The organism is Chryseobacterium cucumeris (assembly GCF_001593385.1).
GTDB lineage: Bacteria > Bacteroidota > Bacteroidia > Flavobacteriales > Weeksellaceae > Chryseobacterium > Chryseobacterium cucumeris.
In genome coordinates, this window is record NZ_LUVZ01000012.1 from 230,687 (window position 1) to 346,029 (window position 115,343).

General features: G+C 37.3%; 102 protein-coding genes and 1 pseudogene (2 of these 103 running past the window's edge). 47 read left to right on the forward strand and 56 right to left on the reverse strand.

The genetic code is table 11. The features are described 5' to 3' along the window. Positions 1–513 carry the 5' end (the start) of a BaiN/RdsA family NAD(P)/FAD-dependent oxidoreductase gene (locus tag A1704_RS09985; RefSeq protein WP_062672950.1) on the reverse strand. It extends 690 nt beyond the left edge of the window, so only the first 513 of its 1,203 coding nucleotides appear in the window; the start codon lies at positions 511–513; its stop codon lies off the left edge, out of view. Between the two features lie 114 nt (positions 514–627). Between A1704_RS09985 and A1704_RS09990 the strand changes: the two genes are divergently transcribed. The 5 genes from A1704_RS09990 (at position 628) to A1704_RS10010 (ending at position 5,572) form a co-directional block, all read left to right on the forward strand. Next, positions 628–1,122 (forward strand): acyl-CoA thioesterase, encoded by a 495-nt coding sequence (locus A1704_RS09990; protein ID WP_062673764.1) that lies wholly within the window; start codon positions 628–630, stop codon positions 1,120–1,122. 88 nt (positions 1,123–1,210) lie between these two features. After that, positions 1,211–2,263, forward strand: a complete 1,053-nt coding sequence (gene thiL, locus A1704_RS09995; RefSeq protein ID WP_062672952.1) for a thiamine-phosphate kinase — start codon at positions 1,211–1,213, stop codon at positions 2,261–2,263. Between the two features lie 92 nt (positions 2,264–2,355). Next, on the forward strand, positions 2,356–3,174 hold the full coding sequence (locus tag A1704_RS10000) for a helix-turn-helix domain-containing protein (protein ID WP_062672954.1): 819 nt from the start codon (positions 2,356–2,358) through the stop codon (positions 3,172–3,174). Between the two features lie 169 nt (positions 3,175–3,343). Next, positions 3,344–4,579: a multidrug effflux MFS transporter gene (locus tag A1704_RS10005; protein ID WP_082798754.1), complete on the forward strand. Its 1,236-nt coding sequence runs from the start codon at positions 3,344–3,346 to the stop codon at positions 4,577–4,579. 84 nt (positions 4,580–4,663) lie between these two features. Then, positions 4,664–5,572 carry a DUF6268 family outer membrane beta-barrel protein gene (locus A1704_RS10010; RefSeq protein ID WP_062672958.1) on the forward strand — a complete coding sequence of 303 codons (909 nt, stop codon included), beginning with the start codon at positions 4,664–4,666 and terminating at the stop codon, positions 5,570–5,572. A 52-nt stretch (positions 5,573–5,624) separates the two neighbouring features. Here A1704_RS10010 and A1704_RS10015 read toward each other — a convergent pair whose 3' ends face one another. The 7 genes from A1704_RS10015 to pepT all read right to left on the reverse strand — a co-directional run bounded on the left by A1704_RS10015 (position 5,625) and on the right by pepT (position 11,921). Further along, on the reverse strand, positions 5,625–6,359 hold the full coding sequence (locus tag A1704_RS10015) for a LytR/AlgR family response regulator transcription factor (RefSeq protein WP_062672960.1): 735 nt from the start codon (positions 6,357–6,359) through the stop codon (positions 5,625–5,627). Beyond that, a complete protein-coding gene (locus A1704_RS10020) occupies positions 6,349–7,410 on the reverse strand; it encodes a sensor histidine kinase (RefSeq protein WP_062672963.1) in 1,062 nt (353 codons plus the stop codon). Before A1704_RS10020 ends, A1704_RS10015 begins: the two co-directional genes overlap by 11 nt. Positions 7,411–7,488: 78 nt before the next feature. After that, positions 7,489–8,082 carry a porin family protein gene (locus A1704_RS10025; RefSeq protein ID WP_062672965.1) on the reverse strand — a complete coding sequence of 198 codons (594 nt, stop codon included), beginning with the start codon at positions 8,080–8,082 and terminating at the stop codon, positions 7,489–7,491. A 157-nt stretch (positions 8,083–8,239) separates the two neighbouring features. Next, positions 8,240–8,482 (reverse strand): hypothetical protein, encoded by a 243-nt coding sequence (locus A1704_RS10030; RefSeq protein ID WP_047426682.1) that lies wholly within the window; start codon positions 8,480–8,482, stop codon positions 8,240–8,242. A gap of 156 nt (positions 8,483–8,638) precedes the next feature. Further along, complete coding sequence (locus tag A1704_RS10035) at positions 8,639–9,946, reverse strand: hypothetical protein (protein ID WP_062672967.1); 1,308 nt, start codon at positions 9,944–9,946, stop codon at positions 8,639–8,641. A 155-nt stretch (positions 9,947–10,101) separates the two neighbouring features. Further along, the gene (locus A1704_RS10040; protein WP_062672969.1) at positions 10,102–10,668 is read right to left on the reverse strand and encodes an energy transducer TonB; all 567 of its coding nucleotides are present in this window, start codon (positions 10,666–10,668) and stop codon (positions 10,102–10,104) included. Positions 10,669–10,673: 5 nt separating this feature from the next. Further along, a complete protein-coding gene (pepT, locus tag A1704_RS10045; protein ID WP_062672971.1) occupies positions 10,674–11,921 on the reverse strand; it encodes a peptidase T in 1,248 nt (415 codons plus the stop codon). A gap of 187 nt (positions 11,922–12,108) precedes the next feature. Between pepT and A1704_RS10050 the strand changes: the two genes are divergently transcribed. Continuing rightward, positions 12,109–12,957 (forward strand): hydroxymethylglutaryl-CoA lyase, encoded by an 849-nt coding sequence (locus tag A1704_RS10050; RefSeq protein WP_062672973.1) that lies wholly within the window; start codon positions 12,109–12,111, stop codon positions 12,955–12,957. 175 nt (positions 12,958–13,132) lie between these two features. After that, positions 13,133–13,969, forward strand: coding sequence for a sulfurtransferase (locus A1704_RS10055; RefSeq protein WP_062672975.1), 837 nt, complete (start codon positions 13,133–13,135; stop codon positions 13,967–13,969). Positions 13,970–14,021: 52 nt separating this feature from the next. Here A1704_RS10055 and A1704_RS10060 read toward each other — a convergent pair whose 3' ends face one another. From A1704_RS10060 to A1704_RS10110, 11 genes are all read right to left on the reverse strand, one after another. After that, positions 14,022–14,348: an SUF system Fe-S cluster assembly protein gene (locus A1704_RS10060; RefSeq protein ID WP_047422116.1), complete on the reverse strand. Its 327-nt coding sequence runs from the start codon at positions 14,346–14,348 to the stop codon at positions 14,022–14,024. Positions 14,349–14,351: 3 nt separating this feature from the next. Further along, the gene (locus A1704_RS10065; RefSeq protein ID WP_062672977.1) at positions 14,352–15,053 is read right to left on the reverse strand and encodes a 3'-5' exonuclease; all 702 of its coding nucleotides are present in this window, start codon (positions 15,051–15,053) and stop codon (positions 14,352–14,354) included. Positions 15,054–15,072: 19 nt separating this feature from the next. Continuing rightward, positions 15,073–15,420 carry a tRNA-binding protein gene (locus tag A1704_RS10070; RefSeq protein WP_062672979.1) on the reverse strand — a complete coding sequence of 116 codons (348 nt, stop codon included), beginning with the start codon at positions 15,418–15,420 and terminating at the stop codon, positions 15,073–15,075. Further along, positions 15,417–15,926, reverse strand: a complete 510-nt coding sequence (locus tag A1704_RS10075) for a hypothetical protein (protein WP_062672980.1) — start codon at positions 15,924–15,926, stop codon at positions 15,417–15,419. Before A1704_RS10075 ends, A1704_RS10070 begins: the two co-directional genes overlap by 4 nt. Positions 15,927–16,051: 125 nt before the next feature. Then, the gene (locus A1704_RS10080) at positions 16,052–17,062 is read right to left on the reverse strand and encodes a trypsin-like serine peptidase (protein WP_062672982.1); all 1,011 of its coding nucleotides are present in this window, start codon (positions 17,060–17,062) and stop codon (positions 16,052–16,054) included. Between the two features lie 73 nt (positions 17,063–17,135). After that, complete coding sequence (locus tag A1704_RS10085; protein ID WP_062672984.1) at positions 17,136–17,981, reverse strand: caspase family protein; 846 nt, start codon at positions 17,979–17,981, stop codon at positions 17,136–17,138. Positions 17,982–18,245: 264 nt separating this feature from the next. Next, positions 18,246–18,890, reverse strand: coding sequence for a response regulator transcription factor (locus A1704_RS10090; protein WP_062672986.1), 645 nt, complete (start codon positions 18,888–18,890; stop codon positions 18,246–18,248). Next, positions 18,887–19,657, reverse strand: a complete 771-nt coding sequence (locus A1704_RS10095) for a sensor histidine kinase (RefSeq protein WP_062672988.1) — start codon at positions 19,655–19,657, stop codon at positions 18,887–18,889. Before A1704_RS10095 ends, A1704_RS10090 begins: the two co-directional genes overlap by 4 nt. A 13-nt stretch (positions 19,658–19,670) precedes the next feature. Beyond that, positions 19,671–20,315 (reverse strand): hypothetical protein, encoded by a 645-nt coding sequence (locus A1704_RS10100; protein ID WP_062672990.1) that lies wholly within the window; start codon positions 20,313–20,315, stop codon positions 19,671–19,673. Between the two features lie 13 nt (positions 20,316–20,328). Next, complete coding sequence (locus A1704_RS10105) at positions 20,329–20,874, reverse strand: hypothetical protein (RefSeq protein ID WP_062672992.1); 546 nt, start codon at positions 20,872–20,874, stop codon at positions 20,329–20,331. Positions 20,875–21,091: 217 nt separating this feature from the next. Continuing rightward, the gene (locus A1704_RS10110; protein ID WP_062673001.1) at positions 21,092–21,439 is read right to left on the reverse strand and encodes a winged helix-turn-helix transcriptional regulator; all 348 of its coding nucleotides are present in this window, start codon (positions 21,437–21,439) and stop codon (positions 21,092–21,094) included. A 121-nt stretch (positions 21,440–21,560) separates the two neighbouring features. Here A1704_RS10110 and A1704_RS10115 point away from each other — a divergent pair, with 121 nt between their 5' ends. Next, positions 21,561–22,508, forward strand: a complete 948-nt coding sequence (locus tag A1704_RS10115; protein WP_062673003.1) for an NADP-dependent oxidoreductase — start codon at positions 21,561–21,563, stop codon at positions 22,506–22,508. A gap of 115 nt (positions 22,509–22,623) precedes the next feature. On the opposite strand, the gene A1704_RS10120 is transcribed toward A1704_RS10115, so the two are convergent. Further along, on the reverse strand, positions 22,624–23,448 hold the full coding sequence (locus tag A1704_RS10120; RefSeq protein ID WP_062673005.1) for a universal stress protein: 825 nt from the start codon (positions 23,446–23,448) through the stop codon (positions 22,624–22,626). 229 nt (positions 23,449–23,677) lie between these two features. Between A1704_RS10120 and A1704_RS10125 the strand changes: the two genes are divergently transcribed. From A1704_RS10125 to A1704_RS10190, 14 genes are all read left to right on the forward strand, one after another. Next, complete coding sequence (locus A1704_RS10125) at positions 23,678–24,796, forward strand: sensor histidine kinase (protein ID WP_062673008.1); 1,119 nt, start codon at positions 23,678–23,680, stop codon at positions 24,794–24,796. Next, the gene (locus A1704_RS10130; protein WP_062673010.1) at positions 24,793–25,557 is read left to right on the forward strand and encodes a LytR/AlgR family response regulator transcription factor; all 765 of its coding nucleotides are present in this window, start codon (positions 24,793–24,795) and stop codon (positions 25,555–25,557) included. The genes A1704_RS10125 and A1704_RS10130 overlap by 4 nt, the downstream gene beginning before the upstream one ends. A gap of 271 nt (positions 25,558–25,828) precedes the next feature. After that, positions 25,829–26,950: an efflux RND transporter periplasmic adaptor subunit gene (locus A1704_RS10135; protein WP_062673012.1), complete on the forward strand. Its 1,122-nt coding sequence runs from the start codon at positions 25,829–25,831 to the stop codon at positions 26,948–26,950. 29 nt (positions 26,951–26,979) lie between these two features. Beyond that, entirely contained in the window at positions 26,980–30,138 is a 3,159-nt protein-coding gene (locus tag A1704_RS10140; protein ID WP_062673014.1) for an efflux RND transporter permease subunit, read from the forward strand. Continuing rightward, positions 30,125–31,540, forward strand: a complete 1,416-nt coding sequence (locus tag A1704_RS10145; RefSeq protein ID WP_062673016.1) for an efflux transporter outer membrane subunit — start codon at positions 30,125–30,127, stop codon at positions 31,538–31,540. The genes A1704_RS10140 and A1704_RS10145 overlap by 14 nt, the downstream gene beginning before the upstream one ends. Positions 31,541–31,795: 255 nt before the next feature. Next, positions 31,796–32,374: a DUF4840 domain-containing protein gene (locus A1704_RS10150; RefSeq protein ID WP_062673018.1), complete on the forward strand. Its 579-nt coding sequence runs from the start codon at positions 31,796–31,798 to the stop codon at positions 32,372–32,374. A 106-nt stretch (positions 32,375–32,480) separates the two neighbouring features. Further along, complete coding sequence (locus tag A1704_RS10155) at positions 32,481–33,047, forward strand: RNA polymerase sigma factor (RefSeq protein ID WP_062673020.1); 567 nt, start codon at positions 32,481–32,483, stop codon at positions 33,045–33,047. Continuing rightward, positions 33,040–34,437: an outer membrane beta-barrel protein gene (locus A1704_RS10160; protein ID WP_062673022.1), complete on the forward strand. Its 1,398-nt coding sequence runs from the start codon at positions 33,040–33,042 to the stop codon at positions 34,435–34,437. Before A1704_RS10155 ends, A1704_RS10160 begins: the two co-directional genes overlap by 8 nt. Positions 34,438–34,479: 42 nt before the next feature. Then, on the forward strand, positions 34,480–35,442 hold the full coding sequence (locus A1704_RS10165; RefSeq protein ID WP_062673025.1) for a T9SS type A sorting domain-containing protein: 963 nt from the start codon (positions 34,480–34,482) through the stop codon (positions 35,440–35,442). Between the two features lie 953 nt (positions 35,443–36,395). Continuing rightward, complete coding sequence (locus A1704_RS10170) at positions 36,396–37,280, forward strand: DUF3347 domain-containing protein (RefSeq protein ID WP_062673027.1); 885 nt, start codon at positions 36,396–36,398, stop codon at positions 37,278–37,280. Between the two features lie 31 nt (positions 37,281–37,311). After that, on the forward strand, positions 37,312–37,953 hold the full coding sequence (locus A1704_RS10175; protein ID WP_062673029.1) for a DUF3347 domain-containing protein: 642 nt from the start codon (positions 37,312–37,314) through the stop codon (positions 37,951–37,953). A gap of 2 nt (positions 37,954–37,955) precedes the next feature. Then, positions 37,956–38,417 (forward strand): heme-binding domain-containing protein, encoded by a 462-nt coding sequence (locus A1704_RS10180; protein WP_062673031.1) that lies wholly within the window; start codon positions 37,956–37,958, stop codon positions 38,415–38,417. A gap of 10 nt (positions 38,418–38,427) precedes the next feature. Continuing rightward, entirely contained in the window at positions 38,428–40,710 is a 2,283-nt protein-coding gene (locus tag A1704_RS10185; RefSeq protein WP_062673765.1) for a multicopper oxidase family protein, read from the forward strand. A gap of 681 nt (positions 40,711–41,391) precedes the next feature. Beyond that, positions 41,392–42,927: a YifB family Mg chelatase-like AAA ATPase gene (locus A1704_RS10190; RefSeq protein WP_062673033.1), complete on the forward strand. Its 1,536-nt coding sequence runs from the start codon at positions 41,392–41,394 to the stop codon at positions 42,925–42,927. A 29-nt stretch (positions 42,928–42,956) separates the two neighbouring features. Here the strand turns inward: A1704_RS10190 and A1704_RS10195 are convergent, their stop codons facing one another. After that, positions 42,957–43,889: an MBL fold metallo-hydrolase gene (locus A1704_RS10195; RefSeq protein ID WP_062673035.1), complete on the reverse strand. Its 933-nt coding sequence runs from the start codon at positions 43,887–43,889 to the stop codon at positions 42,957–42,959. A 552-nt stretch (positions 43,890–44,441) separates the two neighbouring features. Between A1704_RS10195 and A1704_RS10200 the strand changes: the two genes are divergently transcribed. Together A1704_RS10200 and A1704_RS10205 are read left to right on the forward strand one after the other, a co-directional pair. Further along, positions 44,442–47,549 (forward strand): non-ribosomal peptide synthetase family protein, encoded by a 3,108-nt coding sequence (locus A1704_RS10200; RefSeq protein WP_082798755.1) that lies wholly within the window; start codon positions 44,442–44,444, stop codon positions 47,547–47,549. Positions 47,550–47,708: 159 nt separating this feature from the next. Next, positions 47,709–47,999: a hypothetical protein gene (locus A1704_RS10205; protein WP_062673037.1), complete on the forward strand. Its 291-nt coding sequence runs from the start codon at positions 47,709–47,711 to the stop codon at positions 47,997–47,999. Between the two features lie 82 nt (positions 48,000–48,081). On the opposite strand, the gene A1704_RS10210 is transcribed toward A1704_RS10205, so the two are convergent. From A1704_RS10210 to A1704_RS10220, 3 genes are all read right to left on the reverse strand, one after another. Beyond that, a complete protein-coding gene (locus tag A1704_RS10210; protein WP_062673039.1) occupies positions 48,082–49,308 on the reverse strand; it encodes a spondin domain-containing protein in 1,227 nt (408 codons plus the stop codon). 134 nt (positions 49,309–49,442) lie between these two features. Continuing rightward, entirely contained in the window at positions 49,443–49,919 is a 477-nt protein-coding gene (locus A1704_RS10215; protein ID WP_062673041.1) for a YdeI/OmpD-associated family protein, read from the reverse strand. Between the two features lie 79 nt (positions 49,920–49,998). Next, positions 49,999–52,203 carry a S46 family peptidase gene (locus A1704_RS10220; protein ID WP_062673043.1) on the reverse strand — a complete coding sequence of 735 codons (2,205 nt, stop codon included), beginning with the start codon at positions 52,201–52,203 and terminating at the stop codon, positions 49,999–50,001. Positions 52,204–52,289: 86 nt separating this feature from the next. On the opposite strand from A1704_RS10220, the gene A1704_RS10225 reads away from it, so the two are divergent. Next, a complete protein-coding gene (locus A1704_RS10225) occupies positions 52,290–52,724 on the forward strand; it encodes an META domain-containing protein (RefSeq protein WP_065119611.1) in 435 nt (144 codons plus the stop codon). A gap of 128 nt (positions 52,725–52,852) precedes the next feature. Here A1704_RS10225 and A1704_RS10230 read toward each other — a convergent pair whose 3' ends face one another. From A1704_RS10230 to A1704_RS10245, 4 genes are all read right to left on the reverse strand, one after another. Next, positions 52,853–53,272: a hypothetical protein gene (locus A1704_RS10230; protein ID WP_062673047.1), complete on the reverse strand. Its 420-nt coding sequence runs from the start codon at positions 53,270–53,272 to the stop codon at positions 52,853–52,855. Between the two features lie 6 nt (positions 53,273–53,278). Continuing rightward, the gene (locus A1704_RS10235; RefSeq protein WP_062673049.1) at positions 53,279–55,801 is read right to left on the reverse strand and encodes a beta strand repeat-containing protein; all 2,523 of its coding nucleotides are present in this window, start codon (positions 55,799–55,801) and stop codon (positions 53,279–53,281) included. Between the two features lie 6 nt (positions 55,802–55,807). Beyond that, positions 55,808–56,281 carry a T9SS type A sorting domain-containing protein gene (locus A1704_RS10240; protein WP_062673051.1) on the reverse strand — a complete coding sequence of 158 codons (474 nt, stop codon included), beginning with the start codon at positions 56,279–56,281 and terminating at the stop codon, positions 55,808–55,810. A 147-nt stretch (positions 56,282–56,428) separates the two neighbouring features. After that, positions 56,429–57,136: a LytR/AlgR family response regulator transcription factor gene (locus tag A1704_RS10245; protein ID WP_065119593.1), complete on the reverse strand. Its 708-nt coding sequence runs from the start codon at positions 57,134–57,136 to the stop codon at positions 56,429–56,431. Between the two features lie 192 nt (positions 57,137–57,328). Between A1704_RS10245 and hflX the strand changes: the two genes are divergently transcribed. From hflX to A1704_RS10290, 9 genes are all read left to right on the forward strand, one after another. After that, the gene (gene hflX / locus A1704_RS10250; RefSeq protein ID WP_062673053.1) at positions 57,329–58,552 is read left to right on the forward strand and encodes a GTPase HflX; all 1,224 of its coding nucleotides are present in this window, start codon (positions 57,329–57,331) and stop codon (positions 58,550–58,552) included. After that, positions 58,552–59,187 (forward strand): DUF4919 domain-containing protein, encoded by a 636-nt coding sequence (locus tag A1704_RS10255; protein ID WP_062673056.1) that lies wholly within the window; start codon positions 58,552–58,554, stop codon positions 59,185–59,187. The genes hflX and A1704_RS10255 overlap by 1 nt, the downstream gene beginning before the upstream one ends. A 20-nt stretch (positions 59,188–59,207) precedes the next feature. Further along, positions 59,208–60,494, forward strand: coding sequence for a cation:proton antiporter (locus A1704_RS10260; RefSeq protein WP_062673058.1), 1,287 nt, complete (start codon positions 59,208–59,210; stop codon positions 60,492–60,494). A gap of 6 nt (positions 60,495–60,500) precedes the next feature. Next, complete coding sequence (locus A1704_RS10265; RefSeq protein WP_062673060.1) at positions 60,501–61,217, forward strand: DNA alkylation repair protein; 717 nt, start codon at positions 60,501–60,503, stop codon at positions 61,215–61,217. Between the two features lie 133 nt (positions 61,218–61,350). After that, positions 61,351–62,019, forward strand: coding sequence for a hypothetical protein (locus A1704_RS10270; protein WP_062673062.1), 669 nt, complete (start codon positions 61,351–61,353; stop codon positions 62,017–62,019). Positions 62,020–62,036: 17 nt separating this feature from the next. Further along, positions 62,037–64,055 (forward strand): hypothetical protein, encoded by a 2,019-nt coding sequence (locus A1704_RS10275; RefSeq protein WP_062673064.1) that lies wholly within the window; start codon positions 62,037–62,039, stop codon positions 64,053–64,055. Then, the gene (locus A1704_RS10280; protein WP_062673066.1) at positions 64,056–65,294 is read left to right on the forward strand and encodes a hypothetical protein; all 1,239 of its coding nucleotides are present in this window, start codon (positions 64,056–64,058) and stop codon (positions 65,292–65,294) included. Between the two features lie 27 nt (positions 65,295–65,321). After that, positions 65,322–65,660, forward strand: coding sequence for a DUF6122 family protein (locus A1704_RS10285; RefSeq protein WP_062673068.1), 339 nt, complete (start codon positions 65,322–65,324; stop codon positions 65,658–65,660). A 66-nt stretch (positions 65,661–65,726) separates the two neighbouring features. Then, positions 65,727–66,797: a calcium:proton antiporter gene (locus A1704_RS10290; RefSeq protein WP_062673070.1), complete on the forward strand. Its 1,071-nt coding sequence runs from the start codon at positions 65,727–65,729 to the stop codon at positions 66,795–66,797. Between the two features lie 97 nt (positions 66,798–66,894). Here A1704_RS10290 and A1704_RS10295 read toward each other — a convergent pair whose 3' ends face one another. Continuing rightward, positions 66,895–67,275 (reverse strand): group III truncated hemoglobin, encoded by a 381-nt coding sequence (locus tag A1704_RS10295; RefSeq protein ID WP_062673072.1) that lies wholly within the window; start codon positions 67,273–67,275, stop codon positions 66,895–66,897. A 200-nt stretch (positions 67,276–67,475) separates the two neighbouring features. Between A1704_RS10295 and A1704_RS10300 the strand changes: the two genes are divergently transcribed. The 6 genes and pseudogenes from A1704_RS10300 to A1704_RS10320 all read left to right on the forward strand — a co-directional run bounded on the left by A1704_RS10300 (position 67,476) and on the right by A1704_RS10320 (position 74,375). Further along, entirely contained in the window at positions 67,476–68,468 is a 993-nt protein-coding gene (locus A1704_RS10300) for a hypothetical protein (protein WP_062673074.1), read from the forward strand. Positions 68,469–68,760: 292 nt separating this feature from the next. Then, positions 68,761–68,892: pseudogene (locus A1704_RS24910) on the forward strand (IS5 family transposase); the annotation flags it as partial. Between the two features lie 17 nt (positions 68,893–68,909). Continuing rightward, a complete protein-coding gene (locus A1704_RS10305; protein WP_062673076.1) occupies positions 68,910–72,029 on the forward strand; it encodes a M60 family metallopeptidase in 3,120 nt (1,039 codons plus the stop codon). Positions 72,030–72,374: 345 nt separating this feature from the next. Beyond that, entirely contained in the window at positions 72,375–73,346 is a 972-nt protein-coding gene (locus A1704_RS10310) for an ion channel (protein WP_062673079.1), read from the forward strand. Then, positions 73,347–73,835, forward strand: a complete 489-nt coding sequence (locus A1704_RS10315) for a YkgJ family cysteine cluster protein (RefSeq protein ID WP_062673081.1) — start codon at positions 73,347–73,349, stop codon at positions 73,833–73,835. Positions 73,836–74,072: 237 nt separating this feature from the next. Further along, a complete protein-coding gene (locus tag A1704_RS10320; protein ID WP_062673083.1) occupies positions 74,073–74,375 on the forward strand; it encodes a hypothetical protein in 303 nt (100 codons plus the stop codon). 42 nt (positions 74,376–74,417) lie between these two features. On the opposite strand, the gene A1704_RS10325 is transcribed toward A1704_RS10320, so the two are convergent. The 4 genes from A1704_RS10325 to A1704_RS10340 all read right to left on the reverse strand — a co-directional run bounded on the left by A1704_RS10325 (position 74,418) and on the right by A1704_RS10340 (position 78,374). Continuing rightward, positions 74,418–74,813, reverse strand: coding sequence for an iron chaperone (locus A1704_RS10325; protein WP_238590601.1), 396 nt, complete (start codon positions 74,811–74,813; stop codon positions 74,418–74,420). Positions 74,814–74,914: 101 nt separating this feature from the next. After that, positions 74,915–76,273 (reverse strand): NADP-specific glutamate dehydrogenase, encoded by a 1,359-nt coding sequence (gene gdhA / locus A1704_RS10330; RefSeq protein WP_062673086.1) that lies wholly within the window; start codon positions 76,271–76,273, stop codon positions 74,915–74,917. Between the two features lie 190 nt (positions 76,274–76,463). Further along, complete coding sequence (dprA, locus tag A1704_RS10335) at positions 76,464–77,573, reverse strand: DNA-processing protein DprA (RefSeq protein WP_062673089.1); 1,110 nt, start codon at positions 77,571–77,573, stop codon at positions 76,464–76,466. Positions 77,574–77,606: 33 nt separating this feature from the next. Further along, entirely contained in the window at positions 77,607–78,374 is a 768-nt protein-coding gene (locus A1704_RS10340; protein WP_062673091.1) for a rhomboid family intramembrane serine protease, read from the reverse strand. 249 nt (positions 78,375–78,623) lie between these two features. Between A1704_RS10340 and A1704_RS10345 the strand changes: the two genes are divergently transcribed. Beyond that, positions 78,624–79,550 (forward strand): DUF3078 domain-containing protein, encoded by a 927-nt coding sequence (locus tag A1704_RS10345; RefSeq protein WP_062673093.1) that lies wholly within the window; start codon positions 78,624–78,626, stop codon positions 79,548–79,550. Positions 79,551–79,778: 228 nt separating this feature from the next. Then, entirely contained in the window at positions 79,779–80,702 is a 924-nt protein-coding gene (locus A1704_RS10350; protein WP_062673095.1) for a DUF3078 domain-containing protein, read from the forward strand. 75 nt (positions 80,703–80,777) lie between these two features. Here the strand turns inward: A1704_RS10350 and sufD are convergent, their stop codons facing one another. The 4 genes from sufD to A1704_RS10370 form a co-directional block, all read right to left on the reverse strand. Continuing rightward, positions 80,778–82,085 carry a Fe-S cluster assembly protein SufD gene (sufD, locus tag A1704_RS10355; RefSeq protein ID WP_062673772.1) on the reverse strand — a complete coding sequence of 436 codons (1,308 nt, stop codon included), beginning with the start codon at positions 82,083–82,085 and terminating at the stop codon, positions 80,778–80,780. Between the two features lie 164 nt (positions 82,086–82,249). Then, complete coding sequence (sufC, locus tag A1704_RS10360; protein ID WP_034691829.1) at positions 82,250–82,993, reverse strand: Fe-S cluster assembly ATPase SufC; 744 nt, start codon at positions 82,991–82,993, stop codon at positions 82,250–82,252. Between the two features lie 241 nt (positions 82,994–83,234). Next, positions 83,235–84,683 (reverse strand): Fe-S cluster assembly protein SufB, encoded by a 1,449-nt coding sequence (gene sufB, locus A1704_RS10365; RefSeq protein ID WP_062673097.1) that lies wholly within the window; start codon positions 84,681–84,683, stop codon positions 83,235–83,237. A gap of 83 nt (positions 84,684–84,766) precedes the next feature. After that, on the reverse strand, positions 84,767–85,096 hold the full coding sequence (locus A1704_RS10370) for a HesB/IscA family protein (protein WP_062673099.1): 330 nt from the start codon (positions 85,094–85,096) through the stop codon (positions 84,767–84,769). 296 nt (positions 85,097–85,392) lie between these two features. On the opposite strand from A1704_RS10370, the gene A1704_RS10375 reads away from it, so the two are divergent. Beyond that, positions 85,393–86,253 (forward strand): GLPGLI family protein, encoded by an 861-nt coding sequence (locus A1704_RS10375; protein ID WP_062673101.1) that lies wholly within the window; start codon positions 85,393–85,395, stop codon positions 86,251–86,253. Positions 86,254–86,313: 60 nt separating this feature from the next. On the opposite strand, the gene ypfJ is transcribed toward A1704_RS10375, so the two are convergent. From ypfJ to A1704_RS10440, 13 genes are all read right to left on the reverse strand, one after another. Beyond that, positions 86,314–87,177 (reverse strand): KPN_02809 family neutral zinc metallopeptidase, encoded by an 864-nt coding sequence (gene ypfJ / locus A1704_RS10380; RefSeq protein ID WP_062673104.1) that lies wholly within the window; start codon positions 87,175–87,177, stop codon positions 86,314–86,316. Between the two features lie 65 nt (positions 87,178–87,242). Further along, entirely contained in the window at positions 87,243–89,321 is a 2,079-nt protein-coding gene (locus tag A1704_RS10385; RefSeq protein WP_062673106.1) for an alkaline phosphatase family protein, read from the reverse strand. A 168-nt stretch (positions 89,322–89,489) separates the two neighbouring features. Continuing rightward, positions 89,490–90,008 carry a 6,7-dimethyl-8-ribityllumazine synthase gene (ribH, locus tag A1704_RS10390; protein ID WP_062673108.1) on the reverse strand — a complete coding sequence of 173 codons (519 nt, stop codon included), beginning with the start codon at positions 90,006–90,008 and terminating at the stop codon, positions 89,490–89,492. A gap of 3 nt (positions 90,009–90,011) precedes the next feature. Continuing rightward, positions 90,012–90,719 carry a YfgM family protein gene (locus A1704_RS10395; RefSeq protein ID WP_062673110.1) on the reverse strand — a complete coding sequence of 236 codons (708 nt, stop codon included), beginning with the start codon at positions 90,717–90,719 and terminating at the stop codon, positions 90,012–90,014. Positions 90,720–90,948: 229 nt separating this feature from the next. Then, positions 90,949–91,485, reverse strand: coding sequence for an adenine phosphoribosyltransferase (locus A1704_RS10400; protein ID WP_062673112.1), 537 nt, complete (start codon positions 91,483–91,485; stop codon positions 90,949–90,951). A gap of 3 nt (positions 91,486–91,488) precedes the next feature. Next, on the reverse strand, positions 91,489–92,688 hold the full coding sequence (locus A1704_RS10405) for an NTF2-like N-terminal transpeptidase (RefSeq protein ID WP_062673114.1): 1,200 nt from the start codon (positions 92,686–92,688) through the stop codon (positions 91,489–91,491). A 116-nt stretch (positions 92,689–92,804) separates the two neighbouring features. Further along, a complete protein-coding gene (locus A1704_RS10410) occupies positions 92,805–93,821 on the reverse strand; it encodes a hypothetical protein (RefSeq protein WP_062673116.1) in 1,017 nt (338 codons plus the stop codon). A 116-nt stretch (positions 93,822–93,937) separates the two neighbouring features. Continuing rightward, positions 93,938–95,269 carry a hypothetical protein gene (locus tag A1704_RS10415; RefSeq protein ID WP_034691800.1) on the reverse strand — a complete coding sequence of 444 codons (1,332 nt, stop codon included), beginning with the start codon at positions 95,267–95,269 and terminating at the stop codon, positions 93,938–93,940. Between the two features lie 8 nt (positions 95,270–95,277). Next, positions 95,278–95,967 (reverse strand): c-type cytochrome, encoded by a 690-nt coding sequence (locus A1704_RS10420; RefSeq protein ID WP_034691797.1) that lies wholly within the window; start codon positions 95,965–95,967, stop codon positions 95,278–95,280. Position 95,968: 1 nt separating this feature from the next. Then, positions 95,969–96,490, reverse strand: a complete 522-nt coding sequence (locus tag A1704_RS10425; RefSeq protein ID WP_027371993.1) for a DUF3341 domain-containing protein — start codon at positions 96,488–96,490, stop codon at positions 95,969–95,971. After that, the gene (nrfD, locus tag A1704_RS10430) at positions 96,477–97,874 is read right to left on the reverse strand and encodes an NrfD/PsrC family molybdoenzyme membrane anchor subunit (RefSeq protein WP_034691792.1); all 1,398 of its coding nucleotides are present in this window, start codon (positions 97,872–97,874) and stop codon (positions 96,477–96,479) included. Before nrfD ends, A1704_RS10425 begins: the two co-directional genes overlap by 14 nt. A 25-nt stretch (positions 97,875–97,899) precedes the next feature. Beyond that, positions 97,900–100,962, reverse strand: a complete 3,063-nt coding sequence (locus tag A1704_RS10435) for a TAT-variant-translocated molybdopterin oxidoreductase (protein ID WP_062673118.1) — start codon at positions 100,960–100,962, stop codon at positions 97,900–97,902. 23 nt (positions 100,963–100,985) lie between these two features. Then, positions 100,986–102,344, reverse strand: coding sequence for a c-type cytochrome (locus A1704_RS10440; protein ID WP_062673120.1), 1,359 nt, complete (start codon positions 102,342–102,344; stop codon positions 100,986–100,988). Between the two features lie 184 nt (positions 102,345–102,528). On the opposite strand from A1704_RS10440, the gene A1704_RS10445 reads away from it, so the two are divergent. After that, on the forward strand, positions 102,529–103,086 hold the full coding sequence (locus A1704_RS10445) for a hypothetical protein (protein ID WP_062673122.1): 558 nt from the start codon (positions 102,529–102,531) through the stop codon (positions 103,084–103,086). Between the two features lie 54 nt (positions 103,087–103,140). On the opposite strand, the gene A1704_RS10450 is transcribed toward A1704_RS10445, so the two are convergent. The 6 genes from A1704_RS10450 to A1704_RS10475 form a co-directional block, all read right to left on the reverse strand. Continuing rightward, on the reverse strand, positions 103,141–104,418 hold the full coding sequence (locus tag A1704_RS10450) for a DUF6080 domain-containing protein (RefSeq protein ID WP_238590602.1): 1,278 nt from the start codon (positions 104,416–104,418) through the stop codon (positions 103,141–103,143). A gap of 74 nt (positions 104,419–104,492) precedes the next feature. Beyond that, a complete protein-coding gene (locus A1704_RS10455) occupies positions 104,493–105,308 on the reverse strand; it encodes a T9SS type A sorting domain-containing protein (RefSeq protein ID WP_062673124.1) in 816 nt (271 codons plus the stop codon). Between the two features lie 86 nt (positions 105,309–105,394). After that, the gene (locus tag A1704_RS10460; protein WP_062673126.1) at positions 105,395–106,936 is read right to left on the reverse strand and encodes a protein adenylyltransferase SelO; all 1,542 of its coding nucleotides are present in this window, start codon (positions 106,934–106,936) and stop codon (positions 105,395–105,397) included. Between the two features lie 75 nt (positions 106,937–107,011). Beyond that, entirely contained in the window at positions 107,012–109,390 is a 2,379-nt protein-coding gene (locus A1704_RS10465) for a transglycosylase domain-containing protein (RefSeq protein WP_062673128.1), read from the reverse strand. A gap of 6 nt (positions 109,391–109,396) precedes the next feature. After that, positions 109,397–109,861, reverse strand: coding sequence for a gliding motility lipoprotein GldH (locus tag A1704_RS10470; protein WP_062673130.1), 465 nt, complete (start codon positions 109,859–109,861; stop codon positions 109,397–109,399). After that, positions 109,854–111,260 (reverse strand): PSP1 domain-containing protein, encoded by a 1,407-nt coding sequence (locus A1704_RS10475; RefSeq protein ID WP_062673131.1) that lies wholly within the window; start codon positions 111,258–111,260, stop codon positions 109,854–109,856. The genes A1704_RS10470 and A1704_RS10475 overlap by 8 nt, the downstream gene beginning before the upstream one ends. A 455-nt stretch (positions 111,261–111,715) precedes the next feature. Between A1704_RS10475 and A1704_RS10480 the strand changes: the two genes are divergently transcribed. The 3 genes from A1704_RS10480 to A1704_RS10490 all read left to right on the forward strand — a co-directional run. Further along, a complete protein-coding gene (locus A1704_RS10480) occupies positions 111,716–112,954 on the forward strand; it encodes an OmpP1/FadL family transporter (protein ID WP_062673132.1) in 1,239 nt (412 codons plus the stop codon). Positions 112,955–112,966: 12 nt separating this feature from the next. Beyond that, the gene (locus tag A1704_RS10485; RefSeq protein ID WP_062673134.1) at positions 112,967–114,526 is read left to right on the forward strand and encodes an SGNH/GDSL hydrolase family protein; all 1,560 of its coding nucleotides are present in this window, start codon (positions 112,967–112,969) and stop codon (positions 114,524–114,526) included. Positions 114,527–114,611: 85 nt separating this feature from the next. Next, positions 114,612–115,343 carry the 5' portion of a ribose-phosphate pyrophosphokinase gene (locus A1704_RS10490; protein ID WP_062673136.1) on the forward strand. 207 nt of this gene lie beyond the right edge of the window, so 732 of the gene's 939 nt are visible here — the first part of the coding sequence; it begins with the start codon at positions 114,612–114,614; the stop codon falls past the right edge of the window.

Consider the following 115,343-nt stretch of genomic DNA (forward strand, 5'->3'; position numbering starts at 1 on the left):
GACAATTTTCAATGATTTTGGAGAACTTCCGGTCGTATAAACGATATAATCTGCTTCAAAATCTCCAGAATTGGTCTTTACAATATACTTTTCGTCCTGTTTTTCAATCTCTTTTACCGTACATTTTGTCTGCACAGTAACATTTTTCTTTTGAGTTTCATTCAGAAAAGTATTGATGATGGTCTGGGAAGAGTTGCTTTCAGGAAAAGTTCTGTTATCATTTTCAATTTTTAAAGGAACATTACGCTGGTCAAACCATTCCATTGTATCACCAGGCTGAAATTTAGTAAAGACACTTAGCAATTCCTTGTTTCCACGGGGATAAAACTGCACCAGTTCTCTTGGATCAAAGCATGCGTGAGTAACATTGCAGCGTCCGCCTCCGGAAATTTTAACTTTCTGAAGGACATCTGAGTTCTGTTCTAAAATTGTAATTATATATTTCTTTTCGTCAAGATTAGATGCGCAGAAAAAGCCTGCAGCACCGCCTCCGATAATAATGATCTGTTTCATGTATGGGTAATCCTATGCGGAAGATTATTTTTTCAAAAGTACAATTTTTATAAACCATCTTATTTGAGTATTTTTGAAGATTATAATTTTAATTATATCAAAAACGATTTTCATATGATTTTCTACCATAAATTTGAAGTAAGATGGAGCGACCTTGATGCCAATAAGCACCTGGCCAATTCATCATATGTGCAATATTGTGCACAGGCCAGAATGGCTTTTATGACTAAAGAGAAAATGGGGGTTACCCAGCTGAGCAGATGGGGAATCGGCCCGGTGATCCTGCATGAAAGATATTCTTTCTTCAAAGAGATCTATGCAGATCAGACGGTAATCGTAAGTGTGGAAATAGACGGATGTGCAGAAGACTCTTCCATCTATCGTTTCGTACACAAATTCTATACACCGGACGGAATGCACTGTGCTACGGCAGAAGCTACAGGCGTATGGATTGATATGATGCTTAGAAAAATGACCACTCCGCCGGATGATGTAGTGGAAGCAATGAATAAATATAAAACCGCGGACACTGTTGTATTATCGAAAGAAGATTTCAAAAAGTTTCCTTTCCACCCACACAATATTGACCCGGCTGAAATTAATATATAAATGATGAATGATGGTTGATACAGAATGAAAATCTGTATTCAGGAATATCAATTATCATTTATCAACCATCACTTATAAAAAGAAATTTATGTTTGAAGATAAATCACAGGAGCTGACGCCCATTTCAAAATTAGGAGAATTTGGTCTTATTAAACATTTGACAGAGTATTTTCCGTTATCCAATGAATCTTCAGAGCTTGGAGTAGGAGATGATGCAGCAGTTATTAATCCTGATAACAAAAAAGTAGTTCTTACAACAGATGTATTGGCGGAGGGTGTACACTTTAATTTAGGATATGTTCCCTTAAAGCATTTAGGCTATAAAGCGGTAGTGGTAAACCTGAGCGATATTGCAGCAATGAATGCAACACCTACACAGATATTGGTTTCCCTTGCGGTGTCCAATCGTTTTCCAGTGGAAGCATTAGAAGAAATCTATTCAGGAATTCAGGCAGCATGTGGAAGATATAAGGTTGACCTTATCGGAGGAGATACAACAAGTTCTAATTCGGGTCTTGTAATGAGTATTACCGCTGTAGGAATTGAAAATGAAGAAAATATCGTAAAAAGAAGTGGTGCAAAACCAAATGATCTTCTTGTTGTAACAGGAGATTTAGGTGGAGCCTATATGGGTTTACAGATTCTGGAAAGAGAACATGCTGTGTACCTTGCTAATCCGAATATGCAGCCAGAAATGGAGGGCTATGATTATATCCTTGAAAGACAGCTGAAGCCTGAAGCAAGAACAGACGTTAAAAAGATTCTGGAAGAACTGGATATTAAACCAACTTCTATGATTGATATTTCAGATGGTCTGGCTTCCGAAATCCTTCACCTTTCAGATCAATCCAATGTTGGATTCAGATTGTACGAGGAAAAAATTCCGTTAGACAATCTTACGATCTCTACAGCAGATGAAATGAACTTAAATCCTGTAATGACAGCTTTAAGTGGTGGTGAAGATTATGAATTGCTATTCACAATTTCATCTGGAGACTTTGATAAAATTAAAAATCACCCCGACTTTACCATTATAGGGCATGCCGTAGAAAAAGAAGAAGGAAACTTTATGGTAGCCAGAGGATCAAACCAATTGGTTGCTCTGACCGCTCAGGGATGGGATGCTTTTTTAAGCCAATAAAATCGAAAAATTATATTTAATTTTAAATATTGTAAGAAAACCGTAGTATTTTTTGCTGCGGTTTTCGCTTTCTCTGATCAAATACATTAGCAATGAATTCATCTGAAAAAAATATTCCTGTTCATAATCTGATGTCTGAAGAATTTCAGGTTAACACTTTAGAAAATGGACATCCGGAGAACTTCGAGGATATTCATCGGCATAATTTTTTTGAGATTATCTGGTTCAAAGAAGTACATACAGATAGCCGTCTTGAACTGGATTTTGAAAGCTATACCGTAAAAAATAATCAGCTCTGTATTATCGTTCCCGGTCAGGTTTTTAATATGAAACTCCGTGATGAAAAAGGCTATGTGCTGGCCATAAGCAAAGAAATTTTCAAAGAAGCCTGTGATACGGAAGTGGTCTTGGCCAACGGAGCAAGACCTTTCTTTTTGGATGCAGAAAGCAGTGAAACCGGAAATATGCTTATTTCAATGATTAAAAGAGAGTATCTGGGATCCGGGCGTGTTGAAATTTTAAAAGCTTATCTGAGAGCCTTCTGCCTGATCATTACAGATCAGATTACGATGCAGAATACTGCTGAAGATGAAAAACCGAGGATTCAGCAACTTGCAGCCTTGATAGAAGAGTATTATATCACAGAGAAAAATACAGACTTTTATGCTGAACAGCTCAAAATAAGTGCCCATCACCTCAATGACATTGTCCGGCTTTCAAGAGGAACGACAGTGAAAAAAATGATTGCGCAGAGACTTATTCTGGAAGCCAAAAGAGAGCTTAGTTTTGGCGCTTTAACGGTAAAGGAGATTGCTTTTAAACTAGGTTTTAGCGATGCTTCTTACTTTTCCCGGTTTTTTAAAAAGCATACCCGGCAGAATCCGGAAGGATTCAGGCCTGGAAAAGGTTAATCCTCAGAATGTTCCTTTGGTTTTTATTTTAAATAAATAATCCAGGGGTAATCAGATAGAGTAATCCTCAGTTTGTGCTATCCTTCCTTCAGTTCTTTTATTGAAAAACGATACTTTTTACAGCAATTTTGCAGCTGAAAAAATCGCCTGAGAAGGCTTATTGTTATTTATGAAGAAGAATTTGAACATCGTAGTGTTTATTCTCGCACTACTCAACACGTTAGAGTCGTTAAGTATAGACCTTTATCTTCCCGCTTTCCCAAGTATGGCGAAGATTTTTAATACCGATATCGGACACATTCAGGTATCCATTTCTGTGTTTTTTGCCGGATTTGCTTTCGGGCAGCTGTTATGGGGACCTTTATCAGACAAAAAAGGAAGAAAACCCATGTTGTATTGCGGACTTTTGCTTTTTATCATAGGAGCTACAGCTATCTACTTTACCTCTGATATTTATGTATTATGGGGCATGCGTTTCCTACAGGCATTCGGAGGAAGTGCCGGAATTGTTATCGGAAGGGCAATTATTATTGATCTCTATGATAAGCATAAGGCTGTCACTATCTTTTCACAGCAGTCGCAGATCAGTGGTATTGCCCCGATTGTAGCTCCGTTACTGGGAAGTGTATTCCTTAAATTCTGGGGATGGAACAGTTCTTTTGCCTTTTTATGCATCATGGGGCTGATTACCTTTTTCATGGTCTACAAGTATGTGCCGGAAACCAATACCAGAATTCATCTTTCCGATGATGAGATGTTGAATGAAAAAGGACTAAAAGATCAGCTGAAAATGATCATTTCCAACAGGGACTTTATCAACAGCACCCTGGTAGGAAGTATTGCCTTTGCTTCTTTGATTATTTATATCTCCAATGCACCGTTTTTATTCATGGAGATCCATGGATTTTCGAGTGGTACATTTAGCTTTATATTTGCTTTTAACTCACTGGCATTGATAACAGCCGCTTATATTACGCCTAAACTGATCAAAAGAATAAGCAATTCAACACTTTTATTTGCTGCTACAATTGTTTTGTTGGTGGTATGTACCCTTCATATTCTGATTGCAGCTGAAAATCTTTCTGTAGCCTTAGAAATTGCTATGTTGTATCTGTCATTACTGGCTATTGGTATTTTGTTTCCTATTACATCAGCTCATGCTTTGTCTCCATTCAAAGAAGGCAGAGGAACAGCTGCGGCACTGCTTGGTTTTATGCAGTTGATGGTAACTTTCTTAATATCAGGCTTGATAGGATTCTTAGAAGCAGATTCTATCATTCCTATGGTGGTAACACGCTCAGCAATGGCATTGATTGCAGTGTGGTTTGGATACCGGATTTTTAAAACTCAAAAAAGAGAAAGCTTAAACACCAGTTCTAATCCGGAAATTGATCCTGTTATTTAATCCGGTTGTCATACAATCCGGGCACTTAATCAAGTAATTTTTGTAAAAAATAGTCAAAGGGTTCTCTTTGCATAAAATTTAAATATGAAAAGAACCCTTTCGACAGCTTTATGCTGTATATTGCCATTAGGATATGGGGTAAGTGCACAGTCCGGGCTTTCCGCAGAGCTTAAAACCGAATATATTCCTGCATCCAATTACATCCGTCCGGAAGATAGTACAAAGACCAGTTCTAAAAGTGATTTTAAAAGAGTCGATCTGAATCTAAGTATTCCGTTATCTGTAAAAAAAGATACTGACGGGAAGGTAAGGTCGTGGTCTATGCTATTAAGTGGCTCTTATGCAAAGATGACACATAAAAATTACGAAACTCAGTTGTTTCCTGATCAGATGCTGAATGCACAGGCCGGAATACAGCATATGAGACCTTTAGGTAAAAAGTGGAGTATGATGATGACGGCATCGGTAGGAGTATATACCGACCTTGAGAAAATAGATTTCGATGATGTACTTGGACAGGGTGGAATTTTATTTATCAGACATTTTAATCCTAACCTTTCATTGGGAGCCGGTCCGGTGCTTACTACTGCTTTTGGTGTTCCTATGATTTTGCCCTGGATTTATTTCGATTGGAAAACAAACGGAAAAGTTAAGTTTAAGATCAATTTCCCGGAAGGGATGGAAGCCGGATATCTTTTTTCAGATAAATTTACTTTAAAGGCTGTTGTAGAACTGAATGGAATGACTGCCGAAAGAAATATAAACGGAAAATCGATGTTGCTAGGATATCAGCAGATCACTGCAGGACTCAGACCGGAATTAAAAATTAACGACCGGCTTACTTTGCGCCTCACCGGCGGAACTGCCATATTGAGGAGCTTCAGCGAAAATGACCGCAAAATCAGCAGTATTTTCAGAGACAAGAAGATAGCAGATCCCAGATTTTCAAGCACATTTTATGCAGCATTATCACTACGCTGGAATCTCCCATAAAAAATGCCGGAAGCCTGGAGTTATTAAATTCCCTGCTTCCGGCTTCTTTCTTCTATTTACTGATTAATTTCTTATAAACAACCTGATTAAGCAGTTCTTCCTTTCGGATACGGGATATCGGAAGCTCAATTTTATTAATGAAAAGACGTCCTCCCGAAATCATATCAATATGGGTAATATTGATGAGGTAGGATTTATGAATCCTGAAAAAATGATCTGAAGGAAGAGATTCTTCAATAGCTTTCATGGTCTGATGAATAATCAGTGATTTATCTTTAAAATGAAGCTTGGTGTAGTTTTGCATACTTTCAATGTAGAGAATGTCTACCCAAGAAATTTTAATGAAAGTATCAGATTGCCTTACATACAGAAAAGGATCATCCAGCGAAGTATTTTTTTTCAGCTTTTCACTGATGATAAATTGCTGCTGAGCCTTATTTACCGCCTGATAAAACCGGTTGAAGGCAATGGGTTTTAACAGATAATCTACCACCTGAAGACGAAATCCTTCCAGCGCATATTCAGAATAAGCAGTAGTGAGAATACATAAAGGAGGATTCTCAAGCTGTTCCAGAAATTCAAGGCCCGTAAGATAAGGCATGTTGATATCCAGGAAGAGAAGGTCTATTTCACTCTCCTTTACCTTTGCGTCGGCTTCCAATGCTGTTGCGCACGTTCCTTCAACCGATACAAAATTAATCTGACCGGCCAGTTCTTTAAGATGGAATCTAGCGAGAGGCTCATCATCAATAATAAGGCATTTCATTTTAGGAATATTAGAGCGCATAACTGTCAGATAGTGTTAGTGTTAATGTTATTCTAAAGATGTGATTATCGGATTCGATATTCAGATCATGGGCGTCCGGATATTGTAATTTCAACCGTTTTTTTACATTTTGAAGACCAATTCCTCCCGTTCCGTCTTTCTTTTTATAGGTTGCCATATCCGAATAGGAATTTTCGACATAAAAATACAGACTGTTATTCTTTTCTTTGCAGGAGATTTTCACATAACCTTTATGTCCCGGTAGCCTGCAAACGTATTTAAATGCATTTTCTATGAAAGGAACCAAAAGTAAAGGAGCAATAGAAGCTTTTCTGTTATTGATCTGCCATTGGGCTTTTACGTCCAGCTCATTTCCCCACCTCAGTTTTTCTACCTCAACAAGGTTTTGGAGATACTCAATCTCTTTATCCAAAGGTACCAGTGGCTGATTGCAATGGTACAGCTGATACCGGAGAATATCCGAAAATTTCATAAGCAAAAAATCAGCAAGCTGGGTGTCCGTTTTCATCAGAATATGAATATGATTCAGGATATTAAATACCACATGAGGATTGATCTGGTCCTGTAAAAGCTTGAGCTGGTTTTCCAGATGCGCCTGCTGAAGGAGAATATGATCCCGCTCTATTCTTCCGTGTTCATTGTAAAATTTTACACCACACGCTGCTCCGTTGATAAGAAATGAGGCAGGCAAAGACATATAAAACCCCTTCCACAAAAAAGGTAGCTGATCTGTGAAGTTTTCAGGAAGCTGATCTTTGGGCTCCACTTCAAGATACGTGAATATAACGGAGAAAACCAAACTAAGCATGAAAATAACCATTACCAGCTGTATCAGGAACAGTTTCATTTTCTTTTCCCGAAGTGCTTTCGGAAGAAGCTTATTGGTTAAAAAGTGAGTAAATGTAAACGAAAATGCCGCAATGATCGCAGCCTGGGTCATCGCAAGATAACTTTCTGTTGTACTCTGGAAATTAAACCACAATACAATCGCTAATACAAGCCAGAAAATAAAAGTAAATATATATTCTTTTACAATAAAAGATTTTGTCATGGAATTGGGAATAGGTTAATAAAAAAATTAGAAACTGCAGGGAAAACAGTTTCTAATGGTAAAGATAATTTAAGTTTCTTAGAACAGGAAATAACCTATTCCAAGGGAAAAACTGTGGGGTTTGGACTTAAACTCTTTACTGATGCTCGTAAGACCCGTCTCATATCTCAGATCTACCGTGAAGTTCTTATAATCTAATCCTACACCTCCTGTAACGCCAATATTGGATTTGTCAAACTTTTTAAACCCTTCCTGAATGGCCTGAGAGGCAGATACTTTATTGTTGAAAGCATAGCTGTAAACACCTCCGGCAAATACTCTCACATTAAAGTCATCTGCTTTAATCAGTTTATATCCTACTACCACAGGAATATCAATAGCGTTCCATGAAAGTTTTGAAGAGCTTCCGTCTTGGGATTGGTATGATGTTTTTCTTTTGTTGAACAGAGCTTCTCCCTGCACATACAGTTTTCCGATATCCATTCTTGTCATTACACCTGCCTGATAACCGAATCCGTATTTCCCTTCTAAAGAAGATTCCGTGGAGGTTTTTGTAAAGTTTGCCCCTCCCTTTACCCCAATGTGAAAAGCCGGAGTCTGTTGTGCTTTAGTTTCCATGCTGCAAAAAATGCATAATAGCAATGCACTTAAAGCGAAAAATTGCTGCTTCATAATTTAATTATTGTTAAAAATCTGATGCAAAACAACAACTATGGCGGATGAAATTAAATTTTATTTGATGAATGGCAGAGATGCTTTGATAAGGATCTTTTTTAAGGTGAAAAATAAAACCGGAAGCAGAAATACTTCCGGTTTTTATTAGTTGATTTTAATAAGGTTGTTCCTCACAAATAGAAGGAGGAGTACATCCACCTCCGCCAGGATTTCCACCTCCACCTACTGCAATGCATTGTCCCGGATTTCCGTCTTCATACATTTCACAAGCGTATCCCCATGCGCATTGACAGTCGTCCTGACAATTGTAAGAGTTGCCTCCCATATGACAGCCATCTATGCCGCTGCCCAGAATTGCAGATAAGTCTTTTCTCAAAAGTTTTTTCATTGTTTTCATGATAATTGGTATTAAATGTTATTGTTGACAATTGTACATCCTTGTAAATATAATAAAATTGTCTTAATGTGTTGTAAATGAATTTTATGTGGAGCTTTTATATAAAGAAAAGCCACTCTGAAAGTGGCTTTTTATGATGAATAAGAAAAAGAGTATTTAGAAATTAAATTCCTTCTGGTACAGTACACGTTCTTTTTGGAAAAGAGGAATGGTTCCTTCATATCGTAAAGGAGCAATTCCAAAGCCGTAGAACATATCCGCCTGGATTTTACCTTTTACTGTAATCACTCCTTTTCTTGCAGGAACAAGAGTTAATCCTAAAGATGAAAGGGCAGAGGCTCTTCCTTTCAACCCTGAGTTAGCAATAGGAATGGTAAGGAACATTAATCCTACAGCTCCTTTTGCTTCTAAACCACCTTCAGCAGATAAATTTCCCTCTGCAAGAGTAATAGCAGGTTCTGATTTCTTTTGAAGATTAATGTTAATCTCCGGAGTTTTGCTTACTAAAAAGTTAGCATTTCCTTCAAGATCCAAAAGCTTTGCCTGTACTTTTCCTGTAGCCTGTACTCCCAGAAAAGGTCCGGCAGATAGGGTAGGGCTTAAGATCAGTCCTGTAGGTCCCAAAACAATAGGAACGATAGGAATATTTAGATAGTCTGTAGTACTTGCGGTGTAGCCCAGGCTTCCTACAATAGTTGCCGTACTCTGAAGTTTGATATCATCCATGATGAGGTTAACATAGAAGTTAGACAAATGTCCCCATGAGAATGTGATATTATAATCAATCTTTGGTGTAAATCCTCCTTGTACATTTACACTGGATGTTCCGGCTGAAGTTAGAGGAAAGGAATACGTTTTATTAAAATTATAACGGTTGAAAGTAATTAATTTCTGATTTTGAAGGTTTTTAGCTTCAATAGAATGTATTCTTTGATTGATCTGCTCAGAAATCATCCCTTCTACAGGAATATAATTCACCATTCTTCCATCAATATTGACGGGAGCTTTACCGGATGGATCATACACACCGCTCAGGGTTCCGCTGTAGATAAATTCTTCAAGCTTCGCACTGGAAGTCTGTACTGTAAATTGGTTGTTCAATTTTGAGACAGAACTTACTTTTGAAAGAATGGTGTTCACTTGATCTCCTTCTATTTTAGTCCCTACAATAACTGTTCCCACGGAGATGCTATCCGTTTGCGGTGTCATACGGCTAAATGTAATTTCTCCTTCATTGTGAGTTGAAATGGCATTTACTGATTCATCATTCAGAATAATAACATTCTTCTGTAAAGTGAGATTTCCCAAAGTCTTCATAGGGGTAGACTCTGCAGGTTTTTCAACAGGAGCATCCGCCGGATCATCCTGAGAACAAGACGTTAAAAGAAACAAACAGAAAAAAGAAAATAGAAAGGAAAAGTAAAAATTTCTGTTGATTTTAAAGTGGTTGGATTTCATTTTCATATAAAGTGATTTTAAGGTTTAATCAAAATTAAGTGAATTATTTAAAACTTACAAAAGAATTGTGTTAAATTAATATCAACAACATAATGATCTTTGATTATGTTTTTATTATATGAAAAATAAAAACCCGCTATCATCATAGCGGGTTCTATATATTATTTTTTAAAGGACATTGTTAAAGGAACGGAAACATTTGAAGAGACCGGTTTCCCTTTGTCTTCTGCAGGTTTCCACTTGCCCTTATCTTTAATCCGGTAAAAAGCGGCTTCAATGAATGCGTTTACATCTTCATTGTTTCCTTTTACCTTGGGATCAAGAGCATTCCCTTTGGAATCTACAACAAAACTTATCGTTGCCTTGTAGGTTTCCGAAGAAAAGTTAAGAAAATCAAGATTTACAGCTTCATATAAAAGTTTTTGAAAAGCGGTTTTTCCTTTATCGTATTCTGCTTCCTTACTCACTTTTGTTTTTACAGGAGGATCTGCGTTGATCATTTTCTGATCCTCAAGAGAAGCTTTATCCAAAGCGGTCTTGTAAGCTGTTATTTTATCCTCTGTCAAAAGCCATTCTTTCTTGGTTCTTAAATCATTAGGCTTAGGATATTTATTATACAGAGCCGTTTTCTTTCTTTCATAGCGTGAGTCTGCCCTCTGAAATTCAGAAACCTGGGCACTGCTGAAAATAAAAGTGAAAATGAATGCTGATGCTAAGACCTTTTTCATGATTATTAAGCTTTTACAATATTAATAATGACTTCAGTTGCTTTTTCCATGCTCTCCAAAGCTACATATTCGTAGGGTCCGTGGAAGTTGATTCCTCCTGCAAAGATATTCGGGCAGGGAAGTCCCATATAAGAAAGCTGAGCACCGTCTGTACCTCCTCTGATCGCTTTGATCTTAGGTTCTATACCTGCTTCAGTCATTGCTTTTGCAGCGAGGTCTACAATGTGCATTTTACCTTCAAACTGCTGTTTCATGTTTCTGTACTGCTCTTTAATCTCTACTTCAGCAGTTCCTTCTCCATGTTTTTGATTGAATTCAGCTACTTTTTCTTCCATGAATTTCTTTCTGGCTTCAAATTTATCTGCATCATGATCACGGATAATATATTGAAGTTTAGCCTCTGAAATATCAGCCGTAATATCCATTAAGTGATAGAACCCGTCAAAGCCTTTTGTTGTGGCAGGTGTTTCATTAGCAGGAAGCATTTGAGCAAATTCAGCCGCTAATAGAGCAGCATTGATCATTTTTCCGTAAGCATAACCGGGGTGAACACTTAATCCGTGGATTTTCACCACGGCTCCGGCTGCGTTAAAGTTTTCATATTCAAGTTCTCCAACTTCTCCGCCATCCATTGTATAAGCCCATTCTGCACCAAATTTAGCAACGTCAAATTTATGCGCTCCTCTTCCAATCTCTTCATCCGGAGTAAATCCAATAGCAATTCTTCCATGTTTGATTTCCGGATGCGCGATAAGATATTCAGCAGCTGTTACAATCTCTGCACAGCCGGCTTTATCATCAGCACCAAGAAGCGTATTTCCGTCAGTAGTAATTAATGTCTGACCAACATATTTTTTTAAGCTTTCAAATCTTGAAGGAGATAGTGTGAATCCTGTTGCCTGGTTCAAAAGAAGATCGTTTCCATCATAGTTTTCCCAAATCTGAGGTTTTACATTTTCTCCGCTGAAATCAGGTGAAGTATCATAATGTGAAATAAATCCGATGGTAGGTCTGTCATCATTTTCAAGGTTAGAAGGAACATAGCCCATAATATAACCATTGCTGTCTATAGAAACATCTTCCAGACCGATGGTCTTAAGTTCTTCAGTAATATAGTTGGCAATATCCCACTGACGTTCAGTAGAAGGTGTAGTTTCACTTTCTGCATCACTGGTTGAATATATTTTTACATAGCTAAGAAAACGGTTCAGTAATTTTTCTTTCCACAAAGGGTTGAATTCTATTGTACTCATCAGATATCATAAATTTTAACAAAGTTAGCAAATTTGATGCTGAGAATACGTTATTTGCGATTTAATATCAATTATTGAAATTATGAATCAGATATAAATCTTTGAAAATCAAAATAGTGTTAGCTTTGTGTATATAGTGTACCAAGTAGTTTAGTTTTATTATATTTGAGAAAATCAAAAAGTAAAAATGTTTCTTACCGAATGTCCTAGAGATGCAATGCAGGGATGGGGAGAATTTATCCCTACCGATAAAAAAATAGATTATATCAACTCCTTGATGGATGTTGGCTTTGATGTATTGGACTGCCTGAGTTTTGTTTCTCCTAAAGCGATTCCGCAGATGGCTGACTCTGATGAGGTGGCAAAAAATATCGACAAATCACGTTCCAAGACCAAAGTTTCTGCTATTATTGGTAATTACAGAGGAGCCGAAAAAGCATTAAAACACGAGTCAGTAGATATTCTGGGCTTTCCGTTCTCTATTTCTGAAACTTTTCAGCACAGAAATACGAATAAAAGTCAGGAAGAAGCTTTCGATGAAATCATTAAAATGCTTGAGCTGGTAAAAAGTGAAGGGAAACAGCTTAATATCTATTTCTCGATGGCTTTTGGAAATCCATATGGCGAAATGTGGAAGTGGGAGGATGTTGACCAATGGGCACAAAAGTTTTCGGACATCGGAGTAAAAGATATTTTATTATCAGATACTACCGGAGTGGCAACTCCTGAAACGATTGCTCTTTTGTTTGAAAAAATACCTTCAAAATATCCTGAAATTAATTTCGGGGGACACTTTCATAACCGTTATGAAGATTCTTATTCAAAATTAAAAGCGGCTTACGATCAAGGCTGCCGAAGATTTGATAGTGCCATCAAAGGAATCGGAGGATGTCCAATGGCTAAAGATGATCTTGTGGGAAATATGCCTACAGAACAGGTGATCAATTTTATGAGTGTGGAAAAAGCTGAACATAAGCTGAACCTTCTGAACTTTGAAAGTTCTTATAACAAGGCGAAGGATATTTTTCATTTTTAAGAAGAATAAATTTCTCGCAGATTCTGCAGATCCCACAGATAGAAAAGAAGATCTGCTTAATCAGCAGAATCTGCGAGAAAACTATCAATAGGAGCGGGCTTTAGCCCGCTTTACTATATTAAAATACATATGGCTTTAGCCAAAACATAATTAAATTAACCCAAAAATCAACAAAATGACTCCAATAATTTCGTCATCTGAACTCAAAAATATCCCTGCTGAAAATCTTATTATTATTGATGCTAGAACCGGAAAAGATGCAAAGCAAAACTACCTTGATAAACACATTAAGGGAGCCCGGTTCATAGATCTGGACAGAGATCTGGCAGAGATTGGAGAAAATGCTGCTTTTGGAGGCAGGCATCCGCTTCCTTCCGTAGAAAAGTTTGCAGAGACACTTTCAGATCTTGGGATTTCAGAGGATGCTCATATTGTTGTGTATGATGATAAAAATGCTTCGAATGCGGCGGCACGTGCCTGGTGGATGGTAAAGTCTTTTGGAATTAAAAATGTTCAGGTTCTCGATGGCGGAATGCAGGCAGCGGAAAAAGCAGGATTAGAATTTTCTTCCGGGGAAGAGAAATTTGATAAAGCCGCTTTAATTAAAAAAAATCACTGGAGTCTTCCGGTTTCGAGTCTGGAAGTGGTTGAAAATGAATTAACAAACGATTCTTCTACAGTTATTGATGTAAGAGATGCTTATCGTTATAAAGGAGAATCTGAGCCTATTGATTTGGTCGCCGGTCATATTCCGGGAGCGATTAATATTCCTTTTTCTGAAAACCTTGATGAAAGCGGAAATTTTCTGAGTCCGGAAATCTTAAAAGAAAAATACAGCAAGTTATTACAAGATAAGCCTGATCGTCTGATCATTCATTGTGGGTCAGGAGTTACTGCGTGTCATACAATTTTAGCCCTGGATTATGCAGGATTTCCCATTCCGGATCTGTATGTAGGTTCATGGAGTGAATGGAGCAGGAGAGAAGGCAAGGAAATCGCAAAAGATATTTAAAAATAAAAACCCCGAAAATACTTCTTCGGGGTTTTATATTTGTTAAGAGTGATTAAAGCATTCCCAGCTCAAACTTCGCCTCTTCGCTCATCATATCCTTATTCCAGCTCGGTTCGAAAGTAAGCTCTAAATCTACACTGTTTACATGCTCTACTTCAGCCACTTTATCTTTTACTTCCTGAGGAAGTGTTTCTGCAACCGGACAGTTGGGAGTAGTAAGTGTCATGATAATTTTTACGTCAGCATCATCGGAGATCTGGACATCGTAAATCAGCCCTAATTCGTAAATATCTACCGGAATTTCAGGGTCATATACGGTTTTTAATACACCAATGATTTCCTCACCAATGTCAGCAATTTGATCGTCTGTAAATTTCATTTTTTAATCTAGATTGATATTCCTTTTCAACAAATCTTCCTGACGCATGCGCCGGAAAATATTTGCCAAAGTTAAGACATCTTTTTCACAATAGTCAACAATTCTCTGCAAGTCTTTTTCTATGTAGTAAATTGATGAAACCATTGAGCCGTCAATATCATCTTTCGGAGTAGGAATACCAAAGACATGCGCCAGTAGTTCCAGCGATACAAAACTCTTATAATCCCCGAACTTCCAAAGCTCCATTGTATCTATGTGGGGAACCTCCCATGGTTTTTTTCCAAACATCTGGAACGGTGCCGGTGGCTGTATTCCATTGATTAGATATCTTCTGGCAATCCAAGGAAAATCAAATTCTTTTCCGTTATGTGCACAGAGAATCACATTGTAAAGCCTTGGACTGTTGAAGATTTCTCCAAATTCCTGAAGCATTTTCTTTTCATCATGTCCGGAAAAGCTTTTTATTTTTAAGGTTTCATTCTTTTCAACCATTCCGATGGTGATGCAGATAATTTTTCCAAACTCGGCCATAATACCGGCCCTGTCATAAAACTCTTCTGCAGTCACATCTTCTTTTCTCTGGAATTTTGTTTTTTTATCCCACAGATATTGCTCTGTTTCGGATAAGTCGTTCCAGGAGCCTGCCTGTGGAACAGTCTCAATGTCAAGGAATAAAACTCTTTCTAACGGTATGTTCTGTATCATATGTGTTTTTGTTGGGTATCTATCCTACCTGCATTCCATTTTTTGTAGGTAACGAAGGGGTTAAAAGAGTAACATCGTTTTTGTCCTCTCCATATAATCCTAACACAAGACATTCGCTGAAGAAATTGGCAATCTGTTTTTTAGGAAAATTGACAACCGCTAAAATCTGTTTTCCTACAAGGTCTTCTTTTTCATAAAGAGAGGTAATTTGGGCAGATGATTTTCTGATTCCCAAGTCTCCAAAATCGATCTCCAGTTGGTAAGATGGGTTTCTTGCTTTTTCAAAATCATTTACTGAAAGTATGGTTCCACATCTGATGTCTATTTTTTCAAAATCCGCCCAGGTGATCTCTGGTTTTACTGTCATGGTAATTCGTTTATTAAATGTTCTACTTCTATTTTCTGTTCTGCATATTTTTGTTGCAATACTGAGCCTTGACCCATTCTTTTATAATATTCAAGGGCCTTTCCACCGAAGAATTTTTTATGGAAATCCGAAACTTCCGGAATGTGCGGGAAAACTTTGTGAAAAAGCATTTCATAATACGCTTGAAATTCCCTTTCATTTTTGTCTTCAATAACTTGTCCGGGTGCTTTTTGTCTTACATGAAGCATTTCGTGGGCAACCATATTCAGAACAAGGTTCAGGTCAAAATCAAATAAATTTCTTGGAATCATGACCGTTTGTGGCCCTCCCAGATCTCCTTCTGCAGTGAGAAGCATTGAGGTAGGAGATAATTCCTGCCTAAATCCGAATCCTGCAAAGTTTTCATGTTCCAGATTAAAAGAATGGATCAGGTATTTAGCAGCATCCAAAATCTGATCATGTTCTTTATAAGCTTCAAGGTGTAAATTGATCTGTTCGAAATTCATCTGAAGTATGTTTTAAACAAATGTATTAAAATATTGAGAATACTGCCTAAATCAGTCCGATATTTTAATCTGCATAAAAAAGTCCACCCCGAAAGGCAGACTTTGATTTAAACTAAAAAAATAAATTAAGGATGTTCATTTCTCGCTCTGATGACCAGATTGACTAAATCCGAGCCGCCACTTGCAAAATTATCGCTTGGATTATGCGCGCTTTGAGTAGCCACAGCATACGGAGAGCCATCCCAATATCCCCAGAAAGGACCTCCGCTTTGTCCAGGCCATATATCTGCTTTATGGCTCATGCTTTCGTTGTCATCAGCACTCCAGAAATCTCCATCCAGTGCGATACCTGTTTGGTAGGTCGGTCTTTGAGTTCCGGTAAGGTCTCCCGGATAACCTGCGTGAGTCCAGTAAGCACCTCCGTCCCATGAATCGGAATAGGATTTTGAACCTAACCAGCCTGTGCTGTTTCCGATTGGTCTGTCCAATACAATCACAACATAATCGTATTGAATTTCTGTAGAATCAATAGAAGGTCCTGCAACTTTATACCTGTAATACGTTAAAGTACCCCAGGCAGTTCCGTAAGGAGCGCTTCCGTTGTAATACATTGGGGTGAATTTCAGCCATCCTGTTGTATTATTAGGCTGCCAGTCTACAATGTGAGAGCAGGTAAGAAGGTGTCTCGGTCCGATCATCACACCGCTTCCAGAACCCAGAGAACTTTCTACTCTGCCGACACATCTCCATGGATAAGCTGTAGAATTGTATACTTTTCTCTGATCGACTCCAAAGATGGTTCTTGCATTTTCAGGAGTCAGGAAAGAATCTCTGTCAATGAATTTGGGTTTACGGTCTCTTTTCGGTTCAAGTTTTGGATTGTATTCAAAATCAGCATGGGTAGGGTAGAAATGGTCAGTTTCCAGAGCTCGGTTTTCTGCTGTTTTTTCGTCCATCGGCATTCCTATTGTTTTCATTCCTTTAGGAAAAGTTCTTCCGTTAATGGTTTCCATAGCTGGAGCCTGGCTGAATAATTTTTCGATGGCTGACGGTTTTTCAGTTGATTTTGCTTTAACAGTTCTAAGTCTTAGAACTTCTTCAGCGGTCATTGGATTGTTGTTTTCGGTTTTAGACATGATTATTATTTTTAATCTGGTAAATTCCTACTCTTTTGAGGGCTTTTCGGATTCCGCCGGTAATGGTTATTAGTTAAATGAATATTTTTTGTGAAAATTCTGCAGTGATACTTTCTGTCTGGTTGATCTGGGCAGCTCCCATAGCCGCTAAGGCAATGGCAACCTGTTTATCAAGAGTTTTTCTTACAATATTACCATTGGTTGCACGTAAGATTTTACAGAAGTGGTAGGTGAAATACCCTCGAATTTGTCCGCTGATATTTCCTTCCATGGACACCTGATTGTCTTTTGCTGCAGCCCATAACGTATGATTCATTCCGGCAACAGGCACAAGCGCTTTAGTGAGAATGGTTGATTTTTTTGAATTTTTAGAGGTCTCCATTTCGCTGGCGTAAGTGAGATAAAACTCATCCTCAAGCATTGGAGGGATATAGCGGGCAGTTTCGTTGAGAAGATCAGCTTCCAGCCCCAGATCCATTTTTCGGGTTCCCGTTCCCGAATAACAGCAGTCGAAGATAACTTCCATATTCACTTCGGCTTTTAGCTTGCTGAGAACAGTTTTAAAATCATCATCACGAATGACTCCGTTATTGGCATAATCATGCGGACAAATAGCCTCGTCCAAACCATCCAGTTCTAGATCCGATCCGATATTGGCCACTCTGGTTCCGTGTCCTGAATAATAAAAAACGAGAGAATCTCCTTTTACGCTTGTGCTGATCATGGATTTCAGATAGTTCAATATATTCGCTCTTGTAGCATTCTGATTGGTCAGGATTTTAATCTTTGCCGGACTAAAACCACAGATCACCAATGTGTTTGCCATATCTCTCGCATCGTTTACACAGCCGTTAAGATCCGGACCACCGTATCCGATGGGTGCATAATCATTAATTCCTACGATAAGTGCTTTTTTCATTGTATTAGTTTTAAAAAATATTCCCTACTCTGTTCCGGCTTTTCGGGGGCTGCCTTTTTGTGTTTTTTTCTATGACAAAATTCCATCTTTCAGAAGAGCAAAAACAGAGGAGAAAACCGTATTTTGAAAAAGGAAAAACACCTTTTCGTTTGCAAATGAATGAGTTGTGAAATAAAAATCCGGCAGCTTGAAAAGCTGCCGGATTCGTCAATAGAATGTAAAAATGTTTATTTTTTCAGGGAATAAATAGGATTAAAAATTAAGTCAGCACAAATCATGCTTTAAAGCAAAAAGTACCAGACCCGCTCTGTTTTTTATATCCAGTTTTACGAAAACCGAATCTCTGTAGCCATCAATGGTTTTAGGACTGAGGCACATTTTATCAGCAATCTCCTTATAAGTAAGTTCGCTGCAGGCCCATTTGATAAATTCTTTCTCCCGGTCTCTCAGCTCAGAAAGCAGGGAGGCATTTTTCGCTTCCTCTGTTTTTACTTTCAATAACTTTTGGGCTACAAAATCAGTATAAAAGCTGCCTTTCTCAAATACCGTTTCAATAGCCTGGAAAAGGATAGAAGGCTGCATGTCTTTTAGCAGATAGCCTTTAGCGCCTGCTTTCAGCATTTTAATCAATATTCTTTCATCATCATCCATGGTAAGGGCAATGACTTTAATATCAGGATAATGCTCTGTAAGCCATTCTGTAGTTTCTATACCATTTTTATAAGGCATATTGACATCCATCAGGACTACAGCGGGTAATTCAGAAGCTTTTTCCACGCCTGCAATAAATTCTTCTCCGTTGGGATGATTCATAATGACCCGATATTGAGTGTTTTCTGTGATCATATTCTCCAGCGCTTTGGAGATTAAGGTATGATCATCTACGATCGCTATGGGAATAGTTTTCATAATAAATTTTTATGATAGGTTATCAAAGTTTGTGTTCCTTTATTCAGTTCTGATTGTATAGACAGTTCAGCGTGAATCAGTTTGGCTCTCAGTTCCATATTTTTTAATCCTGAGCCGTCCTGATTACTATTGATATCAAAGCCTCTTCCGTTGTCCGAGATACTGATATGTAATTTTTCACAGTCATCCTCCATGTGTATGGAAACATTTTTGGCTTTGGAATGTTTCAGAATATTATTGATACTTTCCTGGATAATTCTGAAAAGGATCAGTCCGTGTTTAGGCGAAATATCAATATCCTGTTTTTGCGTAATGAATTCTATTTTTAATAATTTTAGTTTTTTAATTCTCTTCACTTCTCTTTCAATGGATTCTGCCAGTCCGAAATGAATGATCTGTTCAGTGATTAATGTTTTAGACAGATTTCTTATATCCTGTATACATTCTCCCAATAATTCATTGAGCTCGATGAGGTCTTCTTTTTCTGTATTTTGGAGTTTGGTAATCAATTGGTTCTGGCGTAAGCGGACTACGGATAGTTTTTGACCCAGATCATCATGCAATTCCTGCCCGATATAATTCAGAGTTTGTTCTTTCATTTCTACCTGGGAAGTCGCCAGTTCCTTTTCAAACCGAAGATCTTTTTCCTTCTGCTCAATCAGCAGGGTTGTTTTTTTCCTGATAAAAACCGCATAGATGAAGACCATTGTCAAAACAACGATGAATAAAGTAATAGTAAAGATGATAACCAGATTATTCTCTTCCATATCTGCAAAGCTTTTATGTTATTCTTTCCTGTTTGTTCCAGAGTAAACCTAATATGAGTATGCCATTACTGATCAGATTCAGCATAAATAAAATAAAGAAATAAATAGTCTCTGATACAGTAGTTCTGAAAAAGAATATGGGGATGCTTCCAATAAAGAATATTAGCAAAGCAACTGATATCCAGAATGGTAAGTAATTTTTGATTTCCAATACTTTATCAGAATTAAAGGTTTGGTACAGGAACAAAATGATTGAAAATAGCAACAGAAGAATATCTGCATAGAGCATATTAAAAGAAAAATGATGAAGCAGATCATCTTCTGTATAAAACATCACAGCAATATTGAAAACAAAAAGAATCAGGATGATGGTCTGTATCTTTTTGAGCAGCGGAACATATAATAATTGGTAATAATACAATAAGTACAGAAAAAATACAATCATTAAAAAACCAATTACATAGAAGATGTCCGTAGGCAGATTGGTAAGCTTGAAATAGAAATAACAGGAAATATCAATCAGGGAAAACAACAGATATCCTATGATAAAAAATAAATTCTCCTTTCCGGTTTTTCTGTATTTTATGACCATTAGAATCATCACTACAATGGAAATGGCCATCGATATCTGTTTCCCTGTTTCAATATTCCAGTTCATAATGCTGTGTTTTTTAAGGCATTGTTTCCGATAACGTTTTTGGCGGTGGTGCCAGATTGGTCATATTCATAGATTCTATTGAAGTAACGTCTGTGTTTTCTTCGGTGGTGGCTGATCTGGCCATAGCCTTCTCTCTTTCTCTTTTTTGGGCAGTAGGTACTAAAAATATAGTTTGATAGCCTGCATATTCAGGTTTTGCCATTCTGTTTTTAGGATGATTCATTGGATATTTTCCCATGTAGATCCTGATTCCCGGATTTTTTAATTTTTGTTTTCTGGCATTTTCTTTTACATATTTAATATAGCCTTCCATATCTTCAAGCGAAAACCAGTACCATCTCGAATCAGGTTCACCGTTTCTGTACTTCATGAGAATTTCATGATTGGTTCTGGTGTATTCATCAAAAAGGACGCGCCCTTCACGGTAGCTGATCAGTTTCTTTTTATAACTGTTGCTAACGGGTTCTTTAGGAGGTTCGGAGCAGCCGATCAGACAAAAAGTCAAAATAAATGCTGCACAAAGCAAAGGTGAAATCTTAGTAAAAAAGGAAGTTTTCATTTTTATGGTTTTAATTTTATGGAACAAAATTAGCGAACGACACAACTATAAAAAAGGGTGAAAACACTGTTTTTATCCTTTACTAAATTTACGACTTTTTGATATTCAGTTGAATAGGAATTACGAGGTTTGTTTTTTTAATTAAAAATATCCAATGGTATTCCTTCAATAATAAAATTAAAACCATGATGAACATTCATGGCTTTGCAGGAAAGGTTTACCTTTTTATCCTCTCTTTTTCAATCTGGTTTTCACCCCAAATTCTGAGATAATCAATAAAAGGAATGAGCTCGGCGCCGGTTTCCGTTAGAGAATATTCTACCTTAGGAGGAACTTCGTGATACACTTCTCTATGGATAAGCCCGTCATCTTCCAGCTCCCGGACAGTCTGGGTAAGCATTTTAGGGGTAATATCAGAAAGGGTTTTACGAAGTTCGCCATACCGCATAACTGTCTTCAGATGAAGATACCATAAAATACGGCCTTTGTACTTTCCTCCAATCCGTTTAAAGGCATAGTCAACAGGACAGGATGGCTCATTTGTAACTTTTTTTATTTTTAACATTTTTTCAATGGTTTGATAATCAGTATTAGTATATTTTTAGTATGTAGATTACCAAAAAGTACATACTTGCTGCAAAGATATGATGAGACTACATTTGTCCGATAATTAAAATCAAAAAAAAATGAAAGCTGTTATTGTAAACGAAGCAGGAGGCGTTGAAAACCTTCAATTTACGGAAATAGATAAGCCTGTCATAGGAAATGATGAAGTATTGGTAAAAGTAGTATCGGTAAGCATTAATCCTGTAGATGTAAAGTCCAGAGCATATGAAGGAGTTGTGAACTGGATTTTTGAAGAAAAGAGACCCGTTATTTTAGGATGGGATATCTCGGGAGAAGTCGTAGAAACCGGGAAAAGTGTAACTGATTTTAAATCTGGAGATGAAGTCTTCGGAATGGTCAATTTTTTTGGAAAAGGAAATGCCTATGCAGAATATGTGGCTGCTCCGGCGGCTCATCTGGCATTAAAGCCTCAGAATATTACCCATCAGCAGGCTGCCGCGGCCTCAATGGCTGCTTTAACGGCATATCAGGCCTTAGTGGATGTTGCCGGAATTAAAAAAGGAAGCAAGGTTCTGGTCCATGCCGCTTCAGGTGGTGTCGGCCATTTTGCTGTTCAGATGGCGAAGCATTTCGGAGCGTATGTTATCGGCATATCATCCGGTAAAAATAAAGAATTTGTTTTGTCGCTTGGGGCTGATGAACATATTGATTATACAACGGAAAACTTTTATGAAAAGGTGCAGGATGCAGATATCGTCATTGATACCCTTCAGGGAAAAACGCTGTCGGATTCGGTAGATGTTGTGAAAGAGAATGGCATTATCATAACACTTCCGACACCTGAGATTCCTGAGGATATTGCATTGAGAGCCAGGCAGAAAAAGGTGAATATTGAGTTTATGATGGTACAGTCTAAAAAAGAAACTGCAGAAGCAATTGCGGGCTTATTGAAGCAGGAAGTATTGAAACCATTTGTTTATAAAACTTTCCAGTTTGAAGACATAGCACTGGCACACCTGGAGGTAGAGACCAGCCGCGTTGCAGGAAAAGTAATAGTAAATCTGTAAAAATAAAAACAGGACCGGAAATCTATTCCCGGTCCTGTTAAACAAGATTAAGTGTAAAATTTAGCCTTTACAGGCAAAAAGGATAATTCAAATGTGAACAGATTTTTATTGATTCTTAATCTATGTTTAAGGGAATTGATAGTAATGGTAATTTATTCTTATAGGCCATTATGGCTGTTTTGCTTCGATGGAAAAGAGATTCTACAAGATTGTATTTATAAGGAATCATGGTTAAAAGGTCCGGACTGGTCAGTTTTATTTCCTCCTCAATCGCCTTGATGACTTCAATGGACTGAATCATTTTAAAGCTGTACTTAATATCATCCAGATCGTACCCGGAATTCAGGTCAATATCATGAATAATCTCAGCAAAATCTTCTAATCTTTCACTTACATTGAATACCTCAATCTCAGCATTGAATTCATTAATAAAGTGGTAAATATCATTCATGGCAGACCAGGTCATGCTTTTGTGCGTATCATAAGCAAAAAGAATTTTTCTGATTCCTGTATATTCTATATGAGCGGGAACAATGAGTATCGGTTTTTTAATTCTGTGGATAGCTCTTGTTACCCTGTTTCCCAAAAGCTTTTGTTCCAGAGTTTTTTCAGCCATTCCCATCACAATAAAATCACAATCGTGAATCTGCATACAGTTTTCAAGCTCTTCAATAAAATTGCCGGAAGCCAGATGATGCTGGGTTTCAACAGTATATAATCTTTTAAGTTCCGCTGCCTTATCCTCCATTTTTTTCTGATTTTTAAGCGTTTGAGTGTAGAAAAAATCAGCTGAAGCCTGTGCATTCAGGGCATGGATGGAAACGGACTGAAGATTGAAAAGTACCATACTGTATTTGTTTTCTTTAGCCATAGATGCTGCATAATGTGTTGCATTTTCAGCTTCGTGGGAAAAATCTGTGCAGACAATTATTGTTTTCATTGTACCGGATTTAATATTACAAAACTATGATAGACAGTTATTCCCTGATTGTAAAAATAATGTGATGTTGCATAAAATGATGATGAAATGTCTTTTTCAGGTGATGAACCGTCACATTCATTTTAACTCTGCTATTTTACGTTTCAGGTATTGTTTTGGCGGTCTCGTCTAAAATAGAAGATATTCATATAAAATCTATTTCTATATTTACATTCATAAAGTCCCGGATATGAACAGGATTTCTGCCATCAGGAAAAAAATAGTACGGAATAAGAAGATTCTTTCCACCATGAAAAGAAGGCTGGTGATCTGGGCGTTAGCAGTGGTCACTTTCTGTGTTTTTTCCTACCTTATTGATCCCTTTGATCCCGTTTGGAAAGGCTACCTTGATGCTCCTTTAAAAATGATTCTGGAAGATGCCACATGGATTATCTTTTTTTCAATCATTATTTCTGAGGTAAGTATATTTATAGACAGAACACTCAATAAATGGCTTCCCTGGAGAAACAGAACCGTAAAGCGATTATTCATTCAGTGTTTGCTTCAGATCGTGGGAAGTGTTTTGATTGTGATTATTATCAATGCAATCGTGGATGGTACTTCAGTAACATTACCTGAAATGGATTCCCGCAAAGAATATACACTTCTTGGACAATGGATCGCTACTAATATTGTCATATCGTTGATTATCAGCGCTTTTAATACCGTTGATTATTTATTGGAAAACTGGAAAAAAACAGCAGTAGAAGCTGCCCAGCACAAACTGAGGGCATCAAAACACAAGCAGGCTGCAATGGCGGCAGAGCTTCAGGCGCTTAAGCTTCAGATTGACCCGCATTTTATTTTCAATAATTTAAGTGTATTGTCAGAACTCATCCTGGAAGATCAGCAATTGGGATATGACTATTCCGAGAAATTTGCGAGAGTATACAGATACTTATTGGTCAATTCCAAAAAAGACATTATCGCCGTAGAAGAGGAACTCAAATTTTTAGAGTCCTATATCTTTCTGATTGAAAAAAGAATAGGGGAAGGCGTTATATTCAAAATAGATATTCAGGAAGAGTACAGATCGAGATTTACCCTTCCGCTGTCTTTACAGTTGCTGGTTGAAAATGCTATCAAGCATAATCAGACATCCAAAGTAAACCCTCTGGAAATTCACGTTTATACAAACCCTGAAGGAGAGCTGTTAGTCTCCAACACATTTCTGCCTTTAATCAACAAACCGGATTCCTCAGGAGTAGGGCTTACCAATATCGTTGCACGATATGAAATCTTAGGATATCCTAAACCTGTAATTGAAAAAACTGAAGATAAATTTATTGTAAAACTCCCATTGATATGAAGATTAATAAAGTTTTAATTGTTGAAGACGAAAGACCGAATGCTGACAGATTAAAAAGACTGTTGTTAAAGTTAAGACCGCATATCGAAATTCTGTCTGTGGAAGACTCGATCACCTCAACAGTACACTGGCTGGAAAATAATGTTGTCCCGGATGTCATTATGATGGATGTACGCCTTGCAGATGGTCTCAGCTTTGAAATATTTAACAAACATGAAGTTAAGAGTGCTGTCATATTTACCACAGCATATGATGAATATGCAGTACAGGCATTCAAATACAATAGTGTAGATTACCTCCTGAAACCTATTGAAGAAGAAGAGCTGGATGCTGCATTAAAGCGCTATGAAACCTTTATGGAAGCCGTCCCGGTAGTAGGAACAGCCATTGAAGGATTATTAAATTATATCCAGCCGAAAGATTACAGAAAACGTTTTCTCATTGCCCATAGAGATGGATATAAGACCGTGCTGGCAGAAGATATCCTCTATTTTTATACCGAATTGGGAATCAGCAAAGCCATGCTGAATACCGGAGTGGTGGAGAATGTTCCGCAAACCCTGGAAGAACTTGAAAAACAATTGGATCCTAAATTCTTTTTCCGTGCCAACAGACAATTTATCATTCATATCAATTCCGTTAAGCAGATTTTAAATCATTTTAATGGAAAATTAAAGCTCGAACTGAGGAAACATCCTGATATGGAGGTTATTGTGAGTCGGGAAAAGGCTTCCGTTTTCAAATCCTGGATGGATTATTAATCCTGGAAAAATACAGACAAGACTGCTTCTATAAAAGCAGTCTTTTTTTTGCTTCACTTATATCGTCCACAAATTTGTATTTGACAATTTTACTTATATTTTCATCCGAAATATTCTTTTTTATCACATTTATAAACGAAAATAGCTGCTTTCCCTTCATTTTTCCTATCATACGTTTCATCTGCGATTAATGACACTTCACCCAACTTCTGAATGAATATCACTGTAAGATGAAGTTATTTTGCTCCTGTAAAATTTAAAAACCAATGTTATGAATTACAGAAAAGGATATCTGGTACTTTCACTTACAGCTGCAGCCATATTGTACTCATGCGGTTCCGGGAGCGGCCAGGAGAATGCCCAGCAGATGCAGCAGGCGTTGCCTACAGATTTTATTCAGGTAAAATCCGGAGATGCAGATGTGTCTACAGGATATCCGGGAAGCATAGAAGGACAGGATAATGTGGATATCAAAGCACAGGTAACAGGATATCTGGAGGCAGTATATATCAAAGAAGGACAGTATGTAAGCAAAGGACAGACCCTTTTCAGAATAAATCCATCTGTGTACAATGAGCAGGTCAATACCAATGAAGCAGCATTGAAATCAGCACTGGCGGCACAGGAATCAGCAAGACTTGAAGTAGAAAAACTGAAACCTCTTGTAGAAGGAAAAGTAGTTTCCGATATGCAGCTGAAAACCGCTCAGGCAAGTTATAAAGCAGCATCAGCACAGGTTGCACAGGCACAGTCATCATTGGGATCCTCAAAGATTAACGCCAATTTTACGTATATCAAAGCGCCAGTGAGCGGATACATAGGCAGAATTCCGAACAGAGTAGGAAATCTTATCAGCCCGTCTGATCCATCACCACTAACCACGCTTTCAAGCATCAACAGTGTGAATGTATACTTTTCAATGAACGAAGCTGATTTTATTGCACACAGCAAGGCTGCGGCATCAGGAAATACAGCAGAAGATGTAGAACTTATCCTGGCAGACGGTTCCACTTATTCTCTTAAAGGAAAACTGGAAAATGCCAGCGGAAATTTCGACAGAAATACCGGAAGTATTCAGATGAAAGCTGTTTTCCAGAATCCGGACAAATTATTAAGAGCCGGAGGAACAGCCAGAGTGATGATTCATAATGCCCTGAATGGTGTGATTAAACTTCCGAAAACCTCTGTAAAAGATATTCAGGACAGATTCTTTGTTTATAAACTGAATGGTAAGGATAAAGTGAAAATGACACAGATTACCGTTTCAGGAAGTACCTCCCAGGATTACTTTATCAAAGAAGGCGTGAATGCAGGAGATAAGATTGCCATTAACAGAATTGATGCCCTTACAGACGGAGCACAGGTGGTGGCACACACTGTTCCTTTGAAATAGTTGTATAACCTTTCTTAGAAAATTCAAAAATGTTAAAAAAGATAATAGACCGTCCTGTACTGGCGACGGTAATATCCCTTATCATTGTTATTTTAGGGATCATAGGATTAAACCAGCTGGCGGTGACCAGATTCCCGGATATTTCTCCACCCACGATTACCGTTTCAGGATCATATCCCGGAGGAAACAGTGAAACCGTGATCCGTTCTGTGGTAACACCGCTGGAAGAGCAGATCAATGGAGTGGAAGATATGGAATACATGAAATCCACAGCAAGTAATGATGGTACATTCTCGATATCCATTATATTCAAACAGGGAGTGAATGCTGATCAGGCAGCCGTAAACGTGCAAAACAGAGTACAGCAGGCCACCCCGATACTACCGCAGGAAGTAGTGAGAATGGGATTGACCACCTCCAAGCAGCAGAACAGTATGGTATTGATTTTCAATATTTATACGGAAGATAATAAACAATATGATGAAACTTTCCTTCAGAACTATGCGAATATCAACCTTATTCCACAGGTTAAAAGAGTAAAAGGGGTTGGGCAGGCCATGGTTTTCGGGCTTAAGGATTATTCCATGAGAATATGGCTGAACCCTCAGAAAATGTCATCTTACGGACTTGAACCGGCAGATGTTTCCAGAGCGATCGCAGACCACAGTTTGGAATCTGCTCCGGGAAAACTTGGGGAGGAATCTGATGCAGCCTTAGAATATGTAATCCGCTATAAAGGAAAAAAGAACAAGCCGGAACAATATGAAAATATTATTGTTAAAAATGCAGGAAGCCAGGTTATTAGGTTAAAAGATGTTGCCCGTGTAGAATTCGGAGCCATTTCAAATACCGGAGATAACCTTTCCAATGGGAAAAATGCAGTGACTGTAGCGATTATGCAGACTACAGGATCCAACGCGAATCAGATTGAAATAGGAGTGAATAAAGCTCTTGACCAATTATCAAAATCATTCCCTCCTGGTATCAAATACACGAAGGTAATGAGTACCAAAGAAAGATTGGATGAAGCTACAGGACAGGTGAAATCTACCCTGATAGAGGCATTTATCCTCGTATTTATAGTGGTGTTTATATTCCTGCAGGATTTCAGATCTACGATTATTCCGGCAGTGGCGGTTCCGGTGGCGATTATCGGTACCTTCTTCTTCCTTCTGGTCTTGGGATTTACCATCAATGTACTGACGCTTTTTGCTCTTGTACTGGCCATCGGGATTGTAGTAGATGACGCCATTGTAGTGGTAGAAGCTGTTCACAGTAATATGGAAGGAACAAACCTTTCAGGAAGAGAAGCTACTCACAAAGCAATGAGTGAGATTACAGGAGCGGTTATCTCTATTACATTGGTGATGTCGGCCGTATTTATTCCCATCGGATTTATGTCCGGTTCTGCAGGATTATTCTATAAGCAGTTTGCCTATACATTGGCCATAGCGATCATTATTTCAGCAGTTAACGCATTGACTTTAACTCCTGCTTTATGTGCCGTGTTTTTGAAAAACAATCACTCGGGAGAAGGTAAAAAACCAAAAGGATTCGGGCAGAGGTTTGCTGTGGCATTCAATGCTGGATTCAATAATATGACCAACCGTTATGCAAAAGGAGTACGCTTTTTAATAGGGAGAAAATGGATTGCAGGAGGATTAATCGTAGTTGTTATCGGGGTTGGAGGCTGGCTGATGTCAAGTACGCCAAAAAGTTTTGTACCAATGGAAGATGACGGATTCTTCATGTACACTTTAAGCATGCCTCCCGGGACAGCATTGACCAAAACGACAGAGGTTTCCAACAAGATCAATGATATCTTAAAAGGAGTGGAAGCGGTGCAGGAAAATACTTCCATTACCGGATACAACCTTCTTAGTAACAGTGCAGGGCCGGCTTATGCAATGGGATTTGTTAAACTGAAGCCTAAAAAAGAAAGAGGTGAAGTTCAGGATATCCAGGAAGTGGTAGACATGGCAAGTGCAAAATTGGGAGTGATCAAAGAAGGAAGTGTAATGACCTTCAGAATGCCTCCTGTAGAAGGTTACGGAATGACGAATGATGCCGAAATTGTACTTCAGGACCGTATGGGAAGAGATCCTCAGGTTCTTAAGGCCAAAGCAGATGAACTGATCGGTCAGTTGATGCAGGTTCCGGAAGTAGCATTTGCCTACACCATGTTCAGGGCAGATTATCCTCAGATGGAACTTGAAGTAAATGAAGATAAAGCAAAGCAGCTGGGAGTAAGCATTTCCAATCTGTTGGGAACTGTTCAGACCTATTTCTCAGGAGATCAGTCTCAGAATTTCTCAAGATTCGGGAAGTTCTATAGAGTGAATATTAAAGCAGATGGTGTTTTCAGAATGGATGAACAGGCCTTCAACGATATTTTCGTAAAGAATGAAAAAGGAGATATGGTTCCGGTGAATACACTGATTACTTTGAAAAAAGTCTACGGTCCGGAATCCGTTCAGCGATATAACCTTTACAATTCATTAAATATCAACGTGTCTCCAAAACCAGGCGTAAGTAATGGAGAATTGATGGATAAACTGGAACAGACTTTAAGCAAGCTACCATCCGACTACAGCTACGAGTGGACAGGATTAAGTTTGGAAGAGAAATCAGCAGGAAATCAAACCATTACGATCTTCGGACTGTGTTTACTTTTCGTATATCTGTTGCTGGCAGCACAATATGAAAGTTATATTCTTCCTCTGGCGGTAATGCTTTCCATCCCAACAGGAATTGTAGGTGCATTTTTAGGAATAAAAGCCATCGGATTGGATAACAACATCTATGTACAGGTAGGATTGATCATGCTTATCGGGCTTCTGGCCAAAAACGCGATCCTGATTGTAGAATTTGCCATACAAAGGCGTAAGGCAGGTCTTTCGATTCTGGACTCCGCACTGGAAGGAGCAAAGGCGAGGTTACGTCCTATTATCATGACTTCATTAGCCTTTATTGTGGGAATGGTTCCACTGATGATTTCTTCAGGAGGAATGGCATCAGGAAATAAATCCATCAGTACAAGTGCGGCCATGGGAATGCTAAGTGGAGTGGTTTTAGGAGTTTTCGTCATTCCTGTACTCTACATGTTCTTTCAGTATCTGGATGAGAAATTCTCTACCAAAAAGAAGTATACTACAACAGAAAATCAATTGACAAATGAGCATATTTAATATAAAGAATTTCCTTATTTCAGGCGCAATGGCATCACTACTGATGTCTTGTGCCGTAGGGAAAAAATATACAAGAACAGACCTTCAGATTCCCGAGACCTACAAAGAATCCATGCAGGTGACAGGAGATACAGTAATTCTTCCCTGGAAGACATTCTTCAAAGATCCAAAATTGATAGGCCTAATAGATAAAGCCCTTTCAAGAAATAATGAAGTGAATGTCGCTTTGAAAAATATAGAACAGCTGGATCTGATTTATAAACAAGCTAAACTGGGTCTGATGCCAACATTAGATCTTACAGCAGGTGCCAACAGAAGCTGGGCTTCTACCAATACGCTTAACGGCTCTCTGAATGAACAGTTTGTCGGTACAAAATACATGGATGATTTCAGTGCCGCACTGAGACTTTCATGGGAAGTAGACATCTGGGGAAAAGCGAAAATGCAGAAAGAATCCGCGGCGGCAGAATATTTTGGACAAAAAGAAAATTTAAATGCCATCAAAAGCAGAATCGTCGTTCAGGTAGCTCAGGCTTATTATAATCTGATCAGTCTAGATGAACAGCTGAAAATAGCCGAACAGAATATTGAGTTGAGTGACAATACCCTTAAAATGATGAATCTTCAGTTTGCGGCAGGACAAATTAATTCATTGGCGGTTCAGCAATCGGAAGCACAGAAGAAAACCGCTGAGCTGCTGATTCCTTTGGCAAAACAGAATATTTCTATTCAGGAAAATGCACTGAGTATTCTTTGTGGAGAATATCCGGACAAAGTAGAAAGAGAAGGAAATCTGAAAACAATGATTCCTGAAAATAAGCTGTCAGAAGGATTACCCGCACAACTGCTGAGCCGAAGACCAGATCTGAAGATGGCAGAGTTTAACGTTATCAGTTTAAATTCCAAAACCGGATTGGCAAAAGCTGCTATGTATCCAAGTATCAGTCTGAGCCCACAGATAGGAGTAAATTCCAATAAATTCAGCTCATGGTTTGATATTCCCGGATCTATTACCAAAGCAATTGCGGCCAATCTTGCTGCCCCTATTTTTCAGAAAAAACAACTGAAAACATCTTATGAAACTGCTTTAATTGAACAGGAAAAAGCAGCCATCAATTTTAAACAATCTGTAATGACTGCGGTGGGAGAAGTTTCCGATGCTATGGCAAAGTCTAAAGGTTCTTCAGAAAGATTACAGCTTTTAGAACAGAGAACAGCTATTCTGGACAAAGGAATCAATGATGCATTGAAGTTATATAAAAGTGGGATGGCTACCTATCTGGAAGTGATCACTGCTCAGAACAATAAACTTCAGAATGATCTGGAAGCCATCAATGTGACCCTTGAAAAATTAAATGCTGAGGTAGATCTTTACAGAGCACTTGGAGGCGGAGTACAATAAAATACAACTGGTAAATAATAAAAAGGAAGCTATGTCATGTAGTTTCCTTTTTGCTGTTTATAAAAGATAAATAGAGCTTTGTTTTTATAACAGGTACGGAATTTGCAATGAGATGATGAAATTTTATATTCACAAAATCAATTGGTTATAATTTTTTTTGTTCTTTTTTTAGAAAAGGATGCAAGATTTTCAGAAAACATGATTTATATAGATGAGTACTCGAAAATAATTAATGTTTAACGAAAATGTAATGCAATGAAAAAATTGACAGTACCCCGATTTTTTATAACAGTTTTAATGGTTTTGGTAGGATTTACCCTATACTCATGTAATGATAATGAAGGACCGGATATTCCGCCTGTAAAAATAGAAAACTTACCAGGTAACTATAAAGGAAAACTGATTATTGTACAGGGAAATATCAAAAGAGAAGGCGTAAAAGATTTCAAAGTAAAGAAAGATACGATCTCATTTGCAGAATTTCCGATAAGTGAAATTGTAAAGACTGTGGTGAAAGATCCTGTGAAAGCAGAAAATGCCATAAAAACACTGGGAAAAGTGAAATATGATGTTAAATATGCTGCAGTAATCAATACCGCGAATAATGTGATAGAGCTTACTTTGACCCCTAAAACAATGGAACTTCAGATTCCTGTAGACGGAGTGAATAAAAAGACAGTGGTAGAATTCGTTTCTAAGCAGAAAGGATATTATGTAGGGTTAGACCAAACGCTTAGATATGCTCTTACAGCAGAAAAAATTACAGTAGATGGTACAGTGGTTACTCCTTATGAGGTGATTGATTATAATTTTCCATTCTGTATAAAAAATTAATTAATAGATAGTATCATCAATGGATTGCGCCTTATTAAAAAGATGCAATCTATTTTTGCTTGACAGTTTTATAATATCCCGGCGGATACGGAGGCAGCAGCATTATATGGAAGAAAGTAAAGAACAGATTTTGGTAAAGCACCTTCTGAAAAAGGAGGAAGCTGCCTGGAAAGAGCTTTTTGGAGCTTATTCCAGAAATCTGTCCTATGTATGTTCTCGTTATCTGGCAGAAAAAGAAGATGTTCATGATGTCCTCCAAAACAGTTTTATTAAAATGTTCCGTTCGATAGAATCTTTTGAGTACAGAGGAAATGGTTCTTTAAAAGCCTGGATGACCCGTATCACAGTCAATGAATCCTTGAAGCATATTAAGCAGAAAGGAGACTTTAAATCTGCCATAGAAGTAGATGATCTTCCAGATATTCCTAATGAAGAAGAACCGGATTTTGAAGAAATTCCCCGTGATGATATTATGATGATGATCAGAGCTCTTCCTGAAGGGTACAGAACTGTTTTTAACTTGTTTGTATTTGAGAAAAAAAGCCATAAAGAGATTGCCGGGCTGCTGGGGATTGCAGAGAATTCTTCTGCATCACAGTTTCACAGGGCAAAAGGACTGCTTACTCAGAAAATAAAAGAATTTAAAATGTCAAAAAAAGCACAATATGAATAACGAATGGCTAAATAATCTGCGAAGCAGAATGGATGACCATGAAGAGGACGTTCCGGAAGGATTGTGGAATGACATTAAAGATGAATTATTTTCCGGAGAAGAAAATAACAGTATTCCCGGATTTATTCCTGAGGTTCATGAAGGTGAAGCAAACAAAGAAAAGAGAACAAATACAGGAAACAGATCCATATTTTATCGCGTAGGAGGGATTGCAGCGGCCATTGCATTATTGTTTTTGCTGACCAGAATACTGCCCCAGAATGATACCGGAAAAACGCTGTCTCAGAAACCGGCAGATATGAAAGGAGAAAAGGAGAAAAATTATATAAAAACTATAGAAACTGAGAATCTTTCAGGCAGTAAAGTAAAATCAAAAACAGATGTTTTTTTATCTGAAAATATATTGAACACCGGTGCTTCGGAGAAAACATTGACACCAAGATATGCTGATAATGGAGCAGAAAATCAGGCTGGAAGCCATCAGAAGATCCAGGATGTCTTCAAGCTTCCGACAGCATCTGAGTTTTTTCAGCAGGAAAGTAAGATCGCTCAGAAAACATCAGTTATTGATGATACAGTGAAAGAAACTGTAAAAGAACAGGCTTCTGATGAGGTTCTTTTTAATCAGGAAAAAGTAAAAGAAGTCTATGCTGAAAATACACAGCTTAAAGCCGCGAGATCCAGAGATAAAAAATCATGGATGTTAGGTATGCTTACAGGAAATATGGGTTCCAATTCTGCAGAACAGCAGTTTCCGGGCTATGCTTCAATCACTGGAAAAGCGATGAATATAGATCAGGTATGGGCTACAGCCGAATATCATGATGATCCTCTGACGGCCATATTACTGGCCAATCAAAGTCAGCCGGTAGAAGCGAGAATCAGACATAAAGTACCGGTGACATTCGGGCTTTCTGTTTACTATAATTTGGGGAAAAGATGGGGAATAGGAACAGGACTGAATTATACCAAGCTTTCTTCTGAGCTGCATTCCGGAAGTGACAATAATTATATTAAAGGAGATCAGACAGTTCATTATATAGGAATTCCTGTTCAGGTTAATTATAATGTCATTCAAAAAGGAAAATTTACAGGATATATTACAGCTGGAGCGTTGGTAGAAAAACCAATAGCGGGCAGTATTACAACAACTTATGTTGTCGATGATCAAATTAAGGATTCCTCAAAAGAACGTGTGGAGCCTAAACCTTTGCAGTTTTCTGTCAATACAGCAGTAGGGCTTCAGTTGAAACTTATTGATAAAGTCGGAATTTATGCAGAGCCGGGAATAGGGTACCATTTTAAAGAAGAAAGTGCTCCTAATACCATTTATAAGGAAAAGCCTTTTCAATTTAATATGAAATTCGGAATACGAGTACTGCTGGATTAAGGCAGACCATTTTTACAACACCAAATTTAATAATCTATATATATGAAAACAAAACTAATTTTTTTAGCGGTTGTACTATTTAGTATTCTGAATATTAAAGCACAATGTACACCCACAATTACCAGCGCGAGACTTGGGCAAAAGTATCCGGGAACGATTTTATTCTGTAGTACGGAAGATGAAATTCTTTCCACTACACAGACGTACACAACGTATCAGTGGTACAAACAGGAATGGACCTGGCAGACACCTAATAACAATCCATGGGTAGCTATTCCGGGAGCAACATCTCAGCAGCTAACCATTAGTGGTAACGATCAGTTGAATTATTTTAAAGTAGTGGTTTCTGAGGGCGACTGTACAGCAGAGAGTCCTACGGCATTTGCAGATGGTTTTGTATATGGTCTGCCGGCAATGATGACTACTTATACACCGGGCACCTACGAAGAAAATATGGGAACCGTGAAGGTCTGCAACGGAGCTTCTGTACAGTTTGACAATATATTTCCTTTAGTATATGGCAAACATACCTGGTTCAAATGTGTGCCAGGGAGCAATCCGCCGGTAGCAGGAGATCCTTGTATTATTGCAGGTGTAGTAGGAGACACCTACGTTGCAACCAACTCAGGGAAATACGGATTTTATGCCTGTACGGAATATTGTCCGGATCAATGTGAGATGTTAGACCCGTTTGCATTTGTTGAGGTGACTTTCGGAGATTGGGAATTCTGCAGCAATCTGGGAACTGGAGAGATAAAAATTAAAGATAATAATCTGAGAATTTATCCTAATCCTACCGCGCAGCACCTTTATATCGGGAAAGAATCGGATAAAGTATATAAGGAAGTTATCATCATTGATATGTCCGGAAAACTTGTCCTGAAGAAAGTAGATCACAGATATAACCAGGCGATTGATGTAAGCAGTCTGGTACCAGGAAATTATATCATTGTGTCTAAAAGCACAGATGGAACAGAATATAAAAATAGATTGATAAAAAAATAATGGGATTATACAATCTGAAGAGGTTAAAAATTGATTGTGGGAAGGAAGAATGGATGTCAGAGGGGGATGTTCCTTGTATTGAAGAAGAACTAAAGTGATTTATTTTAATACTTTACGCTCATAGATACATTTTCATCCTTGTTAATCTAATGACGGTCATAATTACCCCCAAAGGAGCTTTCTCTTTCCGGCATCCGGCTTCCTGACTCACACTAATTTTTTCCAGTATTCAGACCAATAATCTTTTTCGTTAGTTTTTAATAATGGTTGAGTCGGTACAAATTTTTTTGTACCGGTTTTTTTATTCTATGAAGAGATAAATTCCTTTGCTACGAGCTTTGTCTGAAAAATTTTCTATTCAGAAATACATTGATTTTTTTGTAAATAACATCAACCCACAGAAAAATTCACAAAAATAATTTCATAAAAAAAGATATAAATGATAAATATTGTAACTTTGTTTGGTTGAAAACTTATAACAAACATATCGGCCGCATCCTTATCCTGTGTCTGGTGCTTTTCTTAGTACCGAACTTAAGCTTTGCGTGCACAAAAAAAGATATAAAAAAGGATCAAACTTTAGGTTATAAGTGTCAAACTAGTAGTTTATCAGATAAATTCTGCTGTAAAACTGGTTTTTGTAAAAAAGATAAAGACCATAATGATTGCAATGGCAAATGTAAACACAATTCCTGCCGATGCGGAACTGTCATCTCATTAACAGGACTTCCTGTTATGGACGGTCTGAAAATCAAAAATCATTTCATTGAAGAAACGAAACTTAAATTTAGTTTCAGTCAAACCTATTATTCTTCAGGGCTTTCTTCTATCTGGCAACCTCCCAAAATAGGATAATTATCTGTCTGTACAGCCAGAAATAGGTCTTGTCGAAGGCAAACTTTTGTTTTCGGACACACGGTCGTATTCCAATTATCAATTTTAAAAATCAAAAAATGAAATCATTATCAAAAATATTGATGGTAATCATTGTATTACTATCATATACTATAAGCTTTGCACAGATCAAAAATGCAAAGACAGAGACAGTAAAAATATATGGCAACTGTGAAATGTGTAAAGCCAATATCGAAAAAGCCGGGAATCTAAAGAATATCTCATCCGTAGAGTGGAATGAAGATACAAAAATGGCTACCCTGAATTATGATGCCCAAAAAACAAATCAGGAAGAAATACTTAAGCGTATTGCTTTAGCGGGTTATGACAGTGAAAAGTTCTTAGCTCCGGACGATGTTTACAGTAAGCTGCCGGGCTGCTGCCAGTACAAAAGAGAATTAAAACCTGCCAACATGAATAAAGATCAGGGAATGAATATGAATAACGAACACGCTAATCATGATCACAGCAAAATGACCCAGGCTAACAACTCTGAAAATAAAAACGAATTTCAGCTTAAAGCAGTTTTTGACAATTATTTTTCTTTAAAAGATGCACTGGTAAATACTGATGCAGGGACTTCATCGGCAAGGGCCGCCTCTTTGGTAAAAGCGATTCGAAATGTTGAAATGGGTAAGCTTTCCAATGAAGAACATACTGTTTGGATGAAAGTTTTAAAAGAACTGACAGCACAGGCAGAAAAGATAGCAACTACTAAAGACATCGAAAAGCAGAGAGGTACTTTTGCGCTTCTGTCTGAAAACATCTATGCCCTTACCAAAGTTTCAAAACATAGCGAAACAGTGTATTACCAGCATTGCCCAATGTTTAATAATGGAAAAGGAGCGAATTGGCTTAGCAAAGAAGAATCCATCAAAAATCCATTTTACGGTTCTAAAATGCTTACCTGCGGGAGTGTTCAGGAAACCATCAACCATCAATAATAAAAAACTTTAATAAGTAAATATTAATACAATGAAACATATAATAGTATCAATCATCATATTAACAGCCGCAATCTCCTGCAAACAGTCTCCAAATAAAAACAGTGAGGTAAAAATACAGGACAGTACATCTATATCTGAGACAAAGAGATCACCATCACGTGATTCAGCTGTTTCTGCTGAACCAGTAATTGCTCCTGATCAGAAAACTGAAACGGTTAAAACAGAGACTAACCCCCAAAACTTTAGCATTGAACCTATTGTTAAAGATTATTTAGCCCTTAAAAATGCACTTGTTGCAGACAATGACAAGGGAGCAGCCAATGCAGGAAAAAAATTACTGTCGACCCTCAAGAATGTGGATGTGAAAAGTATTCCTTCCAGTAAACAAAAAGAGTATCAAGAAATAGCAGACAACGTAAAGGAAAATGCAGAACATATTGGTGATAATGCAGGGAAAATTGATCATCAGCGTGAGCATCTGGCTTCTTTAAGTAAAGATGTTTCGAATCTTATCGCCTTATTTGGCAGTTCACAAAAACTGTATCAGGATCATTGTCCAATGTATAATGACGGTAAAGGAGCAGTATGGATCAGTGAAACCAAAGACATCAAAAATCCTTACTATGGAAATCAGATGTTAAACTGTGGTTCTGTGAAAAAAGAGTTCTGAGAATGAAACAAATACTGAAAAGAATTTTGGTATTTGTTCTGTTTCTTTTTATTGCAATACAAATGTATCAGCCCGCCTTTAATATAGATAAAGGCAAGGCTGCTACAAAAGATTTTATAAGAGTATATAAAATGCCGGCTGAAGTACAAACTCTGTTTCGGAATTCCTGTTATGACTGTCACAGTAACAATACCGATTATGTGTGGTACGATTACATACAGCCTGTAAGATCACTTGTAGAAAGCCACATTAAAGAGGCGAAAAATGATCTGAATTTCAATGAATGGGAAACCTATTCCAACCGAAAACAGGAAAGATTGCTGAATTCAATAAAAGAACAGATTGTAAACAGGCAAATGCCATTGTCGTCTTACACTCTGATGCACAGAAAAGCAAAACTGAGTGATGACGAAATTAAAACAATGACCGAATGGTTAAAAGAGCAGAGCAAAGTTTATGAATAAAAATAATACAATGAATATACCTCAGAATATCGCCATAAGATTACTTCAGGCAGTTTTGATTTTCTTCTGCTGGCAAGGTGTTTTGGCACAGAAAGTAGTACGATATGAGCTATATGTAAAAGATACCCTGGTCAGCTACGCCGGGAAAGAAAAAAGAGCCATCGCTGTTAACGGACAGATACCAATGCCTACTCTTACCTTTACAGAAGGAGATACCGCAGAAATTGTAGTCCACAATCAGCTGAAAGAGAGTACATCACTGCATTGGCATGGCGTATTTTTACCCAATAAAGAAGACGGTGTACCATGGCTGACGCAAAAACCTATAAAGCCTGGAGCTACCTATACCTATCGTTTCCCGATTATTCAACACGGAACACACTGGTATCATTCCCATTCCGGACTTCAGGAACAGATTGGAATGTATGGAAGCTTCGTCATGAAAAAAAGAGAGGATGACAAAACTTTCAGAAAAGGAATTGATGACCTGCCGACAGTTCCTATTATCCTAAGTGAATGGACGAACCTGAATCCTGATAATATCAACAGAATGCTTCACAATGCCAACGACTGGGCGGCCATTAAAAAAAATGCCACACAGTCTTACGTGGAAGCCATTAAAGAAGGTCACTTTAAAACAAAACTGACCAATGAGTGGAAACGCGTGCTGGCCATGGATGTAAGTGATGTATATTATGATAAAGTATTAATCAATGGAAATAACAGTACTGATTTAACAACCGTTGATGGGCAAAAGCTAAAAGCAGGAGATAAAGTACGTTTAAGGATCTCAAACGGAGGAGCCTCTTCCTATTTCTGGTTACGTTATGCAGGAGGTAAAATTACCGTTGTGGCCAATGATGGTAATGATGTGGAACCGATAGAAGTAGACAGACTGATTATTGCTGTTTCTGAAACCTATGATATCGTAGTAACCATTCCTCAGGATGGCGTTTCCTATGAATTTTTAGCTACCACAGAAGACAGAACCCAATCTGCAAGTTACTTTGTAGGTAATGGCATCAAACAGCTTATTTCTCCTCTTCCCAAACTTAAATACTTTGAAGGAATGAAAATGATGAATGACATGATGAAAATGAACGGAGATCTTAATGATATGGGAATGAAAATGAGCCTTAACCAAATGGATATGAATGTGGTGATGTACCCTGAGATTACAGGTGATGGAAAGCAGAAACAGGATCACAGCCAACACAATATGAATGCAGATCAGGAAATGAATATGGATAGTAACAGATATAATGCCAATGCTCTAGGACATATTAAAACCCTGAATTATGCCATGTTGCAATCTCCTTATAACACAGAACTTCCTAAAGATGCTCCGGTAAAGGAATTAAAATTTACCCTCACCGGAAATATGAACCGCTATGTGTGGAGCATGGATAATAAAATCTTATCTGAAACCGATAAAATCCCTGTAAAAAAAGGAGAAATATTAAGAATTACCATTTATAATAATTCCATGATGAGGCATCCGATGCATTTACATGGTTTTGATTTCAGGGTAATTAATGGCAAAGGAGAAAAGTCTCCCCTGAAAAATGTACTGGATGTGATGCCAATGGAAACCGATACAATTGAATTTCAGGCTAATGAAGAAGGCGACTGGTTCTTCCACTGCCATATCCTTTATCATATGATGGCAGGAATGAACAGGGTTTTTGCAGTAGATGATTATAAAAACCCTTATTTACCAGACAAAAAAGAAGCCTATAACATGCTTCAGAGAGAAAGCAATATGCCTCATTTTATGATTCAGAATGACTTTGCAACCAATGGAAATGACGGGGATGCAATGCTTCAGACCGCAAGATGGAACCTCTCTGCAGAATGGCGTTTAGGATATAATGATATGCACGGATATGAGGTGGAAACGCATTTGGGAAGATACATCGGGAAGATGCAGTGGTTTATGCCGTTTGTAGGATTTGACTTCCGCTATAGAAAAATGGGAATAGATGAACAGGAGAAAAATATCTTCGGGCAAAAGAACGAAAAAGATACCCGAAGAGCAATCAGTTTAGGTTTCGTGTATACCCTTCCGATGCTGATCAACTTTCAGGCAGAAGTATATCATGACGGTATCATTCGTTTACAGCTGATGAGAGAAGATATTCCAATATCAAAACGTTTGAGAGGAGGCTTCATGGTCAATACCGACAAAGAATACATGACCGAATTGAAGTATATTCTTAATAAAAATGTAAGTATTCGTGCCCACTATGACAGTGATATGGGATGGGGAGCAGGAATTTCTTTAGCTTACTAAATGATAATTAAGAAGAATATACTCACATTATTCTGATACAAGAGGAGGCTGGCTGTCTCTTATGTTTGCAAAGTCAAATGTAGGAGACAGCTCTTCTTTCTTTTGGATCTATAGGAAGAATATGCCTTAGTGACATGTTTTGCTCTCCACATGGCTTCTTCATGCAGATAAAATTTAGTATATAGTTTCATAGTCTTTTTCAATACCAAATTTTAGTATTGTTTCTTCATTGTAAATATTCATTTTTGAGTAAAATTTGTTCAGGATGAAGGAATTCTTTATGTATTTCTTTATCTATAACCTTGATAATTGATCCGGATATATTACATTAACATACTTGTTAAACAAAAAATCCACTGTGCTGGAATACTTTAGCGGATTTTATTCCCTTTTCTCTTTCTATGATAATTTTTAAGTGGAATTTTCCTTTCGTAAAACCAAAAATATTAAGCTTTTCATATAAAGAACTTTTATAACTCTTGAAAAAAGAATGATTAATTTCTGTTGTATGTAAGGGGAAGCTATCTGAGCCACATGAAATCTTAATAGTTTTTGAAGAACCTCTCTCAATGCCCTTTTGTTGAAATCTTTTTAGATATCCTTATTCTTATAGAAAATCATTAATGTAACATTCAGATTTTCAAAATACTATATTGTTTATTTTTACTTCAAAAACACATCATGCTGATCAAAATTTATGGAAGTGCCATTCATGGAGTGGCTGCACAGACCATTACTATTGAAGTGAATGTAGATACCGGAGGAATAGGATACCATCTCGTTGGGCTTCCTGATAACGCTATTAAGGAAAGCAGCTATAGAATTTCTGCAGCCCTGAAAAATGTCGGATTTAAAATTCCAGGAAAGAAAATTACCATTAATATGGCTCCTGCAGATCTTAGAAAAGAGGGCTCTGCTTACGATCTCAGCATTGCTATTGGTATTTTAACTGCTTCCGATCAAATACTGGCAGAGAACGTTAAAGATTATATTATTATGGGAGAGCTGTCACTGGACGGAAGTTTACAACCTATCAAAGGCGTTTTACCCATTGCAATTCAAGCCAGAGAAGAAGGCTTTAAAGGAATCATCCTTCCCAAACAAAATGCCAGAGAAGCAGCCATTGTCAACGATCTTGAAGTATACGGAGTTGAAAATATCAGAGAGGTTATTGATTTTTTTAATGAAGGAAAAGCGCTCGAAAAAGTTACATTGGATACCAGAAAAGAATTTCATGAAAAAATCAATGATTTCCCTTTCGATTTCTCAGAAGTTAAAGGTCAGGAAACCGCCAAAAGGGCGATGGAAGTGGCAGCAGCAGGCGGACACAATATTATTCTGATCGGACCGCCCGGAAGCGGAAAGACAATGCTGGCCAAAAGGGTTCCCAGTATTTTGCCTCCATTGACATTGAAAGAAGCTTTGGAAACAACAAAAATTCACTCTGTAGCCGGGAAAATAGGAACAGAAACATCATTGATGACTGTTCGTCCCTTCAGATCTCCACATCATACTATTTCAGATGTTGCTCTGGTAGGAGGGGGAAGTTATCCACAACCAGGAGAAATCTCTCTTGCTCATAACGGAGTTTTGTTTCTGGACGAAATGCCCGAATTTAAGAGAACAGTGCTGGAAGTCATGAGACAGCCTTTGGAAGATCGTGAAGTAACGATTTCAAGAGCCAGATTTACTGTAAACTATCCGGCAAGTTTTATGCTGGTAGCTTCTATGAACCCCAGTCCAAGCGGATTCTTTCCCGATGATCCTAATAATACTTCATCTGTTTACGAAATGCAGCGGTACATGAGTAAACTTTCCGGGCCGCTTTTAGATAGAATAGACATTCATATTGAAGTTCAAAAGGTAGAATTTGAGCAGCTTTCCGAGAAAAGAAAAGGAGAGAAGAGCAAAGATATCAGACAGCGGGTTTTGAAAGCAAGAGATATTCAGAATAAAAGATATCAAAACCTCAATATCAGCAGTAATGCTCAAATAGGACCTAAGGAAATTGAGGCCTATTGTGAACTGGATGAAACGTCTTTCGGTCTCATCAAATTAGCTATGGAAAAACTTAATCTTTCGGCAAGAGCTTATGACAGAATTCTTAAAGTTGCCAGAACAATAGCCGACCTTGAAGAATCTGAAAAGATTCTGTCTCATCATATTTCCGAAGCCATACAATACAGGAGTCTGGATCGTGAATTCTGGAATGGATAAACAATCCGACCTCTTTTTCTTAGAAAAATTTATACTGTACCTGCCTTCTGGTCAATTTTAAGATTGATCGAAAAAGGGTCGTTATATACTTTGGGAATCCATTGAAACTGATCATTCACTTTATTAATATATCCTATTCCCGGCCATGGAAGATGGGCAGAGCAGATAAGTGTTCTGTTTTGATAGCAGTTTTCAAGAACTTTCTTGCGGGCTTCAACACCTGTTGCAAAGTCAATATCCCATTGTGTTCCCCAATGCGGTTTTGCAATAAGGAGGGGAGAGTGAAAAAGATCTACCACATTGGTTATTGATAAATCCCCATCATTCACTGTATAAATAATATGACCCGGAGTATGTCCGGGAGCAGCTTCTGTTTGAATGCATGAGAATAATTGATCACCCATTTCAAACTTTGTAAGCCGGCTGTTTATGGCAGAAAGAACTTTTCTAACCAAAGGTATGCTTGGCTTTCCTCCTTCCGGGTTTTTACTTTTCTGAAAATCCGGTTCATCACTTGTCCAGAATTCAAATTCCTGACTGGAAATATAATAACGGGCATTCGGAAATACGAAATCCCCGTTTTTAGAAAGAATTCCTCCGATATGATCCCGGTGAGCGTGTGTAATCAGAATATCAGTAACAGACTCTGGTGTAAACCCTGCTGCAGTAAGGCTGTATACTAATTTCCCCGCGTTTTCTTCATCATAAAACCCTTCTCCTGTGTCCACTAAAATGTTGCGGTCACCTTTTTTAATAAGCATAACATTAATAGGTGCTTCATAATAAGATTCAGATAGATAAAGATTACGAAGTTCATCTTTTACAAGATTTTGAGGGATGCCTGGTGCTAAGATAGGCTGGTGATATCCAATACCAAAATATCCGTCAGAAAGTATAAAAATATCCAGTTCATTGCATGGAATGTGTATAAATCCATGGTCTCTCTTCAGTTTTTGATCCATACTAGAATGAAGTGTATTTTATTTTGTTTTACAAATGTAGAGAATATTCCCATACATTGATCCTGTTAAATATAGATATAGAAAAGTTTTACTCTAGGTTGCGTAATGTATTGTAATCCAGTTTTTTTATTTTCATCTCTTCCACAATATCTATTTCGGGATGTGGTAGATGATCGTAATTATGTAACGCATAGTTTGAAATATTATGATAAGTTTGATTACCAAATTTTTAAAAATATTACATTATGAAAATTAAATCTTTAAATTCTGAATAGAGTCTTGTCTCTAATTCCTGAAGAATATCTGCAATGTATTCTTTCTTCTTTTCGACTGCAATAAACATCGTTTGAACACTGTTTACCGGTCTGCTCACTGACAGGGTCGAGTGAAACTCTGTATCATTCGGTTTTTAAAACTATTATGAAAACACATTGAGTAAAATAAGCTGTGGTTATGCTTTACGTCCTTTTTTTCTCATTTCAAGGAGTTTAAAATGAACTTATCGAAGCATTAAGCTGCCAATTACAAATTTTTAATCCAAATCAAATTATTATGTCAAACACAATTCCCTCATCAGGAACCTTATCGATAGGTTCAGCAGTATTACTGTCTTCTGAAGACAGAGAAAAATTGCTCAACGGATTTAATAAAACCGGTTGGGATTATCATCATGAAGAAACCCTGGAATCTCTTTTCCGGAAACAGGCAATCCTTCATCCTGATAAGACTGCTGCGGTTTATCAGAATCGGAAGATTACGTATGGAGAGTTGGATCAGAGAAGCAATCAGGTAGCCAATTTATTACTGAGCCATGGTATTAAAGAAGGAAAATATGTTCCCATCTGGCTGGACCGCTCTTTAGAATGGATCATTGCTGTACTTGGAGTTATCAAAACAGGTGCGGCCTATGTTCCGATAGACCCTGCTTATCCTGTCAAAAGAGTAGAATATATTCTTTCTGACACCACTGCTGATCTTATCATTACCAATCAAATTCTTGGAGAACTTTTATCAGAAACCGAAAAGGTAAAAGTATTTGATATGAGCAATATGGAGAATCTTAATCATTTATCATCAGAATATCCAGGAATTAATATCCACCAAAATGCCCTTGCATACACAATTTATACTTCTGGCTCGACGGGGAAACCCAAAGGTGTAATGGTAAGCCATCAGGCTATACAGCATCTGGTAACATGGCATAATCATCATTTTCATGTGGATCATAGCTCAAAATTAACTCTTGTGGCGGGATTGGCATTTGACATTTCTGTGTGGGAAATGTGGTCGGCTCTTACTTCAGGTGCAACGGTTTTTATTGCAGATAATGAGGATAGAACAGAAGCTCAGGCATTGGTAGATTACTACAGAAAAAATAGTATTACCCATGGCTTTGTGCCTACTGTTCTGGCTCCTTCTGTAGTGGATATTACCCGCAATTATAATGATCTGAAGCTCAAATATCTCTTTACAGCAGGTGAGAAGCTAAAGCCGGTACTTACTTCAGAATTAAGCTATGAGCTGGTGGATTATTATGGTCCCACAGAATGTACCGTATACGCTACTTATAAAAAAGTGAAAGATATTAATGGAAAATATGTTTCATCTATAGGCAGACCCATTGCCAATGCAAAAGCATATATCTTGGGAGAAAATAAGGAATTGCTGCCCGTAGGAGCTGTAGGAGAACTCTGTATTGGAGGAAATCTTTTAGCAAAAGGATATCTTAATAATAAAGAACTTACGGAAGCTAAATTTATTACCAGTCCATTCAATGAAAAAGAAAAGCTGTATCGAACTGGAGACCTTGCCAAATGGAACGCGGATGGTGATATTGAATTCTTAGGAAGAATTGATAATCAGGTGAAAATTCGTGGCTTCAGAGTGGAACTGGGAGAGATAGAACGTTCACTGATCCAGCAGGAAAATATTAAAGAAGCTATGGTTCTTGGTAAAGAAACGGAAGGAAGTACCAAATATCTTATTGCTTTTATTGTATTAGCTCCTGGAGCAGTAGCAGATATTTCGTCTGTCCGAAATGCATTGAAAAAAGAACTTCCGGGCTATATGATTCCTGCACAAATTATTTTTATAGATAAAATTCCGTTAACAGCAAATGGAAAAACAGATACGCAGGTCTTAAAAGATCTTGCCGATAAAGAAGCAAAAGAATTGATTTCATTTGAGCCCCCAACCAACGAAACCGAAAGGATTATTGCAGATGTCTGGTCGTCTGCATTGGAACGTCCTGTCATCAATATCACAGATAATTTCTTTGATATTGGAGGAAACTCTCTGTTGGTTGCAACGGTAGCGGTTGCTTTGCAGAGAAAGCTGGATGTAAAAGTGTATCTGCGGGATATATATCAGTATCCTATATTACAGCAACTTTCAGAAGTTCTTATTAAAAGATTAGGAGAGACAAGGGAAGCAATCCCCATGGAAGATGTAGAACCATATGTTGAGCTTCAGAAAGATGTTTATCTTGCTGCGGGAACTGTTTTTGCAGGTGGATTTGATCCTCAACAGGTGGAAAATCCAACAACAATATTTTTAACTGGTGTCACAGGTTTTGTAGGAATTCACATGTTACAGGAGCTTCTTGATACTACAAATGCTGATATTTACTGTCTTGTAAGAGCTCAGGATGAGTTTTATGCAATGGAAAAAATTGACAGATGTTTTAAACAATATCATATTCCTCAACATGTAGAACAGAAATCTAGAATTATTCCTGTTATCGGAGATCTGGCTTTACCGTCTTTAGGACTTTCAGAAGAAACATTTACAAAACTGGCAAAACAAACCGATTTGATTTATCACTCCGGAAGCTCAGTCAACTTCATCGAACCCTACTCTTATATGAAAGCACCGAATGTAGAAGGGCTAAGGGAAATTATAAAACTGGCAGGAGCGGAAAGAACAAAATGCCTCGCCTTGCTGTCAACCATTTCCGTATATAGCTGGGGACACCTATTCACAGGAAAAACAGTAATGTTTGAATCTGATGATATTGAACAGAATCTGATGTCCGTAAGTAAAGATATTGGTTATGTAAGAAGTAAATGGGTGATGGAAGCCATTGCTGATTTAGCGGCAAAAGAAGGGCTACCATTAATTACGTACCGTCTTGGGTATGCCATGTGCCACAGCGAAACAGGGGCAAGTGCCTCTTATCAATGGTGGTCCGGATTGGTGAAAAATTGTATAGAGCTCAAATCGTATCCCGCGCTCACTGAGCTTAGAGAAGGACTTATTACGGTAGATTATATGACCAAAGCGATGGCTCATATCACCAAAAATAAAGAGGCAATAGGGAAGAAATTCAACCTGATTGCCCGTCCGGAAACCAATCTTACTTTGGAAGATTTCTTCGGACTCATGAAAAAATATTATCCTTTCACACTTAAAGACCTTCCTTATAAAGAATGGAGAAAACAATGGGAAGATGACAGCAAAAACCGTTTGTATCCATTAACGAGTCTTTTCAGTGATAATATGCATGAAGGATTATCCACAGTAGAACTTTACCAGAATACTTATGTATGGGATTGCTCCAATGTTATTCAGTATCTGGAAGGGTCAGGCATTCACGAACCTGTATTTGATAAAAAAATATTGGATTCCTATTTACAATATCTTGGAATTCCGGTTGAATAGAATTTGATAATTGAAAAAGCCCAGACAGATCCTGCTTGGGCTTTTAATTTTTATTCAGCAAATACGTCAGGTTTTGTCGCAGTGGACCAGAATATTTGGATCAGGGTAATGAAAAAATCTTATCCCATTTTTTAATTAACTGAAAACCAAACAGGATAGATGAATAACGTTATTGTATTGTCAAAAGATTTCGCTGCTAATGAAAGTGCAGTGGTGGATATTAAATCCAGGGGATTGGTAAATCCATTGGGAGTTCTTACATTTCAAAACAAAACAGGGCAGTCTGCACAATTTCTCTGGCAGGGAGATGCGCTTTATAGCAGAGAAAATGCTGGGTATTTTAAAGAAATAAATAATGACCTGGGAGTGCAGGTAAGCCATTATGAAGGCTCTATAACCGTTACCAATGGAGGAGGGAAACAGTATCTGGAAGGAGCACTGAAACAATAATAAAAACGGATGTATTTTTATTATCCGAACAGCATAATAAAAAAGGTCAAACAGTATTGTCTGACCTTTTCTTATCTGAAGATTAGTTGATGGTTACTTTAATCACATTCTGTACAGCAGGAACAGGATATGGGGTTCCTACTTTGGAAATAACCTTATTTTCACTTTGTGGGGTTCCGCCAAACAATGCCTGATGATTTCCCGCACCCGGATATTGGTCAATACCTGTCCCCGAATCAAATAATGAAGTTTTTAGGCTGAGGTCACCCTTACTATTGGCATCAATGCTTTGTTCGTTGGCATAGAACCAGTCATTGGAAAAACCAAACATGGTTGTGTAAGCAATTTTATCGCCAGGCTCAGCATTAAAGTTTGTGGTTACCTTACTTCCCGGAGTTACAGGAGCATTTCCTGCAACATATACTCCTTTTACATTAGGTAAAGATTTTAAACTGTTTTGAAGCTTGGCTACATTTCCAAACTGTGCAATATCTTTCAGTCCCATTCCGCTGTCTAATTTGCCTAATTCATAAATTGGATTTTTATCACCACGATAAACAACCACCAAGGCAGGAGAAAGTCCCGTATTAATTCCTGTGTTGGCATTCAGTTTTGTCATCATTTTACTGATATTTCCCATTTGAGCAATATCTGTGATTTCAGGATTGGATAAAGCATTAGGTGTAAAAAATGGAGCACTGTTCAGCAGCTGAGATCCATTGTAGTTGGAAACAGCCCATACACCGGGAGAAAAAGGAGTTTCGTTGGCTGTTCCGCCGGAGGTATTGGTAATGGTCAGGGTAAATTCTGAAGTTACATCATTGTAAGCAAGATTAAGCTTCATAAGTTGTGAAGCATTGACATTAGGAACCTGCATAATAGGTTTGCTTTCAACCTGTCCTGTGGTGTCATCTTTGCTTCCGTTATCCCATAGTCGTACACTTGAAGAAACATCTCCGGTAATAGCATTTCCATTAGCGTCAAACAATTTGATACCCGGCTGTTGGGACGCAAAAAACCAGTCTTTTGAAGCTCCGTACATCGTAGCAAACATTAAAGCCTGTGCTTTTCCTGCACTGAATTTAACAGAAACAGATTGACCGGGCAAAATAATAGGAGGCGTTCCTACTCCCTGAAAACTTCCGCTTTCTACAAAATCTTTGGGAGTTACAATGTTTTCAAAAGTAATGGATCTTTGAAAACCCATGTCCATCATCATGTCGTTATTAGAATCACTGCATGAAGTTAGAGAAAATGCAGCTAGAGTAGCTGCTGCTAAAACTGATGTTCTGAAAATAAACTTGTTCATAAAAGTAAATTTTTATAGTTATAAATGATATCTGCAACTATAGTCGGCTACTTTTTGAGATCCTGACAAAAAATATTTTCGTAATTCAATTTTTTTTTAAATGTATCGTTTTTGAGAGGGAAAATTAAAGCGGTCTATATTCCCTTTTTCCCATCCAGAATCATCTGGATCATTTTTATTTTTCTGTTTTCTCTGGTTTCAGGTTTCCTGGCTTCTTCAATCCAGCGGATGTATTCCTTTCTGTGGGTGTAGCTCATTGCATCAAATAAAGCTTTTGCTCCCGGATTTTCTTTAAAAACAAGGGCAATATCATCTGCAATTTCAACCACTTTTTCCTCCTTATCTTCAATAAGGGAGACGGAAACCTCATCTCCGAAGGTTTTACCAAGTTTCTTTCTGATCTCCTGAGTCAAACCTAAAATATGACAGTCTGATTTCATTTTGGCAAGACTTCCGCGGTATTCAACTTTATCATCAAACACAGCTTTTATCTTTACCTGTCCTTTTTTGTGAAACAATTCCTCTGTAGAGAATGGAAATTCTACAAACGCAGCATTCATGGCTCCGTTCTGCTGAATAATGGCTGTAAATTCGATACGTTCAGGATTCATGATCAATATTTTAATAATCAAAAATAAAAAAACCGTGAAAGTAAATTTCACGGTTTCAAAAATATATCAGATAAGATGATTATTTTTTAATTTTCTTAGGCATTGTTGTAGTACCTGAATTTTTAGTTTTTGTATCCGCCGGAGTATTGGCATCTCTTACAAGCTTCAGCTCGTCAACTAATCTTCTTGCCCCCGCAAACTTATCGATTGTCCAAAGAACAAAACGAACGTCTACGTTGATGGTTTTCTGCCATTCAGGTTCGAATACGATATCACCACTTAATGCTTCGCTGTTCCCGTCAAAAGCAATACCGATAAGGTTACCGTCTCCGTCAATTACCGGAGAACCGGAGTTACCCCCTGTAATATCGTTGTTAGAAAGGAAATTTACAGGCATATAACCTGCAGCATCAGCATACTGACCGAAATCTTTAAGGTTGTAAAGATCAATTACTCTTTGAGGAAGATCAAATTCTTCATCACCTTTCTTGTATTTTCCAACAAGACCAGTCATATCTGTATAGTAGTTATCCGTAATACCGAAGTAGTTTCTGTCATTTCTGATAGGTAATTTATCTACAGTACCGTAAGTTAATCTCATTGTAGAGTTAGCATCCGGGTAGAATTTCTTCTCAGGCATAGCTTTCATTAAACCAGCTAAGAACATACGGTTCTTTTTAGCAAAATTATCATCTACGTTGGCATATCTTTCAGTGCTCATTTTTTGATCAGCAACAATTCCGTTAGCAGCTTTCCAAAGTGGATCAGCATCAAGTTTCAATGCATCCGGGTGTAATAAGAAGTTCGTTGCAGAAGTTTTGTTAGCGAAGATAGAAGAATAAGCCAAGTTAGAAATTGTTTTAGCATCTAATCCTAAAATAGTAGCAGAAGCAATTTCTTTGTTAGTAACTCTCATCTGATATAGGTTTACCATAGAAGAAAGCATTTCTCCTTCTAAAGATGGATTGAAGTTTTCATAAGCAGCTTTAATGGCAGCTTCAGTTTTAGCTTTCATCGCTAATCTTCCTTGCATGTCCTGAGCGGCATACGCCTTAAGAACAGATCCTACTTGTAGAGCAAGAGATATATATTTTGCATTTCTTGAGAATTGAGTAGCATAGTTTCTCTCAACATTTCTCTCAGAAACCTGCTTGTAATAAATCGCAATATCTTCCAGGATACCATCGTAAGCCTCATTTCCAGACTTCATAGACCATTGTCTGAAGATGTCTTCTGTTTTTTGCTTATCGGCTATGGTTCCGTTTTTCTCTACTGCATCAATAGTCCCCTGTCTGTTTTTCCAGTAGTTAGCTACAGAAGCATATTGAGAAGCATAGTTAAGCTGAGTTGCCTTATCCTTGTCCATATACTTTTTCATAACATCCATGGCGAGTTTAGAAGCTTCAACCCATGCCGGGTAATCTTTAGTTACCATCTGCTGAATTCCGTAAGAAGTCAGGTAACGGTTTGTTCTTCCAGGATATCCTAAGATCATTGAGAAGTCACCAGGCTTAATTCCTTTAAGAGAAACCGGAAGGAAGTGCTTAGGCTTCAAAGGCGTGTTGCTTGGAGAATATTCAGCAGGGTTTCCTGCAGCATCAGCATATACTCTGAAAACTGTAAAATCTGCAGTGTGTCTTGGCCATTCCCAGTTGTCTGTATCTCCTCCGAATTTTCCTAATGATGAAGGGGGAGCACCTACCAATCTGATATCTTTATAATCCTGGTATACGAAATAGTAGAATTCATTTCCGTTGAAGAAATCTCTTACTACTACCGTATATTTTCCGTTTTCAGAATTTTCAGTCTGGATTGCTTTAGTTTCAGCATCAATCACAGCTTTTCTCTCTGCTCCGGTCATATTGTTGTTTAGTTTAGAATTGATTCTTTGCGTAGCATCATCCATTCTCACTAAAAATCTTACATAAAGATCCTTTGCATTGAATTCGTCTTTCTGTTTCATTGCCCAGAAACCGTTCTTCAAATAATCTTTTTCTGGTGTAGAAGCCGCAGCAACAGCGCCATAACCACAGTGGTGGTTGGTAAATATAAGTCCTTTATCCGAAACGATCTCACCAGTACAGAAACCACCGAAACTTACGATAGCATCTTTTAAGCTTGAATTGTTCACAGAATAAATTTCTTCAGGCGTAAGATGCAGACCCTCTTTTTGCATATCAACACCGTTAAGTCTTTTGATGAGCATTAGCAGCCACATCCCCTCATCCGCCCTCATCTGAGCAAAGCCCAGTAAGAAAGTGAATAGTAGAAATAGTCTTTTCATTTTATAAAATAATTTTTGTGTCGCTAATTTACTAATTTTTACGAGATTCTGTCCCGGAATGGTATGAAAATGGGATGATAATCTGCATGAAAAAGATACTATTACCACTTTTTGCAGTTTTACTGTTAGGACTCGTTTTAAATTGTTCCTCAGTGCCCACCAAAGATCCTTTTCTTCAAAGGCAATGGATGCTCATTTCTTTTGATGGCTTTTCAAAAGATCAATTAATAGCCAATAAAGCCGAAATGAATCTGACAGCCAATAGGGTAAAGGGTAAAATTCAGGCAAGTGTTTATATGGGATGTAACCGGATGTCTTTTGCTTCTGAATTTAAAAAAGAAGGTAAAGTGAAATTTTCAAAAGGAATAAGTACAATGAAAGCCTGTCAGGATATGAATCTTGAAAACTCTTTTCAGAAGAAAATAGAAACGATGACTCATTATTCTATTGAAGGGCATTTTCTTACTCTAACAGATGATCATGGAAATACTATGAAATTTGTAGCTGCTGATTGGGATTAATCATACCATTTCTCCCTATACGAAACAAAAGTCCGCATAATAGCGGACTTCTTTGTTTGAAAAATCTAGTTTGGTTATCAGCTTTTTGAGGTTATCAGCTTTTTGAGGTTATCAGTTTTTGAGAGTCATTAGTTTTTGGGGATTGTTTTTTTTATTTCTTCCAGAGTTGCTGTGTTAGGCAGCCCGGTAACTGTCGTTTTTGTGTTCCTGGAATTTATACTATTGTGATATGCTTGTCTGTTTGGGATCGTTTTTTTAATATCTTCAAGACTTGCTGTATTAGGAAGAAGCTTTCCTGAATTGTCTGCAGCTGCTTTGGGCTTGGATTCCTGTTTTTTAACTTCCAGGCCTCGATCAGATGCCAACCCGGTACTTACCGGATTTTTTTCAGCTCTTTCCTTATCAGCCTGAATTTGGACTGCCTGTTGTTCTTTTGCCTGTTTTACAACCAGTGCCTGATCTTCTTCTACAGCAGTCGTTTTTTTACTTTCCTGAGCATAAATAAGAGTGCTTAGAAATAATAATGGGATGATATATGCTATTTTCATGACGGTTTATTTTATATTGACTAATACTTGAATTTTTCCAACTTCTTTTTGGTCATAATCCTGAAGTGCTTTTCCGATGACCTGGCCAATTTTTACCTTTTTGAGATTGGCTTTCATGGCAACTCCCGCTTTAGATGAAGTCACCAGAAGATCTCCTCTTTTTATTTTTCCGTTCTCAAGGCATACTTTGGTAGGAATAACACCAATGACACCCATTGGCGCTTTATTGGATATATCAATATCGATATGTTCTTCTGTAAGCAGTACACCAGGTTTGGTAGCATACACTCCGGCAACAAGAGTAGAATAGGGAGTTGATGATTTTTCAACCGTTCTATCTGCTTTTGTTGAGATAACCAGAATGTCACCAGGTTCATATTCAGAGATGTTTCCGTTGACATCAAAAGCTTCCGCAACGTCAGCACCACTGTTTTGTGTGCCGCCATTGAAAAATCCTTTTCCGGTATTATCAATACGGGCAACGTTTACGGTTCCCGGGTTTCCTGATTTAAACAAAGCCAGAGATCCTGCACTATGAGTTTCTACAGTAAGTGCTGCATTGGTATTAGATGTATTAAAATTAACAAACCTGGCAGCTCGTCCGTTACTGAAATTAGGAACCCATGCATAGATTGCACTTCCTGTTCCGTCTACAGTGGTTTCTACACCATCTCCGGTGTTGGATGCATTAGCGGTGATACCATTACCGTTACCATCTGCAATAGCAATCAAGGCAGGGCCGTTTCCTGCAGGATTGGATGCGTGGAAAAGTCCTGCGTATCCTCCGGTTCCGGAAGATACTCCATAAATTCCTGCTGTGCCAAAGTTGGCAAACTGTGAATTGACTTCTCCTCTTACTGCAGGAGAGGTTCCGGTCACTTTATCTACCTTGAAATTACCTGCAATACCGTTTCCAACAGTGGTTACAGTGATAACATCGCTGGTGTTTGATTCATTGAAAATATTAAATCGTCCGGCACGTCCGGTAGCAAAAGAAGGAACCCATGCATAAAGCGCATTTCCGGCACCATCAATATTGGTCTCAACCCCATTGCCGTCTTTACCTGCATTGGCTGTAATGGCGTTACCGTTACCGTCTGTCAAAGCGATCAATGATGCTCCGTTTCCGGCAGGATTGGAAGCGTAGAATAGTCCGGCTCGTCCTCCGGTTCCGGATGAGACACCAAAAATAGCAGCAGCACCAAAATTTCCAAAAATAGTATTGACCTCCCCTCTTACCGCAGCTCCTACACTATTGGTATTATTGAGTACAAAAGAAGCAGCATTGCCTTTGGTATTATCAGGGATGTTTCCATTTCCGTTAGATGCCACTTCAAAAGTATTAGCATCAGTATTTGTATTGTTGAAATTTTCAAACCTTCCTGCACGTCCGGTACTGTTATTTAAACCTACCTGACCGTAAACACCAATACCCGTTCCGGATGTATTGGTCGCAACAAATCCTCTCACTCCATATCCTCCTCCATCATTACGGCCCACAACCGCTCCGGCAATATCACTGGTCGTTCTACCCACAACTGCTTCACCTGCTCCGGTATTGTCTCCTATAATCCCAGCAGATGATTGGGAAGAGGTGATCCCGTGGGCACCAAATCCTCCCGCAGTAGAACTTAGTATTCCGGCTCCAGTACCTGTGGTGGAAACATTGATAACTGTTCCGTTCCCTACAGTAGATGCCGTAAGAACACTATTGGCGTTAGCATTATTGACGATAGAAATATTGGCAGCAATACCATTGTTACTTGTGGCATTTAATCCTGTTCCTGTATTACTGTTTGCGTAAACACCATATCCGTTTCCACTGGCATTTCCGTAAACTCCTAAACCGTTGGGAGTAACGCCATATACGCCCCAGCCGCTTCCACCCTGGCTTCCCCAGACTCCAATTCCCAGTCCGCCGGTTCCGTTATTGATACCGCGTACTGCAGAAGAAAATCCTCCGGGGGCTGTATTGCTTACAATTCCTCTTACAGCAGCAATACTGGATGTGGTTGTGCTGTTGGCTCCTTCCACAGAAGTTCCATCACCATTATTGATTAATGAAAATAAAGTGGAGGCATTATTTATCGTATTGGAGTAGGGGATCGTAAAGCTTCCTCCGCTCACTCCGGCAGATTTAGCATATAAAGCATAGGGTACACTTAGTAACTGGCTTGTTCCTACTATGGTATAGTTGGTTCCACCAGCTGGATCTGTTTCTGTTTTTAAATAATAGCTTGCTGAGGACCAATCAATAGTGGCGAATGTTCCGGTAAGGATTGTTCCTGTTCCTATTTCGAGACTAACGAGTCCGTTGGCATTGGTATTTCCGGTGAGTCTTTCAGAATAGACTGCTGCTCCGGCAGGAGATCCCTGCAATATGCTTACTCTTATAGCAATTCCTTGGTTGGCTAAGAGTTGTCCGGAACCATTTCTCATGACAGCTTGGTAGCTCATTTTTTCCGGAGCCTGGGACAGTCCCATAAAGAAACCTGTCAGGATCCAAAACAGTGATAATATTTTTTTCATGGCGTTTTATTTTTTTATGATTTTGAAAGTTTTGATATTTTCTCCATTTTGGGTAATCCGTATGATGTACATCGCGGAAGGAATTGAGGAGAAATTAAGCTCAGATTTTGATTGTGAGATCTTATCTTTTTTTACCAGCTTGCCCTGGGCATCGAATAACTGATATTCTGAGCCTTTAAAATTATTTGACGTAAAATCTAAATACAAATAATCTCTGAAAGGATTAGGGTAAAGTAAAATACCAGTCAGTTCAGAGGAGTTTTCAAAAGTGGTAAGAGTGATGATTTCGTAAGGCTGTTGAACACCTTCGAGAACTTGTCCTGTTCCTTTTTCGAGGTAGGTTGTCTGACCTACACTGTAAGAAACAAAACCATTAGCTGCTGATGCATCCAATCCCGCTGCTAAAACTACAGCCTGAGCGTGTAGTATGGAGATGGAAAAGACAGACAGAATAATACAATAAATAGATATTCTTTCCATGGATAACAGTTTTGGTGATTAATAGATGTGTTTTCTTGGGGAATTTGGGAAGACTAAATTACCTCCTATCTTCATTGATTAGCAGGAAAATAGACCAACGGCAGAAATAATCGACCAATGGCATTGGTGAATTATTATGATGTATTTTTAAGGATTAAAAAAAGAAAGATTGTCCTTGTAAGTTCGGCCAATAGGAAGTTTTATACGATGCGGAAGTTCTATTTCGTGACAGTTTTTTCCGCGGATAAGATGACGTGGGACAGCATAGCTTCTGTGTATTCTGACAAAAGAATTAAAAAAACTTTTTTGCAGAAGATTTCCCAGTGAATTTAAAATACAATGATTTTTTTCAAGTGTGATGATTCTGGTGTAATCTTTCAGAGCTTCCAGGTAGAGAATATCTTTCATTTTAATCTGAAAAACATGACCACCTTCTTTTATTTTAATGCAGTTTTCTCCCACCATGGCATCATAGCATTCACATTTTTCTTTTACTTCAAAAAAATCAAAAAGCTTTTCCATCGAATAATGAAAGCGTTCTGCGGTAAGCGGTTTGGTAATAAAATCTAAAGTATTAATCTCAAAAGCTCCGGCAGCCAGTTCGGGATGAGAGCTTACGAAAATACAGGCGGGGATCTTATGGGCCAGCTTTCTGAACTCAAGACCGTTCATCCCCCTTAAATTGGTTTCGGTAATCAGGAGATCAACAGGAATGTCAAGATAGGGAACTGCCTTTTCAGCAGAGTCGAAAGTGGCAACAATTTCAATGTTTTCATATTGCCTGATATAATGCTGAAGAACCAGCCTGTCCAGTTCATCATCATCAATAATCATACATCTGATATGGGTAATCATGATTTCCGGAGATTAGTTTTTGATTTAAATAATTAAAAATCAGAAATTTATTATATAAAGTTATTGATTTTTTATAAATCATTCATCAGTAAACTTAAATTTATATTAAAATATGTTATTAAATAAAAATTGATTTTGTTTTTTTTCTGAAAAATATTAACTTGTAAAAATCATAAACATAGACAGAACTTAATGTTAGAAAAGAAAGAACATAACTATGAGAAAGCTGTCCTGGTGGGTGTTATTACCCAGAATCAGGATGAAGAAAAACTGACGGAGTATTTGGATGAACTTGAGTTTTTAGCTTTCACAGCAGGAGCAACTGTACAAAAACGCTTTACCCAAAAACTAACTCAGCCTGATTCCAAAACCTTTATCGGAAGCGGAAAAGCCATTGAGATAAAAGAATATGTAAAAGAGAACGAGATCGGAACCGTAATTTTCGATGATGAACTCTCTCCTTCACAGCTTAAAAACCTGGAAAGGGAAATGGAGGTTAAAATCCTGGACCGTACCAATCTTATTCTTGATATTTTTGCCCAGAGAGCACAGACTTCATATGCGAGAACTCAGGTGGAACTGGCACAATACCAGTATCTTTTACCACGACTGACAAGAATGTGGACCCACCTTGAGCGTCAGAAAGGGGGAATCGGGATGAGAGGTCCCGGAGAAACGGAAATTGAAACTGACCGTCGTATAATCCGTGACAGAATTACCTTGCTGAAAGAGAAACTGAAGACAATAGACAAGCAGATGGCTACCCAGCGTAACAATCGTGGGAAAGTGGTTCGTGCTGCTTTGGTAGGATATACCAACGTAGGGAAATCTACCCTGATGAATTCCATTTCAAAATCTGAAGTTTTTGCGGAAAATAAATTATTCGCTACACTGGATACCACGGTAAGAAAAGTGGTAATTGGAAATTTACCGTTTCTGTTGACAGACACCGTAGGATTTATCAGAAAACTTCCTACTCAGCTGGTAGAATCTTTTAAATCTACATTGGACGAGGTTCGTGAAGCCGATCTTTTGATCCATGTGGTGGATATTTCTCACGAAAGCTTTGAAGATCATATAGAATCTGTTAATCATATCCTGATGGAAATCAACGCTCATCAGAAGCCGATGATCATGGTTTTCAATAAAATTGACGATTTCAGCTATGAGAAAAAGGATGAAGATGATCTTACGCCTTCAACCCGTAAAAATATTTCTCTTGAGGAATGGAAAAAGACGTGGATGGCAAAGTCAAAGTATCCGACAGTTTTCATCTCTGCATTAACGAAAGAAAACTTCCCGGAAATGAAGAAAATGATCTATGATGAGGTCATGAAGATTCATATTTCCAGATTCCCATACAACGATTTTCTTTTCGAATATTTCGACAACGACGAAGAAGAAAGCAACAATTAATGAAGTATCACTTTTTCCTTTTATTCATCATGTTTTCGGTTTTTGGGTTCAGCCAGAAATCAAAAATTGATATAAAAGCTATTGAGAAAAGTCTCAGGACTTCCGACTCTCCGTATAATTACGATAAGCTTATTTTCAAATTTAAAGGATACCCTAAATCTCTGGACAGTATAGAATCTCAATATCTGTACTACGGAAGAAATTTTAGAAACGATAAAATAAACACATCAGATGATAGCTTTAAAAGTCTGGTAGAAGCCTTTAAACAAAACAATTTTGCAGATTGTATCAAACAGGGAAAAGCTTTGTATGATAAAGATCCTACCAACCTGGATGTGCTGCTGATTCTTCTCAGGGCTTACGATTCTGTAAAGGATGGAAATAACTTTATCCATCATCTGAACCAATTCCGTGCACTTACTGAAGGGATAAGAAGTTCGGGGGACGGAAAGTCAGAAAAAACAGCCTTTATCGTTAATTCTGTAGGAGATGAATACATTCTGCTGAATATTCTGAATATAGGGCAGGATTATACCAGAAGTTCAAAAGCTTCTAAAGATGCCATGTTTGACATCTGGGAAAAAGATGGGAATCAAATTTATATCAAAATACTCTATTTGGAACTCACCAATTAATCTTAAAATAAAGACACTTAGTGGAATTATATTATTCATTTTCAGCATTAATCGTATTAGCATCAATATTTGCCTATCTTAACTATAGGTTTTTAAAACTTCCGAGTACCATCGGAATTATGGTCATTGCCATTGTGGTTTCTATTTTTCTGGTCCTGTTCGGAGAAACGGTTCTTCCCAGAACTTTCGGACATCTTCATAACCTTATGAACGGAATAGATTTTACAGAAGTTCTGATGGGTGCCATGCTTAATTTTCTGCTCTTTGCAGGGGGAATTCATATTAATATTAATGACCTGAAAGAACAGTTCAGACCTGTAGTAATATTTTCCACAGTAGGGGTTGTGATTTCTACCTTTGTTGTAGGATTCGGAATGTTTTATCTGCTACCTTATGTGGGGGTTAAACTTCCTTTTATCTACTGTCTTGTTTTCGGTGCTTTGATTTCTCCTACCGATCCGGTAGCGGTTCTGAGTGTACTGAAACAGGCGAATGTATCCAAATCTCTGGAAACAAAAGTGGCCGGAGAGTCTCTTTTCAATGACGGTATGGCAGTTGTGGTCTTTACAGTGATTTTGCAGCTGGCGATCGGAAAAGAAGTGGATCTGAGTGTTGAAACGATAGGATTGCTTCTGCTTAAGGAAGCGGGCGGAGGTCTTTTACTCGGGGTGCTTTTAGGATGGGTTACTTCAAGATTGATGCGTGAAGTGGATGATTATATTATTTCCGTATTAGTAACACTTTCTGTTGTCATGGGAGGGTATCTGATTGCCCGTCAGATGCATATTTCCGGACCATTGACGATGGTGGCAGCAGGATTGTTTATGGGAAATTTCAACAGAAGTTTCAAAATGAAGTCCGTTACTCAGGATTATCTGATCAAATTCTGGGAATTGATTGATGAAATCCTGAACGCGGTACTATTTCTGTTCATCGGATTTGAACTTTTGATGATTAAAGATCTCAGACATTTCATGATTCCGGGCTTAGTGGCCATTGTGGTCGTTTTGCTGGCAAGATTTATTTCGATCTGGGGACCTACAAAATTCACTTCCCTGAGAAGAAGTTTCAGTCCACAAACGGTGAAAGTGCTTGTTTGGGGAGGAATTCGTGGCGGAGTTTCCATTGCATTGGCGATGTCTGTTCCTAAAAGTGAATACAGTGAAATTATTTTAAGTATTACCTATTGTGTCGTCGTATTCTCAATCATTGTTCAGGGGCTTACCATTGCTAAAGTGGCCAATCCGAATAAGATTGCCAAAGAAGAAGAGGAGCAGGAAAATATTGCTGTAGAAGAAAACGCTTAAAATCATATGAGCATTGTTAAAGAAATACAGGAAGCACTTGCTGTTTTATCCATTCCTGAAAAGGCGGAATTTTTTCCAAGATTTTTCAAAACTGGAAAAGGAGAATATGGTGAAGGCGACTTGTTTCTGGGCGTAAAAGTTCCGGATCAACGCTCTGTGGCCAAAGAATATTATTCGAAAATAAATTTAAAGGAACTCAGTACATTACTTTCTTCAACATATCACGAGCACAGGCTGACAGCTCTTTTTATGCTGATTTCAAAGTTTGAGAAAACAAAAGATAAGGCAGTAAAAGAAGAAGTGGTCGCTTTTTATCTGGATCATCTTCCTTATGTGAACAACTGGGATCTGGTAGATTCTACCTGCTATAAAATTTTAGGCAGATATGCTTTTGAAAATCAGAAAGAAAACCTTCTTGTAGAGCTTTCGGAATCTGATGAGATGTGGCATAAAAGGATTGCTGTTGTCGGAACAATGCATTATATAAAAAAAGGATCATTTGATCTGACCAAAGAATTTGTCACCAGAAATCTGAAACATCCTCATGACCTGATGCACAAAGCAAACGGATGGCTGCTAAGGGAAATGGGAAATAGAAATGAAGGCGAGCTGATCAGTTATCTGAACCAATATTATAAAGAAATGCCCAGAACATGTCTTCGGTATGCTATTGAAAAACTGGATGAAGATCTTCGCCAGAATTATCTTAAAGGACGAGTTTAAAAAATAATATACGGAAAAAGTACCGTATTTTCCCCTGAAAAAGTACCGGGAAACAGCTATTTATGCCCAAAAAATCAAAGATTATAAGGATGTAAGGCCAGAATTAAGTAATTTTGTGCTTTTAAACCTGATCATGAAAAATTTTCTCAGATTATTTCTTCTATGTATTCCTTTGCTGTTCCTGACAAGCTGTTTTGATATTCTGGATAAAGTGAATATAAAAGCTGACGGAACAGGAGAATATACCATTATTCTTAACGCAAGCAAGAGCAAAACAAGACTTGCTTCAATTTCTAAAATGGAAACCATCAACGGAAAAAAAGTTCCTAAAAAGTCAGAAATTGAAACTAAAATCAATGAGGCTGCCAGAATTTTTAAAGGAACTCCCGGAATCAGCAATGTGAAAACCTCCATGGATTTTGATAATTACATCATCAAGCTGAGCTGTAATTTCAAAAAGATTGAAAACATTAATGCAGGTCTGGAAAAACTGAAAGCCCAGAAAATATTGGGTAAAATGGTTCCGACTCAGGTTTACAGTCAGAATCTTGAAAAAAAGACATTGATAAGGAATAAAGTCAATACTTTCAAGGCTGATTATGACAAGATGAGTAAGGCAGACAAAGAGGTTTTTACTGATGCGAAATATACTTCTATCATGCAGTTTGAAACTCCAGTGAAATCACAATCGAATACTACTTACGTGCTTTCTCCCAACAAAAAGGCTCTTAAACTGGAAGCAGATATTCTGGATGTAATCCTTCAGAAAAAACAAATACAAAATACCATCCTTTTTCAATAAATTTCTAAACTATAGTCATGAAATCTATCTTTTTAAAAACACAAACCATTATTTTCGTCCTCTTTGGCTTTACATTGATTTTAGCCCAAAACAGCATGAAAATTCCTTCCGATGCCGTATTTTATATGGAAGTCAACGGAAGGCAGCTTAATAATAAAATCAACTGGAATAAACTGAATCCTTTGCTGCATGAGCTCAGCAAAAAGAGTAAAGAAAATCTTTCATGGACAGATTATTCCAAAACAGGAATCAAATACGACGCTGTTCAATACCATTATGCGAGCTTTAATGACTCCATTAAAGCATATAATACCCATTTTATCATTGATAATAAGGAAAAGTTTCAGGAGTTCATTAATTCTGTAAAGAAAAAAGGACAGGAAGTTTCCAGCAGAAAGAACTATTCTTACGTAGATATCAATGATGATGTTTTTGTAGCATGGAACGGGAGCCGTGCTGTTCTCAGTATGATCAGCTATACAAAACCTTATAAGGATCTTTGGGCAGAGGAAGCAGTTGCAGACAGTACAGCAGTTGCAGTGGTGGACTCCGCTTACGCAGAGCCGGGAGATACAGTGTATACCGAAGAACCGGAAAAGCCGTTTGATTATAAAGAAGAGATTAAAAGTCTGAAGGATGATATTAAGTATCTGAAAGAAAGTATAAAAGATAACAACAACGAGATTGCAAGAATCCAGAAAGATATCAAATACCTGGAGAAACATCATAAATATCCTGCAGATAAAGAAACTGCTGAAAATTCTGAAAACGGAGAAGAAATGCCGGAAGATGCTTATGATGAGGAAGAAGAAAAGGCTTTCCAGAAAGAGCAGGATTCTATCCGTAGAGAAAACTTCAGGGTTGTTAAAAAGAACGCAGAAGATCGTTTTGACCAATATTTCAGTTCAAATTTAGAAATTGAAGTGCCTAAAGAAATGCTTTCGTTCAGAGATGCCAATTCCGATGTTTTTGTGTATACAGACTACGGAAGAATTGTAAATGAAGGCATCTACGGAAAAATGACAAAGTATTACGGCTATGGACAGTTTTTCAAAAACATGTACAATTCCAACTATGCATACAATCTGTATTTTGATAAAGACAAAGTAAGGCTGGTTAATAATTATCAGCACAAAAATGGTGACATTCAAAAGAATATTTCTGCCATTTATAAAGGGAAGAAAAACAAAAAACTGCTGGAGCTGATCAATGAAAAAAGTGTCGGCTACTATGCAATGAATGTGAATGGCGCAAAATGCTTTGACATGATGTACAGTCTTCTTCAGAACTCAGGAGAAAACGAGTACAAAAAAGAAATGGAGCTGATCATGGAAACCATGAAAATTGTACTGGATGAAGAAGCAATTACCAAAATTGCCCCTGGAAATGGAATCTTTGTTTTGAATGAATTAAAATCCAAAACCGTAGAATATACCGATTATGAATACGATGCTGATTTCAATGAAAAAGAAGTAAAGAAAACCAAAGAAATCGCTGTTCCTAACTTCACTTTCGCTTTTGCAACAGAGAATGAAGGATACTGGAACCGTATTTTTGATTTGCTTACAACCAACAAAAAAATGTCTAAGAGATTCTCTAAAAAAGGAAACCTTTATACCTTTAAAGAAGAGAAAAACGGAGGATATGTAGATCAGTTGTTTTTTACTGTGAAAGACGGAGTAGTATACCTTATGAGTGCTGCAGATAATAATTTACCGGTAAACCAATCTGATGTTTCCAGAAAATGGGCAAAAGACTCCGCTAAATATCCATTGTCCGGCAGACTGGATATTCAGAAGCTTTTAACAGGACTAGACAAAGAATTCAAAAGCCCGAAAGAGAGAAAAACATTAGAGGCGATCAAAAAAAATGTAGGAGAGCTGTATTATAAAACTGAAGTAAAAGGAGAAAGTATCCAGACTGAGATGAATTATAACATCAAAGATTCTTCAGAAAACAGCCTAATGTATTTCTTTGATATATTCGATCAGGTTTTTAAAGCTAAAGAAACAGAAAAGAAGCCTCAAATTTTATAGATGAACAAAAAGAAGATTATTGTCCCGTTATTTTTATTGCTGGCTGTTGCAGTATATTTTATAGCTTTTCACAAAGATAAAAGCCTTAAGTATATTCCTGATAACGCAGATGCAGTCGTTTTAATCGACACGAAGAAATTAACGGGACAATACCTCTTCAGTTTAGCAACCCATCCTTCAAAATGGTCCGGAAGCAAAGCAAAGAGTAAAACCTCCGGTTCACTGAAAGATTCAGGAATCAGAATTCCGGATTTTCTGCAGATATTTCATATTAAAGACACTAAATTTTCAGAATGGTACAGTGTTTTAGAGCTTAAAGATTCGCAAAAACTCATCACCTATTTAAAGAAGCAAAACTTTGTTGCTAAAGGTAATAACCGTTTTCAGAAGGAGCAGTTTTTCGTTATGATAGAAGGAGATTATTGTATTGCAGGAAGTTCAGATCTTGCTTTTGAAACCCTTCAAAAAAAACTTCTTCAGAATTCTGTACATCATGTTTGGGAGGCAGACCGTTTTATTCAAAATACAGTGGGAAGCATTTCATTCATTTCAGGGCAGAAAATCCGAAACTTTTCCATTGAGCTAAATGAGGATGAAATTGAAATCAATAATAATTCAAATCCGGAGATTTTTAATACGATTGCTTCAAAATTTGAGAAAGGAAATCAATTTCTGGAATTGGAGCTTGATAAGGAAAACATCAGAAATTTCACCCGTTTTTTTAATAAGAGTATTGCAGATTCATCACAGGTTGTGTCTTTAAAAGCTACGGCCAATCTCCAGCAGATCAATGATACCATTGTCACTTATGAATATGATGATAATTTCAATGAAGTTGAAAAAAAGACAGTTCAAAAGATTACCCAGCCTAGCTATATGATCAATATTCAGAGTAATAATCCTGAAAAAACCTGGAAGTACTTTCAGTCTAAAATGTGGATCAATGCTGAAAATCAATTCACGGCTATTCCTTTTCAACCCAATGAAATCAAAAGGAATAATAAAGGAGTTGTCATAAAATCTACCCGAAAACCAGTATCATTATCTCCCCAGCTCAAAGAAAATTATATGCTGATCAGAAATAATGCTTTGCTGTATTCTTCTTTGAAAACATTGAATAACACTGAAAAGAAGATCATTTCTGACATTGATTACGTGTTGTATGGGAACAAGGCTCAGAATTATTGGATAAAAATAAAAGCAAATAAAGGAGAATTACCCTTAATTTTACGGTGGTAAGCATAGAAACCGATAAAATTTTCATTAATGGCTCCATCAGACATCACATTGCTCAAAACTTTTACTCATTACTTTTTGCATTTCGTTTTTCCAATATTTATCGCATTGGTTTTTTATCGTAAAAATTGGAAAAAAGCATATTTTATTCTTCTCGCTACCATGCTGGTAGATCTGGACCATCTTTTTGCCAATCCTGTTTTTGATCCGTCAAGAGAAAGTATAGGTTTTCATTTTTTACATTCTTATTATGCCATTGCGGTGTATTTTTTGCTGTTGTTCTTTAAAGGAAATATCAGGCTTATAGGAATCGGGCTTCTGTTTCATATGTTCACAGATTATCAGGATTTTAACTTCTGGCCTCATTAAAATATTATTAATATTTTCTTTTAATATTGAAATTATTATAGATTTTTTGTATTTTGTAGTCACGATATGAGACTAAAAGAACTTTTACATTATACCTATATTTTTCCTATTCTGGCAGTAGGATACTACTTTTCCGGTTTGATGGGAAATGGTGTCCTTTATGATATTCTGGCCGGTGTTTTATTGATCGGAAGTGTTTTATCAGCAGTACATCATGCTGAAGTTGTAGCTCATAAAGTAGGGGAGCCTTTCGGAACAATCATCCTGGCGCTTTGTATCACCATTATTGAAGTAGCGCTTATCATCTCGCTGATGGTTGCCGGCGGAGATCAGGCGATCACGCTGGCCAGAGATACCGTTTTTGCTGCCGTAATGCTTATTCTCAACGGAATTCTTGGAATATGTATTTTGGTAGGTGGCGTTAAATATCATGAACAGTTCTTTGCAAGAACTTCAGCAACTACTTATCTGGTGAGTATTGTTTCCATTCTTGTACTTACCCTTGTTCTTCCCAATTTTACTTCAAGTGTCAACGGACCATTCTATAACGAAGCTCAGCTTATTTTTATATCTATCGCATGTCTTGCCATTTATGGGGTTTTCCTGATGGTACAGACTGTGCGCCACAGAAGTTATTTTATTGTTCCTGATGAGCATCCTGAAGAACATTATATTCCTTCATTACCAAAAACACTTATCAGCTTTGTCTTTCTGGTAATCTGTCTTGTTATTGTTGTACTGATGGCCAAAGGATTGTCCGATACAATAGAAGGAATGGTACAGAGCCTTGGAGCTCCAAAATCCCTGGTTGGGGTAATTATTGCAGCCGTGGTTCTTCTTCCTGAAGGCGTTGCTGCAATCCGTGCAGCAAGAGCCAATCAAATCCAGTCCAGCTTAAATCTGGCATTGGGTTCTGCACTGGCAAGTATCGGACTGACTATTCCTGCGGTTTCAGCGGTATGTATTATGTATGATATTCCACTTGTATTGGGATTGGATAAAAAAGACATTATTCTGCTTTCTTTATCCGTATTTATTGTGATGCTATCTTTAAGTCGTGGAAAAACAAATGTCCTGTACGGGACTGTTCTGCTGGTGAATCTGGCAGCCTATATCTTTACAGTAATTGTTCCTTAGAAAGAAAAAGTAAAAAATTATAAATCTTTTTTATCTCTAAAATAAATCGAGGAAGTTAACCTCGACATCGATATCCCGTACCCCGAATCCCGTATCACTACAACCTTCTCGCCAGCTCCATTTTGAAAGCCATCAGTTTTGCTATATTCTCTGACTTGTAAATCGCGATGTCGGCATTTTCGCCTACGAAATTTTCCTCAATAGTCGTACGCCAAAGCAGCAGCCATCTGTCAAAGTGCTTCTGTTCCATAGCTTGTATCTCATTAACCGGGAAGTGGACACCCATTGGATTTCCTTTATAGCTCATCTGCCCAAAAAGAATAGATTCCCAGAAAGAATACATTTTAGGAAGATGTTTATCCCAATCTACTTTAGCAATTTCATTAAAAAAGAATCCAATGGTTTCATCTTTAACAACTTTGTTGTAAAATGAATTGACAAGGTGTTCAATATCTTCTCTTGATTCAAGCTTTTTCATACTTCAAAGTTAGTATAATTCGTATTAAAAATTTCAGTCGCGAAATTGATAAATTTCATGTAAACAGTATTTTAGAGAACAACATATTATAAAACAATGGAAAATTGGGAAAGATTAAAATTTGATTAATTCGCAAAAAAGCACCTTAAAAGAATTCATTTTTTGTAAATTTAATTATTAAACACTAAAAAATTTTTAAAATGATCAAAAAAATCAATTCTGTTTGTATTCTCTTATTGATGTTTTCAGTATCATGTTCAAGGGATGAAGTGAGTGCTATGAATGATGATTCAGAAAAAGTACATTATTCTGAAGTAAAGAAATCACAGTTGACTGAGGAAGAGATGCTTCAGCAGGGCTGGAAAATTGCAGATGAGTTTAAATTATCAGGCAATAATAGTTTGGGTGCCAGCTATAGTTCGCCAAATGAAGAGCGTGAAATCCCTTTCAAGACAAATCACCTGAAAGATATGGGATATGATGTCAGTTATTCCGGAGAAAGAACACGGTTGAAAAACGTTTTTGCTTATTCCGGTCAGGTTCCGGATGGAATTATATTTAATCCAGACCTTTCTGTAGATGGAGATGCCCGGAATACAGCTCCAAATCCTAATGTTTCCATTGTTTTGGGAACTCCTCAGGTGACAATAAAAACGGACGGTGCAGATCTACCGGACAATGCTTACACTACGGAGGCAATTAACAATGGCGACAGAGAAAGTGAAATTACGGTAACCTATTCTTATAAAAAAGGATATTCTACTTCCTGGAAACGGACCGTTTCAGGTTCATTTGAAGTGGCAGCTTCAGTATCCGTTGATATTCCGTTAGTTGCAAAAGCTTCAGCCAGTACAAAAGTTGTTGTAGGAGGAGATACTACTGAAGGTACAGAAAATTCTGAAGAAGTTACTGAAACCAGCAGCTACAAAACCATTGTGCCCGCTCATTCTAAAAAAACAATTTCTGTCCTTACAAAATTGAAGGGATCATCCGTTGAATACTTTGTACCGATGAAATTAAAAGGAAGATTACAGGCGAACTTTCCCTCTCCCGTAGATGGACATTACTATTGGGCTTTTCCTATCGAAAGCTTCCCTGATTTTCTTACCAATATACACGGAGAGTCAGGGATCGTAAAATCTGTTAGCAATGTAAGTGTTACCGTACTGGAATCACCGGCACAAAAGATATAGAATTTCTCTTATTAAAAAAGGGTAAAAGTGGAGTATTGTTTTTTCATTTTTTCAGCAGTTTAATGTAAAGCGGGATTGTAATAATATAATTCAACTGGTGGTGTATTATTAAAAACAGGTAGGTATAAGTTTTTGCAATTATTTTAATTCTTAATTTTAGAAATAAAACTTTTAGGTTGATGTACAAGTATTTGGCAAAGCTATGATAGAAAAATAATCTGGCTCCTAATTTTTGTTCTCAAGATGGTTTTCACTGAGAGCTATTTTGATGAATTTTTTACAGGAATAGATGGCTATAGAAAGATCTAATGCATGGCTGAACAGCTTTCGTTCTTTACTCAACCATTTTGACACAATAGTATCAAATTGGAAATCTTTCAATTATATCGCCTTTATAGCAGTAGCTCTGAATAAATTTTATTAATCAAAAATTACAACAAGATGAAAAAAAATTATTTTATCCTTTTATTTCTGTTCTTCTTACAGATAGTTTTTGCTCAGCAATATAAAATGCCTATAGCTTATGTAAGTTCGTTACAACCACCACAGCCCGGGCAGGAGGCAGGAATGTGTAATGATAATAATGTGAATACACTTTATCATTCGCGGTATAATTTGAGTACTGCACTTCCGGATCAATTAAATTTCAAATTTTCCAGTCGGGTAAAAAGTGTAAAAAAGTTGGTGTACAAGCCTAGAACAACAGGTCCTAATGGAATATGGACAAGTGTGAAGGTTTCCTATTCTACGCAATCCGATCCTTCTGTTTTTATAGCAGCAACTGGAGTTATTTCCTGGGCATCTGATAATACGGCAAAAACAATAGATTTGCCAACAGCAATTGTTCATCCTGATGTTATTAGGATTGATGTTCTAAGTGCTCAAAATAATTTTTCAAGTTGTGCAGAGATGGAGTTTTATTCTGAAGAACAGATGGACCCTATACAAACAGAATGTACACTCCCCACCAATGAGTTTTCAGGGTATGCGGATATTCCTGTGTTGCCTCAGGTGGCAGGATCTTCGGCTTCAAGTTTCCAATCGGGAGAAAATATAGAGAAATCCTTTGATGGTAATGTAAGTACGCTTTATCATTGTAGCTGGAATGCTACAGCAGCCACTTTTCCTATTTCTCTGATTTATAAGTTTGATGGGCAGACATCTATGAATTATTTAAGATACACCCCAAGACAAGATGGTGGGCCTAATGGTCTTTTCGGAAATGTAAAAGTAAGTTATAATACCATTTCTAACCCTGCTTATGTTGATATTGCTACTCAAAATTTTGGACAAACGAGTACTATTAAAACGGTAGTTTTTCCTTCTGCCATTACTCCTTTAAATATAAAGATTGAGGTTCTTGATGGTAAAAACAATTTTGCCAGTTGTGCTGAAATGGAATTTTTTCAGAACAGCCCTAATAGTTTTAATCTTTCAGCTTATTCAAATATTTTTAATGATACTCTTTTCAGTACTTTAAAACCAACAATAACCCAGCAGGATATTGATGCAATTTCCTCACCTTTCATTAAAGGGTTAGCTCAGTGTTTATTTAATAATACCTATAATAGAAAATACAGAGTTCAGACTTTTACGGCATATAAAACAATTGAATCCATAAACAACCAGTATAAGCTAGGGAATTATAATGGCTATGAAAATCCGACAGGGTTAGCATTTCAGGCTAATACTACTGCTATTGTTTTTGCCAAAGATATTACGGAGGCAAACAAAGTTTATTTAAAAATAAGAGATTTCGCTACTGAAGGAGCTTCTCCTGAAAAATCTTATGAATTGAAAAATGGACTGAATATTCTTAATATTACAAATGCCGGACTGGGATACATTTCATATTACACTGATGATGTAAATGCATTACCTGTATCGGCAAATATTACAGCAGGGATTGTAAATGGTATATATAAAAAGGGTACAGCGTCTGCAGAATGGATTGAAATGCTGACTAATGATGTCTATCCAAAAATTGATATAGAAGGTTATTACACGAAACTGATGATGGATAAGTCTGTGATAAGCAATTTCCATTTCACCACCGCTCAGCCTTTAATTGATAAATACGATGCAATTGTTAAATCTGAAAGAGAAATGATGGGCTTTTTTAAGTTTAATAAAAATCTTAAAAACAGACAGCTTGTTTATACAGAATCTTCTGGAGGCTGGTATGCAGGAGGCCTGGGTGCTCATTTAGATCTCACTTGGGGGCTTTCAAATTCTGCTTCAGCAACTGGTCTGGACTTTTGGGGAGTCGCTCATGAATTAGGGCATGTCAATCAGATTAGACCTGGGCTAAGATGGATCGGAACGACAGAAATTACAAATAATATGTACTCGCTTTGGGCATATTACAATTTGTATTCACCAACAGGAGCTAACAGATTTACAAGACTGGAAGGTGAAATTGCTGATAAAACGGCTTTCCCTAAAGTGGCAGGAAACAGATTTGGAGAAATTATTATTCAAACCCAAATTAACGGGAAGAGTATTATGGATCAGTTCAGAACAGATTATGTGAATCCTGCAGATGCAAATTTCAGAAGCCTTATTCCGTTTTGGCAATTAGAATTGTATTATCAATTGGCGGGTGCTTCAAAAAGTGCATCTACGCTTGCATTTGATTCGGATATGTCAGATGAAAATACGCCTCCGGTTATACCTGCTGTTCCGGGAATAGATTATGCACATTGGTTTGCTACAGTAGCTGAAAAAGTAAGAAACACAAACGAAACCCAGCTTACCAATGGACAAATGGTCATGAATTTTGTGAAAAATACCTGTGACGCTGTGCAGGAAGACCTTACAGATTTCTTTACCAATACAGGTTTTTTAAAACCTATTAATGCTACAATTTCAGATTACTCAAACGGTCAGCTTACGATTACACAAAGTATGATTGATGATGTGAAAGCCTATGTTTTAATGAAGGGGTATGCAAAACCAGTATCTCCTGTGATTAATTATCTTTCGGCAAATAGCGTGAATGCCTATAAAAATCTTCTTCCTGTCTCAGGAATTACAGGAATTGGGGCCCAGATTGTGAACAATGCGCAAGGTCAGTTTTTATTGGTAAATAATTCTAAGTGGAATAATGCTGTTGCATTTGAAACTTATGATGCAGGTGACCAGCTCATCAGTGTTTCTATCGTAGGAACTGGAGATACTACATTGGCCAATACATATGTTGATTTCCCTTCTAATGCTTTGAAAGTATATGCAGTAGGATATAACGGGCAAAAAATTCTCGTTTATCCGGCAAATACTTTAGCTGTTAAGGATAGTAAGACAAATAATAATGACTTTATTATTTATCCGAATCCCTTAAAGAATGGACAAAAACTGGTTATCCATATTAAAAATTCAAGAGAAAATCTGAACGCTGAATTATCTGATATGACAGGGACGTTATTGATTTCAGTAAAAGGCTCTCTAAGTGACATCAATAAGGAAATTAACGATAAAATAAAAGATCTGAAAACGGGAATTTATATTATTTCAATAAATAACGGGACCAATAAATATCAGTCTAAAATTATTAAAGAATAATATTAGTAATTAATTCGCCGGAATTTGAGATTACCCAATTGCCCCGCATGAAACGCTATTGTGTAATTGGGATTTAATAAATGATATAAACAGCAGAAAAATTTGAATTTCTGCTGTTTTTTTATTCATTTTAAGTAAACAGCTTTATAGAAAATCCATGGTAAAATCATCTATCATCTGAAGGGAGTAATTTAAAAAAATGATTACTTAAAAAATTAAGCATCATAATGTGTTCTATGCTTAACTTTGCCTTTTAAAATATCTGTATGCTGAAAGAAAGAGCTAATCATCAACTGGCTTATTGTAGAGGAAAATCTAATATAACAAAGTCAAAATGATTAAAAAATGACAGGAGGATTCAGAAAAAAGATCCGTCAGAAAAATGCGGAGAACAGTGGTTTCGGAACCAATGCCTCAGGAAGGTTCATCAATAAAGATGGTCTCCCGAATGTTCAGCGAAGAGGCGTTAATGTTTTTAACAGGTTAAGCTGGTATCACACCATGCTGAATTTGTCCTCATTTCGTTTTATTTCTTATCTGGTTATCGCTTATATTCTCATTAATCTACTGTTTGCAATGATCTATTATCTGATTGGGGTAGAGCATCTCACAGGAATAGATAAAAGTGATCCACTCAATGAATTTATTGATGTCTTTTTCTTTAGTTCCCAGACATTCACCACAGTTGGATATGGGAGGATAGCTCCGGTAGGATTTTTGGCAAGTCTTGTAGCAACTTTTGAAGCTTTTCTGGGATTGCTTACCTTTGCCATTGCAACAGGGCTTTTTTACGGAAGATTTTCAAGACCACGGGCATATCTTAGATTTTCTGATATAGCAGTTATTGCTCCTTTTCAGGAATCTTCAGCATTGATGTTCAGGCTTGCTCCCTATAAAAATAATGCATTGACGGATGCCGACGTAATTGTATCGGTAGCTATTGAAGTTGTGGAAAATGGGGTTGCCAAAAGTAATTTTTACCGACTTACCACGCAGATGAGTAAGATCAATACGTTGGCTCTCAACTGGACTGTAGTGCATAAAATTGATGAAAACTCTCCGTTTTACGGTTTTTCTGAAGAGGATTTTAAAAATACAGATCTTGAGCTCATCGTACAGGTACGCGCATTTGATGAAGTATTTTCAAATACGGTGGTTCAAAGATCTTCGTACACTACTGGAGAAATTGTATATGGAGCCAAATTTGTTCCGATGTATTATCCAAATAAAGAAAATCTCTCAACGGTACTGGATCTGGATAAAATTAACGAGTATAAAAAAGAAGAACTTCCGGAGTCCGTGAGAAACAAAGAATAAATGGATTTAGATTTTTATAAAAAACAAGCGATACAAAAGCAGAAAGAACACAAGAAATTTCTGGACGGATTAAAGAAAAAACCGCCCAAGAATCTCGATTATATAGTGCAGGAGACACATGATGAAGTTTTTGAAGAAATAGATTGTCTGCAGTGTGCCAATTGTTGCAAAACAACGGGACCTCTCTATACCGAAAAAGATATTGAGAGAATTTCCAAGCATCTCCGAATGAAGTCTGCAGACTTTGAAGCAAAATTTTTGAGAGTAGATGAAGATAATGATAAAGTATTGCAGAATCTTCCCTGTTTTTTTCTGAACGACGATAATACATGCTCTATCTACGACGTAAGACCAAAAGCCTGCCGTGAATATCCTCATACAGACCGTAAAAAGATTTATCAGATCAATAATTTGATGCTGAAAAATACAGTTATCTGCCCTGCAGCATTTGAATTTGTAGAAAAAATGATGAAGAATATAGGAAAATAGTTTTGTAAGCAGGAAGAGGGGAGATGGGGATTGGGGGCTCTCATCTTTGATCAGAAAAACTGCGACTTCTAATCTAATAAACTTCCTGCTTCCAACATCCCTCTTCCAGCCAAAGCACTCTAACTCATTTTTGCAAATTCCTCTTAAATAATTATAAAGTACGTTAAATAAGTCTTTTACACATAATTTTATAAATAATGTCTCGTTTAAGTTAAACAATCATTTAAATATTACATTATGAAAAAGTTATTTTTAACGGCAGCGTTTACATTAGTCGGAGTAATCGCAGTATCAGCACAATCAACACCACAAAAGCCGGCCGATACTTCTACTAATAACACTACGACAACTCAGACTCAACAACCGAATACACAGACTACAAGTCCTTCGGATCCAAAGAATCAACAGGAAAAATCACCTGCAACTACAATGGAAACTGCACCTGCAACGGATCCATCAGTAAGTACAACGCCTACTGATGCTACTAAGCCTGCAGATGCTCCTAAAGAAGAGAAGAAAGACAAAAAGAAGAAAAAGTAAAGCACTTAGCAAACACTAGTCGGAATCCTGAAATCTTGTATTTCAGGATTTTTTTTGTTCAATTTCTTCCACTTTGAACAATAAAATCTTGGTGACCAGATCCAGCGGCAGATTTTCAGTGATGGGAAATTGAACAGCTCCTTTTGAAAATTTATACTTTCTTTCCTCAAAATCTTTTTTAAAATTATGAATACCCTCAGCTCCGGGATAGAATCCGATATGCTTTTTATATCCTGCAAAATAAATCAACGGTTTTCCTTTGTACCGGAAGGCCGGCATCTGATATCCGATATATTCTTCCAAATCCGGAACCTGTAAATGAATTACTTTTCTAAGTTTGAGTAATTTTTTCTGTACATCTATCGGAAACAGAAGTATATATTCATCAATATTTTTAAAGGTGTTTTGCATCATATAAAAATAAAAAAAGCGCTGCATATAGCAGCGCTTTCTCCTTTCACTTTTTACTTTTTTCCCATTATCCCGGGAACAGGCTATATCAAAAAAGGTCGGGAGTTTTTCCCAACCTTTGTTTTTTGTTACACAACTCCTTGAGCCAACATTGCTTCTGCTACTTTTACGAAGCCGGCAATATTTGCACCTTTTACGTAGTTTACATAACCGTCTTCGTCTTTTCCGTAGTCTCTACAAGCTTTATGGATACCGATCATGATTTCCTTTAATCTTGCATCAACTTCTTCAGAAGTCCAGTTAAGACGGATAGAGTTCTGAGTCATTTCTAATCCTGATGTAGCAACACCTCCAGCGTTGGAAGCCTTACCAGGAGAGAATAATACTTTATTATCTAAGAAATAGTTGATAGCATCTAGTGTAGAAGGCATGTTAGCCGCTTCAGTTACACAGATACATCCGTTTTCAACTAATTTTCTTGCATCGTCTAAATCTAATTCGTTTTGAGTTGCGGAAGGGAAAGCTACGTCACACTTCACATCCCAAGGACGTTTTCCAGCGTGGAACTCAGCTGATGGATATTTTTTAGCATAGTCTTCCGCTCTGTTATTACCAGAAGATCTAAGTTCTAATAAATAATCGATCTTTTCTCCGCTGATACCATCTTTATCGTAGATATATCCGTCAGGACCAGAGATTGTTACAACTTTAGCACCTAGTTCAGTTGCTTTTTTAATAACTCCCCACGCTACGTTTCCGAAACCTGATACTGTTACAATTTTATCTTTGAAATCCTGTCCGATCGTTTTAAGCATCTGCTCTGCGAAGTATACTACACCATATCCTGTAGCTTCAGGACGGATTAATGAGCCTCCGTAAGCAAGACCTTTTCCTGTAAGAACTCCGGTAAACTCGTTTCTGATTTTCTTGTACTGTCCGAATAAATATCCGATTTCTCTTGCTCCAACACCGATATCTCCTGCAGGTACGTCTGTTTCAGGACCGATGTGTTTGCATAATTCTGTCATGAAAGCCTGGCAGAAACGCATTACTTCCATATCAGATTTTCCTTGTGGATCGAAATCTGAACCTCCTTTACCACCTCCCATTGGAAGAGTTGTCAAAGAGTTTTTGAATACTTGTTCGAACGCCAGGAATTTAAGAACTGATAAGTTTACAGTAGGGTGGAAACGGATTCCTCCTTTGTATGGTCCAATAGCAGAGTTCATTTGAATTCTGAAACCTCTGTTAACCTGAATTTCTCCTTTGTCATCAACCCATGGAACTCTGAAAATAATAATTCTTTCAGCTTCAGCCATTCTTTCAAGCAGCTTCATTCCGGTATATTCTTTTTTAGTAGCAATGAATGGAATTACGGTTACGGCAACTTCTTTTACAGCCTGTAAAAATTCCGGTTCGTTAGGATTTTTTGCTTCAATTTTTGCAATAAACTCTTGGATTTTCTGGTCAATATTATATTGTTCCATATATTAAGGTTGAATATTATTGTCAACAAATTTAATTTTTTTTTCAAGATTCACAACACTATATTTTAACATTGTTAAAAATTAAATAATAATGTTTCGTAATATTATTAAATTGATAATTTGTGTTTAAATTTTATTAAAAATGAAATGTTATATATGAAATAATGCAATATTAAGAAATCATTAAATCTTAAATTGCGATGAATTGCCTCCCGGAAAATGATTTTACTTTCCCTAAAAGTTCCAATTCTAAAATTATTGGTAAGATTTTATGAGTAGGAAGATCAATTCTCATGGAGAGATCGTCTAAACAGATTTGAGGATAAGATTGAATAGATTGATATATTAAGTTCTGATTGTCAGATAATTGTAGTTTGGTCTCGCTATAAGGAAATAACTCTTCCATTTTTTCTTTAGGATCATTTAATCCAAGGAGTTCTATAAGATCTTTTATGGTAGAAATTGCCGTTGCTTTATTATGGAAAATCAGCTGATTACATCCCTGGCTAGAACTGTCTGTAATTTTTCCAGGCAGTGCAAAAACATCACGGTTATAATCATTGGCAAAGGCTGCTGTGCTCACAGAGCCTCCTCCGAAACCGGTTTCCACTACAATCGTTGCAGGGGATATTCCTGCCACAATTCTGTTTCTCTGGATAAAGTTTTCCCGGTCAGGTTTTCTGGAAGAGCTGAACTCCGTTATTAATGCTCCTCCTTCCTGTAATATTTTTTCAGAAAGTTTTCTGTTTTTTGCCGGATATAGATATTGAAAACCATGTGCAAGAACAGCTACAGTGGGCTTTTGATGACAAATAGACTGTTCATGAACTTCTTTATCGACGCCTAAAGCGAGACCGCTTATGGATGTATATTTTGAGGATCGTGTTGCTTCAAAAAAGTTTTCAATAAACTGTTTTCCATAAGCGGTCATATTTCGGGTTCCTACAATACTTATTTTTGGCTGTGCATCCTCAATATTCCCTTTTTGATAAAGAATAGCGGGAGTATCATTACATTCATTAAGTAGAGAAGGGATTTCTTTGAGGTGTTTTAACCTGATTTGAATATTATTTTTTTCGCAAAAATTTAATTCTTCTTCTGCGAATTCCAAATGAGACTTATTTCCAATATCTGAAACTGTTCTTTGTCCTATTCCTTCCAGCTTTTTATATTCTTTTTTGGCTCTTTTCCAGGCTTCCTGAGCGCTTCCGAAAGTACGGACAAGTTTATGAAAATGGATATCGCCAATCTGGCTGCATTCGCGGAGGGCGATGGCATAAAAGTATTCTTCTGAGGTCATGTGTGTTTTTTTTCAAATGTAATGAAATAAGTTTTATCTTTTTCTCAATTCATCCAAATGGTCCCAGATATCATCTTTTTTCTTGTATGGAAGTTCCATAAAGTCTTCAGGATGATTTTCCTTGTATTCCTGCCACAATTTATCATCTTTTTCGCTGTAATAATTTGGAAACTCCCAGATAAATTTTTTCTTCTTTTCGCCAACATTTTTAAAAGCAAATGCAATAATACTGCCTACTACAGCTCCTGAAAGATGGGCCTGCCAAGAAATTTTGCTCGGCTCCTGCATGTTGTAAAACAGTTCTTCAGGAAGCATCCCCCATATCAAACTGCCATAATAAAGCACAACAAGCATTGAAATTGTGAGAAGCTTCGTATTCCATTTAAATACCCCGCTGAAGAATAGGAAAAAAGCGAGTACATAAACCACGCCACTTGCTCCGATGGTACAGGTGTACATATATTCACCGGTAAGAATATCAATAGGAGGAAGAAGCCATACCAAAAGTCCCGTTGCCAGCCAGCCGATGATAAAAACTTTGTTGGCAACCAATGGATAAAACTGATACAGCAAAAACATAAGTGCTGCTATGGGAATGGAATTTCCTATAATATGATCGATATTTCCATGTAAAAGGGGAGAGGTAACTACACCAAGCAATCCCTCAGGCAAGAGAGGAATAATGGCTCCAAAACAGCTTTGAAAAAAGCCCTGCATTTGTAAAAAATACCCGAACCACATCGTTGAAAGCATCAGCAATGGGTATATAACCGCTCTTTTGGAAATTACATTTTTGAACATGTGGGTTTTACGTCAAATCAAAAGCCAATGATAAATTTCGGAAAATTTGTCGATGAATAAGTTTCTACCGTCCTGATTTTAAGACAAAAGGTGTTAAATTTAACTTTTGAACTCATTATTTGGCATTGATTTTATAGAAATATCTTGTTATGAGGTAATTCAACTTTATAGAAATTGGTTCTTTTAAAGCTGATTTTAGCTTTTAAAAAAATTATATTAATATTTTTGCATTGAAAATTATTTAGAGTAATGAAGAAGTTTTTATTGATTCTTTCCTGTTTTATAGGAATATATGCAAGTGCACAAGAAGAATTGAAAAAAGATTCCGCAGTGGTAGATACCATAAAATACTGGTCGGTTTTAGGAAAAAACACATTAATGATTAATCAGGCTGCCTTTTCAAACTGGGTAGGCGGTGGTGCCAATAACGTTGGATGGCTTGCCGGATTGAATTATAATCTGACGTATGAAAAAGATAAAGACCTTTGGGAAAATATCATTATTCTTGGATATGGGCAGAATGATACAAAAGGCCAGGGTATCAGAAAAACACAGGACGTTATCAATGTTTCTACTAATTATGGACGAAAATTCTCAAAAAGCTGGTATTTCTCTATGGGAGCAGGATTTCAATCACAGTTTGCTGCAGGATATGAAGACGGAAATAACCCTGATGCGAAAAAGATATCCAATTTTATGGCGCCGGGCTACCTGAACGTCGGGATGGGTATCACATACAGACCCAATGATGATCTCACTGTAACGTTACGTCCTACCAACGCCAGATGGACATTTGTACTGGATAAAGACCTTCAGACAGCAGGCAGCTATGGTTTAAAAAATGATGGAGATACTTCGTTATTACAATTCGGTTTTCTGGGAACAGCAATATATAAATTGAAAATAATGGAAGATATTTATTTAACCAATACGGCTTCTGTCTTCTCGAATTACCTTGATCACCCGGACAGATTAGTTCTTGCCTATGGAGCTTTGCTGAACCTGAAAGTGAATAAATACATATCCTCCAATGTGACCGTAGACTTGCTATACGATCATAATCAGATAGAGAAAACACAGCTGAAACAAACTCTTGGAATCGGATTTGCCTATACGCTCGCAAATGGTGTAAAACGTTCTGATCGCAAAGACAGCCAGTGGTGGATCAAAAAATAGTTTGGAAAATTTATATTATAGTTAAAAAACACTTCAGAAATGAGGTGTTTTTTCTTTATAAAATTCTGTAATTTTAAGTTGACTTAAGTTTGATTAGGAATTGTTTTGTTTACAAGTCGTTTAATTTCAGTTGTTTATGCGCGTATTTTTAGTTATGTTAAATTCATTTTAAAGTGAATTTTATGATGGCATAAATTATTATTTATACATTTGTAATAAATCAACATTATGAAAAAACTTTTATTGATCAGTTCTATCTCTTTGGGAGCTGTAGCATTCGCTCAGGAGGCTAAGACAGAAGCTCCGGCATCAGACACCATTAAAGCATGGTCTATTCAGGGGCAAAATACATTAATGCTTAACCAGGCTGCCTTTTCAAACTGGGTAGGAGGTGGAGCTAACAACGTTGGCTGGCTTGCTGGTGTTAATTACAACCTGACGTATGAAAAAGGGAAAGATCTTTGGGAAAATATTATTATTCTGGGATATGGGCAAAATAACACGCAGGGAACGGGAGTAAGAAAGACTCAGGATGTCATTAATCTTTCTACAAACTATGGTAGAGAATTTGCCAAACATTGGTATTTGTCTGCAGGAGCAGGGCTTCAGACTCAGTTTGCTCCGGGTTATGAAGATGGAAATAATCCTGATGCAAAAAAGATTTCCAATTTTATGGCTCCCGGATATCTGAGTGTAGGAGCAGGGGTTACATACCGTCCCAATGATAATCTTACAGTTACTTTACGACCTGCAAATGCCAGATGGACTTTCGTTTTAGACGAAGATCTTCAGAAAGCGGGAACTTATGGTCTTAAAAATGATGGAGACTCTTCTCTTTTCCAATTCGGTTTCCTGGGGACAGCAATGTACAAGCTGAAAATTATGGAGAACATAACCTTACTGAATACGGCTTCTGTATTCTCAAACTACCTTGATCATCCGGACAGGCTTGTCCTTGGATATAGCGGAGTTTTAAGCATGAAAATCAATAAATATATTTCTACCAACGTTACTTTGGATCTTTTGTATGATCATAATCAGATATGGAAGACTCAGTTGAAGCAGACTTTAGGCGTAGGATTGGCTTATAATTTTGATAATGGTAAGAAACGTTCGGAAAATAAAGATAACCAAAGCTGGTTGAAAAAATAAGAGACACACAATCTAGTAAATACAATAAAAAAAAGCACTTCATTTGAAGTGCTTTTTTATCAATATATATAAGTCTTAGAATTCTATATCAACTTCTAATTTCTCAGCCAGCAGCTTTGAAATTTTCTCTTTTAGAGGTTCTATATCAATATTCTGCATAGCATCATTCGCAAAAGCATATAAAAGTAATGCCTGAGCTTCTTTTTTCGAAATTCCTCTGGCTCTCAGATAGAATAAAGCATCTTCATTCAATTGTCCTACGGTACATCCGTGAGAACATTTTACATCGTCTGCAAAAATTTCTAACTGAGGTTTTGTATCAATACTTGCCCCTTCACTTAGCAATACATTGTTATTCTGCTGATAAGCATTTGTTTTCTGAGCAATTTTGTCCACAAAAACTTTTCCGTTGAAAACTCCGTGAGCATTCCCATCAAAGATTCCTTTGTAGTTCTGGTAACTTTCACAATTCGGGAAGTTGTGGTGAACTGCTGTATGGTGGTCTACCAACTGATCTTTCCCGATAATGGTAATTCCGTTCATGAATGAATTGATATTAGATCCATTATGAATAAAATCAAGGTTGTTTCTTACCAGTTTACCTCCGAAAGAGAATGTGTTTACCGTTGTTAAACTGTCTTTCTCCTGTCTTGCGAAAGTATTGTCGATAAGATAGGTTGTGTTGTTATCGTTCTGAAGCTTGTGCCAGTCAGCTTTTGCATTCGGATAGGTAAAGATTTCCGTCACAGAGTTTGTCAGTACGTAAGTGCTGTCAAAATTATGGTGGCTTTCAATCACTTCTACTTTTGCTCCTTCTTCTACGATCAAAAGGTTTCTGGTATTGTAGAATGTGTTTTCCTCCTGATTCTGAGAAATGTAAAAAACGTGGATTGGCTTTTCAATCACTACATTTTTAGGAACTTTAAGGAAGAAGCCATATTTGCAGTAAGCAAGGTTCAGGTTCGTAAAAGCCTGTTCTTTGGAAGCAATCGTATTGAAATACTTTTCAAAAACCTCTTTATGCTTCTCATCATTCAATGCATAATTGAATGAAAGGAATTCTACATTTTCAATAGAAACTTTAGATAACTCTTTGTGAAGCTTACCGTTTACAAAAACAATCCAATCAAAATTTTCTTCTCCAAGGTGTAGTTCATCAAACTGCTCTTTAGTGATATTGTGGTGCTCTTTCGGGAAGAAGTTGTAGCTTTTTTCCGTGATCTCCTTTAGATTGGTATATTTATATTCTTCGTCTTTTTTAGTAGGAAAACCAAGGTTTGCAAATTTCTGAAGCGCTGTTTTTCTTTCCTCATCCAGAAATCTGTGACGAAGACTCTCCAAAAATTCATTATGGTTCTCTATAATTTGTTCTTTTAATGCCATTACTGGTATATCTGTGGTTTGCACCATTTTTTCTTTTTTTATTAACTAAAATATTGTTATTCCGAGGAATAGGAAAACCAATTTTTAATAGTAGAGATTCTTTTCTGCCACATTGTATGAATGATTACAGGAAAGGTTAATCTCTGAAATAATATATATTCTTCTTAGTTAAGAAGCCAGTCGTAACCTTTTTCTTCAAGTTCTAATGCTAAAGACTTATCACCTGTTTTGATGATTTTTCCATCTGCTAAAACGTGAACAAAATCAGGCTGAATATAGTTTAGTAATCTTTGATAATGCGTAATCAAAAGAACTGCATTTCCTTCATTTTTAAAATGATTTACTCCATCTGCTACGATTCTTAAAGCATCGATATCCAATCCTGAATCAGTTTCATCAAGAATTGCCAGCTTAGGATTAAGCATCATCATCTGGAAAATTTCATTTCTTTTCTTTTCACCTCCGGAGAATCCTTCGTTCAATGATCTTGAAAGGAAATCTTTTTTAATTCCCAGTTTTTCAGACTTCTCACGAATTAATGCAAGCATTTCTTTTGCCGGCATTTCTTCCAGTCCGTTTGCTTTTCTCGTCTCGTTCAAAGCAGCTTTGATAAAGTTCGTTACAGAAACTCCCGGAATTTCCACTGGATACTGGAAAGAAAGGAAAATCCCTTTGTGAGCTCTATCTTCAGGAGCTTCTTCACTGATGTCCTGTCCTTCGAAAAGAATCTCTCCACCAGTTACTTCGTAATCTTCTTTTCCTGCGATTACAGAAGATAGGGTAGATTTACCAGCTCCGTTTGGTCCCATGATCGCGTGAACTTCGCCCGGCTTTATTTCAAGATTAATACCTTTTAATATTTCTGCGCCATCTTCAATTTTGGCGTGAAGGTCTTTAATTTGTAACATTCTTGCTAACTTTTGCTTTTTATAATTGTATGAGCTTCTTTCCTTTATATACACATCGTCTTTATATTAGGATATTTCCTCAATAGACGGAGAGAAGCTTTTTATATTTTATGTTTATAATAATCTTCAATAAAGACTATAACTTATATTTCCGTTTTAGCGGTTGATCATCGGATAAAAACTCTGAAAACCTTGCCTTTAAATCAATTTGTTTTTATCTGAAGGGTTCTTTTTGATAATATTATCCTACTGAACCTTCTAATGAAATCTCAAGTAATTTCTGAGCTTCAATAGCAAACTCCATTGGAAGCTTATTTAAAACTTCTTTGCTGAAACCATTTACAATCAGAGCAATGGCTCTTTCTGTATCAATACCTCTCTGGTTACAGTAGAAAATCTGATCTTCCCCGATTTTTGAAGTCGTAGCCTCGTGCTCTAACTGTGCCGTAGGGTCTTTGATTTCAATATAAGGGAAAGTATGAGCTCCACATTCATTACCCATCAATAAAGAGTCACATTGTGAAAAGTTTCTTGCTCCTTTTGCAGAAGGCATTACTTTTACCTGTCCTCTGTATGAGTTTTGTGATTTTCCGGCAGAAATACCTTTTGAAATAATCGTTGATTTGGTATTCTTTCCGATGTGGATCATCTTTGTACCTGTATCTGCATACTGGTGGTTGTTGGTAACCGCAATAGAGTAGAACTCTCCGATAGAATTGTCTCCTTTAAGGATACAAGATGGATATTTCCACGTTACTGCTGAACCTGTTTCAACCTGTGTCCAGGAGATTTTTGCATTTCTTTCGCAAAGTCCTCTTTTTGTTACAAAGTTGAATACACCTCCTTTACCTTCTTCATTACCAGGATACCAGTTCTGTACTGTTGAATATTTAATTTCAGCATTGTCTAAAGCGATAAGCTCTACAACCGCTGCGTGAAGCTGGTTTTCATCTCTTGACGGTGCTGTACATCCTTCAAGATAAGAAACATAACTTCCTTCATCAGCTACAAGAAGCGTTCTTTCAAACTGTCCTGTTCCTGCCTGGTTGATACGGAAATAAGTAGAAAGTTCCATCGGGCATTTTACTCCTTTAGGAATATAACAGAAACTTCCGTCAGAAAATACTGCGGAATTCAATGCTGCATAAAAGTTATCCCCTCTCGGAACTACTTTTCCAAGATATTTTCTTACCAAATCAGGGTGGTTTTTAATAGCCTCAGAGATCGAACAGAAAATAATTCCTTTTTCTGCCAGTGTATCCTGGAAAGTAGTTTTCACAGAAACTGAGTCCATTACGATATCTACAGCAACTCCTGAAAGTCTTTTTTGCTCTTCGATATTAATCCCTAGCTTTTCGAATGTTTTCAATAGTTCAGGATCTACTTCGTCAAGGCTTGCCAGTTCAGGCTTTACTTTTGGAGCAGCATAGTAACGGATTGCCTGAAAATCTGGTTTTTCATATTTGATATTAGCCCACTCAGGCTCTACCATTTTCTGCCAGATTTTGAAAGATTCCAATCGCCATTCAGTCATCCATTCCGGCTCTTCTTTTTTAGCAGAGATCGCACGGATGATGTCCTCGTTTAAACCAGTCGGGAAGTCTTCATAATCAATCTTCGTCTCCCAACCGAATTCATATTTTTTATTTTCTAGATCGACTCTTAGATCGTCTTCTGTATATTTACTCATTACTTTTTTTTAGATTTCAGATTTTAGATTTCAAAATCCAGAGTAGCTCTGAGGTCTGAAATCTAGGATCTAATGTCTTTTCTCTAAAGACTAAATGATTCCCCGCATCCACATGTTCTGGATGCATTCGGGTTGTTAAAAACAAACCCTTTTCCGTTCAATCCTCCTGAATACTCAAGAGTTGTTCCTGCTAAATAAAGGATGGATTTTTTATCTATAATAATTTTAATATTATTATCTTCAAAAATCTGATCTGTGTCTGTTTTTTCGTTGTCAAACTTTAAAACATACTCTAAACCAGAGCATCCGCCGCTTTTTACCCCTACTCTTATATAATCTTCAGCAGGGTTAAAACCATCTTCCGTCATTAACTGGATGGCTTTCTCCTTTGCATGGTCTGATACTTTTATCATTGTATTTATTTAGAATGATTTAATGATGCAAAAATACGAACTAATTTCCGCAATCTCAAATCGAAGATATCTATTTTAATGATTCTGATATTAATAGCTATTTCTGTGAGGATAAATTATGTTAAAAAAAGATAAACTAAGCCGTTTACTGTTAAGGTTTTATTTATAATTTTAACCTTGAATCATATTTTGAATCTATAAAGAAGATATATAATGAAGCAATAAAGGAGAAAACTTGTCAAAAAATAGATACAATAAGTCTTTCTTTTGATAATGCTCAATAAATAAAAATATAAATGAAAAAAATAGGTATTATCGCATTGGCGCTCTTTATACAGAATGTTTCTGCACAAACCAACAGATTCGTATATCAGGTGACGATGAAGCCTGATGCGGAAAATAAAACAGATATCAAGACTGAAAATGCTTATCTGGATATTTCTCCGGAAAAATCAGTGTTTTATTCTGAAAACAGAATCAAAAGAGATTCTATTATGCAAAAAGCATTTCAGAGTGGAGGCGGAAGAGCAAGCATCAACAGAGATCAGATGGAAGGATTGAGAACGAATATCAGCTATTCCATTGAAAAAGATAAAACAAATCAAAAGACCTATTTCAAAGACAGAATTGGGCGTGATATTTATTCATATGAAGAAGACAGACCACTGAACTGGAAAATAGAGTCAGAAACGAGAAAAATAGGCGAGTATAAAGTTCAGAAAGCTGAAACTGATTTTGGTGGAAGAAAATGGACGGCGTGGTTTACAACTGACCTACCTTATCAGGACGGACCTTATAAGTTCGGTGGACTTCCGGGATTGATTGTAAAAGTGGAAGATGATAAAGGAGATTATTCTTTTGATTTAATGAAAAATTATAAAATTGCTGAGTTTCCGGCTTTGAACCAGTTTGGAAATACTTTGAAAGTAAAAAGAACAGATTATATCAAGCAGCAGCAAAAATTTAAAGCTGATCCAATGTCGTTTATGAGCCAAAGTGGAGGTGGACAAGGTGGATTTTCTAATACAATAAGAATAGGTGGAGGCGGAAGAGGTCCCGGCGGCGGAAATCAAAATCCTGCCGATATGAGAAAAAGAATGGAAGAAAGGGTGAAAGAAGAGGCTAAGAAAAATTCAAATCCGATCGAATTGCAATAAATAAAAAAGCGGTCTTAAGTCAAGACCGCTTTTTTATATCATTATAATTTTTGATAAAAACTATTTTAATAGCTGGTTGAAAGTATCACCCTGTCTGATATCTCCGGTGTTGTAACCTTTCATAAACCATTCTTTACGCTGTGCAGAAGAGCCGTGAGTAAAACTTTCCTGATTCACATATCCCTGTGCTCTTTTCTGAATATTATCATCGCCAACTGCTTCGGCAGCATCTATGGCAGACTCAATATCTCCTGGTTCCAGAATATGTTTGCTGTCATTGGTTCTTTTTGCCCATACTCCGGCATAGAAATCAGCCTGTAATTCTGTAGCTACGGATACTCTGTTCATCTGCTCTTCGGAATATCTTCCGCTTCTTCTTAATGCATCTACTTTCTGTGTAGTTCCCAAAAGGGTCTGAACATGGTGTCCTACTTCATGTGCAAGAACATAAGCTACTGTAAATTCTGTTACTTTAGCGCCGAATTTTTGCTGAAGTTCACCAAAAAAACTCATATCCATATAGACTTTCTGATCTGCCGGACAATAGAATGGTCCCATAGCAGATTGAGCAGTACCACATGCTGAAGATGTTGTATTTTCGAAAAGAACTACCTGAGGAGCACTGTAAGTCATTCCATTTTCCTTAAAAATCTGATCCCAGGTAAGAATATTCCATTTGGCCATCATATCAACCATTTCTCCAACTTGTTTTTCATCGGCTGTAAGCTCTCTCTGTTCCCCGGAATTTCCTGAAGACTGCATGCCGCCAGAATTCAAAATGCCGGATGGGTCACCTCCCAAAAAGAATACGATGGCTGCTATAATTAAAGTTCCGAGTCCGCCTCCTACAATCATACCGCCACTTCCGCCTCCTGAACCACGGCGGTCATCAACGTTTCCGCCTCTGTCGTCTGTCCATTTCATACTAATAAATTTATGGGTTAATTTAAATATTTTACGCCAGATTATGAGCGAAAATATTTAGATATTTATCTGTTGAGTTGTTTTGTTTTGAGCCAGTAAGAAGTAGATTGATAGGCTGATACAGCATCATCAACCAGTTTCTGATCTGGATCTTTTAATAATTTTTCGTCGTAATACAGTTTAAATTCCGGTTTCAGATCACTTTTTTCCAGTTCCAAAGAATACTGTTTTACCTTTTTAACCGGTGAAATAATAGTCAAACGTTCACCTTTGATAAATCCAAGATCCTGATAGGTTGCCACATAAGCTTTAGGCTGGAATTCAGGTTTAAACACATCCTGACCCAGGAATTTAGATTGATAGTTGAAATTTAATAATCCCATAAGAGTAGGCATTACATCTATCTGAGACATCAGTGCATCAAATTTCTGAGGCTGAATAAATCCTTCAGAGAAAATCATGGCAGGAATTCTGTATTTATCCATTGGAAGTTCTGTTTTCCCGGCGCTGGATGCACAATGGTCTGCAATAATAACAAAAACCGTATTCTTGTACCAGTCTTGTTTCTTAGCCATATCGAAGAACAGCTTAAGAGAGTAGTCTGTATACTTTACACCCCCTTCACGGGATTTTGCTGTTCCCGGAATATCAATTCTTCCGTCAGGATAAGTAAACGGTCTGTGGTTGGAAACCGTCATCCAGTGATTGAAAAATGGTTTTCCTGATTTGGCTTCGGCATTCATCACCTGAATAGCTTTTCTTGCCATATCTTCATCAGCAACCCCCCAAACATTGGCAAAAGTGATTTCTTCAGGTTTAAAGTTGTTTCTGTCTACAATTCCATAGCCGTTCCCTCCGAAGAAGTCCTGCATATTATCAAAATAGCTGTATCCGCCGTATAAAAACTTGACATCATATCCTTTAGACTTGAAAACACTTCCGGTTGTGAATTTATTCTTATTGTCATCTCTCTTGATGATACTTTCTCCTGCTGTAGGAGGAATACACAATGTTAAAGCTTCCAGTCCGCGTACCGTTCTGTTTCCGGTTGCATACAGATTGGTAAACATGAGTGATTTATCAGCAAGACTGTCCAGGAAAGGAGTGATTTTTTGGGTATTGCCATAATGTTCCATGAAATCTGCAGAAAGACTTTCAATGGAGATCAATACTACATTTTTCTTCACTTCAGGCTGCTCCGCAACGACAGCTCTTGATAACGTATGCTGTGGGTACTGGCTTAAAAAATTCTTTTCGGCCTGCTGCTGGTTAATCTGCGAGTAGAACTGGAAGTAATCCAGTTCATTATGGGTAAACGCCCAGTAGAACTTAGGAAGTCCGTTGGCTTCAATTTCGTCGGCGAAAACATTGTCAGATTTGATTTGCATCAAAGACGGTATTGCCAGCGCACTCAACGCGCAAAGTACCATAAAACTGCCCAGAAGAAACATTTTTTGTTTAAAGTCCGGAAGTTCCAGCAATTCATCTTTTGTTTTCTTATAAATGAACCACGTGATGGTAAGGGTAACAAGCATGATGGCAGAAAACAATGGAATTACAGGGTAACTTTCCATGATATTCCCAATCACTTCATTGGTATAAATAAGATAGTCTACAGCAATAAAATTATAACGAACTCCAAATTCATTATAGAAGAAGTATTCACTGACTCCGTTGAAAATGATCAGAAGAACGTATAATAATAATGTGATGAAATATAATGTGTTACGTATTTTTATCCTTTGAGTAGGAAGGAAAAGCATCAATCCAAAGAAAAGAGTTTTTATCCCTACGAAAACAAGCGCTATTTCCATGATGGAACCTCCATACTGCTTGAAAATATTGTTCGGCACAAGCCATATATAAAGGAAGAATAGAACCAGAGCACTCAGAATAATGTGTCCGTAAGGTTTTTTATATTTTGAATTGGAAAGAAAGAGGAAGTAAAGAGCGAGAATGGAACTGGCCAGTATGAAAACAAAAATGTCATTCACCAGACCTATCAGCAAAACTTTTACGACTTCGAAAAATCCAAAACTAGCAGTAGTAATAGGATGAAAAAAGAATACTGTTCTTATTATCAACGAAATAATAAGATAGAAAATTCCTAAATACAGGAAGGGTTTTATTTTTTTTAAAAACATGTATTGTCTGTCTTTATTAATTTTCACAAAGATAGTTTTTGTAGGGAACTTTTGACGGAAAAAAAGAAAAACATCCTTTTTATTAATAAGATTTATGAATTATTTATATACTAATAAAAAAGGGACTATTAAAAATAGCCCCTTTATATTGTTAAAGTGAATAAAAAGTTAAGAATGTCCGAAACCGATATTCCCCTTTTTATCAGATAATCTCTTTTTGAAATCAATCATTCTTAGCGCTGTAACGGCTGCTTCCACTCCTTTATTTCCAAGATCTCCACCACTTCTTGCAATAGATTGTTCTTTGTTATCATCTGTTAATACACAGAAAATAGTGGGGGTGTCCGTCATGATGTTACAGTCTTTGATTCCCTGCGCTACTGCAGAGCATACATAGTCAAAATGTGGAGTTTCCCCACGGATCACACATCCGATAGAAATTACTGCATCATATTTTCTCTCTTTGCAAAGCTGCATACTAGCATAGCTTAATTCGAAAGCTCCTGGTACAGGGAAAAGTTTGATATTTTCAGGTTTTACCCCTTCTTTTTCAAGGATTTCCAAAGCTGCATCACGAAGATTGTAAGTTACAAAATCATTCCACTCAGAAAAAACAATGCCGATAGAAAAATCTTCGGCATTAGTTATATGAAGTGGCTTGTAATCGGATAGATTAACTGTTGCCATTTTTTAATAATATTTAGTCATTTCGATATAAGAATCAGACATTCCATTGTCGTAGTCCTGATATTTCTCGTCAATTGCAGAGAAGTATTTTTTAGCTTCTGCATTTTTCTTTAATCCTAAAGCAACAATACCTGCTTTTCTTGTAAAATAATACGTTGTATAAGGATCATCAGATGCTGTAGCAGCCTGATCTAATAAAGACAGAGCTTCATCATTTTTGTTAAGACCTGATTTTGCATCAGCCATTGCTCCATACTTCATTGCCATCAAGGTTTTGTTTTTGGAAGAGAATTTATCCAAAAGATCATATGCTTCCTGGAACTTTCCTTCTTTGAATTTTAATAAACCAGCATTGTAAGCAGAAAGTTTACCAATTTCAGTAGAAGAATATTCATTAGCTGTACCTATAAAACCTGGATTAGCTGCAGATTTTCCACCTAAGGCATCTTTATCTTTACCTTCCGTAAGATTTTTTTGAGCAGCAAGGAAACTTTTTACAGCCTCAGTGTTCTTTGGAGCAATTACAAATTGCTTATAAGCAAAGAATCCTAAAACTCCTAAAATCAAAGCTCCAAATACAAAACCAAGCGGCTTTGAATATTTTTCAACAAATCTTTCAGTGTTTAAAGCCTCTCTGTCAAGGTCTTTAAAGAACTCAACTGTTTCTTTACCTTCTTGCTCGTTCTGAGCACTCTTTCCCAATTTTGCCATAAGTTTTTAAAAATTGAAATGCAAATTTAATTGTTTCTGAGAGATTTACAAAATACTTTGTGAGTATTATTGACGAAATCTTGTGAATTGTTAATGGTGAATGATGAATTTATTAAAAAAAAGATGCTTCGAGATGTTCAGCATGACACTTCTGATAGTGCTTGTTCTAATCTCACAGTAAATGATTAGCGTTGTCATGCTGAACCTTTCGAAGCATATATATTAAGTCTTAGTATCCTAAAATATGGTAGATCTCTGCACCGAATTTCTTCAGTTTTTCATCACCGTTCAGACCTTGTAAACCGATAAGGAAACTAAACTGTGAAACAATTGCTCCTTGCTTTTCTACCAATTTTGCTGCAGCTTCAGTAGTTCCTCCCGTGGCTAAAAGATCATCATGGATTAAAACTCTTTGTCCAGGTTTTATCTGGCCTTCACGGGTTTCAATAATGGCACTTCCATATTCCAGATCATACTTTTCTGAAATAATTGGCGGGGGAAGTTTTCCTGCTTTTCTGATTAGAATAAATGGTACTTCCAATGCCACAGCGATAGCGATTCCAAAAAGGTAACCGCGGCTTTCAATTCCGCAGACTGCATCTATTTTTCCTTTACTGAATGCAACAAGGTCTGCAATGACATCTTCGTAAAGTTTTGGGTCTAAAAAGATAGGTGAAATATCCTTAAACTGGATTCCCGGAATCGGAAAATCAGGGATATTTTCAATTGTTTCTTCTAATCTTTTGATCAGTTCTGCTGAAGCCATTTATTAATTGATTTTATAGCTGGAAATTTTCCAGTCTCCATTTACATTTTTAAGCCCGAAAGTTACTTTTAAAGAAGTTGTCTTCCCACTTTTATCCGTTACATCATAAGTAGCGTTTACGCTCGCACTATTAGCATTAGCTCCACTTGTCGTAATGTTTTTTACATTTACATTTTTTACAGATCCAAAGCCTGAAGTAGGATTTGAGAAAGATTCATAACTTCCCCAGCTTGGATTACTGGCTGTTTCGTATGCTGCTTTTAAGTTTTGAGAACTCACACTGTTCAGGAACTTACTTACTGTATTTTTAGGGTCTGCAGTAGGCTGCTTTGGTGCAGCTGGTGTTGCTGGAGTAGCTGTTGCAGGATCCGTAGTTGCTCCAGGAGTTGCTGTTGGATTGTTTGGATCTATCACTGCGCTTGGTTGCTCTGTCACCGCTGTCGAATCAGTTTTTGGAATGGCAGGAACTTTTAGAGCTGCTGCATTGACATCAAGCCCGATTTTAGACATTTTGAAAGTCTTGGCAGTTGTTTTTACAGAAACCGTGATATCAATTTTATTATCTACCACTTTTGAAGCAGGGATAGAAGAGAACTTTAAATTGAATCCTTTAAAGTTATTATCCTGCATAAGGTTTTTAGCAGTAGCCAATCTTACACCGTTACTGAAGACTTCAAGAGTGGCTTCAAGGCCAGCTCCTGTGAAAGATACAGGGTTTCCGGCTGCATCTACAAGTCTTGGAACAATCTGGATTGCTGTAGGTGCTCCGGTTCCGTCATCTCCCGTAGGTCTTGTCACAAGGCTTAGTGATCCGGCTTTCACATCGTTAGGATCGCTTTCTTTAGCTTTATCATCCCCGAAGATATTCATCTCTCCAAGTGATGGTGGGGCAGTACTTGCCCATTCTATTCCGTTTTTCTGAGCCACTTCGTCAGCCAAAGACATGATTTCAGGAACTTTCTTTCCGTTAATCAGTTTTCCAAGGGCTTTTAGCTCATTGATATCACCGTCTGCCTCTACTCCAAATGTTTTAAGGATATAAAGAGCTTCATTAAACTTAATCTGCTTAATGGTAGGTAAACTGGAAGTCATATCATTGATACTTGACTGCAGTGTTTTAGTATTCGTAGCATCTACATGATCTTTCTTGCATGCTGTAAAAAGCAACAGACTGAAAACAAGTAGAAAAGAAAACTTTTTCATTTTTATTTGGTTTGTTGCAAATTTAATAAAACCTTTATTAATACTGGATTTTATTTTCACTTTATGTTTTATGGCTTGTTTTATTTCTTTTTCATAATAGCCATAATCCTATATTTTTACTTTTTTTGGGGTTGTTCTTTTAAGTCTCCTTTGAAAAAATTGCTGAAGATGGTCTGCATATTCGGGAATGAAGAATCCTGCCAGTAAGAAGTTTTGTAATTACTGTTTTCTTTATCAAATTTTACTTTTTCAATATCATTGTCGTTGTTAAAGCTAAGTTCTGTAGGATAGAAATTTGTGTAAACGGCAATCTGATTGTATTCGGGTTCGCTTTTGTGTTTAAGCTTAACAAAAACAAGTTCATTGTATTCAAGAAAATCTTTCAATGTCTTTTCTGATCCCTTTTCAAAAGACATATTCAATATGGTTCTGATATCATAAAATCGATATCCGAAAAATGAAAATTCTTTTTCCTGAAGTGCTCCGCCTGTCACCTCAATCTGATCTTTACGATCGCCTTTCAATTCTCTGATGATATTTCTTTTTGTTTTATATTCTTCCGGATTTCCTACATTTTTAAGTTTTGGAATCTGTAGAGAATTTCCATAATCCCATGATGAAGTTTCTTTCTTCTCGTTTTTAGGTTCTGTCAATCTGAAAACCCTGTATTGTTCCACGTTTGTACTTTTTAGCTTTTTTGTTTTGTTGTCAAAAATATAGGTTACAATTCCATCGGTATAACTATTCAGTTTATTATTTACGGTCACGTAAGCATTAAAATTTCCTTTGATAAAAATGTATTTGGCAGGTTTGTTATTTTTGATAACTACGGTTTCAATCTCTTTTACCTGATCATTGATTTTAATAATGGGCTGGTCAAAATCGGAATATGATAAGGTGGCAACAGGAAAATTATTATAGACAAGCTGAAACTTTTCCTGCGAGGGAGATAATGATTGTTTGTCAATCTTGCCTTCAATATCTGAGTATGCCAGAATAGTTCCATCTTTCCCAAACACTGAAACTCTGGGAAGGGGAGCACTACTTTTTTCAGAAACGAAAGTGATGGTCTGTGCAGAAATAAAACTATATAAAAAAAGAAAGAATGTGTAAAGGAAAAGTTTGGTTTTCATAGTAAGTTTTTTTTAATTGTTGATCCCATCAATGGCGACGAGTTACCTGATATACATAAAAAAAGACTGATTGTTTTAACAATCAGTCTTTTATAATTTTATTTTGTTACAAGTCCTTAGAAAGGATACTCATAAATTTCAGATTCGTGTAAGAATGGGTTTCCTGTAGGAATCAACTTCAGTTTAGATAAAGCTGAAAGTACAGTAAACATAAATAATCCAGCTACGAACAGGATTGCTCCTAGGATTAACAGGAATACTTCAGGAGTGTTCCAGTATGGTCCTACTGTTCCTGGCATTACCATGTTGAAGTAATCTAAGATGTGTCCTAAGATTACTACTACTGCCATTGTAGTAACTACTTTGTAGTTTCTCTTGATGCTGCTGCTTACTAATACCAATAGTGGTAATAAGAAGTTGATGATCAACATCGGTAAGAAAGTAGGAGAGTAGTGCTGGAATCTACCGAAGAAGTAGTTAACCTCTTCCGGAACGTTGGCATACCAGTATAACATGAACTGAGCGAACCATGTATATGTCCAAAGCATACTTGTAGCGAAAAGGAATACTCCTAAATCGTGTAAGTGGTTATCATTGAACTGTGGTAAGAAACCATTTTTCTTAAGGTAAACACTTAATAGAATGATTACAGCAATACCACTTGAAAGGCAGCTAACCATTGAATACCAGATATACATTGTAGAATACCAGTGAGGGTCAATAGACATTAACCAGTCCCAAGCCCAAGCTGCAGAAGCAAATCCGAAGAATGCAATATATCCTACTGCCCATCTGTAAAGCATTTGATACTCTACTTTAGATTTCGTTTCATCTACTTTCTTAGACTGAGCTTTCAATTTCCAAGCGAAGAAAGAAGCACCAATCACATAGATTAAAGTTCTTACTGCATAGAAAGGAATATTTAAGAATTTTTTCTTTTCAAATAAGATCACATCAAAATGCGGAGAATCCGGGTTTGTCAATTCAGGGTCCATCCAGTGGAATAAGTGACCATTATGAGTGATGTTTAAGATCATCAGGATTACCAGGATTGCACCACCGTAAGGAATATAAGAAGCAATAGCTTCCATTACTCTTGTAATGATGATTGGCCATCCTGCATGGGCAGCGTGCTGAATAGAATAGAAGAATAATACGCAGCAGCTTACTCCAAAGAAAAATACAGCTACAAAATGTATTGCTGCTAAAGGCTGGTTGTGTACCTGCAATGTAGCGTGCTCAAGGTGAGCCGCGTGATCCTGAGGTCCAACCATTTCACTTGAGTGTGTAGGAGCAGTATGACCTGAAGCATGAACAGCTTCCATCATTTGTTCTATTTTCTCAGTAGATATTCCTTTGTTCAAAAAGAAACCAATACCGAAAAGAACTAAACCTACAACAAGAAGTATTATAGAAGTTGATTTTAATTTTGGTGAAAAACTATACATTTCTTTTCTTATTTTTTAGTTTCGGTAGTCGTTTCAGTTGTTGCTGGTGCCGCCGCTGTAGCTGCTGCCGGTGCTGCTGCTCCTTTTTTGAAAGCACTCATCACATACATTGCTACTCTCCATCTGTCTCCTGCGTTCAATTGTCCCGCATAAGATCCCATGGCATTTCTACCGTTTGTTAATACATAATGAACAGATCCTACAGTAATTTCTCTGTCAGCATAGTTGGGTACTCCAGAGAATGCTCCACTTTGAACGATAGGTCCTTGTCCATCACCTCCTGTACCGTGACATGCAGCACAAGTGTGATCAAACAGTATTTTACCTCTTTCAAGATCCTTAGCTGCATTAGCTGGGTTCAAAGGAGATGCTGTAAGTTTTTTAGATGCTTCATACCCTGCGTTGTACTCGTCAACATTCTTAGGTAATAAGCTTTCTTCAAAAACTCCGTCTTTATTCTGAGGAACTGATCCTTCAACCGGAGAAAGACCTGTTGCACCATTATTTTTAACAAAAGCAGGAATTTCATTTTCATGATCTGAATAAGCATCCTGAGCTTTCATCAATGGATCATAAGCTACCGGAAAATACATGTCCGGGAAATATACCAACGGAGTATTCTCCTTTGGTCCGCAAGAGTTAAGTAAAACTGTTGTTAAACCTAAAACCGCTGTAATTTTTAATACATTCTTTTTCATTTTAAGCGTCTTTAACAGTTATTTCTTCAACTCCAGTTTCAATAAGCAACTGTTTTACAGATTCTACATCTTCAGTTACGAATTCCATCATGAATTTATCATCAGTCGTTCTTGGATCCGGGTTCTGAGCAGGAGCTCCTGGATACATTTTGTTTCTAACTAGGAAAGTTAAAGACATCATGTGAGCAGCACAGAATACCATTAATTCGAACATTGGAACTACGAATGCCGGCATGTTGTGTCCCCAGTCAAAAGCTGGTTTACCACCGATATTCTGAGGCCAGTCGTGATTCATCACGTACCAGGTAAGAGTAGCACCAATAGTTACACCATAACAAGCATAGATGAAAGCGGCATCAGAAATTCTAGTTTTCTTTAAACCTAAAGCTTTGTCTAGTCCGTGAACCGGAAACGGAGTATAAACTTCGTTAATTGCGATTCCTTTATCGTTGAATGCTTTAACGCCGTTCATTAAATCGTCGTCGTCAGCATAAAGTCCGTATACAATTTTAGTGGTGCTCATCTCCTTCTTTTGCTTTATAAGTTTCACCTGAGATTTTCAAAATCGATTTTAATTCAGCCTGTGCAATTACAGGGAATGTTCTTGCATATAATAAGAATAATACAGAGAAGAATCCGATCGTTCCTAAGTATACACCCACATCAATGATCGTTGGCTTAAACATTGTCCATGATCCTGGTAAGTAGTCTCTTGAAAGGTTGATAACGATGATATCAAAACGCTCGAACCACATACCGATGTTGATGATCAATGCAACGATGAATGTCCAGATAATGTTCGTTCTTAGTCTCTTGAACCAGAAAGAAGCAGGAATAACAAGGTTACAGATGATCAATGACCAGAATGCCCACCAGTAAGGTCCTACAGCAGCACCCGGAGAAAGATATGTGAAATCTTCGAATCTAGATCCTGAGTACCATCCGATGAAATATTCAGTTGCGTAAGCTACAGTTACCATACCACCGGTTAAGATGATTACGATGTTCATAATTTCGATATGATACATTGTAATATACTCTTCTAAGTGACACACTTTTCTTGCAACCAATAATAGGGTCTGTACCATTGCAAATCCTGAGAAGATTGCACCAGCAACGAAGTAAGGAGGATAGATTGTTGAGTGCCATCCTTTAATTACTGAAGTTGCGAAGTCAAATGATACGGTAGTGTGTACTGAGAATACAAGTGGAGTTGCCAAACCTGCAAGAACCAAAGAAAGTTCTTCGAATCTTTGCCAGTGTTTTGCTTTACCACCCCAACCGAATGCAAGGAATGTATAAATTTTCTTAGTCCAAGGAGTTTTAGCTCTATCTCTGATCATTGCAAAGTCAGGGATAAGTCCCATAAACCAGAATACAGTTGATACTGAGAAATACGTAGAGATCGCAAATACGTCCCAAAGTAGAGGAGAGTTGAAGTTCCCCCAAAGAGAACCGAATTGGTTTGGTAAAGGGAATACCCAGTATCCAACCCAAACTCTACCCATGTGGATTACAGGGAAGATTGCTGCCTGTACAACCGCAAAGATCGTCATCGCCTCTGCTGATCTGTTTACAGACATTCTCCATCTCTGTCTAAATAATAATAATACTGCGGAGATTAGGGTCCCGGCGTGACCGATACCTACCCACCATACGAAGTTGGTAATATCCCAACCCCAGTTAATAGTTCTGTTAAGCCCCCATGCTCCAATACCTGTCCCGATAGTGTAAGCGATACAGCCGAATCCATAGAGGAATAGAACTAGTGCAGCATATAATGAGATCCACCATAATTTACCTGCTCTTTCTTCGATAGGTCGTGCGATATCTTCTGTAATATCGTGATAAGTTTTGTGACCAATAATTAGAGGTTCCCTTATCGGAGCTTCGTAATGTCCTGACATTTTTTACCTATTTATTATTTAAACTTTATTTTTCTACTCTGTTTCTTACTTTAGTGTGATAGAACACGTTTGGTTTTGTTCCGATCTCCTCTAGTAAATAATATCTTCTGTTAGATGCATACTGCTTTCTAATTGAAGAATCTTTATCATTCATGTCTCCAAATGTCATTGCTCCAGTAGAACAAGCTTTAGAACAAGCAGTCTGGAATTCTCCATCCTTCACTCTTCTTCCTTCTTTCTTAGCCTCAAGAATAGTATTCTGAGTCATTTGGATACACATTGAACATTTCTCCATTACCCCTCTAGTTCTTACAACTACATCCGGGTTAAGTACCATTCTTCCTAAATCGTTGTTCATGTTGAAATCGAACTTGTCATTTAGGTTATAAGTAAACCAGTTGAAACGTCTTACTTTGTACGGACAGTTGTTTGCACAATATCTGGTACCGATACATCTGTTGTAAGCCATATGGTTTTGACCTTGCTTACCGTGTGAAGTAGCCGCTACCGGACATACAGTTTCACATGGAGCGTGGTTACAGTGCTGACACATTACTGGCTGGAAGATTACATCCGGGTTGTCTGCAGGGTGGTTTAATGCACCTCCTTCTTTATTGAATGCAGTACCGTATAATTCTGGTACAGCCATTCCTTCTTTCAATCCTTCGTATACTTCTACCGTTTGTCTTGAAGAATAGTAACGGTCAATTCTTAACCAGTACATATCTCTGGACATTCTTACTTCTTCTTTCCCTACTACAGGAACGTTGTTTTCTGCCTGACAAGCAATAATACATGCTCCACAACCAGTACAAGAGTTCAGGTCGATAGATAAGTTGAAGTGAGGACCATCTGTATCATCAAAAGCATCCCAAAGGTCGATTTTTCTCGCTGGAAGTGCTCCGCTGATAGTGTGGTATTCCAAAGGTTTGTTCCATCCTTTGTGTTCATCATCGAAAGCTACGTTGATGAAATCTGCCAAAGGAACTTCCTTCGCGATCTCATAACGACCCATTAATGTATTTTGAAGCTGGATACCTGCGAACTCGTGATCTTCTCCTGTTTTCTCAATTTTAACACCTGAAAGCACAAGGTTAGAACCGTCAAATAAAGGATAAGCATTTACTCCAGTATCAGCAGTTGCTCCTGAGTTTTTCTTACCATAACCAAGTGCAAGACCTACAGATCCTTCGGCTTGTCCTGGTTGTACGAATACAGGAACGTTTTCTATTTTAACTCCGTTTACAGTAAGGTTTACAATAGAACCATCTAACTGCATTCTCGCGTTAAGATCGTTGTCAATTGCAAATTTCTCTGCATCTTTAGGAGAAATTGTAAGGTAGTTATCCCAAGACATTCTTGTGATTGGGTCAGGTAACTCTTGTAACCAAGGGTTGTTTGCCTGAGTACCGTCTCCCATTGAAGTCTTAGTGTATAATACTAATTCTAATTCAGAAGCTTTAAAGTTTCCTAGTTCAGCAACAGCCTGAGCAGCGTTTCCTCCTGTATAAGCTAAAGTAGTTGCGTTGGTAGAAGTGTTGATACCGTTGTACAATGCTTTGTTGAAAGAAGTACCACCTAAAAGAGAAGCAGAGCTTGCTTTTAAATAATCGTAGTAGTTGTTTGCTGCATTGTTTTTACCATTCTTCCAAACCAATAAAGATTCTTCAATCTGTCTTGATTTGTAGATTTTCTGAATTGTTGGCTGCATTAATGAATATACACCAGTCTGTGGTTCGATATCTCCCCAAGACTCTAGCCAGTTAGCTACCGGAATGACAGCTTTCGCTGCTTTGTACATTTCATTTTTCTTATCTGCTACAGCAACTACGTAAGGAACTTTTGATAAAGATTTTTTGAAATCTTCTCCTTTTGGATGAGAGTAGATAGGGTCCACGTTGTTTGTAATCAATACACCAACTTGTCCACCGTTTACCCATCCTAAGAATTCCTGGTATTTAGCAGCGTTGAATTCTTTAAGGAAGTTTGCCTTACCTGTAAAAGCTACTGAACCTAATTTTTGGTTGATTAAGTGTGCTAAAACCTGTGCTCCTTTAGAACCGTCAGCGAAAACAACAGCTTTGCTTCCTTTTGCTTTCAATTCATTAGCAATTTCAGTTGCAGTCTTATCAGAAGTACCGCCACCTACGATTGCGTTGTAAACTTCAACTAAAGTTTTGTTTACAGCACTTGGTTTTAATCTGTATCTTGAGTCAGCATTAGCACCGGTTAAAGACATGTTAGATTCCACCTGAATGTGTCTCAACATGTTTGGTCCTGGCTTTCTAGCTGCTGCATAAGAAGTTTCTAAGCTTGAAGCGTTATAGTCTCCTAAGAAATCAGCCTGGAAAGAAACTACCAATTCAGAACCTTTAAGGTCATAAACAGGTAATGCTCTTTGTCCGAATACTTCCTGAGCTGCATCTAATCCTGCAGAGTAAGGGAAAGCATCATATGTTACTAATTCAGCTGTAGGATATTTAGCTTTGAATTCAGCGAATAACTTTTTGAAAGTTGGTGAAGCAAAAGAGTGTGATAATACCACAATCTTTTTGCCAGACGCTTTAGCTTCTTCCAACCCTTTGATAACGAAACTGTCTACTTTATCGAAAGTTTCATCTTTACCGTCTAGTTTAGGCTGCTTTACTTTATCGTTATCATAAAGAGAAAGTACACTTGCCTGAGCTCTTGCGTTAGTTTTACCTAAATCGCCACCAGCCGGGTTGGGTTCAATTTTGATAGGTCTACCTTCACGGGTTTTTACTAAAACACTAGCAAAGTCGAAACCGTCAAAATAAGTTGAAGCGTAATAATTAGGGATTCCCGGAATAATATCATGCGGCTTTACCACATAAGGAATCGTTTTGATTACCGGAGCTTCGCAGGCAGCTAATGTTACTGCTGCTGTAGAGAACCCTAGTAATTTAAGGAAATCTCTTCTTGAAGTACTAGATCCGTTTTTCTCAGCATCTCCAAGGAAATCTTCTACCGGAATTTCTTCCTGAAACTCTTTCTGAGCCAGCTTATTATTCAAAGCTGGATCTTTAAGTTCATGAATACTTCTGAATTGTATTTTGTTTGAAGCCATTTATACTTCTAATTTTTTAGTTATTAATAATGACATTTACCACACTCAAGACCTCCAATTGCATCTACAGTGATCTTACCTCCATCTTGAGGATATTGTTTTTTCAACTTGTCATGTAGATTTTTGAAGTACTCTTTATTATAACCGTTGTTCATATCAACTTCAGTCGTTCTGTGGCACTCGATACACCATCCCATAGTAAAGTCGTTTGCCATCTGAACAACATTCATTGTATCAATTTTACCGTGACAAGCTTTACATACAACATCAATTTTGTTGTTAGGATTCTTTTTGTTGAAAGAATTGATGATCGCCTGTTCCCCAGCAATTACGTGCTGTGAGTGGTTGAAGTAAACGAAGTCTGGCATGTTGTGGATTCTTGTCCATTCAACCGGCTGTGTTTTTCCTGTGTACTGTTGTTTTGCAGGATCCCAACCTGTTGCAGCGTAGATCTTCTGGATTTCACCGTCATAGAATGCCTTGTCTTTTCCAGGCTCCATGTAGTGATCTGCGTTGTATTCAGAAATCGTTCTGTGACAGTTCATACAAACGTTCATAGAAGGAATCTCAGATACTTTTCCGTATTTAGCACTAGAGTGACATAACTGACAGTCAATTTTCTGTTCTCCGGCGTGAATTTTGTGAGAGAAGTAGATAGGTTGCTCAGGTTTGTACCCTTTGTAAACCCCAATCCACATTAACCAGTTCCATACTCCGTAAGCGGCTAAAATAGCAAGGATTGCCAATAAACCTTTACCAATGAAGTGGAACTTCTCATACATTTCACTGAAAGAACGAACTCTTGTTTCATTAAGTCCAGCTAAATCTTCAGACTGACCTAGTTTTACCAATTGTCTTAGCTTAACCAAGATCCAAACCAGTAAACCTGCGATCGCTAAAAGTGAAATGATGACAACGTTTGTTGTAGTTTTGTCTGCAGAAGCTGCCGCAGTAGCGTCAGTTGCAGGAGTTGCTTCCGGTTTTTTCTCCTCCGGAGCAGGAGGGTTAGTTGTGAAAGCTAAAATGTCGTCAATATCCTTATCTGTAAGATTTGGAAAGACCTGCATTTCAGTCTTGTTAAACTTTTCAAAAATCTCATTGGCGTATTTATCCCCAGAAGCTCTTAGAGCTTTGTTGTCTTTGATCCACTTGTGAAGCCAATCTTTGTCTACACCACCTTCTGTCTTTACACGTTCTACAACCCCTTTTAGAGGTGGTCCTACAACTTGTTTGTCCAGCGCGTGACATGCAGTACAATTCGCTTTGAAAAGTTTCTCTCCGTTTTTAGGATCGCCGTCTTGCCCGTAAAATGAAGCACTGGTTGATAGCAATAAGCCTATTGCGATCAACGTTTTTTTATAATGCTTTCTCCAACTAATCATTTAAATTATCTTATGTTAGTAAATTATTGAACATTCAATCAATTCCGCAAAAATAATATTTTTAACAGGAATTTAACGGTATATCGAAAAGGGAAAATATCATTTACGTTTAATTTGTATTGATTCTAAATAACCAGTTTGGTATAGTTTTTTAATTTGTATAAATTTGCGGAAACAAGTTTAAATGAGAAATCTAATCAAAATATTTTCGATATTATCATTATTTGGATTTTATAATATTGAAGCACAACAAGTTGTTAAAAAGGATACCCTGTCGGGAACAGAGCTTATTATGACAATGGATTCCAAAATAAATGCTGCTTTGGAAGGAATTGAAGGAAAGTGTGCGAAAGTTACTCCAACAAATTCTCCTAAAGATTTCGGTAATAATGATAGTGGAATTTCTACAGGAATCAATACAAAACCACCTAAGATCTTTGTACCGAGCAGAGAGCTTACCAATGCTGAAATCTGTAAGAAAAATCCTAGAATTTTAGGGTTCAAAATCCAGATTACAACGGTAAAAAGTAATGAGGAGGCTAATGAGGTGAAGTCTTATTTCAGAAAAAGATTCCCGAATCTGAAAGTGGAGACCGATGCTTCTTTAAGACCAAATTATAAGATTTTAGCTGGAAGTTATTTCACAAAACAAAGTGCCGCCAGTGATCTTTCGAAAATCAGAGAATACTTTAAATCTGCAGTTGCAGTACAGTATAGAATTTTCTGTGCCGAGGCGAAATAAGAAGAATTTATTTCAATATAAAGAACAAAAAGCTGAGAAATTTCTCAGCTTTTTTTATTCATAATAATTTTCCATAAACCAGAAGAATTCTGCCATTCTAAAGATATTGTTGATCAGCAGATAAGTAAATAATATTGCCACAATGAATGTTAAAAATGACATCATTTTCGGTGATGATCTGTACGCAAAAAAGAGCCATCCTACAAGCAAAGGATAGACAAAAACAAAATGTCCTCCGTAGATGTAGGAAGTATGAAGACCAAATCTCATCACGCAATGGATGATGATATCAACTGCAAATGAAATAGTAATGATCTGGACCCATTTATTCTTGAAATTTTTAAAATAACTCCAACTTATCAGGATTAATAATATTGCTACGAAAAAGTAAGGAATGGCAGATGAATAAAGATCCATATAAAGTCCTTTGAAATTGAACCCTTTCATATTGTGCTTGTCCGACATGATGAAGCTGGGGAAAAGAATATTCCCGCCAAAGAAAAATGAAAGAATCATATCCCATGTCGGCATAGATTCTACATTGGAAAACTTTTCATATTGCTGATTGGTTTTTGAAAAGATATTCTGATATTTAAAATCGATTCTGTTCAGATAAAGCAGGATAAAACAAATAACCGCAATTATTGCCCTTAATGTTGCATTTCCGAACTTCTTCCAGCTTGTAAAAATGCCTTTCTCAAAAATAAGAGGAATGAAAACTTTTACAAAGTTGGTAATAGTAAGTCCTCCGATAGTAATCCCAGCCAATGATAAGGCTGTTGCTGGTATTTTCTCTTCTTTCCTTAGTTTGATTGCCGCATAGTAGTTGTATAGCGATAGTAAAAATAAAGTGTAGGTAAAGTTTTCCGGTGTGAAAGACAAGATGATATTAGTGGCAAAAGCTCCAAAGAATAATACGATTAAAAGGCTTAACCATAAAGGAAGCTGAATGATATTCTTTACATATTTAAATACCTGAACAATGTTCAATGTGATGATGATATTACTGAGCCATGCCAGAGTAAGCCTGAAATTAGCATCCATTTTTCCTCCTGAAATAAATAACGAAAATTCTCTTATCCAGTTAAAAAAATAGTAAGATAAAGGGTGTCTCTCAAAGCTGCCTCCCGTCATAAGGATAGATTTGTTGTCAAAGCTGAAATAGGCATCCCATGGAATTCTGCTGTCAAAAATAATCCTGTAATGAAGGGCAATATAAGATCCCAGAATTCCATAGCAGACAATGAAAAACAGAAATACTGCCAGTTCGGTATAAGTGGATGGAAAAACCAGTTTAAGAAAATTGATACATTTTGTTTTGATAAAAGACACGGGTCAAATTTTTTGCAAAAGTAAAATAAAAAAACCACCAAAATTGGTGGTTATAAAAGTTTGTATAAACGTTGTTATTGTTTGATTACTTTCTCGGTTTTGGAAGTTCCGTCTGAGAAGTCTACTTTTAATAGATAAACTCCTTTTGGAAGCGAAGAAATATCCAATCTTTCTGAAGTATTGTTGAGTAGAGATTTTCCACTTGCATCAATTACTGTAGCAGATTTGATTTTTTTGTCTGTTTTTATATTGATTTCTCCTTTTGTAGGGTTTGGATAGATGTTTGTGAACTCTTTAACTTTAGCATTGGATTCCTGAGTCGCTAATGTAGCGCTTGCTAAGACCTGTACATCATCTATGGAAAGACTATCTGCATCATTGGCAACATAACGGAATCTGAATTTAACGTTCGCCTGCCCTGCATAGGAAGCTAAGCTCACGGTAATTGCTAATGTTTCATAATCCGTATATACTCCGTAGTTTTCTTCAACCCATACCTGATTCCAGGTAGTCCCTCCATCTGTGGAGACCTCTACTTTTAAATCTCCGTTAGGATTTGGATCAACCATGTATTCGTATCCAATTTTAGCATTGAACTTTAGTACCGGACTTGTTGTTCCTACCAAACTGAAGGAGGGGCTTGTTAAATGAGCGTCCTGTGCCTGGGCAATCCATCCTATAGCGGCAGATTTTCCACCATTGATATTGAATGTTGCTTGTCCGGTTGCATTAAATATGGTAGTGGTAAATCCCCAAGGTCTTGAAGCCACATTTGTTCCGGTTGTCCATCCTGTTGGAGGAAATGTCGTACCCTGAAAAGTTTCTGTGAGAATCTGTGCGTTCCCAAATACAAAAGAGATTAGGGAAATGAATAGTAATTTTGTTTTCATTTGGTTTACGTTTAAAGTTGTTAGTAAATGTAATAAAAAAATGAAAATAATTACATGTTTTTTAATTTTTTATGAATATTTGTTAATTACGAACTGCATGAAAGTGTGGAACATCCGGCAGTATCATCATATCCAGACGGTCTTTTGGCGGAGAACTCGGGGTATATTTCCTGATATGGATTTCCGAGTGCTTTCATGAGCTTTTCCAGCATCTCTTTTTTGCCATTGCTGATCTCTTCAATGCATTCGTAGAGAAGATAATTTCGGAGTATAAATGTTGGATTTGCCTTTTCCATTATAGCTAAAGAGTCTTCTTCTGAAATAGAGTTTAAAGCTTTTCTTGCTTCATATCTTTTGATGAAACTATTTAGCTTTTCCAGCTTTTCTTCATTCAGGATAATATAAGAGACATCTTTAAAATGTTCTGATATATTTGTGGCTTGGGTTATTTTTTTCAGTTGATTGAAAAACAAGGTGTAATCTAACTGAAGTTCTTGCATAAGACCCTGCCAGCTGGTGAAAAACTCTTCATCATCCTTTTGAAGCTGATCAAAACCGAACTTTTTACAAAGCATCTGGTCATGAGCTTCCCAAAAATAAGTTCCGAAATTATTTAAAGTATCTTCTAAAAACTTTTCATCTTTGATTAACGGATGAAGAGCATTGGCAAGCTGCCAAAGATTCCATTGGGCAATTTGTCCCTGTTTTCCGAATGCATATCTTCTTCCCGGAAGGTCTGTTGTGTTGGGTGTGAAATTCAAATCATATTCATCCATCATGGAATAGGGACCATAATCAATGGTTAATCCGAGAATTGACATGTTATCTGTATTCATTACTCCGTGTACAAAACCGACTCTGAACCATTCAACCATTAAGTTAGCCGTTCGGGTGCAGATATTTTCAAAGAAATCTCTGTATTTCGTACTGTCAGTAGCTGTAATTTCCGGATAATAATTTTCAATGGTAAAATCGGCAAGTTCCTGAAGATTATTGTATTCTCTTTGGGCAGACATAAGTTCAAAATGTCCGAAACGTAAAAAGCTTTCAGCAGTTCTGATGACCACTGCACCTTTTTCAAGCTGTGGATTTCCACTGTACATGATATCGCGCATCACATCTTCACCCGTAAAAGCAAGGCTAAGCGCTCTTGTTGTAGGTATACCTAAATGATGCATGGCCTCACTCATAAGATATTCGCGTACAGAAGACCTTAATACGGCTCTTCCATCAGCATGTCTGGAATATGGAGTAGCACCGGCTCCTTTCCATTGTATTTCGGTCTTTTTTCCTGCCTCATTGGTAATTTCACCAGCAAGGATGGCTCTTCCATCTCCAAGCTGTCCTGCCCAGTTTCCGAACTGATGTCCTGCATAAGCTGTGGCGTATGTTCGAACGTTTTCCGGAAGGTTATTTCCAACCAAAAAATTCAGGTCTTCATCTTCATATTTTCCCAGGCCAATTTCTTCTGATAAAGCTTCGTTAAAAGCAATCAATTCGGGTTTATCAAAACCTGCAGGCTTAATAGTAGCAAATAAGACTTTTGGAGTGTTTCTCTGCATAGGGTTATTGGAAAAATCACCAGGAAAAGTTTCAATAAATGGCTGTCTGATACGTTCGATATTCATCCTTCAAAGGTATTAATTAAAAAAGAAAAGACCTTTCAAATTATTGAAAGGTCTTGTGTATTTCTAAAAGAGAATTTATTTATTGAAATCTACTTCATCATTAGAATGAAGGTTTTCATTGATGTTGTCCTCTTTCTTTTCTGTTGGTTTTTTAGGAGTTGGATCTGCCGGCCTTGGATTTTTGATCTCATCGATCGTCTGAAGACTTCCTTCATCTCCATATCCTCCGCTTAGTCCTTTAAGGTTTGAACATCCGTCTTTCCAGTCTGAAGGCTTAACAAACTTGTCATCAGGAGTTACTCCTAAGCTCTTATCAGCCCATACTTTTTTCATGAAAATTGCCCAGATTGGTAGTGCCATTCTCGCACCCTGACCTTCACCTGTTCCAAAGAAGTGGGTTGCTCTGTCTTCCCATCCAACCCATGCTCCGGTTGCCAGTTTTGGTGTGATTCCCATAAACCATCCATCGGAGTTATTCTGAGTTGTTCCTGTTTTAGCCGCAATTTCCACAGCTTTTGAAATTCCTCTTCTTCCTAATTCTCCGGAAGCAGTTCCGTATTGTGCAACACCTTTCATAAGTTCAATCATGGTGTAGGCATACATTGGGTTCATTACTTCTTTAGGCTCTACGTTTACTTCTTTGATTACTCTACTGTTGGCATCTTCAATTCTCCAGATCATCTCTGGTTTGTTGTAATTACCATAATTGGCAAAAGTACTGTAAGCACCTAGCATTTCGTAAATCGTGATGTCTGATGAACCTAAAGCAATGGTATTGTTTCTAGGAATATCTTCTGTTACTCCCAGATCTCTTGCCGTCTGGATTACAGCGTCTACTCCTGTCATTTCAATAAGTCTTGCAGCAACAGGGTTTTGAGAGTGTGCCAATGCATCTTTTAAAGTAAGCATTCCACCTCTTCCCGGTACATGCCATCCGTTATGATCATAAGTTCCGTTAGAAACAGCAGAACAAGGTGTCATTCCAAGTTTCATAATAGCAGTAGCATATACGAAAGGCTTGAATGTAGATCCTACCTGTCTCTTACCTTGCTTGATATGGTCATATTGGAAGTGCTGCCAGTCTATACCACCTACCCAAGCTTTGATTTCTCCGGTTCCCGGAACCATAGACATCAAACCTGCCTGTGCAATTTGTTTGTGGTATCTGATAGAATCCCATGGAGACATTTCCACCTCTTCTTCTCCTGCCCATGTGAATCGCGAAGTTTTAATAGGTTTTTTGAACTCCATCATGATAGAATCCTCAGGCATTCCGTCAGCTTTCAGTAATTTGTAACGGCCGGTTCTTTTCATCGCCTGAACCATTACGTCCTTGATTTGTTTATCGTTAAGATAGTAGAAAGGTCTGTTCTTTCTTCCTCTCTGTTCTGCATCAAATCTCTTCTGAAGATCTGTTAAGTGTTCTTTGATTGACTCTTCAGCATATTTCTGCATTTTAGAATCAAGAGTAACATATATTTTTAGACCGTCCTTGTAAAGGTTAAGCTTTTTACCGGTTTCTTTTTCATGAGCTTCAAGATATTTGTCAATCTCTTTTCTCAGATAGAACTTGTAATAAGCAGAATATCCATCAGTGATACTCTTGATAGGATGGAAGTCTACTTCAATCGGGGTACTGGCTGCTTTTTCATAAGTTGCAGCATCAATGTATCCGGTTTTCTGCATTTGATCCAATACAACATTCCTTCTTTCTTTAGCCTTTTCAGGGTATCTGTAAGGATTGTTTTTTCTTGGATTTTCAAGCATTGCTACAAATGTTGCAGCTTCCGGTAATGTAAGTTCAGACGTTTTCTTGTTAAAGTAAACTCTGGAAGCCATTTCAATACCATTAGCATTGAAAAGGAAGTCGAACTTGTTGAAATAAAGAGTGATAATTTCTTCTTTGGTGTATCTTTTCTCAAGACTTACTGCTACTACCCATTCTTTCAGTTTCTGGAATGCTCTCTGAACTTTATTCTGAGAAGCATTTCCTGTGAAAAGAAGTTTGGCAAGCTGTTGAGTAATGGTAGAACCTCCACCACGTCCACCACCATATGCTACGGCTCTGGCAACGGAGTATAAATCGATTCCTGAGTGTTCTTTAAAACGCTCATCTTCTTTAGCCTGTAGAGCATAAATAAGATAAGGAGGGAGATCCTTATAAACAATTGGTTGAGTCTTTTCTTTTTCGAATTTACCCAAAGTTACTCCGTCTGAAGAAATGATCTCAGAAGCAACAAAGATATCCGGATTTTCAAGTTCTTTTACATCAGGCATTTCCCCAAGGAATCCTTGAGAAACCGAAAAGAAAAGCCCTGAAATTCCCAGAACTACCGCAATGAGTCCGATCCAGATAAATGAAACCCATTTTCTCCAGGAGGTATCTTTCTTTTTCTTGGGAGGCAGAGGAAATGTTTTCCCCTTATTTCCTGTATTTTTTTTGTTTTCTTCCATTTATGGTTACGGTTTAGCCGTTTCTATTTTTACCCCAATATCCTCAATTCCCGGAAGGTTATCATTTCTCATCGCCTGAGTAAGACCGATTTCATATTTTCCTTTTCCCGGAAACTGGTAATTTACTTTATACTGAAACAAAGTTTCTTTCGTATCACCAAACCCTGTACCAAGCCATTCTCCGTTTGGTTTAGCCAGAACATAATTCAACGTGTCTGTTTCCTTTTTTTTGTTCTGTAGATTGGTGAAATTCACTATAAACCTTATATTGCTGTAAGGATAAGTGTTGTTATTTCTTACGACAAATATAATATTTTTAGGATTCTGCGGATCTGAAACTTCAAGATTAAATTTTTGTTCACTTTTCTTATTCCATTTGTTATCAACGGAATTCATGATGACATCTCCTCCTGAGGAAGAGTTGCAGCTAAAGAAAAGGATAAATGAAAGTAATCCTAAAATTTTATGCATTGTTATCTTTTTTTGGAGGATATTTCTTTTTGAATTTTTTCTTGTTCGGATTGTTGCTCTGTGGTTTTTTATCAGCGTCAGAATTATTCACTGCTTTTTCCACAGGTGTTTTTTGCTGTGGGTGCTGCTTTTGAGGTCTAGGCTGATTGGCAGATTGAGCGTTTGGGTTTTCGGTTTTTTCAGATCTTTCCGGTCTCTCTTGTCTTTCCTGTCTGTTTCTTTTTTGTCCTTGGCCCTGACCCTGACTTTGCTGGTTGTTTTGCTTATTCTGGTTGCTCTGGTTGTTTCTGTTCCTGTTGTTTCCTCTGTTTTTCTTTTCGAAACGGTCCACATTGTTTTCCTGTATCAAATCGATCGTGTGAGTAGAGGTTTCAGGCTGTTTCAGGTCTTCAAGAGGAAGTGTTTTTTCTCCTCTTTTATTCTTTGAAATCAATTTTTTAACAAGGTCAATATCAAAATCATACCATGCAATTGAGCTGTCTACATAAGCAAACCACATTTTCTTTTTGAAAACGTCGATTTTAATACAGAATGCTTTTCCTTTCTCTGTTTCCAAAGTAGTTGAAGAAGAAGGGAAGTTGCTTAATGCGTCCAGGTAGCTGTCAAGCTCATAGTTAAGGCAGCATTTCAGCTTACCACATTGTCCTGCCAGTTTCTGAGGATTGATACTCAGCTGTTGATATCTTGCAACATTGGTGTTTACAGACCTGAAATCTGTAAGCCATGTTGAGCAGCAAAGTTCACGTCCGCAAGACCCGATTCCGCCCACTTTGGCGGCTTCCTGTCTAAAACCGATTTGTTTCATATCGATCTTGGTACGGAATGCACTAGCGTAATCTTTGATCAGCTGTCTGAAATCTATTCTGTTATCAGCAGTATAATAAAAGGTTATTTTTGAAGAGTCACCCTGATATTCCACATCGGTAACTTTCATTTCAAGGCCTAATCTTTGTGCAATTTTTCTTGCTTCAAGCTTTACGCCGTCTTCTTTTTTTCTTGCTTCCTGCCATACCTCAAGATCTTTTTGGTTGGCCTGTCTGTATATTTTGAGTGCTGATTCTTCCGAAAATTTTTTCTTTTTCATCTGAATCTTTACTAATTCTCCCGTAAGGCTTACTACGCCTACATCGTGTCCCGGACTTGATTCTACTGTAATTACGCTACCTATATGTAAAGGAATATTATTTACATTCTTATAAAAAGATTTTCTGTCATTTTTAAACCTAACTTCTACAAAATCACACCTGTTTGGTGCCGGATTGTTGATGTTAGAAAGCCAGTCAAAAACACTTAATTTATAACTATTCCCGCAGGTATTTACATTTTCACAGCCATTTGCGGTTTTTTTAGGGCCGCAAGAATGTGCAGAATCGCCGGATGTTTTACATCCACAACTCATATTTTCTATTATTTATAATCTGCAAATTTATGTATTTTTATCTTTATGCGATTCTAAAATACTTAAATAAGGTGAATTCGGTATAAAAGATTTCCCTATTTTAACTAAGAATGATGTCTGTAGATGTAGTCAGAGGCTTTATAAGGGAATAAAAATGCTGATTTTTAATTTATTCTATTTTTTTTCTTTAACATTTATTATCTTTTTCCTTTCCTGGATTGCTTTTTTAGTGCATTATTGTTTAATTTTAAACGATCGTTTAAAATTAAACAATGAATATGACTTGGTTTTTAAACTATTTTAAGTGTTTAATAATGATTGTTTTGTATTTTATTTTCTTTGAGGTGTTATTTTAAACATAGTTTTCTTTTGTAATATTGTTTAAAATATTAGGAAATATTAACAGACGTATTCAAAATAATTTTATATTTGGCTTATATATATAATAATAGTCTATGAAAAAAATATTAGTATCAACTGCTTTATTGGCGGGAGTTCTATCTTACGCAGGAGGCTTCAGAGTTTCCCTGCAGGGGGTAAAACAATTGGCAATGGCGCATACTAGTGCTCATGCCGAAGACGCGAGTGTGACATTCTTTAACCCGGCGGGTATGTCATTTATCCCTTCCAAGCTGAGTGTAGTGGCAGGAGGGTTTGCAGCAAGTAACAAGGTTACTTTTCAAAACTTCAATACTTTACAAAGTACAGAGACAGATAACCCTGTAGGAACTCCTTTCTATGCCGCAATTACTTATAGACCGATAGAAAAGCTTACCGTAGGTCTAAGTGTAACAACACCTTTTGGAAGTACAATTAAGTGGCCGAATGACTGGGAAGGTAAAGAAATGGTTCAAAAATTAGAACTGAAAAGTTTCTACTTCCAGCCAATGGTTTCTGTAAAACTAGCTCCATGGGTATCTTTTGGTGCCAGCTATATCTATGCAAAAGGAGTTGTAGACTGGGATAAAGCAGTAACACAATTTGGAGGACAGGTAAATATCAACGATAAAAAAGCAAGCGGACACGGATATGGTTTTGGTTTCTACTTCAGACCTGATCCGAAATTAGATGTAAGTATTGCTTACCGTTCAGCAATAGATATGAAAGCTAAAAAAGGTACGGCTACTTTCCAGTTCCCTTCTCAATCTATCTATAATCAGCTGAAATTAAATGCTGCCGGACAGGATGGGTTCTCTGCAACACTTCCGTTAGTGGAAGAATACACCATTGGTTTAACTTATAAAGTGACACCGAAATGGCAGGTTTCTGCTGACTTTAACTATCACGGATGGGAAAGATACAGTAAGCTTACTTTAGATTTCGAGAATGCTCCTATTGGAAACAACCCATCAGATCCAACTGTTCTTACAAGTCCTAAAAACTTTAAGAATTCTAAAACATTCAGACTTGGAACTCAGTATGCATTTACCAATATGATTTACGGACGTTTGGGAGCTTATTATGATGAAGCACCTTACACTACAGAAAACTTTATCCCGGAAACACCTTCATATGATACGTATGTTATTACAGGAGGGATTGGCTTTAAGCTGAAACAATTCGGAATTGATATTGCAGGAGGATATGCAATGCCTCAATACAGAAATGTAAATAATGCTAATCTAGGTTTCTACGGACAGTCGAAAGCAACAGCATTTTACTTAGGTCTAGGTTTATCCTATAATCCATTTTAATTTTAGAAGACTATGAAAAAAATTATAATATCGACAATTGCAGTTTCTGCACTTCTTTTTACAGTAAGCTGTAATACGGATTTCGATACGGATGTGAAAGATATCCCGGTAACAAAAGGAGACGCAGACTTTTCAAAATATATCTCATTAGGAAACTCTCTTACTTCAGGATATCGTGATGGTGCATTGTATAGCAGTGGACAGAATGAATCTTATCCAAGTATGATCGCTGCACAAATGAAATTGGCAGGTGGAGGAGATTTTAAACAACCTTTAATGCCTAATGACGTAGGTGGGTTCAACAATCTTCCGGGTTTCCCGGGAAAACTGACTCTTCAGGTAGTTAATGGATCTTTAGCTCCTGTGCCAAGCGGGGCAGCAGCAGCATTAGATGTATTATCTGGCGGAGGTACTTATAATAATATGGGGGTTCCTGGTGCCAAGTCCTTCCACTTAGTTGCTCCTGGGTATGGTAGTCAGGCAGGTCTTGCAGCGGGTACGGCTAATCCTTACTTTGTAAGGTTTGCTTCTTCAGCTACTACAAGTGTATTGGCGGATGCTATGGCTCAGAAAGCAACATTTTTCTCTTTGTGGATAGGGAATAATGATGTACTGTCTTATGCTACTAATGGAGGGACAAACTCTCAGACTGTAGGAGGTGTTACCACTTATACAGCAGCTACAGTTCAGACAGGAAATACCAATCCTACAACGTATAAATCAAATGATATCTCTGATCCTGCATTAGTAGCTGGATCTATTAAAGCGGTTTTAGATGGTCTTAAAAGTGTAGGAACTACAAAAGGAGTTATTGCTAATATCCCTTCTGTTACTTCAGTTCCTTTCTTTACTACGGTACCTTATAACCCTTTGACGCCTGCTCTTTTAGGTTCAAACCTGACAACTCTTAACACCAGTTTATATGGTCCGTTGAAGCAGGCTCTTACTGCTTTTGGAGCTGGGGATAGAATTAATCTACTTTCCGCTACAGGTCCAAATCCTGTTTTAATTAAAGATGTTGCTTTGACAGATTTATCAGCTCAGCTTACAGCTGCTTTAACTCCTTCTTTGGGAGCACCGACAGCTGCTGCTTTTGGTCAGATCTTTGGACAGGCAAGACAGGCTACTGCAGATGATTATATTTTGCTTACGACTAGTTCTGTAATTGGAAGTACTGCGGTGGGAGTTCCTGCTCCGGTAAATGTTTATGGAATTTCTTATCCATTACAAAACCAACATGTATTAACAAAAACAGAAGCTGGCTATGTGAAAACAGCAACTACTGCATATAATGCTTCTATAAAATCACTTGCTGATTCCTATGGACTTGCATTTGTAGATGCCAACACTAAGATGATTGAACTGAATGCACAGTCAGGAATTTTATTTGATGGTGTAAAATATACTGCGAAATTTGTAACAGGAGGAGCTTTCTCTCTAGATGGAGTTCACCTTACAGGACGTGGATACGGTATTGTTGCTAATGAATTTATCAAGTCTATCAATGCTAAATATAAGTCTACACTTCCGCAGGTAGATCCGAACAAATATTCAGGAGTTAAATTCCCTTAATAATTGATAAAATAAAAACTTAGAAACCACAAGAGTAAATCTTGTGGTTTTTTTTTAAATTTGCAAAATCTTTTAAAAAGTAAAAATGGCCGATCAGTTAAGTTATCTATTTTGTACAAGAACCAGCAGGGACTTGGCAGAGAAAATTGCCCAGAGTTATGGGAAAGAATTAGGAAAAATCAACTTTCAGGAGTTCAGCGACGGGGAATTTGAGCCTGTTTTGGACGAATCTGTAAGAGGAGGAAGAGTTTTCCTGATTGGATCTACATTCCCTCCTGCAGACAATCTTTTGGAACTTCTTCTAATGATTGATGCAGCAAAAAGAGCTTCTGCAAAGAGCATCACCGTAGTAATTCCTTACTTCGGACTTGCCAGACAGGACAGAAAAGACAAACCAAGAGCGCCGATCGGTGCAAAATTAGTTGCTAACCTTCTTACTGCAGCAGGAGCAACAAGAATCATGACAATGGATCTTCACGCAGATCAGATTCAGGGATTCTTCGAGATTCCGGTAGATCATCTGTATGCTTCTACTATTTTCGTAGACCACATCAGATCTTTGAATCTTGATAACCTTACCATTGCTTCTCCTGATATGGGAGGAGCAAAAAGAGCGAAAAACTATGCCGGTCACCTGGGTGCTGAAGTAGTAATTGCTTATAAGGAAAGAAAAAAAGCAAACGTTGTAGAAGAAATGTTCCTTATCGGGGATGTTACAGGTAAAAATGTAATCCTTATTGATGATATGATTGATACTGCAGGTACACTTTGCAAAGCTGCAGATATCTTAATTGAAAAAGGTGCAAAAACAGTAAGA

Coding starts and splice junctions, on each gene's coding strand:
- A1704_RS10460 (WP_062673126.1), bottom strand. CDS start 106,936: ATGAATATCGAACGTATCAGACAGCCATTTATTGAAACTTTTCCTGGT.
- A1704_RS10185 (WP_062673765.1), top strand. CDS start 38,428: ATGAATATACCTCAGAATATCGCCATAAGATTACTTCAGGCAGTTTTG.
- A1704_RS10040 (WP_062672969.1), bottom strand. CDS start 10,668: ATGAAAAAGGTCTTAGCATCAGCATTCATTTTCACTTTTATTTTCAGC.
- A1704_RS10320 (WP_062673083.1), top strand. CDS start 74,073: ATGAAAAAGTTATTTTTAACGGCAGCGTTTACATTAGTCGGAGTAATC.
- A1704_RS10060 (WP_047422116.1), bottom strand. CDS start 14,348: ATGAAATTTACAGACGATCAAATTGCTGACATTGGTGAGGAAATCATT.
- A1704_RS10410 (WP_062673116.1), bottom strand. CDS start 93,821: ATGAAAACCAAACTTTTCCTTTACACATTCTTTCTTTTTTTATATAGT.
- A1704_RS10105 (WP_062672992.1), bottom strand. CDS start 20,874: ATGAAAACTTCCTTTTTTACTAAGATTTCACCTTTGCTTTGTGCAGCA.
- A1704_RS10165 (WP_062673025.1), top strand. CDS start 34,480: ATGAAAACAAAACTAATTTTTTTAGCGGTTGTACTATTTAGTATTCTG.
- A1704_RS10020 (WP_062672963.1), bottom strand. CDS start 7,410: ATGACAAAATCTTTTATTGTAAAAGAATATATATTTACTTTTATTTTC.
- A1704_RS10005 (WP_082798754.1), top strand. CDS start 3,344: ATGAAGAAGAATTTGAACATCGTAGTGTTTATTCTCGCACTACTCAAC.
- A1704_RS10180 (WP_062673031.1), top strand. CDS start 37,956: ATGAAACAAATACTGAAAAGAATTTTGGTATTTGTTCTGTTTCTTTTT.
- A1704_RS10445 (WP_062673122.1), top strand. CDS start 102,529: ATGAGAAATCTAATCAAAATATTTTCGATATTATCATTATTTGGATTT.
- A1704_RS10270 (WP_062673062.1), top strand. CDS start 61,351: ATGAAAAATTTTCTCAGATTATTTCTTCTATGTATTCCTTTGCTGTTC.
- A1704_RS10115 (WP_062673003.1), top strand. CDS start 21,561: ATGAAAGCTGTTATTGTAAACGAAGCAGGAGGCGTTGAAAACCTTCAA.
- sufD (WP_062673772.1), bottom strand. CDS start 82,085: ATGGCATTAAAAGAACAAATTATAGAGAACCATAATGAATTTTTGGAG.
- A1704_RS10255 (WP_062673056.1), top strand. CDS start 58,552: ATGAAGTATCACTTTTTCCTTTTATTCATCATGTTTTCGGTTTTTGGG.
- A1704_RS10145 (WP_062673016.1), top strand. CDS start 30,125: ATGAGCATATTTAATATAAAGAATTTCCTTATTTCAGGCGCAATGGCA.
- A1704_RS10325 (WP_238590601.1), bottom strand. CDS start 74,813: ATGCAGCGCTTTTTTTATTTTTATATGATGCAAAACACCTTTAAAAAT.
- A1704_RS10055 (WP_062672975.1), top strand. CDS start 13,133: ATGACTCCAATAATTTCGTCATCTGAACTCAAAAATATCCCTGCTGAA.
- dprA (WP_062673089.1), bottom strand. CDS start 77,573: ATGACCTCAGAAGAATACTTTTATGCCATCGCCCTCCGCGAATGCAGC.
- A1704_RS10480 (WP_062673132.1), top strand. CDS start 111,716: ATGAAAAAAATATTAGTATCAACTGCTTTATTGGCGGGAGTTCTATCT.
- A1704_RS10310 (WP_062673079.1), top strand. CDS start 72,375: ATGACAGGAGGATTCAGAAAAAAGATCCGTCAGAAAAATGCGGAGAAC.
- A1704_RS10315 (WP_062673081.1), top strand. CDS start 73,347: ATGGATTTAGATTTTTATAAAAAACAAGCGATACAAAAGCAGAAAGAA.
- A1704_RS10050 (WP_062672973.1), top strand. CDS start 12,109: ATGTTTCTTACCGAATGTCCTAGAGATGCAATGCAGGGATGGGGAGAA.
- A1704_RS10290 (WP_062673070.1), top strand. CDS start 65,727: ATGAGACTAAAAGAACTTTTACATTATACCTATATTTTTCCTATTCTG.
- A1704_RS10085 (WP_062672984.1), bottom strand. CDS start 17,981: ATGAAAAAAGCACTTATCGTAGGAATTAATGATTATGCACCCATCGGA.
- A1704_RS09990 (WP_062673764.1), top strand. CDS start 628: ATGATTTTCTACCATAAATTTGAAGTAAGATGGAGCGACCTTGATGCC.
- A1704_RS10130 (WP_062673010.1), top strand. CDS start 24,793: ATGAAGATTAATAAAGTTTTAATTGTTGAAGACGAAAGACCGAATGCT.
- A1704_RS10340 (WP_062673091.1), bottom strand. CDS start 78,374: ATGTTCAAAAATGTAATTTCCAAAAGAGCGGTTATATACCCATTGCTG.
- A1704_RS10095 (WP_062672988.1), bottom strand. CDS start 19,657: ATGGAAGAGAATAATCTGGTTATCATCTTTACTATTACTTTATTCATC.
- A1704_RS10015 (WP_062672960.1), bottom strand. CDS start 6,359: ATGCGCTCTAATATTCCTAAAATGAAATGCCTTATTATTGATGATGAG.
- A1704_RS10210 (WP_062673039.1), bottom strand. CDS start 49,308: ATGAACAAGTTTATTTTCAGAACATCAGTTTTAGCAGCAGCTACTCTA.
- A1704_RS10415 (WP_034691800.1), bottom strand. CDS start 95,269: ATGTATAGTTTTTCACCAAAATTAAAATCAACTTCTATAATACTTCTT.
- A1704_RS10025 (WP_062672965.1), bottom strand. CDS start 8,082: ATGAAGCAGCAATTTTTCGCTTTAAGTGCATTGCTATTATGCATTTTT.
- sufC (WP_034691829.1), bottom strand. CDS start 82,993: ATGTTACAAATTAAAGACCTTCACGCCAAAATTGAAGATGGCGCAGAA.
- A1704_RS10345 (WP_062673093.1), top strand. CDS start 78,624: ATGAAGAAGTTTTTATTGATTCTTTCCTGTTTTATAGGAATATATGCA.
- A1704_RS10010 (WP_062672958.1), top strand. CDS start 4,664: ATGAAAAGAACCCTTTCGACAGCTTTATGCTGTATATTGCCATTAGGA.
- A1704_RS10125 (WP_062673008.1), top strand. CDS start 23,678: ATGAACAGGATTTCTGCCATCAGGAAAAAAATAGTACGGAATAAGAAG.
- A1704_RS10385 (WP_062673106.1), bottom strand. CDS start 89,321: ATGTTTTTAAAAAAAATAAAACCCTTCCTGTATTTAGGAATTTTCTAT.
- A1704_RS10200 (WP_082798755.1), top strand. CDS start 44,442: ATGTCAAACACAATTCCCTCATCAGGAACCTTATCGATAGGTTCAGCA.
- thiL (WP_062672952.1), top strand. CDS start 1,211: ATGTTTGAAGATAAATCACAGGAGCTGACGCCCATTTCAAAATTAGGA.
- A1704_RS10220 (WP_062673043.1), bottom strand. CDS start 52,203: ATGAAAAGACTATTTCTACTATTCACTTTCTTACTGGGCTTTGCTCAG.
- nrfD (WP_034691792.1), bottom strand. CDS start 97,874: ATGTCAGGACATTACGAAGCTCCGATAAGGGAACCTCTAATTATTGGT.
- A1704_RS10435 (WP_062673118.1), bottom strand. CDS start 100,962: ATGGCTTCAAACAAAATACAATTCAGAAGTATTCATGAACTTAAAGAT.
- A1704_RS10475 (WP_062673131.1), bottom strand. CDS start 111,260: ATGAGTTGTGGATGTAAAACATCCGGCGATTCTGCACATTCTTGCGGC.
- A1704_RS10395 (WP_062673110.1), bottom strand. CDS start 90,719: ATGGCAAAATTGGGAAAGAGTGCTCAGAACGAGCAAGAAGGTAAAGAA.
- A1704_RS10240 (WP_062673051.1), bottom strand. CDS start 56,281: ATGGAAAGAATATCTATTTATTGTATTATTCTGTCTGTCTTTTCCATC.
- A1704_RS10030 (WP_047426682.1), bottom strand. CDS start 8,482: ATGAAAACAATGAAAAAACTTTTGAGAAAAGACTTATCTGCAATTCTG.
- A1704_RS10350 (WP_062673095.1), top strand. CDS start 79,779: ATGAAAAAACTTTTATTGATCAGTTCTATCTCTTTGGGAGCTGTAGCA.
- A1704_RS10195 (WP_062673035.1), bottom strand. CDS start 43,889: ATGGATCAAAAACTGAAGAGAGACCATGGATTTATACACATTCCATGC.
- A1704_RS10000 (WP_062672954.1), top strand. CDS start 2,356: ATGAATTCATCTGAAAAAAATATTCCTGTTCATAATCTGATGTCTGAA.
- A1704_RS10440 (WP_062673120.1), bottom strand. CDS start 102,344: ATGATTAGTTGGAGAAAGCATTATAAAAAAACGTTGATCGCAATAGGC.
- A1704_RS10245 (WP_065119593.1), bottom strand. CDS start 57,136: ATGATTACCCATATCAGATGTATGATTATTGATGATGATGAACTGGAC.
- A1704_RS10175 (WP_062673029.1), top strand. CDS start 37,312: ATGAAACATATAATAGTATCAATCATCATATTAACAGCCGCAATCTCC.
- A1704_RS10070 (WP_062672979.1), bottom strand. CDS start 15,420: ATGACAGTAAAACCAGAGATCACCTGGGCGGATTTTGAAAAAATAGAC.
- pepT (WP_062672971.1), bottom strand. CDS start 11,921: ATGAGTACAATAGAATTCAACCCTTTGTGGAAAGAAAAATTACTGAAC.
- A1704_RS10275 (WP_062673064.1), top strand. CDS start 62,037: ATGAAATCTATCTTTTTAAAAACACAAACCATTATTTTCGTCCTCTTT.
- A1704_RS10400 (WP_062673112.1), bottom strand. CDS start 91,485: ATGGCTTCAGCAGAACTGATCAAAAGATTAGAAGAAACAATTGAAAAT.
- A1704_RS10135 (WP_062673012.1), top strand. CDS start 25,829: ATGAATTACAGAAAAGGATATCTGGTACTTTCACTTACAGCTGCAGCC.
- A1704_RS10300 (WP_062673074.1), top strand. CDS start 67,476: ATGATCAAAAAAATCAATTCTGTTTGTATTCTCTTATTGATGTTTTCA.
- A1704_RS10465 (WP_062673128.1), bottom strand. CDS start 109,390: ATGGAAGAAAACAAAAAAAATACAGGAAATAAGGGGAAAACATTTCCT.
- A1704_RS10375 (WP_062673101.1), top strand. CDS start 85,393: ATGAAAAAAATAGGTATTATCGCATTGGCGCTCTTTATACAGAATGTT.
- sufB (WP_062673097.1), bottom strand. CDS start 84,683: ATGAGTAAATATACAGAAGACGATCTAAGAGTCGATCTAGAAAATAAA.
- A1704_RS10090 (WP_062672986.1), bottom strand. CDS start 18,890: ATGAAAACTATTCCCATAGCGATCGTAGATGATCATACCTTAATCTCC.
- A1704_RS10485 (WP_062673134.1), top strand. CDS start 112,967: ATGAAAAAAATTATAATATCGACAATTGCAGTTTCTGCACTTCTTTTT.
- A1704_RS10285 (WP_062673068.1), top strand. CDS start 65,322: ATGGCTCCATCAGACATCACATTGCTCAAAACTTTTACTCATTACTTT.
- ypfJ (WP_062673104.1), bottom strand. CDS start 87,177: ATGAAATGGACAGACGACAGAGGCGGAAACGTTGATGACCGCCGTGGT.
- hflX (WP_062673053.1), top strand. CDS start 57,329: ATGTTAGAAAAGAAAGAACATAACTATGAGAAAGCTGTCCTGGTGGGT.
- A1704_RS10170 (WP_062673027.1), top strand. CDS start 36,396: ATGAAATCATTATCAAAAATATTGATGGTAATCATTGTATTACTATCA.
- ribH (WP_062673108.1), bottom strand. CDS start 90,008: ATGGCAACAGTTAATCTATCCGATTACAAGCCACTTCATATAACTAAT.
- A1704_RS10235 (WP_062673049.1), bottom strand. CDS start 55,801: ATGAAAAAAATATTATCACTGTTTTGGATCCTGACAGGTTTCTTTATG.
- A1704_RS10140 (WP_062673014.1), top strand. CDS start 26,980: ATGTTAAAAAAGATAATAGACCGTCCTGTACTGGCGACGGTAATATCC.
- A1704_RS10470 (WP_062673130.1), bottom strand. CDS start 109,861: ATGCATAAAATTTTAGGATTACTTTCATTTATCCTTTTCTTTAGCTGC.
- A1704_RS10190 (WP_062673033.1), top strand. CDS start 41,392: ATGCTGATCAAAATTTATGGAAGTGCCATTCATGGAGTGGCTGCACAG.
- A1704_RS10455 (WP_062673124.1), bottom strand. CDS start 105,308: ATGAAAACAAAATTACTATTCATTTCCCTAATCTCTTTTGTATTTGGG.
- A1704_RS10120 (WP_062673005.1), bottom strand. CDS start 23,448: ATGAAAACAATAATTGTCTGCACAGATTTTTCCCACGAAGCTGAAAAT.
- A1704_RS10065 (WP_062672977.1), bottom strand. CDS start 15,053: ATGATACAGAACATACCGTTAGAAAGAGTTTTATTCCTTGACATTGAG.
- A1704_RS10080 (WP_062672982.1), bottom strand. CDS start 17,062: ATGTCTAAAACCGAAAACAACAATCCAATGACCGCTGAAGAAGTTCTA.
- A1704_RS10215 (WP_062673041.1), bottom strand. CDS start 49,919: ATGAATCCTGAACGTATCGAATTTACAGCCATTATTCAGCAGAACGGA.
- A1704_RS10035 (WP_062672967.1), bottom strand. CDS start 9,946: ATGAAAATGAAATCCAACCACTTTAAAATCAACAGAAATTTTTACTTT.
- A1704_RS10265 (WP_062673060.1), top strand. CDS start 60,501: ATGAGCATTGTTAAAGAAATACAGGAAGCACTTGCTGTTTTATCCATT.
- A1704_RS10110 (WP_062673001.1), bottom strand. CDS start 21,439: ATGTTAAAAATAAAAAAAGTTACAAATGAGCCATCCTGTCCTGTTGAC.
- A1704_RS10075 (WP_062672980.1), bottom strand. CDS start 15,926: ATGAATTTCGAACAGATCAATTTACACCTTGAAGCTTATAAAGAACAT.
- A1704_RS10305 (WP_062673076.1), top strand. CDS start 68,910: ATGAAAAAAAATTATTTTATCCTTTTATTTCTGTTCTTCTTACAGATA.
- A1704_RS10160 (WP_062673022.1), top strand. CDS start 33,040: ATGAATAACGAATGGCTAAATAATCTGCGAAGCAGAATGGATGACCAT.
- A1704_RS10420 (WP_034691797.1), bottom strand. CDS start 95,967: ATGAAAAAGAATGTATTAAAAATTACAGCGGTTTTAGGTTTAACAACA.
- A1704_RS10425 (WP_027371993.1), bottom strand. CDS start 96,490: ATGAGCACCACTAAAATTGTATACGGACTTTATGCTGACGACGACGAT.
- A1704_RS10155 (WP_062673020.1), top strand. CDS start 32,481: ATGGAAGAAAGTAAAGAACAGATTTTGGTAAAGCACCTTCTGAAAAAG.
- A1704_RS10205 (WP_062673037.1), top strand. CDS start 47,709: ATGAATAACGTTATTGTATTGTCAAAAGATTTCGCTGCTAATGAAAGT.
- A1704_RS10370 (WP_062673099.1), bottom strand. CDS start 85,096: ATGATAAAAGTATCAGACCATGCAAAGGAGAAAGCCATCCAGTTAATG.
- A1704_RS10150 (WP_062673018.1), top strand. CDS start 31,796: ATGAAAAAATTGACAGTACCCCGATTTTTTATAACAGTTTTAATGGTT.
- A1704_RS10230 (WP_062673047.1), bottom strand. CDS start 53,272: ATGAAAATAGCATATATCATCCCATTATTATTTCTAAGCACTCTTATT.
- A1704_RS10295 (WP_062673072.1), bottom strand. CDS start 67,275: ATGAAAAAGCTTGAATCAAGAGAAGATATTGAACACCTTGTCAATTCA.
- A1704_RS10100 (WP_062672990.1), bottom strand. CDS start 20,315: ATGAACTGGAATATTGAAACAGGGAAACAGATATCGATGGCCATTTCC.
- A1704_RS10405 (WP_062673114.1), bottom strand. CDS start 92,688: ATGAAAAAGTTTTCTTTTCTACTTGTTTTCAGTCTGTTGCTTTTTACA.
- gdhA (WP_062673086.1), bottom strand. CDS start 76,273: ATGGAACAATATAATATTGACCAGAAAATCCAAGAGTTTATTGCAAAA.
- A1704_RS10280 (WP_062673066.1), top strand. CDS start 64,056: ATGAACAAAAAGAAGATTATTGTCCCGTTATTTTTATTGCTGGCTGTT.
- A1704_RS10225 (WP_065119611.1), top strand. CDS start 52,290: ATGAAAAAGATACTATTACCACTTTTTGCAGTTTTACTGTTAGGACTC.